Source organism: Nocardia sp. NPDC059240 (genome assembly GCF_042753865.1).
Classification (GTDB): domain Bacteria; phylum Actinomycetota; class Actinomycetes; order Mycobacteriales; family Mycobacteriaceae; genus Nocardia.
This window is the reverse complement of the sequence record NZ_JBHZAC010000009.1, coordinates 171,876-285,104: the sequence shown is the minus strand read 5'-3', so window position 1 is coordinate 285,104 and position 113,229 is coordinate 171,876. Positions and strand designations below refer to the sequence as shown.

The window sequence follows — 113,229 nt, the reverse complement described above, 5'->3', positions numbered from 1 at the left end:
GGCGGAGGAGGAGATGCAGCCCTTGCCGATGGTCGGCCACAGGAACTGGGCGATGACCGGGCCATCCTTCGGAATGTCCGGGCCGCCACCGCCGCTGCCGTCGAGGAAGGTGATGATCGCGAGCAGCGTGGTCTTCACCGTGTCGGGCAGGCTGCTGGCCTCGAGCAGTTGCTTGGCCTGGGCGAGGATGGCGTTCTTGGGACCGGCATCGGCGATATCGGCGGGACCGGCCGCGGCGCCGATGATGGCGGGCACCAGCGAGGCCAGGGCGTCGACCGGAACCCCTTCGGGGATCATCGGAATCGACGAGATGTTCTGGACCGGCGCGGGCTTCGCGTACGCCGTCGGCACAGCGACGGTGGCGCAGGCCGCCAGGGCCACTGCGGACATTGCGAACCGCGATCCTCGGGTGCGAAGCACTGGTGTAGCCGTCCTTACCTTCAGGGACCATCTAGCGGCGATGGAGCCATCGCTCCGCGCCACTCTAGGTACCGGGCTGCCGACTTGTACAGCCACGGCGCGATCTTGGCGAACTAGATCAGCTGACGCTATCGAACGAGCGACCAGAAAGCCTGTTACTGGAGTGGTCGGTGATGCAAATGTTATCGCGTGGGGCCGGTGCCCTCGATGCCGACACCGCGGTGATGAGCGGGAGATTCCACGGTGCGACTACGCTTGTCGCGGTCCGCAATCCGCCATAGCGAGGCCCGCAACGCCGCATTCGCCCGCCGTGAACTGCGGCCGGTGACCCACCCGAGCCGAAAGTCCGTGCCGTGAATCGACACCTCCGCCTGGCTGCCGCGGCACTCGGCATCTCGGTGCTGGCCCGCCTGTTGTGGGTACTGGTCCTGCCCAATGGCATGAACTTCGTGGACCTGCACGTTTATGTGGACGGCTCCGCGAATTTCGGCGGCGGGCACCTGTACGAATACACCGATTCCAGTAAGACACCAGACTTTCCGCTGCCGTTCACTTATCCGCCGTTCGCGGCGCTCGTCTTCTATCCGCTGCACTTTCTGCCCTTCGGCGTGGTAGCCATCGGATGGCTGCTGGCCACCGTCGCGGCGCTGTTCGGGGTGGTGTGGCTGTCGCTGGAGATGCTTTTCGGCAAGGACGCCATGCGTGAACAGCGGTGGCGCACGGCCGCGCTGGCGTGGACGGCGGTCGGCATGTGGCTCGAGCCGGTGCGATCCACCTTCGACTACGGCCAGGTGAATGTCTTCCTGGTGTTGCTGGCGATGCTCGCGGTGCGCAGCGCGACCTGGTGGGTGTCGGGCGCGCTCGTCGGCGTGGCCGCGGGCATCAAGCTCACGCCGGCGGTCACCGGCCTGTATTTCGCGGCGCGCAGGCGGTGGTTCACGGCGATCTGGTCGGCGGTCGTCTTCGCCGGGACGATCGGGTTGACCTACCTGATCTCGCCGGGGGAGACCAACAAGTACTTCCGTGAGCTGCTCGGCGACGCCCGCCGCATCGGGCCGGTCGGTTCCTCCTCCAATCAGTCCCTGCGCGGCGCGCTCAGTCGCCTGCTCGGCCACGACGTGGTGTCCGGGCCGGTGTGGATCGCCGCGGCGCTGGTCACGGCCGTCCTCGCCTTCTTCGCCTGGCGCACATTGGCTTCCGACGATCGGCTCGGCACGCTGCTGATCGTGCAGCTGTTCGGGCTGATGATCTCCCCGATCTCCTGGTCGCACCACTGGATCTGGCTGCTCCCGGTGATCCTGTGGCTGCTCTACGGTCCGCTGCGGCAGGCGGCCGGGGCGCGAGTGCTGGCCGGTTACTGGCTGGTGGTGACGCTCATCGGCGTGCCGTGGGTGCTCGGCTTCTTCCAGAAGTCGATCTGGACCATCTCGCGGCCGGGCATCCTGTCCTGGCTGGGCGCGGTGGACGTGATCGGCGTGCTCGTCTTCTACGTCTGGATCATTCGCGCCGGACGGGCCGATGCGCGGCGGCCGGTCGATCGGTCGCACGAGCAGGAGCCCTGCGATCGGTGAGGTGAGGATCGAGTACTCGATCTGAAACGCCGATGCCCCAAAAGTTGGTGCCACGGGTGTTGGTGCCGTGGACATTTGGGCCGCGCGCGAAATTCGCTGGCGTACTTACTGTTACGGCGCGCCGCAAGGCGTTCTCGCCAGCCGTGAACTCCGGTCGGTGATCCATCCGGCTCGAAAGTTCATGCGTTGAATCGACGTCTCTGGCTGGCTTCCGCCGCTCTCAGCATCTCGATACTGCTGCGCCTGTGGTGGGCATTGTTCTTCCCCAGCAACCTCATCCTGGTCGATCTGCACGTATACGTCGAAGGGGCCGCGAACCTCTTCGGCGGAAATCTCTACGAGTGGACCGATTCCAGTCGTTCCCCACAATTTCCATTGCCGTTCACATATCCACCTTTTGCGGCATTGTTGTTGTATCCGTTGCACTTCCTGCCCTTCGACGTCGTCGCCGTCGGCTGGCTGCTGGCGACGGCGGCGGCGCTGTTCGGCATCGTGTGGATCGCGCTGGAGATGATGGTGGGCCGCGCGGCCATGCACGAACAGTCCTGGCGCACAGCCGCGGTCGCGTGGACCGCGGGCGGATTGTGGCTGGAACCGGTGCGATCGACGCTCGACTACGGCCAGGTGAATGTGTTCATCGTGCTGCTGGCCATGCTCGCGGCGCGCAGTACGCGGTGGTGGCTGTCGGGTCTGCTGGTCGGTGTGGCGACGGGGATCAAGCTGACCCCGGCCGTGACCGGGTTGTACTTCGTGGCGCGGCGGCGGTGGCTCGCCGTGATCGCCTCCGCGGCAGCCTTTTTCGGGACGATGGGCCTGACCTACCTGCTCACGCCGCGAGAGACCGAGAAGTACTTCGGGCAGTTGGTCGACGATCCGCATCGCATCGGGCCGGTCGGTTCGGTGATCAATCAGTCGCTGCGCGGCGCGCTCTCCCGCATCGCCGGGCACGACATCGGATCCGGCCTGGTGTGGAAGTCGGCCGTGCTGCTGACCGCGGTGCTCGCGTTCTTTGCTTGGCGCGCACTGCGTTCCGACGATCGGCTGGGTCTGCTGCTCATCGTGCAGCTGTTCGGCATGATGGTCGCGCCGATCTCCTGGTCGCACCACTGGATCTGCCTGGTGCCGCTGGTGCTGTGGCTGCGCTACGGTCCGCTGAGCAAGGCCGTCGGTGCGCGCCTGATCACCGCGTTCTGGCTGTTCAACACCATCGTCGGGATTCCGTGGATGCTGGGTGTGCTGCAGAAGTCGATGTGGGACGTCTCGCGTCCGTGGTACCTGGCCTGGGCGGGCGCGTCCAACGCGATCGGCGTGCTGGTGCTGTTCGCGTGGATGATCGCGGTGGCGAGGTTCAGCCCTGCGCCCGCAGTCGATCGATCTCTCGAGCGAGAGCCATATCCAGTGCCGTGAGGCCGCCCGCCGAATGCGTCGAGAGCGTGAAAGTGACTCGCCGCCAGCGGATATCGATATCGGGATGGTGGTCGGCGGCCTCGGCCGCGGCGGCCACCCGGCGCACCAGATCGACGCCGCCCAGGAAGGAGGCGGCCTCGACGGTGCGGCTGATGCTGTCACCGCTGCGGGTCCAGTCGGGCAATTCGGTGAGGGCCTTGGCGATGTCGTCTTCGGAGAGCAGCGCGCGACTCATGACTCCGGTGTACTCCGCGATCACGCCGCGCGGGCGGCTTTGAGGCACTTCTTGAGTTCCTTGCCGCAGCAGCCCGCGGACTCCGCCTTCTTCATGCGCATGATGACCACGGGGCATTTCACGCACCGCGTCTTCTTGCGGCAGCATTTCTTCTTCGGCTTCAGACCCGAAACGTCCTTCGCCTTCACCTTGCCCATGTTGGTTAGCTTAACCTAACCTCAGCCCATTAAACGTGTGACTTGGTACTCCAGGTAATCTGTAGCTTGCCGCATGCCCGGTTGGGGTTCGCCATGTCTCGTAGTAGGCAGCCCCACGCATGAGACCCATCCGGGTCGGCAACAACTTTTCACCAGGAGGAATCAAACGTGTCGTCTGTCGAGTTCCGCAACGTCGCCATCGTGGCGCACGTCGACCACGGCAAGACAACACTGGTCGACGCCATGCTCCGGCAATCCGGTGCGTTCGCCGAACGCGCCGAACTCGTCGACCGAGTGATGGACTCGGGTGACCTCGAGCGCGAGAAGGGCATCACCATTCTCGCGAAGAACACCGCTGTTCACCGGCATAATGCCGACGGATCGGTCACCGTCATCAATGTCATCGACACCCCCGGCCACGCCGACTTCGGTGGTGAGGTCGAGCGCGGTCTGTCCATGGTGGACGGCGTCGTGCTGCTCGTCGACGCGTCCGAGGGTCCGCTGCCGCAGACCCGCTTCGTGCTGCGCAAGGCGCTCGCCGCCTCGCTGCCGGTCATCCTGGTGGTCAACAAGACCGACCGCCCGGACGCCCGCATCGAAGAGGTCGTCGAGGAATCCCACGACCTGCTGCTGGACCTGGCCTCCGACCTCGACGACGAGGCCTCGGAAGCCGCCGAGCTGGCCCTGGACCTGCCGGTCCTCTACGCCTCCGGCCGCGCGGGCGTCGCTTCCACCAAGCGCCCCGAGAACGGCACCGTGCCGGACGCGGAGAACCTCGACGAGCTGTTCGAGGTCCTCATGAAGTACGTCCCCGCCCCCAAGGGCGACGCGTCCAAGCCGCTGCAGGCCCACGTCACCAACCTCGACGCCTCCCCGTTCCTGGGTCGTATCGGCCTGGTGCGCATCTACAACGGCACCCTGAAGAAGGGCCAGAACGTGGCCTGGATGCACGGTGACGGCGTCAAGACCGTGAAGATCACCGAGCTGCTCAAGACCGTCGGCGTCGAGCGTCAGCCCGGCGAAGAGGGCGTGGCCGGCGACATCGTCGCCATCGCGGGCATCCCGGACATCATGATCGGTGACACCCTCGCCGACGTCGACAACCCGGTCGCGCTGCCGAAGATCACCGTCGACGAGCCTGCGATCTCCGTCACCGTCGGCACCAACACCTCGCCGCTGGTCGGCCGGGTGTCGGGCCACAAGCTGACCGCCCGCATGGTGAAGTCGCGGCTGGACCAGGAACTGGTCGGCAACGTGTCGCTGCGCGTGCTCGACATCGGCCGCCCGGACGCCTGGGAGGTCCAGGGCCGTGGTGAGCTCGCGCTCGCCATCCTGGTCGAGCAGATGCGCCGCGAGGGCTTCGAGCTGACCGTCGGCAAGCCGCAGGTGGTCACCAAGCAGGTCGACGGCAAGACCCACGAGCCGTTCGAAGAGCTGACCGTGGACTGCCCGGACGAGTACCTGGGTGCCGTCACGCAGCTGCTGGCCGCCCGCAAGGGCAAGATGGTCCAGATGAGCAACCACTCCGCCGGGTGGGTGCGCATGGAGTTCATCGTGCCGTCGCGTGGCCTGATCGGTTTCCGCACCGACTTCCTCACCGAGACCCGCGGCACCGGCATCGCCAACGCCGTGTTCGACGGTTACGCGCCGTGGGCCGGCGAGATCCGCGCCCGCCACACCGGTTCGCTGGTCTCCGACCGCGCGGGCTCGGTCACCCCGTTCGCCATGATCCAGCTGGCCGACCGCGGTCAGTTCTTCGTGGAGCCGGGCGCCGACACCTACGAGGGCCACGTCGTGGGCATCAACCCGCGCTCGGAGGATCTCGACGTCAACGTCACCCGTGAGAAGAAGCTGACGAACATGCGGTCCGCCACGGCCGACGTGTTCGAGACCCTCGCCAAGCCGCTGCAGCTGGAGCTGGAGTCGGCGATGGAGTTCTGCACCGACGACGAGTGTGTCGAGGTCACCCCGGAGATCGTGCGTGTGCGCAAGGTCACCCTGAACGCCAACGACCGTCAGCGCGAGATCTCCCGCCGCAAGGCGCGGGACAAGGCTGCGCTGTAAGCAGGACTTTCGGGGCCTCGGTCCCGGAATCTCAACCGCCCACCCGGTCCGACCGGGTGGGCGGTCCAGTCTCGACGGACGTTGCCGAGGCCCGACCGTCGGTAGCCGGGTGGCGCAAAGGGGATCCAGTAGAGTGCCGAACGTGAGAGCGGGTGCCCGGAGGCGCGCATCGTTGCGTGTGGTGCTGTTGTTGGTGGCGGCGCTGTTGACCGTCGCGACCGGCTGCACCGCGAATCCGCCGCCGCCTATCGAGTCCACCGACAGTCCCAAGACGCAGCCCGCCAAGCCTGGCAACAAGTCGGTCGTGGTGGCTGTGGACGACATCGGGATCGGGTTCAATCCGCATCTGCTGTCGCAGTTGTCACCCGCTACGGCGGCGGTGGCGTCGATGGTGTTGCCGAGTCCGTTCCGGCCCACCCCCACGCCCGGTGTGCCCGGCGGGACCGACTGGAATCTGGATCCGGCGCTCATGGTGTCGGCGGAGGTGACCTCGCAGGAGCCGTTCACCATCACCTACCAGATCAAGAACGAGGCGTCCTGGTCCGACGGCCCGCCGATCGCGGCCGAGGACTTCAAATACCTGTGGCAGCAGATGATCTCGCAGCCCGGTGTGGTGGATCCGGCCGGCTACCGGCTGATCTCGGATGTGAGTTCGTCGGTGGGCGGCAAGACGGTGACCGTCACCATGACGCAGCCGTATCCGGCCTGGCATCAGTTGTTCGCGGATCTCCTGCCGCAGCATCTGGTGAAGGACTCCGGGTTCGAACAGGGGCTCATCGACACCATCAAGATCTCGGGCGGCCAGTTCCGCATCAAGCAGGCAGATCGCGGCCGCGAGGAGATCCTGCTCGAACGCAATGACCGCTACTGGGGTTCGCCCGCGCAGCCGGATCAGATCCTGTTGCGGCGCGGCGGAACTCCCGCGCAGGTGGCCGAGTCGCTGCGGGTCGGGGACGCGCAGATGGCGCTGGTGCACGGCGGGGTGGCGTTGCAGTCGCAGCTGGCGGCGATCCCGTCGGTGCGGACGGCCATGATGGCACAGTCGCGCGAGATGCAGCTGGTGCTCAACGGCCGCAGCGGTGATCTGGCCGATGTCCGGGTGCGGCGCGCGGTGCTGGGTCTGCTGGATCCGGTGCTGCTGGCCACGGTCGGCGCGCAGACCGGTAGTTGGGTGGAACCGGTACGCGCGCAGGTGCTTTCGCCGTCGGATCCGGGTTATGTGGCGACCGAGCCGCCGCGACTGAGTCAGGAGGACGCGTTCGGGCTGCTGGCCGAGGCCGGATTCGCCCGGGGCGCGGAGACTCCCGCCGCGCAGTCGGCGACTTCGCCCGCGCCGCAACCGCGTCCGCTGGCCAAGAACGGTAAATCGCTGACGGTGCGGATCGGCGCGGTGGACGGCGACACCACCACGCTGGCGGTGGCGAATACGGCGGCGGACCAATTGCGCAGTGCCGGAATCGATGTCATCGTGCGCAGCGTGTCGGCCGCGCAGCTCTACGGCAAGGAACTGACCGATGTCGGGGTCGACGCGGTGGTCGGCTGGGAGCGCACCGGGCAGGATCCGGCGACCGTGCTGGCCTCGCGTTACGGGTGCGCGCCCGTGCCACAGCCCGGGGACGGCGATTCGGCGGTGGCCGACGGCGTGAAGAAGTCGCCGTCCAATCTGTCGGGCGTGTGCGATCCGACTTTGCAGGCCGCCATCGACACCGCGCTGCGCGGCATCGATGTGGGCAAGGTGATCGGGGACGCCGAGCCCAAGCTGTGGGATTTGGCGACCGTGCTGCCGATCGTGCAGGACACCCAGGTGGCGGCGGCAGGTCCGCGAGTGGACGGGGCCTCGCTCAGCGGTGCGATCCAGACCGGCATCTTCGCCGACGCCGCCAACTGGCGGAGGGTGCCGTGAATCCCGTGACGCATCACCCGGGCACCGCCACGCACGGTCTGCTGCTGGTGCACGCGCATCCCGACGACGAGTCCATCACCACCGGCGGCACCATCGCCCACTATCGCAAGCGCGGCCTGCCGGTCACCGTGGTGACCTGCACGCTCGGCGAGCAGGGTGAGGTCATCGGGGACGAGTACGCGCACCTGGTGGCCGATCAGGCCGACCAGCTGGGCGGCTACCGGATCCTCGAATTGACCCGGGCGCTGGCCGAATTGGATGCCGGGGCCCCGCATTTCCTGGGCGGCGCGGGCCGCTGGCGTGATTCCGGGATGGCCGGGACGCCCTCGGCGCGCAATCCCCGCGCCTTCGTGAACTCCGGCAATGCCGCGACCGACGCACTGGTGCAGGTGATCCTGGAGCTGCGCCCGCGCGTGGTGATCGGCTACGACCCGCGCGGCGGCTACGGGCATCCGGATCACATTCGCGCGCACGAGATCACCATGGCCGCGGTGGACGCCGCGTCGGATTGGGGCTGGACGGTCCCGAAGCTGTACTGGACGGTCACCGACGGAACCGTGCTGGCCATGCACACCGAGGCGCTCAAGCGCCGCACCGTGGATCAACTGCCGGGCGCGTTGCCGCGCGGCTGGCGGCTCCCGAATACCGGCGAATTGGCGTGTGTCCCTGCGGATTCCGTGACCACCACGGTGGATGTGTCGGATGTGCTGGCCGCCAAGCGGGCTGCCCTGCGTGCGCACGCCACTCAAGTGACGGTCGCCCCCTCGGGCCGGGAATTCGCGCTCTCGAACGACATAGCTCAGCCGGTACTGCCGGAGGAGCATTACATTCTGGTACGTGGTGAGCGCGGCCCGCTCGGCCCCGACGGACGCGAACACGATCTCTTCGCCGGGCTGGAATGAGAGACTGATGAGCCATGTATAACTGGGATCTGCAAAATGCCATCGCGGCGTTCGTCGAGAGTCAGCGACCCTACTTCGAGTGGCAGCACGAGCTGTATCTCTCGGTGCTGTACGGCTTCGTGGACATGCAGAGTCAGCTGCTGACCCTGCTCGGTTTCCCGCCGGTGCCGTGACGGCGGCCGTCGGAGCCCGCACGGGCGATGCGCTGACCGGTAATTCGCCGGTGCGCACGGTGTTCAATGCGGTGATCATGGCCCTGCTGCTGGTCGACGCGGTGATCACGCTCGGGTTCGAAGTGTTGTTCCTGCCGCTGTACGCCGGTCAGGCCCATCTGCCGGAGACCACGCCGGTGCTGGCGGCCGGACCGCTGGCGGATGCCGCGACCGCGGGTGCGATTCCGCTGCCGTTCACGGCACTGGCCGCCGCGGTGATCAACGTGCTGCTCGTGATGGGCATGGGTGTGGTGACCAAGCGCTTCGGCGTGATGGCCCTGCCACTGCTGGTGTGGGCATTGGGTTTCCTGGTCTGCGCCGGTTTCAGCCCGAGCGGTTACGCGCTGCTCATGGGTGATTGGCCGACCATGCTGCTGCTCATCTGCGGTCTGCTGCCCGCGGGCATGTACCTGTACTACCGGGCCACCGCCCGGCTGGCCGCTCCGGCTGCCGCCGACAAGGTGTGACGGAGCCCATAACGTCACCGCCGCTCGCCGGTGTCACAGTTCGTCGTACTGTCTCGTCCTCTTGATGAATCGCACTGAAGATCAATCACCGAGATGACGACGAGCGAGGGATGACGATGGGATTCGACGAACTGCGCACCACCGTTCGGGGCCGCGTACTGGCTTCCGGCGACGCCGATTTCGAGCAGGTCGCCCGGCCGTGGAGCCTGGCGGTCACCCAGCCGGTGGCCGCGGTGGTCGAGGCCGCCGATGCCGAGGATGTCGCGGCCGTGGTCCGCTTCGCGCAGGCCGCGGGCCGTGCGGTGGTCACCCAGCCGACCGGTCACGGCGCCGCCGCCGGTGTGGACGAGGCGATCCTGCTGCGTACCGGAGCCTTGAACGGGCTGGAGATCGATCCGGTCGCCCGGGTGGCGCGGGTCGGTTCGGGCGTGCGCTGGGGGCAGGTGCAGACGGCCGCCGCCGAGCACGGCCTGACCGGTCTGGCGGGCAGCAATCCGGTGGTCGGGGTGACCGGATACACGCTGGGCGGCGGCAAGGGCTGGTTCGCCCGCAAGTACGGCTGGGCCTCGAATGCGGTGCACGCCTTCGAGATTGTCGACGCGGCGGGGCGCGCGGCCCGGGTGACCGCGGACAGCGACCCGGACCTGTTCTGGGCATTGTCCGGCGGCGGTGGCGATTTCGCCGTGGTGACCGGGCTCGAGTTCGAGCTGTTCCCCGCGCCCGGCCTGTACGGCGGTCGGATCACCTGGACCGCGGACCGGCTGCTCGAGGTGTGGGATGCCTTCCGCGAGTTGACCTCCGCGGCTCCCGACGAACTGTCGGTGTGGTTCAACCGCTTCCAGTTCCCCGGAGCCCCGGAGATGGTGGGCGTGGACCTCGCCTATCTCGGTGACCCGGAGCAGGGCCGGGCCCTGGTGTCCGTACTGGACCGGATCGGCGGCGCGCTCACCGACACCCGATCCGCCATGTCGGTGGCGGACCTCGGCACCATCACGCAGGAGCCGACCGACCCCAGCCCGGCCATCACACGCGGCGAGCTCCTCGGCGAGCTGTCCCCGGAGGCGGAGAAGATCATTCTCGGCACTTCGGTCGCACCGCTGGTCAGCCTTCAGGTCCGCCACCTCGGTGGTGCGCTGGCCCACCCCACCTCGGGTGCGCGCGGTGCGCTGTCCGACGGCTACCTGATCTCGACCCTCGGCCTGGGCCTGCCGCAGCTGCGAGATGCGGTGCGCGCCAAGACGACTGCGCTGGTCGCGGAGTTCGGTGCGCTGCTGCCGGGCCGGAAGCCCTTCACCTTCCTGGCCCCGGGCGAATCCGCGGCCGCAGCCTTCGACGCGGCGACCCTGGACCGGCTGCGCGCGATCAAGCGCGAGCGCGACCCGCAGACGGTGATCCGGTCCAACTATCCGGTGCTGGGCTGATCGCGTCGGCCCAACTGTCCGGGCGTGACCGCCTCGATCAAGGCCCACGCCTGGTCGAACGGTAGATCGATGACGTGGTACCGCTTCTTGCCCGCGGCGGAGGCGGCCACCACGGTCGCGACCCCGGCTCGGCGCTGGAAGAAGGTCTGACGGACGGTCCAGCCGATGACGCCGGGCGCTTCCAGGCAGTCGCGGTCGCGGTCCAGGGAGCCACTGCGGGTGATCAGCCAGGTGGGGTTGCCGTTGACCGCGGGGATGACGGCATGGCCCAGGCCGCGATAGCGATCCCAGGCCAGCGCGACAGCGATCGGCACGGTGACCGCCAACACGATCCACAGCCAGATCGGGATGTGGCCGCCCGCAAGGGAAATCACGACGAAGGCGGCCGCGATCACCGCGAGGGGGCCGAGGGCGCGGGTGTAGCGGCGGCGCTGCGCGGCGGGACCGTGGGCGCGCAGCGGTGTATCGATGAGCTCGGCGATCTGGGCCTGTCCCACGCCGGGCAGGGCGGGAATCTGCACCGTCGCAAAGGAATCCGCGCCATCGGCGGCCACCGCGCGCCGCGCGGAGCCGGTGCCGAGCAGATGGGCCAGGGTGCGGTTCACGGCGCTGCGCGGGGCCTGCGGCAGGATCTTCTGGCGCGGGCTGGTGCCGACCATGATCGCCTCGAGCTCGGCGGCCCGGGCCAGGCGCAGCAGCAGGGGTTCGTTCACGGTCGCGCCGCGCAGCCGGGCCAGGTCGAGGGTGGTCTGGCGGGTGGTGAACAGGCCGTGGCGGATGGTGAGGGTCTTGCCGTTGTCGTGGACCCGCAGCCCGAACCAGGTCATCAGGTAGCGGGCACAGGCGGCCAGGCTGACCACGACGACGAGTCCGACGGCCAGTAGCGCGACGACCGCGGCGATGACGCTCGCGCCCCGGTGGCCGACATCCTGCAAGGTCCCGGACTTCAGGAACAGCTGGGCGAAACCGTATTGGAAGGCCAGACCCACGACCGGCGCGATGATCGCGAAGCCGGTCAGTGAGAGCGGCGCGTAGCGCACCCAATCCGCTTGCCAGTGCGCAATTTCCACGCCGGGACGTTCGTCGGCCGGATCGGGCGCCAGGCCGTCGGGGTCCGTGATCGACTGGGCGGCAGCCGATTCCGAGCCTGCGCGGGTGTGTGCCAGTAGCGCGGTGCGCAGCTCCGGCACCAGCTTGGCGTCCAGCGCATCGAGTTTGAACTGATCCTTCTTCTCCGCATGCTGCCCGGTGCCGATGGTGAGCACAGCCAGTCCGAGCGCCCGGTGCAGCAGATCGGCCTGCACGTCCACCGACCGCACCCGGTTGCGTGGCACCGAAAGTCGTTTGCGCTGAACGAGTCCGGTGCGCAGTTCCACGTTCTCGGGAGTGATCCGGTAGGTGGTGGTGAACCAGCGGGTGAGCGCGAACGCCACGATGACCGCCACCACTCCCAGGCTCCAGGTGGGATTGTCGCTGCGCGCGCCCGCGAGCAGCGAGGCGATCAGGATCGGGATGTAGCGCACGAGCTCGGTGACCGGGTGCACCAGCAGCATGCGTTTGTCGAGCCGCTGCCAGGACTGCGTGTTCTCGGCATTCGGTCCGGGGACCGGTGAAAGTACTTCTGTCGGATAGGAATCCGGGAAGGCGTCCGGATCGCCGGGCTGGTTCACGTCGCATCCCCCCGATGCTGTGCCGCGATGGCGGTGAGTTGGGCGACGGTGTCGCGGGCGTCGGCGAGGGCGAGCGCACTGATGTGCACGGCCCCGGCCGAGGAGGCGGTGGTGACGGTGACGGTGGCCAGCCCCAGCAGCCGTTCCAGCGGTCCACGGTAGGTGTCCACGGTCTGCACGCGGGTGATCGGCGCGACCCGGCTCTCCTGGGTGAACCAGCCGGTGCGGGTGTACACGGCCTCGTCGGTGATCTCCCAGCGGTGCACGGCGTAGCGCCACAGCGGGATGGCCACGATGCTGAATACCGCTGCCAGCAGCACGATCACGAGCACGAGCGCCTGCACGCCGCGCCGGTGGCTGTCGAACAGCGCCCAGATGCCCACCCCCAGTACCGGGACCACCCAGGACAGCGCGGCGCTCAGCGCCCACAGCAGTTTGGCGCGTGGGCTGGGACGCCGCGACGGATCGGCCAGGATGCCGCCGGGGGCGATGGGCTGGGACATGCTGCCCATGCTTGCATGAATCCGCCCCCGGAGGCGGTTGTTACGGGACGAGGACTGGACGCCCCGGTTCCCTACTTCGGGGTGATCCGGTAGAGCCCGGTCGTGGTGCCCTGGTACTGGATTCGCCCGGGCGCGATGGTGCCCACCATCTGCAGGGTGTCGTTCACCGTCGTCGCGCCGACGTATTGCTCGGTCTCGAGCTTGCCGGTGTTGGCGTCGATCACCGCGAAGTTGTATTTGTCGCTCACTCCCGCGCTGCCACTGGCGCTGCCACTGCTGCTGCCGTCGAAGATCCCGCCCAGCAGCCCGCGCCGGGTGAAGGTGTAGAGCTTGCCGTCCGCCACGGACAGTCGCGGCACCGCCGAGGAGGGCACGGTGTTGGTCCACACCACGGTGCAGCCGGAGCCGGTGACGTCGATGCGGGTCATGCCGCCCGAGATCGGTGCGCTCGCGGGCTGACTGGGTCCGGCGTTGGCCGGCAGCGCCGGGTACGGGTAGCCGTAGGTGCTGGCCACGAACACGCTGTTGCCGGAGCCGATGGGGGAGTTCTCGGTGCCGTCGATGGCGGGAATCGAGCAGACCTGGTTGCCCGAGACGGTGTCGAAGACGAGCAGATTCTCCTTCGTCGCCGCGTTGTCGGTGATGGTCAGGTATTCGGTGCCGTTGCCGGGCCCGAAGAAGGTGGGCGTCGCGCCGGTGCCCCAGCTCAATTGGCCGGGCTTGCGGGCCGGGCCGCGGTCGTAAGCTTGCCGCCACGCGATCTGCGGGTTACCGCTGCCGTCCACGGTGAGCAGGTACAGCGCGTGGTCGGTGGCCACGGCCATGCCCTGGGGCGCGGTGGCGATGCTGTTGGCGACGATCTCGCCGGGCGCGAGCACGATCGAGTGCGCGGTGCCGTCGGTGTTCACGAACCCGGCCGCGGCATTGTCGGTGGCGAACCACACCCGGCCCTGATAGTCGGGGGACACCGAGGAGACCTCGTCGCAGGTGCCGCCGCCGCAGTGCCCGGCGACCGCCTGCGTCACATCGGTTTTCGCGGCGATGGCCAGCGACCACGAGCCGTCGGAGCCGCGCTGGTGCGCGATGCGCAGCAGGCTGCCGGAGCCGTCGACGGTGACCAACTGGTCGTGATTGTCGAGGTAGGCGTAGACCCCGCCGAGCAGACTGCCCTTGGTCAGATCGAGGTGGGCGAGGGTGTTGCCGTTGCTCGGATCCAGCAGCAGCACTTCCGGTGCGCGGTCGGTGATCTTGGTGCACAGTGCCTGCGGGAGACCGTCCGCCCCTTGCAGGATGGTGGGGCAGGCCGCGCCCTCCTCGTGGAAGTCGACATTGACGCCGCCGCTGCCGACGCCCGGCAGGGGCGTGGTGTCGGAGGCCTCGGAGTCGCCGTGCATGGTCGCGGTGCCCTCCGGTCCCAGGTAGGGGTTGGCGGGTGGCACCGGCCCGAAGGCGAAGGCGGTGCTGGTGGCGATGGTCAGCAGGGCGGTGGTGCCCAGCCCGGCGACGACGGCGGCGCGGCGGATTTTCGCGAGCACGAAGGTTTCTCCCTCTTCTTCAGCGAAGCGAATCGCCCGAGGTTATTTCACCGCGACTGAAAATTGAACCGTTGATCTCAGTGAGTACGAATACTCGCATCGGGGCCTTGGAATAACGGCAGGGGGTGCAAGGTTTGCCCGTTCCATGGCACCCGAGTCGGATAAGTCGGATGGATGGCGCATGATCGAGGGCGTGACGGATCTTGCGAACCCGAGCCTGCCGCCGAACCCGCCCAACGCGTCGGCGATGCGCCGCGCTTTGCGCCGGGCCCGGGACGGCGCCACGCTCAACCTCGACGAGGCCGTGGTGCTGCTGCACGCACGGGGTGCGGATCTCGAGGATCTGACCACCTCGGCCGCGCGGGTGCGCGACGCCGGGCTGCGTGAAACCGGGTACGCGGGGGAGGTTCTCCCGATCACCTACTCGCGCAAGGTGTTCATCCCCATTACGCATCTGTGTCGCGACAAGTGCCACTACTGCACCTTCGTCACCGTGCCCGGCAAACTGCGCGCGCAGGGCAAGGGCATGTACATGGAGCCCGACGAGATTCTCGAGGTCGCCCGCCAGGGTGCCGAACTCGGCTGCAAGGAAGCGCTTTTCACGCTCGGTGACCGTCCGGAGGAGCGCTGGCCGGAGGCCCGGCAGTGGCTCGACGAGCGCGGCTACGACTCCACCCTGGACTACGTGCGCGCCATGGCGATTCGCGTGCTCGAGGAGACGGGCCTGCTGCCGCACCTGAATCCGGGCGTGATGAGCTGGGAGGAGCTGTCGCGGCTCAAGCCGGTGGCGCCGTCCATGGGCATGATGCTGGAGACCACCTCCACCCGGCTGTTCACCGAACCCGGTCAGGCGCACTACGGTTCGCCCGACAAGGATCCGGCGGTGCGGCTGCGCGCGCTGACCGACGCCGGTCGGCTCTCGGTGCCGTTCACCACCGGCATCCTGGTCGGCATCGGCGAGAACCTGGTCGAGCGCGCCGAGTCGATCCTGGCGATTCGCAAGGTGCACAAGGCGTTCGGTCACGTGCAGGAAGTCATCATCCAGAACTTCCTGGCCAAGCAGAACACCGCCATGCGCGACACCCCGGACGCCGATCTGGAGGAGTTCCGGGCCACCATCGCGGTGGCCCGGCTGCTGCTCGGCCCGAAGATGCGCATTCAGGCCCCGCCGAACCTGGTGTCGCTGGAGGAATGCCGGGCGCTGCTCGCGGCGGGCATCGACGACTGGGGCGGGGTCTCCCCGCTGACTCCCGACCACGTGAATCCGGAACGGCCCTGGCCGAATCTGGAGACCCTCGCGCAGGTCACCGCCGACGCCGGCTACGTACTCACCGAGCGCATCACCGCGCACCCGAAGTATGTGCTCGCGGGCCACCCGTGGATCGATCCGCGCGTCGCCAAGCATGTTGCGGCCCTGGCGGATCCGGTGACCGGTCTGGCCGCCGACGTGAAGCCGTCGGGCCTGCCCTGGCAGGAGCCCGACCACGACTGGGAATCGGTCGGCCGCATCGATCTCAACACCGCCATCGACTCCGAGGGCCGTCGCACCGAATCCCGCAGCGACTCCGGGATTGCCGATGATGCGCTGGGGGCCTTCGGTGACTGGGAGTCCATTCGCGAGCAGGTGCTCGAGCTGGCCGTGGCCGCGCCCGAGCGGTTCGACGCCGACGTGATGGCCGCCCTGCGTGCCGCCGAGAAGGATCCGGCCGGCCTGTCCGACGACCAGTACCTGGCCCTGGCCACCGCCGACGGCCCGGCCCTGGAAGCGATTACCGCACTGGCCGATCAGCTGCGCCGCGATACCGTCGGCGACGATGTCACCTACATCGTCAACCGGAACATCAACTTCACCAATATCTGCTACACCGGCTGCCGCTTCTGCGCGTTCGCGCAGCGCAAGGGCGATGCCGACGCCTTCAGCCTGAGCCCGTCCGAGGTCGCCGACCGCGCCTGGGAGGCGTGGGTGGACGGCGCGACCGAGATCTGCATGCAGGGCGGCATCGATCCGGAGCTACCGGTCACCGGCTACGCGGATCTGGTGCGCGCCATCAAGGGCCGCATCCCCGAGATGCATGTGCACGCGTTCAGCCCCATGGAGATCGTGAACGGCGCGTCCCGTGGCGGCCAGTCGGTGCACGACTGGCTCACGGCGCTGAAAGAGGCCGGGCTGGACAGCATTCCGGGTACCGCCGCGGAAATCCTCGACGACGAGGTGCGCTGGGTGCTCACCAAGGGCAAGCTGCCCACCTCGGCGTGGATCGATGTCATCACCACCGCGCACAAGGTGGGCATCCGCTCCAGCTCGACCATGATGTACGGGCACGTGGACAACCCCAAGCATTGGGTCGGCCACCTGCGGGTGCTGCGCGGAATCCAGGACGAGACAGGCGGTTTCACCGAGTTCGTGCTGCTGCCGTTCGTGCACCAGAGCGCCCCGCTCTACCTGGCCGGAGCCTCCCGCCCCGGGCCCACGGTGCGTGACAATCGCGCCGCCCACGCCCTGGCCCGCATCATGCTGCACGGCCGTATCGAGAATATTCAGACGAGCTGGGTCAAACTTGGTATCAAGGGAACCCAGCTCATGCTGAACGGCGGCGCCAACGACCTCGGCGGCACGCTGATGGAAGAGACGATTTCCCGCATGGCCGGTTCCGAGCACGGATCCGCCAAGACGGTCGAGGAACTGACGGAGATCGCGTCGGGAATCGGCCGCCCGGTCCGCCAACGCACCACCACCTATGGTGTACCCGCGAACCGCGCGCCCCTCGGGTCGCTCGCGCTGGGATAGCCGGTTGTATGCGGGCGCAGTGTCGCGTCCGCAAGTTAGGGCAGGCTTGCAAGAGTAATGTTGGCTGGCCGGGATAGGGTTTTCGCCGTAGCGGAGTTCATCCCGCATGTCAGGACAGACTAGGAGAGCGGCAGTGCCGTACATCATCGCTGAACCGTGCGTTGACGTGAAGGACAAGGCGTGCATCGAAGAGTGCCCCGTGGACTGCATCTACGAGGGTGGCCGCATGCTGTACATCCAACCGGACGAGTGCGTGGACTGTGGTGCATGTGAACCGGTCTGCCCGGTGGAAGCCATCTTCTACGAAGACGACACCCCGGATCAGTGGGCCGGTTACGTCAACGCCAACGTCGACTTCTTCGACGACCTCGGTTCCCCGGGTGGGGCCACCAAGGTCGGCAAGGTCGACTACGACCCGCCGTTCATCGCCGCCCTGCCGCCGATGGCCAGCGAGTAGGTCGAGCTTTTGACCGCGCGTGGCCGGGTGAGCGCTCTGCTACCCGATTTTCCCTGGGACACCATCGCTTCCGTGAAGGCGAAGGCCGCTTCGCATCCGGACGGCATCGTCGACCTCTCGGTCGGGACACCGGTCGATCCGGTGGATCCGCTGATCCGCGAGGCACTTTCGTCGGTGGCGGGGGTGCCCGGTTATCCGACCACGCACGGAACGCCCGAACTGCGCGAAGCCGTTGTCGCGGCGCTGAAGCGGCGATTCGGGATCACCGGCGTGGATCCGGCCGCGGTGCTGCCCGCCATCGGCACCAAGGAGCTGATCGCGGGTCTGCCGCGACTACTCGGGCTGGGCGCACAGGATCTGGTGGTCATCCCGGAGGTCGCCTACCCGACCTACGAGGTGGGCGCGCTGCTGTCCGGCTCGCGCTACGTGCGCGCCGACGGCACCACGCAACTCGGTCCGGAGCGCCCGGCGCTGATCTTCCTCAACTCGCCGTCGAATCCGACCGGCAAGGTGCTGGGCGTCGATCACCTGCGCAAGGTGGTGCAGTTCGCCCGTGAGCGCGGCGCGGTACTGGCGTCGGACGAGTGCTACCTGGGCCTGGCCTGGGAGGGCCGCGCGGTCTCCATCCTCGATCCCGAGGTGTGCGACGGCGACCACACCGGGCTGCTGGCCATCCACTCGCTGTCGAAGACCTCGAATCTGGCGAGCTACCGGGCCGGTTTCGTGACCGGTGATCCGGAGTTGGTGGCGGAGCTGCTGGAGGTGCGCAAGCACTCCGGCATGATGCTGCCGTACCCGATCCAGGCGGCCATGACCGCGGCGCTCGGCGATGACGCGCACGAGGTCCAGCAAAAGGACCGCTACCGCGCGCGGCGGGTAGTGCTGCGAGATGCCTTGCAGCGCGCCGGATTCCGCATCGACGATTCCGAGGCGGGTCTGTACCTGTGGTCGACGCGCGGCGAGCCGTGCCGCACCACCCTGGATTGGCTGGCCGAGCGCGGCATTCTGGCGGCTCCCGGCGAGTTCTACGGCCCGCGCGGCAACCAGCATGTGCGCATCGCGCTGACCGCGACCGACGAGCGCATCGCCGCCGCCGCTGATCGCCTGACCAGCTGATTTCCCGTTACTGACGGGCCCGTGATAGGTTCTACGACGTTGCAAGGCCCAGTGGCCGAGTGATTGTATGGCCCTGTGGCGCAGTTGGTTAGCGCGCCGCCCTGTCACGGCGGAGGTCGCGGGTTCGAGTCCCGTCAGGGTCGCAGTCTTGAAAGCCCCCCGGTATCCCGGGGGGCTTTTTCGATTTCCGGGGTTTTCCCGCTATTTCTTCGAGTCTCGAAAACCCTTCCGGCCCCGGGCGTTGAACTCGATCTTTGCCGAAACTGACCCGTAGGTCTTTCACACCGCCTATAACAGGTTCTCATCGCGTCTCGATGAGGAGTCTTTCAGTGCGTGGTCTTTCTTATGAAACCCCCGGCAAGAGTGTCTTTGGCAGCAATGTCAGCCGGCGGGGGTTCCTAGCTGCAACAGGTGTCATTTTGGGGGCGGCCGCACTACTACCGAAGATGCCATCGGCGCGGGCTCTACCCACCGGGTCCATCAACGACGGCGACACCATGCCGATCCTGGTGATCGGCACCGGCTACGGCGGCGCGGTCGCCGCGCTGCGGCTGGCGCAGGCCGGGCAGAGCGTCGTCATGGTCGAGAAGGGCATGTCGTGGACCCAGCCCGGGTCCGACGGCAAGGTCTTCTGCAACATGCTCAACCCGGACGGTCGGTCCTTCTGGCTGCGCACCGAAACCGTGCAGCCGATCAACCACTTCATGGGCGCGCCCTACGACAAGTCGATCCCGAGCTACACGGGTGTGCTGGATGCCGAGCAGTTCAGCGGGATTCGCGTCTACCAGGGGCGTGGTGTCGGCGGCGGATCGCTGGTCAACGGCGGCATGGCGGTGACGCCCAAGCAGGAGAACTTCGCCAGCATCCTGCCGTCGGTGGACGCGGCCTCGATGTACAGCACCTACTACCCGCGCGCCAATGCCGGGCTGAAGGTGAACAACGTCGACCAGACCTGGTGGCAATCCGCCGACTGCTACCAGTTCGCGCGGGTCGGCAAGAAAACGGCCGAGGCTTCCGGGTTCTCGACGACCTTCGTGCCCAACGTCTACGACTTCAACTACATGAAGCAGGAGCAGGCCGGCACCGCCACCAAGTCGGCGCTCAACGCCGAGGTCATCTACGGCAACAACTACGGCAAGAACTCCCTGGACAAGACCTACCTGTCGGCGGCCTCGGGCACCGGCAAGGTGACCATCGTGCCGCAGCACGTCGTCACCACCGTCGCACCGGCCAATGGCGGCGGGTTCACGGTCACCATGAACCAGATCGACACCAGCGGCAACACCGTGAAGTCGAAAACCGTTACGGCGCAGAAGGTCTTCTTCGCGGCGGGCAGCGTGGGCACCAGCAAACTGCTGGTCACCCAGAAGGCCACCGGCAAACTGCCCAACCTGCCCGACTCGGTCGGCTCCGGCTGGGGCAACAACGGCAATGTCATGGTGGCCCGGCAGAACCAGGCCTGGGACGCCACCGGCAGCCTGCAGTCCTGCATCCCGACGCTCGGCATCGACAACTGGGCCGACAGCGGCGGCCCGGCCTTCGCGGAGATCTCGCCGTTCCCGGCGGGCATCGAGACCTTCGCCAGCCTGTACCTGGCCATCACCAAGAACCCGAACCGCGGTGTCTTCTCCTACAACTCGGGTTCCGGTGGCGTGGACCTGAACTGGCAGACCGCCTGGAACCAGCCCAGTATCGACTGCGCCAAGCGCATCTTCGATCCGATCAACAAGAAGCAGGCCACCATCTACCGGACCGACCTGTTCGGCGAGTACAAGACCTGGGGTGACGACTTCGTCTACCACCCGCTGGGCGGCTGCGTGATCAACGTGTCCACCGACAACTACGGGCGGCTCAGCTCCTACCCGGGCCTGTACGTCATCGACGGCTCGCTGATCCCGGGCCTGACGACCGTCAACCCGTTCGTCACCATCACCGCGCTGGCGGAACGCAATATCGAGAACATCATCGCCAACGACTTCAAGTAGCAGTCCTCTCGACCTGAGGAGGGGGTTTGGGGGCTAGGCCCCCCAAACCCCCTCACGGCCGGGGCGTGTTCGTTCAGGCCGGGCCTCTCCCAGCGCGTTAGCCTGGGGCATGGACGCTGTCACGGTTGTCCCTGCCCCCGGCAACGAACCGGTGCACACCTACGCACCGGGTAGCCGCGAACGCGAGCTGCTGCTCGGCAAGCTCGCCGACCTCTCCGCCTCGACCCTGGACGTGCCGCTCGTGATCGGCGGCAAACATCAGGCCGGGAGCGGGAAACGGCTGAATATCGTGATGCCGCACCGGCACCGGCACCCCCTCGGAACCTTTACCGATACCACCCACGACGAAGCCCGGGCCGCCATCGCGGCCGCCACGGCCGCCGCCCCCGCCTGGCGGGCGCTTCCCTTCGAGGAACGGGCCGCCGTCCTGCTGCGGGCCGCGGACCTGCTGGCCGGTCCCTGGCGTGAGACCATCGCCGCCGCCACCATGCTGGGCCAGTCGAAATCGGTGCAGCAGGCCGAGATCGACGCACCCTGCGAACTGGTGGACTTCTGGCGCTTCAATGTCGCCTTCGCCCGGCAGATTCTCGAGGTGCAGCCGGAATCCGGTGCGGGCGTGTGGAATCGGATGGACTACCGGCCGCTGGAAGGGTTCGTCTACGCCGTCACCCCGTTCAACTTCACCGCCATCGCCGGGAATCTGCCCACCGCGCCCGCGCTCATGGGCAATACCGTGGTGTGGAAACCCTCGTCGACGCAGACGCTTTCGGCGTATCTCACCATGCAGCTGCTGGAGGAGGCGGGGATGCCGCCCGGCGTCATCAATATGGTGACCGGGAACGGTGCGAAACTGTCGGAGGTGGCGCTGACCGATCCGAGGCTGGCGGGCATCCACTTCACCGGATCCACCCGCACCTTCCAATCCCTGTGGCAGAGCGTCGGATCGAATATCGGCCGGTATCACGGGTATCCGCGCCTGGTCGGCGAGACCGGCGGCAAGGACTTCATCCTCGCGCACCCCTCCGCCGACCCGGATGCCCTGCGGGTGGCCATGGTTCGCGGGGCCTTCGAGTATCAGGGTCAGAAGTGCTCCGCGGCGTCGCGCGCCTATATCCCCAGGTCGGTGTGGCAGCGGATGGGGCAGGACTTCCTGTCCGAGGTGGAGTCGCTGACCTACGGTGATGTCGCGGATCTCGCGAATTTCGGTGGGGCCGTGATCGATTCCCGTGCCTTTCTCAAATGCGAGGCCGCCATCGAGCGGGCGAAGACCGCGGGGATCGAAATCCCGGTCGGCGGCCGCTGCGACGACAGTGAGGGCTGGTTCGTCCGCCCGACCGTCCTGCTCGGCGACGATCCGGGCGACGAAGCGTTCTCGACCGAATACTTCGGTCCCCTCCTGTCGGTCTACGTCTACGACGACAGCGCCCCCGACGCCTTCACCGACATGCTCGACATCGTCGACTCCACCTCGCCGTATGCCCTCACCGGCGCGATCTTCGCCCGCGACCGCCGGGCCGTCGAATCTGCCTCGACCGCACTGCGATTCGCGGCGGGCAACTTCTACATCAACGACAAACCCACCGGCGCGGTGGTCGGGCAGCAGCCCTTCGGCGGCGCGCGGTCCTCCGGCACCGACGACAAGGCGGGCTCGCACCTCAACCTGCTGCGCTGGGTCGCGCCCCGCACGCTCAAGGAAACCTTCGTTCCCCCCACCGATTACCGCTACCCCCACATGGAGGTGCGATGAACCCGCTCCGTCCGGCGATCCTGGCGGCGGCCGGATCGTCACGCATGAAGGACGCCATTACCAAAGTGCCGGCGACCGCCGCGGTGGTGCGGCGGTTCGTGGCGGGGGAGACCCGGGCCGAGCTGGCACCGGTCGCGCGGGCACTGCTGAAGAGTGGCCGCTCGGTCAGTGTCGACTTCCTCGGCGAATACACGACCGACCGTGCCCAGGCCGATGCGGCTGTCGCCGAGTACCTTTCGCTGATCGACGCTCTGGCGGAGGCTGACCAGGAGATCCCGGGTGTGCCGTCGGTTGTTCCCCGGGTCGAGGTTTCGCTCAAGCTGTCCGCCCTGGGCCAGTCCTTGGGGCAGGACGGCCCGGCCATCGCCGCCGAGAACCTGCACAAGCTGTGCGCCAAGGCGGTGGAGCGGCACGTGTGGGTGACTGTCGACGCCGAGGATCACACCACCACCGCCGACACCCTCGAGGCGGTCGCGACGGCCCGCGCCGAATTCCCTTGGCTGGCAGTCGCCTTGCAGACCTATCTGCGCACGGCCGAGGACAATGTTCGCGACCTGGCCACCGACGGCACCCGAATCCGCCTGTGCAAGGGCGCGTATCAGGAACCGGCCACCGTCGCCTACCAGCGCCGCGCCGATGTGGACGCCTCCTACCTGCGCTGCCTGGCGGTGCTGATGTCGGGCGGCTGGTATCCCATGATCGCCTCGCACGATCCGGCCATGATCGCCGCCGCCCTCACCCTCGCCACCGAGAACAACCGGGTACCAGGCGATTACGAGTTCCAGATGCTGTACGGCATCCGCGACCCGGAACAGCGCCGCCTGGTCGACGAGGGTCACGCCCTGCGGGTCTACATCCCGTACGGCACCCAGTGGTACGGCTATCTGATGCGCCGCCTGGCCGAACGCCCCGCCAACCTCGGCTTCTTCCTGCGGGCCCTCTCCGAGCGTTAGCCAGGCGGGCCGACCGCTAGACGAGCGGGCGGCCGAAGCGGCGACGCAGGCGCATGTCCGCGAGATAGACGTTGAAGGGGAACAGCCGGATCACCGTGGGCATGCGGGTCCACACCGCGGCCAGCGCCCGCAGGCAGCCGCCGAAGATGCGTTCGTCGCGGGCGGTCCAGGACATGCCCATCTGGTTGCGCAGATGCGGGGGCAGCAGGGCGGTGACGATGAAGCGGTGCAGGCCGCCCAGGGCGATCTGCAGCGGCCAGGCCAGCATCTTCAGATCGGTGAGGGCGTTGAAGTAGGTGCGGGTGGCCTCGTCGATGGTCTTGGTGGCGAGGTTCTCTTCCCAGTAGACGTAGAACTCGTCCCGGGTAGCGGGCCACATTTCCTCGCGCATCTGCAGGGTGGTGCCCAGGCGGGCACAGTGCCGGTAGAAGGCTTCGGCCACTTCGGGATCCATCGGGCCGCGCATGCGGTGGTAGACGTCGTCGAAGCCCCAGTAGATGCAGGCCGCCACCCACAGTTGCAGCTTCGGGTCGAAGGCGTTGTATTTGACCGGGCTGCCGGGCTTGGTGTGGATGGTCCGGTGCGCGCCGTTGACCGCTTCGCGGTAGGCGCGGCGGTCTTCGTCGTCACCGATCATGGCGACGGCGAGGTAGGTGATGGTGGTGCGCAACCGCTTGAAGGGGCGCACCATGATCGAGCCGCTGTGCACCTCGGATTCCATGACGCCGTAGGCCACCGGGGTGAGCGACAGCTGCATGATCACATTGGCGGCGCCGCCGAGGAACGCGCCGACACCGTCGATCAGTTCGCGAACCTGCTCGATGGTCATCGGCTCGGGGCCGGCCGGTTCGTACTCGAACTTCTGCAGCGGTGCGGTCATCGTTGACTCAGCTCCTCGTCGTCACTCCTCGCCCGTGAGGAGAGTGTGAGAAAATTCGCTTGTCACCTTCTCATCGCCGGGTGGCGGTGTCAATGTGCGAAGATTGGTGCCTCACCGTTTCTTTGCGACCGGAAAGGGCTCGGACCCATGGCCAAGCTGGCCAAACTGCTGCCGCTCGTGCGCGGATCCGGTCCCGAGGACCGCAATCAGGCCAAGGTACTCGACGCCGCGCTGCTGGCCTTCCTGGACTTCGGTATCAAACGCACCAGCATGGTGGAGGTCGCGCGGCGCGGCGGGCTGTCGCTGGCCACTCTCTACCGCCGCTTCGCGGGGAAGAACGATCTCATCCAGGCCGTCGGCCTGAGCCAGGCCCGCCAGCTCGTCGACGATATCGACGCGGCCGTGCGCGAACCGGTCGAGCGCGATGCCAGCGCCGAGGAGCAGATCACCGTCCTGTTCGTGGCGTTCATCGAGGCGCTACGCGGCAACCAGCTGCTGGACCGGCTGCTCAAGACCGAGCCCGAGATCATCCTGCCGTACCTCACCGTGCAGGGCGCACCCGTCATCGAGCTGGGCCGCGACTATCTCGCCGAGTTCATCGCCCGGCTGCAGGCCGAAGGCAAACTGCCGCAATATGATCCGCTGCCGCTGTCGGAGATGATCGCTCGCGCGGCGCTGTCGATGGCGCTGACACCGCAGACGGTCATCCCGGTCGATGATCCGGTGGCGCTGCGGCAGTTCGCCCGCGACCACATCATTCCAGGCTTCCGTATCCTCTGAAATTCGCTGAGCCGCAGCGTTTCTCACACCAGCCGCAGGCCCAGCCTACGGCGCAGGCGCATGTCGAGCAGATAGGCATTCAGCGGGAACGACCGCACCGGTGCGGGCACCACGCCCTCCGCCGTGCCCACCACCCGCAGCATCCGGGCCAGTACGCGGTCCTGGCGCGGGCTCCAGGTCATGCCCATCTCGTCCCGAAGGTGTTGCGGCAGTAGCCCGGTCACGAAGAAGCGGTGCACGCCGCCGAAGGCCAGCTGGAACGGGCGCGGCAGCATCTTCAGGTCGATGAGGTCCTCGAAGTACGCCTTGATCTTGGGATCGATGCGGGTGAGGGCGAGGTTCTCGGCCCAATACTGTTCGAAGGCTTCGCGATCCGCGGGCCACATGTCCTCGCGCACCTGCAAGGTGGTGCCCATCCGGGCCGAGTGGTAATAGAAGGCATCGGCGTCGTAGTCGTCCATCGGGCCGTGCATGCGCTCGTAGAGATCGCGTGCGCCCCAGTGCAGGCAGGCCGCCACCCACAGTTGGAGTTTCGGGTCGAAGGCGTTGTATTTCACCGTGCTTCCGGTACGGGACCGGACCTGTTTGTGCACGGAGTCGATGGCTTCGCGGTAGGCCGCGCGGTCGTCCTCGGTGCCGAGCAGGGCGACGGCGAGATAGGTGAGGGTGGTGCGGAGCCGCTTGATCGGGTGGATCATGACGTTCCCGGATTCCACGGGACTCTCCACCACGCCGTACCCGACCGGCCGGTTGGAGAGTTGCATGATCACATTCGCGGCGGCGCCGAAGAAGCCGGCCGCGCCGTCGAGATACTGCCGGATGTCGACGCCCGGCTCGGTGGTCGTGGCGTCGACGGGATCGTGAAGCGGCCTGGTCATCGTTGGCCACATCCTCATGGTGAGAAGGTTGTATAGAAACTTTCTTACCCACTCGGGCTGCCTGTCAACCGACTTGGCGGCTTCGCAAGCGATTCGTTGCCGACTCCGTACCCCGGGGGAGCGCACCCCCTCCGGTAGCGTGAGCCCGTGTCGCCGCTGTTGCTGAGTTCGCTGAATCCGGCCGCCATCGCCGCCGGAGCCGATATCCCCGATGCCGTCACCATCGACGGCGAGACGCTGTCGCGCGGTGATCTGCTCGGCGCGGCCACCTCCGTCGCCGAGCGCGTCGCGCAGGCCCGCCGGGTGGCGGTGCTGGCCGAACCGACGCTCACCACCGTGCTCGCGGTGGTCGGCTGCCTGATCGCCGGGGTGACCGTGGTGCCGGTGCCGCCGGATGCGGGCAGTGCGGAACTGGCTCACATGCTGAACGATTCGGGCGCGCAGGCGTGGCTGGGCAAGGCCCCCGAAGGCTCCGAACTGCCGGTGATCCCGGTGCGCAAGCACGCGCGCTCCTGGCATCGGTACGCCGAACCTGCCGGTCAGGCAACGGCTTTCATCCTCTACACCTCCGGCACCACCGGCGCGCCCAAGGGGGTGGTGCTCAGCCGGGACGCCATCGCCGCGGGTCTCGACGCCCTCGCTGACGCCTGGGGCTGGACCTGGAAAGACACTCTGGTGCACGGGCTTCCGCTGTTCCACGTGCACGGCCTCATCCTCGGCGTACTCGGCCCGCTGCGCGTCGGTAGCCCGCTCGTGCACACCGGCAAGCCCACCCCGGCCGCCTACGCGCAGGCGCCCGGCACCATGTACTTCGGCGTGCCCACGGTCTGGTCACGAATCGCCGAAGACCCGAACGCGGCAAGGGAATTGGCGAAGGCGCGCATCCTGATCTCCGGCAGCGCACCGCTGCCCGTACCGGTGTTCGAGCGGCTGACCGAGCTCACCGGGCATGCCCCGCTCGAGCGCTACGGCATGAGCGAAACCATGATCACGCTGTCCACCCGCCCCGACGGCGAACGCCGCCCCGGCTGGGTCGGCACGCCGGTCGCCGGGGTCGAGACCCGCTTGCGCGACGAGGCCGGGCAGCCGGTCCCGCACGACGGGGAAAGCGTTGGCGGCCTGCAGGTCCGCGGCCCCATGCTGTTCGACGGTTACCTGAACAAGCCCGAGGTCACGGCCGAGAATTTCACCTCCGACGGCTGGTTCAAGACCGGCGACGTGGCCGTCATCGACGCCGAAGGCTTCCATCGCATCGTGGGCCGGGAATCGGTCGACCTGATCAAGTCCGGCGGCTATCGCATCGGCGCGGGCGAGATCGAGACCTCGCTGCTGGGGCATCCGGCGGTGGCCGAGACCGCGGTGGTCGGCGTGCCCGATGACGATCTCGGGCAGCGCATCGTCGCCTACGTGGTGCTGCGCGACGGTGCGGGGGAGGCGAGCACCGAATCCCTCATCGCCCATGTGGCCGGCGAACTCTCGGCACACAAGCGCCCACGCGAGGTGCGGGTGGTCGAATCCCTGCCGCGCAATGCCATGGGCAAGGTGCAGAAGAAACTACTGGCTTGACCTCGACCTTGGTCGAGGTTCTACGGTGATCACATGACCGCAGCGCTATCGCCCGCCCAGATCGAGTACCTCAACAGTCAGCGACTCGGGCGGCTGGCCACCATCCGCCCTGACGGCTCGCCACAGAACAATCCCGTGGGTTTCCGCTACAACGTGGCCCTGGGCACCATCGACATCGGCGGCCTCGATCTCGGGGCCAGCCAGAAGTTCCGCAACCTGTTGAAGGAGGAGCGGGTCTCCTTCGTGGTGGACGACATCAAATCCGTGCAGCCCTGGGAGGTGCGCATGCTTGAAATCCGGGGCACCGCACAGGCTTTGCGTGACGTCGAACCCTTCCACGCGGGCATGTCCCGGGAGCTCATCCGCATCACGCCGGAGCGGATCATCGCCTTCGGCATGTGACACCGGAATTCCGGTGCCGGAGGTTTCGGGGTCTCGTGGCGGGACCGAGCGAACATCTAGTTTCTGGGAGACGAAAGTTTCACGCTTCCAAGGAGATTCGCTCGATGCCTTCCGCTCTGCGTACCACCGTGGCGGCCGCCGCCGTTTTCGCCGGTCTGCTCGCACCCGCCGCCGTGGCGAGCGCCGACGCCCTGCCCCTCACTCCGATGGGGCAGTCCGCCGATCCGGTCGCGGCACCCAACACCGGCGGTACCGGATCGGTGAACTTCGGGGCCACCGGGTCCTTCGACCCGTCGGCGGCCGGTTCCTCGAACCTGATCAAGGCGTTCCAGACCGGGTCGGGCCAGTGCAATACACCGGTGCTGCCGATGTATGACGGATCCGCCAATCCGCTGTGCTCCCTGTACCACTGAGCCTCGAAAACAGAAACCCCTGCGGCGCAAAGGCCGCAGGGGTTTCGTCGGTTTCGGGTCAGTCGTTCGCGTGCAGCGCCGCGTTGAGCTCGATGCCGGTGCCCTTGCGTGCCCGGACCTCGACCGTGCCGGTCACCGAGTTGCGGATGAACAGCAGGTTGGACTGCCCGGACAGCTCACCGGCCTTCACGACCGTGCCGTCCGGCCCGGTCACCTTGGTGCCCGCGGTGATGTAGAGGCCCGCCTCGACCACGCAGTCGTCGCCGAGCGAGATGCCCAGGCCCGAGTTCGCGCCGAGCAGGCAGCGCTCGCCCAGCGAGATGACCTGCTTGCCGCCGCCGGACAGGGTGCCCATGATGGACGCGCCGCCGCCGACATCGGAGCCGTCGCCGACCACCACACCGGCCGAAATACGGCCCTCCACCATGGAATTGCCGAGCGTGCCCGCATTGAAGTTCACGAAGCCCTCGTGCATGACCGTGGTGCCCGAGGCCAGGTGCGCGCCCAGCCGGACGCGGTCGGCGTCGGCGATGCGGACACCCGAGGGCAGCACGTAGTCCACCAGGCGCGGGAACTTGTCCACGCCATACACGGTGACCGGGCCGCGGGCGCGCAGCTTCAGCCGCGTCAGCTCGAACTCCTCGGTCGAGCAGGGACCGTGGTTGGTCCACACCACATTGGCGAGCAGCCCGAACTGTCCGTCCAGGTTCGCGCCGTGCGGGCGGATCAGCCGGTGCGAGAGCAGGTGCAGGCGCAGGTAGACGTCGTGGGTGTCGACCGGCGGGGCGGACAGGTCGGCGATGACGGTGCGGACCACGACCACCTCGACCCGGCGGGCCTCGTCGGTGCCGACGCCGTCGGCGAACTTGGCGTATTCGATGTCGGAGGCATCCAGGCGCTTGGAGCCGGTATCGCTGAATTCACCCAGTTCCGGATACGGATACCAGGTGTCGAGCACCGTCCCGTTCGCGGTGATGGTGGCGAGGCCGACTGCTGATGCTCCCTGAGTACTCACGTCCCATTACGTTACCGTGCTGTGAATTCATACCGCCCGCGGTGCCGATTTGTGCCAACGCAGCCACCGTGCGGAGAACGGAGGCGTTTCCTCCTTTAGGGTGGATGAAATGACCCTCCTCGATCTGAGTGCCGACCCCATATCACTCACCGCCGCGCTCGTGGATATTCCGAGCGTGTCGAAGAACGAGAAGGTCATCGCCGACATCGTCGAAAAGGCACTGCGCGAGCAGACTTCCGGATTCGAGATCGTGCGGCACGGCAATACCGTGCTGGCGCGCACCGATCGCGGGCTGCCCACCCGGGTCATTCTGGCCGGGCACCTGGACACCGTGCCGATCGCGGATAACGTGCCCAGCCACTTCGAGACCACCGCGGACGGGGAACGGCAGCTGTGGGGCTGCGGCACCGTCGATATGAAATCCGGTGACGCGGTGTTCCTGCACCTGGCCGCCACCGTCGCCGACCCGGTGCACGATCTGACGCTCATCTTCTACGACTGCGAGGAGATCGCCGCCGAGTTCAACGGGCTCGGCCGGATCGAACGCGAATTCCCGGATTGGCTCGAGGGCGATCTCGCCATTCTCGGTGAGCCGTCCGGCGGCTGGATCGAGGCGGGCTGCCAGGGCACCCTGCGCGTCCGGCTCACCACCTCCGGCGTGCGCGCGCATACGGCGCGAGCCTGGCTGGGGGACAACGCGATTCACCGCCTGGCCCCGATCCTGCAGCGACTGGCCGACTATCGGGCCCGCGAGGTCGAGATCGACGGCTGCACCTACCGCGAAGGCCTGTCCGCGGTCCGCGTCGAGGGCGGCGTCGCCGGCAATGTGGTGCCCGACGTGGCCACCGTGGACGTGAACTTCCGCTTCGCTCCCGACCGCACCCTGGATCAGGCCACCGAGCACGTGCGCGAGGTGTTCGCCGGGCTGGAACTGGATTTCGAGCGCACCGACGGCGCCCCCGGCGCACTGCCGGGCCTGTCCAATCCGGCGGCCAAGGACCTCATCGAGATCGTGCACGGGCACGGCAGCGGCGGGGTGCGCGCCAAGTACGGCTGGACCGATGTCTCGCGGTTCGCCGCCCGCGGCATCCCGGCCGTCAACTTCGGCCCGGGCGACCCGAACCTCGCGCACAAGCGTGACGAGCATCTGCCGGTCGATCAGATCACCCAGGTGACGTCGATGCTGCGCAGTTACCTCACCGGGGCCAAAGCCTGATCAGTTGTTCAACACCGCGCTGATCAAGCGACCGGCGGCGGTTACGGGCGACATGTACGGTTGGCTGCATGTCTGCTGACGAAGAGGTGCGTTCGCCTAAGACTCCACGATTCCGGGGCCCGATCATGTTGCGGCGGGATCGGAAAAAGGGGATAGGGACCACGGATCAGCATTTACTGGACGAGCGCGGCGGCGCGGATTGGGTGCACACCGATCCCTGGCGCGTACTGCGCATCCAGGCCGAATTCGTCGAGGGCTTCGGCGCGCTGGCCGAGGTGCCGCGCGCGGTCGCGGTCTTCGGTTCGGCGCGCACGCCCGCCGACTCGCCGGAGTACCAGGCCGGGATGGCCGTCGGAAGTGCCTTGGCCCGAGCCGGTTTCGCGGTCATCACCGGTGGCGGCCCGGGTGCGATGGAGGCCGCCAATCGGGGCGCGTCCGAGGCGGGCGGCTATTCGATCGGGCTCGGCATCGAGCTGCCGTTCGAGCAGCACCTCAACGAGTGGGTCGACCTCGGCATCAACTTCCGCTACTTCTTCGCACGCAAGACCATGTTCGTGAAGTACGCCCAGGCGTTCGTCTGCATGCCCGGCGGTTTCGGCACCCTCGACGAGCTCTTCGAGGCGCTGACCCTGGTGCAGACCCACAAGATCACCCGCTTCCCGATCATCCTGTTCGGCACCAAATACTGGGCGGGACTGATGGATTGGATGCGCGACTCGCTGCAGGGCTCGGGCAAGATCGCGCCGGGCGACCTGGGGCTGCTGCACCTCACCGACAGCGTGGACGAGGTGATCGAGATCGTGACGCGGGCCGCGCAGGCCCGGCACGAGCAGGACCAGGCCGGCGTCGTGGAGGACCAGTGGTGAACGAACCGTACGCGGTCTGCGTGTATTGCTCCGCGTCCGTCGACGATCCGCGGGTGCTGGAACTGGCCGCCTCGGTCGGCGCCGAAATCGGCCGCCGCGGTTGGCAACTGGTGTCCGGTGGCGGCAATGTCTCGATGATGGGCGCGGTCGCGCACGCGGCGCGGGCGGCCGGGGCCAAGACCGTCGGCGTCATCCCCAAGCAGCTGGTGCACCGTGAGGTCGCCGATATCGACGCCGACGAGCTGATCGTCACCGACTCCATGCGCGAGCGCAAACAGGTCATGGACGACCGTGCGGACGCGTTCCTGACCCTGCCCGGCGGCATCGGCACGCTGGAGGAGTTCTTCGAAACCTGGACCGGGTCGTACCTGGGCGTGCACGAGAAGCCGGTGGTGGTGCTCGATCCGCAGGGCCACTACGACGGTCTGTTCGCCTGGATCGAGGAGCTGGGGCGGGCCGGGTACGCCGGCCGCGAGGCGCTGGACCGGGTGCTGGTGACCACGGAGCTGGAGACCGCCTTCGAGGCATTGCGGCCGACCGCCTGAAGTGGAACTATCTGGTTCCACTCGACAAGATCGGGTGAATCGGTAAGGGTGGGCGTGAGCACGACCTGTGAGGAGCACAGCGAAGTGAATACGGATGCCCGTTCGACCGTGAGCCTGTTCGACCTGGCCCGCAGCCTGCCCGGCATGGCAGTGTCCGCCCCCGGAATGATCCGCAATGTCGTGCACCTGCTGGTGAAATCCGGCGACCAGGCATCGATCGGACTGTTCTTCCAGCGCGGCGCGGCCAAGCATCCGGACCGGCCCTTCCTGAAATTCGAAGGCCGCCAGTACACCTGGGGCGAGGCCAATGCCGAGGTCAACCGCTACGCGAATGTGCTTGCCGCGCACGGGGTGAAGCGTGGCGACGTGGTCGGCATCCTGATGGCCAACCGGCCCGAGGCGCTGCTGACCGTGCTGGCCACCGTGAAACTCGGTGCCACCGCCGGGTTGTTGAACCACAATCAGCGAGATGTGGTGCTGCAGCACAGCTTCGGGCTGCTGAACTCGGTCATCGACGTCATCGGTGAGGAGTCCGCCGACGCGCTCGGCACGCTCTCCGAACCGCGGCCCAACCTGATCTGGTCCGAACAGCTCGCCACCGAGGCCCGCACCGCCGACGCCTCGAATCCGGCTGTCACCGAACAGATCACGGCCAAGGAACGCGCCTACCTGATCTTCACCTCCGGCACCACCGGCCTGCCCAAGGCCAGCGTCATGACGCATCAGCGCTGGACCAAGTCCATGGCCGGCATCGGCGGGCTCGGCGTGCGACTGACCGGCAAGGACACCCTCTACTGCTGCCTGCCGCTCTACCACAACAACGCCCTGACGGTGGCCCTGTCCTCGGTCATCGCGGGCGGCGCGACCTTCGCACTGGGGCGCAAGTTCTCGGCCTCCCGCTTCTGGGACGAGGCCATCGCCAACGAGGCCACCGCGTTCGTCTACATCGGCGAGCTGTGCCGCTACCTGCTCAACCAACCGGCCCGGCGCAACGACCGCATGCACCAGGTCCGGCTCTGCGTCGGCAACGGCCTGCGGCCCGAACTGTGGGACGAGTTCCAGCAGCGCTTCGGCATCAAGCGGATCGTCGAGTTCTACGGCGCCAGTGAGGGAAACGTCGCCTTCATCAACGCCTTCAGCATCGACAAGACCGCCGGCTTCACCCCGCTGCCCTTCGCCATCGTCGAATACGACGATGCCACCGGCAAGGCCCTGCGCCACGCCGACGGCCGGCTACGCCGCGTCCGCCCCGGCGGCGTCGGGCTGCTGCTGGCCAAGGTCACCAACAGCTCCCCGTTCGACGGCTACACCGACGCCTCGGCCACCGAATCAAAGCTCGTGCGTGACGGTTTCGCGAACGGCGACTGCTGGTTCGACACCGGTGACCTGGTGCGCGATCAGCGCTTCGGCCATATCGCCTTCGTCGACCGGCTCGGCGACACCTTCCGCTGGAAGGGCGAGAACGTGGCCACCACCGAGGTCGAGGGCGCCTTCGACGGCATCGACTCCGTCACGCAGGCAGTCGTTTTCGGCGTCGACATTCCCGGTACGGACGGCAAGGCGGGCATGGCCGCGGTGACCCTGCACGACGGCGCGGTCCTCGACGGCAAGGTCGCCGCCAAGGCCCTCTACGACCACCTGCCGACCTATGCGGTACCCCTGTTCATCCGTGTGGTCCCCGAACTCGAGCAGACCTCCACCTTCAAGAGCCGCAAGGTGGAGCTGCGCAAGGAGGGCTACGCCCTCGACGACCAGACCTCGCTCTACGTCCTCGCGAACCGCACCGACGGCTACATTCCGGCGTATCCGGAGTACGCCGCCGACGTGGCGGCGGGCCGGGCGCCCGGCAACTGACCAGCAGCCGGTCGGGACACTGTTCCGGTCGGCTGCCCAGCAAGGGCCGCACAGCGCTCGGTACAGTCGGGGGCATGTGTGCGCCGTTGCCGACATTGTGCGGAAAGCCGGTGGCGACGGATCGGGCGCTGGTGATGGCGATCGTGAACCGGACGCCGGATTCCTTCTACGACCGGGGCGCGACGTTCACCGACGAAGCCGCCATGAACGCCGTGGACCGGGCGGTCGCCGAGGGCGCGGATCTGGTCGATATCGGCGGGGTGAAGGCCGGGCCCGGCTCGGAGGTGGACGCCGCCGAGGAGGCTCGGCGGGTGGTGCCGTTCGTGGCGGAAATCCGGGCGCGCTACCCGGAGTTGTTGATCAGTGTGGACACCTGGCGGGCCGGGGTCGCGCGGGCCGCGGTGGCCGAGGGCGCGGATCTGATCAACGACACCTGGGCGGGAGCTGATCCCGAGCTAGTGAGCGTTGCTGCCGAGTTGGGCGTAGGAATCGTGTGCTCCCACACCGGGGGTGCGATTCCGCGGACCCGTCCGCACCGGGTCCGGTACGCCGATGTGGTGGCGCAGGTCACAGAAACCGTGGTGACCGCGGCCGAAAATGCTGCGGCCGCAGGGGTGGCCAAGGACTCGATTTTGATCGACCCGACCCATGATTTCGGCAAAAACACCTATCACGGGCTCGAATTGTTGCGGGCGCTAGACGTTCTTGTGAAAAGCGGATGGCCCGTCTTGATGGCGCTGAGCAATAAGGATTTCATCGGAGAGACTCTTGGTGTCGGGTTGTCCGAGCGATTGGAGGGCACATTGGCAGCGACTGCTTGGTCGGCCGCCGCGGGCGCTCGCGTCTTTCGCGTTCACGAGGTAGCCCACACCCGCCGGGTGGTGGACATGATCGCCGCCATCCAAGGTCACCGCCCACCCGCCCGTACCCTGCGAGGTCTCGCATGAAAACAGACTGGGTGAACACCAACACCTACGACCGTCCCGACTGGACCGTCCAGGAACTGATCGCGGCCAAGGACGGCCGCACGGTTTCCGTGGTACTACCCGCCCTCAACGAGGAATCCACCGTCGCCGCGGTGGTGGCCAGCATCCGGCCCCTGCTCGGCACCCTGGTCGACGAACTCGTCGTCCTGGACTCCGGCTCCACCGATGCCACCGCGGCCCGCGCACAGGCCGCCGGAGCGACCGTGGTGACCCGCGAACAAGCCGTCCCCGAACTCGACCCCGTCCCCGGCAAGGGCGAATGCCTGTGGCGTTCGCTGGCCGTCACCACCGGCGACATCATCGCCTTCGTGGACTCCGACCTCATCGACCCGGACCCGAACTTCGTGCCGAAGCTGCTGGGCCCGCTGCTGACCGTGGACGGGATGCACCTGGTCAAGGCGTACTACCGCCGCCCGCTGCGCACCGGCGAGGCGGTCGAGCACCACGGCGGCGGCCGCGTCACCGAACTGGTGGCCCGTCCGCTGCTGGCTGCTTTGCGGCCTGAACTCTCGAATGTGCTGCAGCCCTTGGGCGGTGAGTACGCGGGCACCCGTGAACTGCTGGCCTCGGTGCCCTTCGCCCCCGGCTACGGCGTCGAGATCGGGCTGCTGCTCGACACTTACGACATGCTGGGCCTGTCCAGCATCGGTCAGGTCAATCTCGGCGTCCGCCAGCACCGCAACCGCCCGCTGGCCGACCTGGGCGTCATGAGCCGCCAAATCCTGGGAACCGTCCTGGGCCGCAGCGGAATTCAAGACTCCGGCGCGGCCCTGACCCAATTCCCGCTGGTGGCAGGCGAATTCATCGCCAACACCACGGAAGTGTCGCTGGCGGACCGCCCGCCGATGAACACGCTGCGCCCGGAAGAGGCCGCCGCGTAACACCGCACGGTCATCCCGGACGATCGCTCAGCGATCGTGCCGGTAGATCGGTGTCAGCAGGTCCGCTTCGATCGGTTCACCCGTGGACCGGTCGTAGCGGACCCCCACCACCGCCGAGAACGGGTGGGTGGCCGCGCGCTCGTGCAGGGTGGCGAGTCTGGTTGCCAGCAGCCGGATCGCGCCCAGTGAGGCGGGCGGGTGCAGGCCGTCGATGACCAGCACGCTGCCCTTGCCGTCCGGGCGGGGTAGCCGGGCCAGGTAGGCGATGTCGTACGGCTCGGTGCCGCCGGGCCGGTAGACGCGGCGAGCGGCCCGATCCTCGATGCCGCGGCGCACCCGGCCCGCGCGGGCCACGGTGCGGCGTAGCCGGGGGTCGGCGGCCACCAGATACCGCAGACTGGGCGACAATTCGGGTCCGCCGAGCACGATCAGGCCGTCACGGTCGAGATCGAGCGGGCGGCCGGGCAGGAACCGCTGGACATTGGCGGTGAACCCGAGTTCGCGTAACAACTCCACCAAACGGTGCGGCGCGGCGGGATCCGGCGCGCCGACCAGGGCGATGGAGCGGGTGGTGCTGCGAACGTCGGGGGTCAGGATGGTCAGCGGGCCGTGACCGAAGAACAAGCCTTCCGGAACCGGTCCCTGTGTACTCACCTGATGGATGCGGGCGCGGGAAAGTCCCGCGGCCGCACCGATTCTCGCGAACGTCCAGCCTTCGGCATGTAGTTCGCGAATGACGGCGCGACGGATGCGAGTCAGCTCATTGATCTGCTGCTGCGCCGCCGCGACGCCCTCTGTGGCGGCTTTCAGGCGTTCGACCTTGTCCTCGATCGCGAATACCCGGGCCACCTCGTCGGCCGACATGTGCGCAGTCTAGATAGCTGGACAGCATCATGCGTCAAGTCCACTAAACGACTTTGATCTCAGGTGGCGTCCGGATCCACCGGCGGACGTTCGTTGCGCTCCAGCGGTTTTTGTTCCTTCGGCATCGAAATCGGACCGGAACCGGTGTTGGTGGAACCGTTTCCACTGTTCGCGGAGCTGACCGGCTTGTCGAAATTGGTCAGGTCATTGAAGCTGTTCAGGATCGAATCATCGCCGTCGAGCAGGTGTTTGGTCACCATCGAGCGCGGATTCATACCTCGCAGTTCGTTCAACTGCTCCAACGGTTTCCGGATCTCGTCGAATTCCGGCCCGAGTTCATTCCGCAATTGCTGAGTTGCGCCAGTGGCGTAATCGCGCGCCTGTTTGAGGGCATGCGCCGTCCAGCGAACGGCCTCGGGCAAACGCTCGGGGCCGAGAATGACAAGTGCGGCGACGAGCAGAATGAGCATCTCGCCCCAGCCGATATTGCTGAACACGAGTACAGGCTACCTTTCTACGACTTCTTGTCCGTTTCCAGTGTGACTGGAATGTCCACCTCGCGGCCGTCGCGGATCACCTTGATGTCCACGGTCTGGCCGATCTCGTGGGACTGCACCGCCACCGTCAGCTCCTCCGGGCTCGTCACGTCCCGGTCGCCGACCTTCACGATGACGTCGCCCTCGACGATGCCCGCCTTGGCAGCCGGGCTCCCGGCCTGCACATCGGCCACCTGCGCGCCGCTCATCACATCATTGGCGACGATCTTGGTCTTGGCGCTGACACCCAGCATCGGATGCTCGACCGCGCCGTCGCGGATCAGCGCCTGCGAGATCCGCTTCACCTGATCCACCGGAATCGCGAAGCCCAGACCCACCGAACCGCCGCTCTCGGACTTGATGGCCGAGTTGATGCCGATCAGCCGGCCCTGCATATCCACCAGCGCGCCACCGGAATTGCCGTGGTTGATGGCGGCGTCGGTCTGCACGGCGTCCAGGGTGGCGTCGGTATCGGTGCCCTCGCCGCCCACCTTCACCGGGCGGTGCAGCGCCGACACGATGCCGGAGGTGACCGTCTTCTCCAGGCCCAGCGGCGAACCCAGCGCCAGCACGTCGTCGCCGACCTGCACGTCACCGGAATTGCCGAGCTGGATCACCGAGAGGTTCTTCACATCGACCTTGAGCACCGCCAGGTCCGACTTGGTGTCGCGCCCGACGATGCGGGTCGGCACCTTCTGGCCGTCGGAGAACACCACATCCAGCTTGGCCTTGCCCGACTTGTCATTGGCGGCCAGCGAGATCACGTGATTGTTGGTGACGATGTAGCCCTGCCCGTCGATCACCACACCCGAACCCGTGGAACCGGTGTCGCCCAGCCAGGCTCGGACGGTGACCACCGCGGGCATGACGGCATTGACCACCTTGGTGATCTGATTGTGCGAATCCCCGCCGCCGGGCGCGGACTGCAACGTCACCTTGCGCGAGGTGAGCGCGGACGCCGAGGAACCGGTGAAGGCCCCCACGAACCCGCCCAGTAGGCCGATGACGAGCGCGACGATCGCCAGCAGCCCCAGTGCCGTCCACGACACCCGGCCACCGAACAGCACATCCCGCGCACCCAGCCGCGAGCCCGCGGTCAGCGGTGCGGGTTGCGGCTGCGCCACCGCCGGAGTCCCCAGGCGCGCGGCCGAATTCGGATCCCGCCACGGATCGGCGGGCGCGGCCGGGGCGGCCTGCTCGGCCGTCGCCTCCGGATCCCGCTGCAGCACTTCGGTCGAACCCTCCGGGCGACCGAAAGCCTCCGCCAGCACCGCATCCGGCGGGCGATTGGCGATCTCGCCAGCTCCCTGCGCCACCGCCACGGCACCGGCCGGGCGGGTCGCGAAGGAGCCTTGCGCGCCGTTCGGGCGGCGGAAAGCGCGGGCGGTGTGGTTGTCCACGTGCGGCCGATGGACCGGGCGCGGACCCAGCACCGGTGCGTCCGACGGCCGCAGGTTCCCCCGATCGGCTGCCGAATCAAATTCCCCAGACCGCTCGGGCGCCGGGCCCGTGTTGTTCGATTCGGTGGTCACGCTATGGACTCTACTTGCGCCACCATGAAGTCCACCGTCTGCTGTCGAACGAATCCTGATGGTTGCTCGCGCATTCCTGAATGAGGGAACGCGGAATCCGGCTCAGGGTGTCGTGCAGACTCAGGGGCGCCGAGATCTGATCCGAGGACTGCCGCAGCGCGATTCGCGCCTGCTGCTGGGCATCCACCTCGGCGGCGCATTCGCGGCACACCGAGATGTGGTGCGCGGCACGAAGATACGCGTTCATTCGCAATTCACCGTCCACGTAGGCGGCGATGGCCTCACTGGCCAGATGCTCGGTGGGGGCGAAACGCGGGGGACGACGGGGCGGTCGGTCCTCGCCACTCATACGCTGCACACCCTTCCGGACGATTCGAGCTGCTCGGGTGGGACGGGGGCCCGACCTGCGGGACCCGTATCTCACCCGACCTTGTCGGAGGCGGCGAAACGCCGCTCCACCCCATTATGCTCGAGGTACTCGCGCAGTGCCTGGCGTCCTCGGTGGATCCGGCTGCGCACGGTGCCCAGTTTGACGCCCAGCGTCGCACCGATCTCCTCGTACGACAGACCTTCGATGTCACACAGCACGACCGCGGCGCGGAACTCCGGAGCCAGCGAATCCAGCGCGGACTGCAGGTCGGGGTCCAGATTGGCGTCGTGATAGGCCTGCTCCGGGCCGGGCCCCTCGGACGGGACGCGGTCGTAGTCCTCCGGCAGCGCCTCCATGCGAATGCGGTTGCGGCGGCGGACCATATCCAGGAACAGGTTGGTGGTGATGCGGTGCAGCCAGCCCTCGAAGGTGCCGGGCTGATAGTTCTGCAGCGAGCGGAAGACCCGGATGAAGGTCTCCTGCGTCAAGTCGTCGGCGTCCTGCGGATCACCGGTGAGGCGGTAGGCCAGCCGATACACGCGGTCGGCGTGCTCGCGGACCAGTTCGTCCCAGCTCGGCATCACGGCACGATCGCCGGTGGCGTCGAACGCGGCGGTCCCGGTCAGGGCGGCCTCGTCGTCGGCGGCGGACAGGAGCAGCTCGCCGTCCAGCGTGGTGTCGCTGTCCAGCGGCTTGATCTGCGGGTGCAGAGTGTTGGCGGGTTCACGCGCCGCGTCGACCATGTGGATGGGATTACCTCCTACTCGGGACCGTGAACGTCGGTATCGGTGACAACCAATCGGTTGGATCAGCTGTTCCCGACCCCGGGCCCGCGGTCGCTGGCCTGGCGTGAGGATTACTTTCGTCGGTCGTGATGTGGCATCAATATGTGGACGCTGAGGGACACCTGAGAAAAATCGCCACACCCGGCCCAGCACCACCACGCCTTACCGGTGTATCGCCGTTAGCCTCTATTTCGTGAGCCAGACCCCCGCGGCACCGAACCTGCAGCGCAACCTCGCCTATGTGGAGGAATCCGTCGCCGAGGACGACATCCTCGTCGGCGCGCGCGAACGCGCCCTCGAACTGGGGGCGGCCCCGGTCGCGCCCAGCGTCGGTGCGCTGCTCAGCATGTACGCCCAGTTGCTGGGGGCGCGGGCCGTGGTCGAGGTCGGCACCGGTGCCGGGGTGAGCGGGCTGTGGCTGCTCGACGGCATGCGCGAGGACGGCACCCTGACCACCATCGACTCCGAGCCCGAGCATCAGCGCGCGGCCCGGGAGGCGTTCCGCTCGGCCGAGATCGCGCCGGCCCGCACCCGGCTGATCAACGGGCGCGCCCTGGATGTGTTGCCGCGCTTGGCCGATGGGGCCTACGACCTGGTGTTCATCGACGCCGCACCGCTCGAGCATCCGCAGTACGTGGTGCAGGCCGTGCGCTTGCTACGCGAGGGCGGCGCGATTCTGCTGCACAACGCGCTGCTGGGCGGGCGGGTCCCGGATCCGGCGCAGCGCGATCCACAGACCATGGCGGTGCGGGCGGCGACCCGGGCGATCGCCGAGGATCCGGACCTCACCAGCGTGCTGATTCCGGTCGGCGACGGGCTGTTGTGCGCCTCGCTCGGCTGAAGAATCTGTTCCGTGCGCGGATGTTCCGCGTGACAATATTCGCAGCCGATCAGCTTTCCCGCGTGCAGTAATCCGCGGGGTTGCGGGCTTCGCAACGTCGAGTGAAGAAGTCGGTGTGGGCTCTTGCCTTCGGATTGAACGAGTGTTTAATCTATTAAACATGCGTTCAACCGAGGATCTGACCACCCGGGCACGAATTCGCGACGCAGCGATCACCGTGTTCGGAGAGCAGGGGTTCGGAGTCGGCGTCCGAGCCATCGCGGCCGCGGCCGGCGTCTCACCCGGGCTGGTCAACCACCATTTCGGGTCCAAGGACGGACTGCAGACCGCATGCGACGAATGGGTCCGGGACACCATCCGGGCCGCCAAGATGGAGTACATCGAGAATCCCTCGCCGGGCGGGCTCATGCGGCAACTGGCCGAGATCGAGGAGTTCGCCCCGCTGATGGCCTACCTGATGCGCAGCTTCCAGGCGGGCGGAACGCTGATGAAGACCTTCTTCGAGCACATGGTGGAGGACACCGAGCAGTACCTCCGGGCGGGCATCGCGGGCGGCAGCATCAAGCCGATGCGCGATGTGAAGGCCATGGCACGGTATGTCGCGACCAACAACGGCGGCGGCATGATGATGTTCCTGCAGCTCTACGCGGACGAACACCCGGGGCCGATGGATTTCCGGAAGGCCCTGCGCGACTACGCCGACCAGATGATGCTGCCCGCCCTGGAGCTCTACACCAACGGCATGCTCACCGATTCCACCGCGCTGGACACGGTGATCGCCGCTCAGACCGAGCAATAAACCATCCAACGTCGTTTTCCTACAAGGAGACTCGATGAACGTCCCTGTGAGCCCGGTGATTCAGGTCCGGGACCTGCACAAGCATTTCGGGCAGGTGCGCGCCCTCGACGGCCTCGACCTCGAGGTCGCCGAGGGGGAGGTGCACGGCTTCCTGGGGCCCAACGGGGCGGGGAAGTCCACCACCATCCGCGTCCTGCTGGGCATCCTGTCGCGCACCTCGGGCGAGGCCCTGGTGCTGGGGCGCGATCCCTGGTCCGACGCGGTCGCGCTGCATCGCGATATCGCCTATGTCCCAGGCGATGTCACGCTGTGGCCGTCGCTGTCCGGCGGCGAGACCATCGACCTGCTGGCGCGCATGCGCGGCGGGATCGATCAGGATCGCCGTGCCGAGTTGATCGCGCGCTTCGAGCTGGATCCGAGCAAGAAGGCGCGCACCTACTCCAAGGGCAATCGGCAGAAAGTCGCTCTGGTGTCGGCGTTTTCGTCGAATGCGCGGCTGCTCATGCTCGACGAGCCGACCTCGGGCCTGGATCCGTTGATGGAGCAGGTGTTCGGGGAATGCGTGGCCGAGGCGGTGGCCCGGGGCACCACGGTGCTGCTGTCGAGCCACATCCTGTCCGAGGTCGAGAAGCTGTGTCAGCGGGTGACCATCATCCGGGCGGGCAAGACCGTCGAGACCGGCACCCTGGCCGAGATGCGGCACCTGTCACGCACCTCGATCACCGCCGAAATGGTCGGCAGCCCAGGCGATCTGAGCCGGATCGCGGGTGTCGAGGACATCAGTGTCGAGGGCAATACCCTGCACTGCCAGGTGGACAGCGAGCACCTCGGTGAGCTGATCCGGGTGCTCGGCGACGCCGGGGTGCGCAGCCTGATCAGCCAGCCGCCGACGCTGGAAGAGCTTTTCCTGCGGCACTATTCGCTCGACGGACAGACTCCCGCCGATGACCGCGAGAAGGTGTCGAAATGACCGCCGTCACCGCGACGGCGCCCCGCGCATTCGAAATGCCGTCCTTCGCAGCGGATTTCACCGGCACCGGGCAGTTGCTGCGGCTGTATCTGCGGCGTGATCGGATCATCGTGCCGCTGTGGGTGCTGCTGCTGTCGCTGCCGCTGGGCAGCGTCTACATCAAGAGCCTGGAGAAGATCTACCACACGCCCGCCGACTTCACGGACTACGCCAACGGCATCCTGTCGAATCCGGCCGAGCTGGCCATGTACGGGCCGATCTACAACACCAGCCTCGGCGCCTCGGGTGTCTGGAAGGCCGGGATGTTCTTCACGCTCATCGGCGTGGCCACCATCCTCACCGTCATCCGGCACACCCGCGCCGACGAGGAGACCGGGCGCACCGAGCTGCTGGCCTCCACCCGGGTCGGGCGCTTCGCCGGGCTCACCGCCGCGCTGATCGTGGCCTACGGTGCCGCGCTGGCCACCGGATTGGTCGGATTCGCCAGTATCGCAAGCACTTCCGTGCCGCGCTCCGGCTCGCTGGCCTTCGGGCTGGCGCTGGCCGGGTCGGGCATCGTGTACGCCTCGGTCGCCGCGGTGGCCGCGCAGCTGTCGGCCAGTGCGCGGGTGGCGCGCGGCATCGCCTTCGCGGTGCTGGGTGCGACCTTCACGCTGCGTGCCGTCGGTGACGTGCGGGCCGCGGCCGGGCCGACCAGTCCGCTCACCTGGCTGTCCCCGCTGGGCTGGTCGCTGCAGGTGCGGGCGTTCGCGGGCGATCACTTCGCGGTGCTGCTGCTGCATCTGGTCACCGCGGTCGCGTTGACCGGGCTCGCGTATTACCTACTGGCGCACCGTGATATCGGTGCGGGGTTGATCGCCGAACGGCCCGGTGCGCCGACCGCGGGGCCCGCGCTCAGCGGCCCGCTGGGGCTGGCGTGGCGACTGCAGCGCGGGACGCTGGCGGCCTGGACCGTCGGACTCGGGTTGTACGGGTTGATGATCGGCAGTGTGACGCACGGCGTCGGCAAGCAGCTGGGCAGCAGTCAGACCATTCGCGACATGATCACCCGCATGGGCGGCTCGGATTCGCTGGAGAAGTCGCTGATCAGCTTCGCGTTCACCATGGTCGCGCTGGGTGCGGCCGCGTACGCGGTGTCGGCGGCGCTGCGCTTGAACTCCGAGGAGAGCACCGCGCACGCGGAAACCGTCCTCACCGGCGCGGTCTCCCGAATCCGTTGGGTGGCTTCACATCTGACATTCGCGCTGCTGGGTCCGGTGCTGGCGCTGGCGGTGTCCGGACTGCTCGGCGGGCTGGTCTACGGCCGGGCCGCCGGTGATGTCGGCGGCAAGACCGGGCAGGTGCTCGCGGCGGCGTTGGTGCAGGTCCCGGCGGTATGGACCTTCGTCGGCATCACGGTGCTGCTGTTCGGTGTGCTGCCACGCTGGGCCGCCCTGGCCTGGGGTGTGCTGGTGGCCGCCGTCGCGGTGCTGCTGCTGGGCTCGCTCGCCGGTTCCCCGCAGTGGTTCCGCGACCTGAACCCCTTCGAGCACGCCCCGAAGGTGCCCGGCGAAGCCTTCACCGCCACTCCGCTGCTCATCCTGCTGCTGGTGGACGTGGTCTTGATCACGGTGGGGCTCATGGCATTCCGTCGCCGAGACCTGCGCTCCGCCTGAGGCGAAATCCCGGCGAACGGCCGCCCCGGAGCATCCGGGGCGGCCGTTCGCATTACCTGTGATGCGGGTGGGGTGGGAGTGAATTCGCTTGGGGCGGAGCGAATCGCCGGTTGCCGGTGGCGGGGCGGTGTGGGCGGTGCAGGGGCAGTGGTGAGGGGTGGATTCGGGTGCTCGCGGGTGGTAACCCAATAGGGAACCGATTTTTACGAGGAGGTGGGGGGTATGTACGAGGGGCTGGCACTCGGGATACACCTTCCTGCGGGATGGCTGTGGCCGACACTGATCTTCTTCGGGCTCATCATCTTCGCGGCACTGCTGGTGCTGCTGCTGGTGAGCGGTGCCCGATTCGACGACGGTGCGTCGCATTACGTGCCCACGACGACCGGCACGTGTGAACCGTTCTGCGGTGCGCGCACTCCGGTACCCGGATATCCGAACTGAGTGAGCACGCCGGGGAATTGGTACCGAGAGGTTTCCGGGCGGCGCGGGCGGATACTCCACGGGAATAGTTCGACGAGTGGGGGTTCCCATGGGGCAGCGGATCCCGGCCGTGGTCGGGTTGTACTTCCGCGATGCCGGGCAGTGGCGGTCTACGGCGCAGTGGCGGCGGATCGCCGAATTCCGGCTGACCGCCGACGGTCACGCCACCTTCCGTGCGGTCGATCCGATCGAGGGCCTGGTGGCACGGGTCTGGTATCACCAGGGCGTCGAGCTGCTCGGCACCGATCGTCGGGTGCTGCCCGCGGACGGCGCGGCCTTCCTGCGAGCACTGTTGCAGCCCTTCGGATTCCGCGACTACTGGTTCCGCGACGACAGCTCGCCGCGCAGCGGGCTCACGCGCACCCGGCACACGGTGTCGCGCACCGGACCCATCGAGGGTGAAAGCGACTGGGCGACAGCGGATCCGGAGTGCGACCGCTGTGGGGAGACAGAATCGGAGGACGTCGAGACCGGACGCCACCCCGCGTCCAGGCCCGCCGCCTGGCGACTCCTGGACGCGGACGTCCTCCGATTCTGACGCTAGAGGCTGTTGGCCAGTAGCGCGTACTGCGCGGCCGCCTTGCGCTTCGCCGTCGCCAGGTCGGTGGCATAGACGACCGCCATATACCGGCGATAGCCGACATAGCAGCGGTACGGCTTCTTGCTCGAGAGATCGGCCCAGTGCCCGCATTGGGTGCCCGGCACCTTGTCCACCGCGCCATCACCGGAGTACGTGGTGCCCAGCAGGTTGGTGAATCCGTTCATCAGGTCGGTGCCCGCCGCGGCATCGCGAACCCGATAGATCTCGTTGTCATCGGCGTAACCGAAGGCATCGGTGCCGGTCTTGTCCAGCAGAGCCTGCTGGGGCGACTGGTCGTCGGAGTTGTCGAGGAGCCAGTTCGGGTGCCAGACCACGAAGTTGTCGGGATCGGGGGCGCGGCCGGCGTCGCGCTTGTCGACGAGCACCCGGGACAGCAGGTTGTCCGGATCCGGTTGCAGCGTATCCAGTTTGTCGGTGGGTGTTTCCTGGAAGGCGTCGATCGTGGGCACGTCGGCGTCCAGGGTGCGCTTGGCCAGGCTCAGCAGATCCCGCTGATCGGCGCTGGGCCGGCTGGCGAAGATGTCCAGGACGAATTCCTTGCGCGCCATGACCACGCCGATGTTGTTGATTCCCGGCCGGTAGTGGGCCATCGCGTCGGGGTATTCGGCGATGGTCAGCTTCACGTTCTGCTGCAGCGCCACCGCGAAGTCGGCGTCCTCGATCTCCCGGGCCGCCAGCTTGGCGTTGTCGGCGGAGGGGAAGCGCATGAGCACGATGGACACCGAATTGGCGTTCGGGTCGGCCGGGCCCGTGTCCTTGGGATCGGGCCGGTCCGAGCCGCTGGTCGCGAAACTGACGATGAAACCGCGCTTCTCCAGAATCGGTTCGGCCACGCCCGGCATACCGTCGTGCTTCACCAGGTCCGCGATCTGGGTGTGCACGGAGACGCCGCGCCCGATATCGAGGCTCTGATCGATCTTCATCGACGGCGCGATGGCCGCCGCCATCCGAATGCCTTCCAGCACATCGCCGTGCCCGTTCGCGGAGGTGTCGTAGTGGAAGCGATCCACCGCGCTGCCGCCGACATCCAGTGTGCGAACATCCATTTCACCCGCCATCGGGTGTCCCGACTGCGCGCAGCCGGTCAGCAGCCCGGCCACGGCCAGACAGATCGAGACGACAACCGTTGTGCGCCTGGCGCTTCGGCTCATGATTTCCCTCCCCGCAAAACTCTGCCCCGCAATCTTCAGCCGAACCGCTTCCGCTGTCCAGATCTCGCGCTACAGGCTGTTGGCCAGCAGCGCGTACTGCGCGGCCGCCTTCTTCTGCACGTCGGCATCGCTGGTGCCGTTGACCACCGCCACGTACCGCTTGTAGCGGACATAGCAGCGGCTCGGTGTCTTGTCCGAATTGCGGTGCGTGCAGACGGCGTCGGGCACCTTGTCCGGCGCGGTGGACTTCGGCTCCTTCAGGTTGCTGATCATGCCGGTCACAAAGTTGCCGCCCGCCTGCGCATCTCGCACGCGGATGAGGAAATTGCCGTCCGCGACCGACGTTTCGTCGACGCCGGTGTCGGCCACCAACTTGGTCCAGTAGGCCATGTCGTCGGCGTAGAGGACCAGCCAATTGGCCGGGAACACCGCGAAGTTCTCCGGATCGACCGTCTCCTTGTCGCGGTCGGTCACCAGGGTGCGGGCCAGCAGCCGATCCGGATCGACCGGCAGTTGCGCGATCTGGTCGGCGGCGGTCTCGTTGAAGGAGTCGATCAGCGGCACCTCGGCGTCGAGGCTCTTCTTGGCCCAGGTCAGCAGGTCCTTCTGGTCGGCGCTGGGCCGCACGATGAACAGTGAGATCACGAAGTCCTTGCGCGCCATGGTGACTCCGATATTCGGCACGCCCGGCCGCCAGTGCGCGTAGGCATCCGGGTAGTCCGGCAGCGTCAGCTTCTGATTCACGTTCAGGGCGACGTTGAAATCGGCGTCCTCGAGTTCCCGGGCCGCCAGCTTGGCGTTGTCGGCGGACGGGAAGCGCAGCGCGCGGGTGGTGATGGTGGTGCCGTTGGGATCCGGATTGTCACCGATGTCCGCGCGGTCCGAACCGCTGGCGGCGAAACCGGCGATGAAGCCGCGATTGGTCAGCACGCCCTTGACCGCCGTGGACAGGTGGCTGACATTGAGCACATCGTCGACGGTCGAGAGCACCACGCCGCCGCGGCCGATATTCAGCTTCGAGTCGATCAGCGAGGTGGGTGCGACGGCCGCGGTCATCCGGACGCCCTCGAGCGTCGCGCCCTTGCCGCCGTTGGCATTGTCGTAGGAGTAGCGGCTCACCGGATAGGACCCGGTGTCCAGGGTGCGGACGTCCATCTCGCCGGGCACGGCGGTACCCGATTGCCCGCACCCCGCCAGGAGTGCGGTCAAGGCGAGACAGGTGACGGCGGTGACGACTCGTGCCGGACGGCTCATGATGATCCCTCCCGCGCGGCCCGGGTGCGGCGGCGCTGCGATGTTCAGATTTTCCGGCCGATATCGGCCGACTGTCCACTCTTATCCGTGTCGCCCTGCACCTGTTCCGTGTCGGCTCATACCCAGACACCCTTGCCGACGGTCACCACACCGCCGTTGCTGACCGCGAAACGGTCGCGGTCGCGGTCCAGATCGACGCCGATGATCTCGCCCTCCGAGACCACCACGTTCTTGTCCAGAATGGCGTGCCGCACCACCGCGCCGCGGCCGATCCTGGTGCCGGGCATCAGCACACTGCCCTCCACCGTCGCGCCATCCTCCACCAGCACGTTCGAGAACAGCACCGAATTGCGCACCGTCGCCGCCGACAGAATGCTGCCCGAGCCGATGATCGACTCCTGGGCCAGGCCGCCGCGCCCGAACTTGGCGGGCGGAAGGTTCTCGGCCGCACCGCGAATCGGCCAATGCTTGTTGTAGAGGTCGAACACCGGGTCCACCGACACCAGATCCATGTGCGCCTCGTAGAAGGCGTCCAGGGTGCCGACATCACGCCAGTAGCCGCGGCTGCGATCGGTGGTGCCGGGGACGATATTGGTGTTGAAGTCGTAGACCGCCGCCGCGCCCGCCCGCACCAGGCCGGTGATGATGTCGCCGCCCATATCGTGATCGGAGTCGTTGTCGTCGGCGTCGGCGCGGATGGCGTCCACCAGGACCTTGGTGGTGAACACGTAGTTACCCATGGACGCGAAGGTGACGTTCGGATCGTCGGGGGTGCCCGGCGGATGTACGGGCTTCTCCAGAAAGCCGGTGATGCGGCCGGATTCGTCGGAATCGATGCAGCCGAAGGCGCTCGCGGAACTGCGCGGCACCCGGATGCCCGCCACCGTCACGCCCGCACCGGACTCGATGTGCGCCTGCACCATCTGTTCCGGATCCATCCGGTACACGTGGTCCGCGCCGAACACCACGATGTATTCGGGGTCCTCGTCGTAGATCAGGTTCAGCGACTGCATGATCGCGTCCGCGCTGCCGGTGTACCAGCGCGGGCCCAGCCGCTGCTGCGCCGGGACCGGGGTGATGTACTCGCCGCCGAAACCCGACAGCCGCCAGGTCTGCGAGATATGCCGGTCCAGCGAATGCGACTTGTACTGCGTCAGCACACAGATGCGCAGGTATCCGGCATTCACAAGATTGGACAGCACGAAGTCGATGAGCCGGTACGCGCCGCCGAACGGGACCGCCGGCTTGGCGCGGTCCTTGGTGAGCGGAAAGAGTCGCTTGCCCTCGCCACCGGCGAGCACGATCCCGAGTACGTGCGGCTGGCTCCTCACACTGTTGAAACTACCGGGTTATGGAGAACCCGGAATGTCCAGCATGTGCCGTGTTCATCGCGATCTTGCGGGCCCCGTCGATTGGTTAGCGGGCGGGCTAACGTTTAGTTTGAATCGGTGAGCGACCGCGCCACCGGCACCCGCGGACTGCGAGTGGCCATGATGACCCGCGAATACCCGCCCGAGGTGTACGGCGGGGCAGGCGTGCACGTCACCGAGCTGGTCCCGCGACTACGCCAGCTGTGCGACGTGACCGTGCACTGCATGGGGGTGCCGCGCACGGATGCCGTGGTGCACCAACCGGATCCGATGCTCTACGCCGCCAACTCGGCACTGCAGATGATGTCGGCGCAGTTGCGGATGGCCGATGCCGCCAGCTTCGCCGACGTCGTGCACTCGCACACCTGGTACACCGGGCTCGCCGGGCATCTGGCCGCCGAGCTGTACGGGATTCCGCATGTGCTGACCGCGCATTCGCTGGAGCCGCGGCGGCCGTGGAAGGCCGAACAGCTCGGCGGCGGATACCGGCTCTCGTCCTGGTCGGAGCACAATGCGATGACCTACGCCGACGCCGTGATCGCGGTCAGCGAGGGCATGCGGGCCGATGTGCTCGCCGCCTACCCGGACATCGATCCGGCGAAAGTCCATGTGGTGCACAACGGTATCGATCCGGACGTCTGGCATCCGGGCGGACCGGCGCTCGGGGTGCGCGACGTGCTCGGCGAACTCGGCGTGTCGCAGACCCGGCCGATCGCGGCGTTCGTCGGGCGCATCACCCGGCAGAAGGGCGTCTCGCATCTGCTCGCCGCCGCCCGCCACCTGGACCCGGACATTCAGCTGGTGCTGCTGGCCGGAGCCGCCGACACCCCGGCCATGGAGTCCGAGGTGGCCGCCGCGGTGCGCGCGCTGCGGGCCGAGCGGGACGGCGTGTTCTGGATCAAGGAGATGCTGCCCACCGAACTGGTGCGCCAGGTGCTCGCCGCCGCAACGGTTTTCGTGTGCCCGTCGGTGTACGAGCCGCTGGGGATCGTGAATCTGGAGGCCATGGCCTGCGGGACCGCGGTGGTGGCGTCGGATGTGGGCGGCATTCCGGAGGTGGTGGTGCCCGGGGAGACCGGACGCCTGGTCCACTACGACCCGGCCGCGCCCGCGGCCTACGAACAAGCCCTCGCCCGCGCGGTGAATCAGGTTGCCGCGGACCCGGTCGCGGCCGCGGCAATGGGAATCGCCGGGCGCGAGCGGGCCATCAGCGCCTTCGACTGGAACCGGATCGCGGCCCAGACCGCGGCCGTCTACGACCGCGTCCGCAAGGACTAGTCCAGCGGATAGCGCATGAACACGTCGGCCCGGTCGTACGGGCTCGGCGGCAGCTCCGACGCGGGGACGTGCACGAAACCCAGGGACTCGTAGAGGTGCACCGCGGGCGCGAGCCGGGCATTGCTGGCCAGGAAGAACTCCTTCGCACCCAGCGCGCGCACCCGCGCGATGGCCGCGGTCAGTACCACCCGGCCGATGCCCCGGCCCTGAAAGCGCGGCGACACCGCCATTTTCGACAGCTCGAAGACGCCGGGATGCTCCTGCACCAGGGCGACGCAGCCGACCGGCTCGCCGTCGATCCGAGCGATCAGCACCTCGCCGCCGCCGTCGACGATCTCCTGCGGGTGGTCGAGGGTGGCGAGGTCGGCGGCTTCGACCGCGAAGAAGGATTCGATCCACTCCAGATTGAGGTCTCGGAAGGCGCGCGCGTCGGCGGCGGAGGACATGGGAGCGACCGTGATGGCTTGCGTCTGCTGAGGCACCCCAAAAGCATGTCGGACGTTGAATCATAACGTCCAATACTTGATAGCTGCGATCAATATCATGAACTTATGGACTGTGGAGTGGAGCCGTGAATCCAGTGAACACCGGCGTAGAGCTGCGGCACCTGCGCTATTTCCTGGCTGTCGCCGAGGAATTGCACTTCGGCCGGGCAGCAGTCCGCCTGCACATCGCGCAGCCCGCCCTCACCCAGCAGATCCAGCGCCTCGAAACCCTGCTCGGCGCTCGGCTTTTCGACCGCACCTCCCGCACCGTCGCCCTCACCCCGGCCGGGACCGTGCTGCGCGAGCGCGCCACCGCCCTGCTCGGCCACGCCGATCGCGACCTCGCCGAGGTCACCCGCATCGCCCACGGCAGCCAGGGCACCCTGCACCTAGGCTTCGTCCCCTCGGTGCTGCCGCTCGAACCACTGCGCGGCGTGCGCGAATTCCGCGACCGCTTCCCGCTGGTCGAGGTCGACCTGGTCGAAGGCTTCACCAGCCACCTCATGCAGCGCCTCGCCGACGGCACCCTCGACATGGCCATCGTCCGCGACCCCGACGACCAACCCGGCACCACCACCGAACCCCTCATGACCGAGCCCTACATGGCCGTCCTCCCCGCCGACCACCCCCTCGCCGACCGGGATTCGATCACCGGCGCGGAAATCGCCGACCACCCCCTGGTCTTCTTCCCCCGCGCCGCCGGCAGCCTCGCCTACGAAAAGAACCTCGCCCCACTCCTGGAATCCGGCCGCCGCCCCCGCATAGTCCAGGAAGCCACCAACTGGACCATCCTCCTCTACCTCGTCGCCGCCGGCCTCGGCGTCACCATCGCCCCCCGCAGCGCCACCTTCACCGCCCCCGCCTCGGCCCGCATCATCCCCGTCGCCGAAACCGAGGCCAGCACAACCATCTACATCGCCACCCGCACAGGCGAGACCCGCCCCCTGGTCCACAACCTCCTCGAGTTACTCCCGAACCGTCCGGCCCCGCCAGCAGCCTGACGCGTGGCTGCCGACGCCCCGATGCGCCCGGGACAGCACAGCCAGAATGCCCTAGATCGCCATGGCCACCGCGCTGTCTCCCCGCGAATATCAATGTGCCCGACGACATCGAGCGAGCGGCCGAAAGTCTTGGCTCGGCGCTAGATCAGCGCGCCCGATATACCGCGACTGTCACCGAAGCGGTAACCGCCATTGGGTTCGGCAGCGCTGCAATCCCTTCCGCCCGCTGCTCGGCCGCGTGAAACGCCGACGGCCCCATGGCCACCACGTTCGCCACGTCCTCGTGCGAGAGCCGCATCGTGTACTCGACCGCCGCGCTGCTCACCTGCTCGAACCGCTCCCCGAGCGACTCGGCCAGCCGATCCTGCTTGGCCGCATCCACATTCACCATCCCGAGCGGCCCGATCAACTCCCCCAAATGCCGCGAAGTCGGCGTCACCACGATGAACCGCCCGTTCCCGTCCAGCACACGCGCAACCTCATCGGCATTGCGCGGAGCGAACACACAGATCACCGCACTCATCACGCCATCCGGCACCGGCAGCCCGCGCCAAGCGTCGGCCAACACCGACCCGGCGCGCGCATGCGCCCGCGCCGCCCGCCGCGCCGCCGCCTTCGACACATCCAACGCGACGCCCCGCCCCTGCGGCACCGCATCCAGAACCGCCCCGAGGTAATACCCCGTCCCGGCTCCGATCTCGAGCACAGTCGGCCCGGCCACCGCATCCTCCACGCGCATCGGCCCGCCGTCCCGCGCCGCCGGATCCGACCGGTGGCCGGAGCCGCAAGCCCGGTCCGAGGACACAGTCGGGGACGCGCCCGCCGTGAGTGGTCGGCTCCGCCCGTCATCGCTATGCACGGCGGAATAAGGAGAAGCGGGCGGATTTCTGGTCGGCGCAGCCGAATCCGTCGCGAGCGCCTCCGTCAACGGCCGGTCGATCCGGGTGCCAGGAGTGGCTCGGCCTACTCCCTCAGGAGCGCTGACCGCCCTCCCGGTTCGGCGGCCATCAGTCGGCGCAGCCGAATCCGGCGGTGTTGACGGGGCTGAGTTCGGGCGTGTCGACAGGAGTGTTGCGGCGAGTCGGGCCGCCGAGGCTGCCGAGACGGACGTTCCGGGGGCCACCGGGCTCGTCCGACCGGCGCGTCGGGAGTCTGCCGCGCAGAGGCTGTCGCTGGCGTGCGCGGAAGCTGGGCGACGTTCGGGCCCGGTGGCAGCCGCGGGTGATTCCGCTCCGAATACTGCTGTGGCGAGATCGGTTCCGGGGCGTCCGGCGCGGGTCTGGGTCATCGCGGTTGCGACCGCTGCGGCGAGGGCCTCGGCTATCGGGGTGAAGTGGCCTGCGGATTGGAAGGCGGCTCGGGCGTCGAGCATGGCCGGGGTGTCGCCGGTCATTTTGGTGGAGGCGCCGGTGAGGAGGCTGACGTAGCCCTGTTTGGCCAGGTCGAAGCTATGGCTGTGCGGGCAGCGCAGGGTGCGGGGCGGGGTGCCGGTCGCGGGGTCGGCGACGGGAGCCTCGAGGGGGTTGCCGCACTGCGGGCAAGCGAGTAGGTCGGCGCAAGCGAGGAGCCGTTCCGCGGGGGAGGGCTCGGCCGGGCCGACATCGGGGGGATATGGGGTGTTGTTCACCGTGGTTCCGGTAGGCCGGGGGAGGTCTCGGAAATCTCGGGGAATTCGGGGTCGAATTCCCCGAGACTCCCGAGTGCTGGGCCTACCGGCACGGGCGATTCGAGTTGCTAGCTGGTGACTTTGACGAGTTCGTCACCGAGCGCCGCAGCTTCATCCGGCGTGAGCTCGACGACCAGACGCCCGCCACCCTCGAGTGGAACCCGCATGACGATTCCACGCCCTTCCTTGGTTGCCTCGAGGGGACCGTCCCCGGTGCGGGGCTTCATGGCCGCCATCCTCTGCTCCCTCCAGATCTGCGCGGTCTGCTGCGCACTTTCATGGAACTCCAGTTGTCACCAACCAGGCAGCCCGCCGGCATGTGGCGGGCTACACCTAGCCCATTCTTCCCTATCGCGGATCGGGGCGGGTACCTGAGTTCCAAAAACCGACCGACGTGGCGTTCAGCGAGTACTCACATTCACCCAGCAATCGGTGATGTGATCGTCTACCATCCCCGTCGCCTGCATGAGTGCGTACGCCGTCGTGGGTCCCACGAATTTGAACCCGCGACGCTTGAGTTCTTTTGCGAGAGCGGTGGATTCGGTCGTCACAGCGGGCACATCGGACATGCTCCGCGGCCGCTTTCGGGGGGCCGGAGCGAACGACCAGAGCAGCGTGTCGAGGCTCTCACCTAGATCGCGGGCAACCCGCGCATTGTGGACGCTGGCCAGTATTTTGGCACGATTGCGAACAATGCCCGGATCCGCCATGAGGCGTTCCACATCGGCGTCCCCGAACCGCGCGACCCGCTCGATCACGAACCCCTCGAATGCCGCCCGGAACGCGGGCCGCTTGCGCAAAATCGTGATCCACGCCAGGCCCGACTGAAACGCCTCGAGGCACATTCGTTCGAATAGCGCGTCATCGCCGTGCAGCGGTTGTCCCCACTCGAGATCGTGGTAATCCCGATAAAGCTGAGAACCCTCCGACCACCCGCAGCGGATTCGGCCGTCGCCGGATTCGACGCTCACCGCGCGCCCGGCTCTTCGCCGCGCTCGGCCGGGGCCGTGGATGCGGCGGGCGGGGTGGCTTGCGCGGGCGTGGCCGGCCAGGCCGGCACGACCGGCCCGGTGGGTACGGCGGGTGCGGCGACCGGTTGCGGGACCGGAGCCTCGCCGGGGAGAACGCGTGGGAGGACACCGTCGACGATCCCAGCCAGCGGCCCGGGGGTCGCCGCTTCGGACTCCGGCGCGCCGGCCGGGGTCTCCGCCTCCGGCTCGCCTGCCGTGACGCGCGCGAGTTCCCCCTCGAGCTCGTCGATGCGGGCGGCCAGCCGGGTCAGCGCCCAGTCCACCTCGCCCGCCTTGTAGCCGCGGAACACCTGCTGGAAGCGCAGCGCGCGCACATCGCCCCCGCTGATCCCGGCGGTGGGCAGCACGGTGGCGGTCGTCCCCTCCGGTAGCGGCCCGAGCTCCTCGGAGCGCCCGAAGATCGCACTGGCCACCAGGAACAGCAGTGCGGCGACCAATCCGACGATCAGCACGTACAGCAGCATCGTGAGCATGCCGTCGAGCTTAGGGGGAGGGCGCGCACTCGCGCGTCCGTGCCCCAGCGGAATCCGGACGTCGAATTCCGCTGGGCGCTGAGGATTTACGTCAGAGGTGGCGGGTGGTGTCGATGGACAGCGACATACCGGCCAGGCCGCGGCGGCGGACCGCGAGTTTGTCGGAGATCTCCAGCAGGGCCTTGCCGGAGGCGCTCTCGGGGTCGCGCAGCACGATCGGGGTGCCCTCGTCGCCCGCCTCGCGCAGGCCCTGCTCGATCGGGATCTGGCCCAGCAACGGCACATTCGCGCCGATCGCCCGGGTCAGGTTGTCGGCCACGGTCTGTCCGCCACCGGAGCCGTAGAGCTCCATGCGGGAGCCGTCGGGCAGATCCAGCCACGACATGTTCTCGATGACACCGGCGATGCGCTGGCGCGTCTGCAGGGCGATCGAGCCGGCGCGCTCGGCGACCTCGGCGGCGGCCAGCTGCGGGGTGGTGACGACGAGGATCTCGGCGTTCGGAATCAGCTGGGCCAGTGAGATGGCCACGTCGCCGGTGCCCGGCGGCAGGTCCAGCAGCAGGATGTCGAGGTCGCCCCAGAAGACGTCGGCGAGGAACTGCTGCAGCGCGCGGTGCAGCATCGGGCCGCGCCACACCACGGGCGTGTTGCCCTGGGTGAACATGGAGATCGAGATGACCTTCACGTCGTGCGCGATGGGCGGCATGATCATTCGCTCGACCTGGGTGGGCCGCTGCTCGGTGCCCAGCATGCGCGGCACCGAGTGGCCGTAGATGTCGGCGTCGAGGACACCCACCGAGAGGCCCTTGGCGGCCATGGCGGCCGCGAGATTCACGGTGACGGAAGACTTTCCGACGCCGCCCTTGCCGGAGGCGACCGCGTAGACGCGGGTCAGCGAGCCGGGCTGGGCGAACGGGATGACCGGTTCGGCGGCGTCGCCGCGCAGCTTGCGCCGCAGTTCGGTGCGCTGCTCGTCGTTCATCACGTCGAGTTCGACGGTGATGGCGCCGACCCCGGGCACGTCGTTGACGGCCTTCGTGACCCGTTCCTGGATGGCGCTTTTCATCGGGCAGGCCGACGTCGTCAGGTAGATCACCACGTGGACACTGCTGTCCGCGCCGACCTCGACACTCTTCACCATGCCCAGCTCGGTGATCGGCTTCCGGATCTCCGGGTCGTTCACCTTCGCGAGCGCGCCCCGCACATCCGATTCCGCAACTACTGGCATGCGGCCAAGTCTAGGGACGCCCGCGGGCGTCCTCAGATGCGGGGGAGCGCCCCGGCGCCGGGCGAGACGCCCGAGCCGTACGCGGTCTCCCACGCCATCACGTTCGCGACGTAGGCCATGGAGTTGTTGTAGCGGAGGATGGCCCGGGTCTGCTGGCCCGGATCACGCATGTCGAGGCCGCCCGAGCACAGGTACTTGCCCGCGGTCAGCGTGGCGTCGTAGATGTTCTGCGGATCGGCGATGCCGTCGCCATTGCCGTCGGCCGCGTACTTGCGCCAGGTCTCGGGCAGGAACTGCATGGGCCCGACGGCGCGGCGGTAGCTCCCGGACAGGCCGTCCAGGTCGCCGCCGTCGTTGGTCGCGACCACGTTGTTGCCGTACAGGCTGCCGTCGAGCACCGGTCCGTAGACGGGCTGGATCGGGTAGCCGTTGTCGTCGATCTTGCCGAAGCCGTGGGTGGATTCGACGCGGCCGATGCCGGCCAGCATGTTCCACGGCATATTGCAGGTCGGATTCTCCACGGCCAGAATGCGTTCCGCGTTCTGGTAGGCGTCGTAGGCGACGCCCGGCATGCCGAGCGGTCCGGCCGGACGCGAGGACGGCACCCGGCCGTCGGGCTGCGCGACCGACTTGATCTCCGGAGGACCAACGGGCGCAACCTGTTTGGCTTCCTTCAACAGCGGTTCCGGGGCGGCGACAGGGGGTGCCGCCTCGGGTCTGGGTAGGTGTTCTTCGCCGTCGTTCGACATCTGGTGCTGGAAGGTAGCCGTGACTTTGTCAGCGAGGCTGCCGTCTCCGGCTCCGGTAACTGTGGCGAGACCTGCGGGCACGAGCCCGGTTAACGCGATGACCGATCCACGGCGAACTTTCGGGACCGGGGGTTTACGGTGACGACCCACTGTGTGGTGACCCTCCATTGCCATCGGTTGGTACCGGGGAGATGCAGTGAGGGCTACGTTACCGTATCCGAGACCTTCTTGTTACCTCTTCGTGACTAATTCTCAGGTTTTGAAGGAAGTGCTAGTCAGACGCGAGTTTCGGAGCGCCGCTCCGAAACTCGCGAATCACACATTCGTTACGGAGCGGGCGCGGGGGCCGGAGCCGGCAGCGGAATCGTGATGCCGAACGGCAGCGTGATGGCCGGCGCCGGAGTGGTCGCCTCGGTGCTGTCCGGGGTGCCGTCGGCCGGGGCCATGGCGTCCGGCGTGGGCGCCGCCGAGGGCGTGACGGTTTGCTGAGGCTGCGGTTGCTGAGCGGCCTGCTGCGGCTGATCCTGCTGTACCGCCGGGGTAGTGCAGCCGGCCGCCTGGTCCTGGACCATCGGCTTGCCGTCGGGGCCGAAGATGATCGGCTTGCCCTCGGCGGTCATGATCGGCTGACCGTCGGTCCCCAGTACCTGCTCGCCGGGCTGACCGCTCTCGGGCAGCTTCTGATCCGGCTGCGCCGGAACCGCCGCCTGCTCACAGGGATTCGCGGGCGCGGCCGGGGCCGGGCAGAAGATGCCACACGGGATCGGCGGCAGACCCGGGATGGTGATCATCACCTGGGTCGGTGTCGGCGTGGTGGTGACCGGCTCGGTGGTGGTCTGCTCCGGCGTGGCCGGAATCGTGGTGGAGGCCACCGTGATATCCGGGCCGCTGACCGGAGAGTAGTTGTTGGGCACCAGATCCGGCGAGATGTTCACCGCCTGCGGGGTGCCGCCGGTCTTGTACGCATTGGCCCAGCTGAGCACGTTGGCCGCGTAGGCGACCGAGTTGTTGTAGCGCAGCACGGCCCGCAACTGCTGTGCCGGATCGGCCAGATCCATGCCGCCCGAGCACAGGTACTTGCCCGCCGCCAGCGCGGCGTCGAAGACATTGTTGGGATCCGGTGTGCCGCTGCCCTTTCCATTGGCGGCGTACACCGACCAGGTGCTGGGCAGGAACTGCATGGGCCCGACGGCGCGCACGTAGTTGCCGTCGGCGGCCTTGATGACCTCGTTGCCGGGCAGCGTACCGTCCAGCGACGGGCCGTAGATGGGCGAGACCGTGGTGCCCGCGGCATCGGTGCGGCCGTTGTCGGCGTGATTGGACTCGATGCGGCCGATGCCGGCCAGCAGGTACCAGGGCAGGTGGCAGTTGGGGTCCGAGGACTGCAGTGCCAGTTCGGCATTGCGGTAGGCGGCCAGCACGATCTCCGGAATGCCGAGCACGCCGCTGCCGCCGGGCAGGGCGACGTCGTGCAGCGGGACCGTGCCGCCGAAGAGCGGGACGCCGTCCGCGGGCGGCGTCATTGCGCTGAGTTTGCGGGGGGCCTCCGGAGCCGCCGGAACCAGCCCGACGGTCTGATCCGAGGGCGTGTCGGCGGGTGTGTTGACGCTCGCGTTGTGCGCGGAAGCCGCCGCCAGCAACGCGTCCGGCGCGGCCTGCGGGGCCGCGATGTGAACCGTCGTATTGGTGGACGAACCGGCGGTGACCAGGCCCGCTATCAACAGCGCCGACGCTGTCACCGGTGCAGATATTCTCTTCGCCACCACACAATCCCCTCAGTCGTGCGGCCGGTACCCCGTGGCGACACTCATACTGCGGCAGTGTCTGGGTCGGTCGCTCGGAACAACGTGATCCAGGTTACCCATGAGTCAGCTCAGACGGAACAACTTCTGTGGTCAGTCGCCATCATTTTGCGCCGAAATTGCGACCTCGGGGGTATTCCGATCGGTACTCTTCTTTGCTTTCTTGGCCTTCAGGACCTCGCCGCCTACGGCCAGTTTCTCCAATCTGACCAGGGTTTCCTTGATGTCGTCCAGTTCTCGGCGCACGTAGTCGCGCGTGGCGACCTCGCCCACCGCGAGCCGCAGCGCCGCCAATTCCCGAGCCAGGAACTCCGTGTCGGCTTTCGTCTGGGCCGCCCGGGTGCGGTCCTCCTCGAGCGACACGCGGTCGCGATTGTCCTGTCGGTTCTGCGCCAGCAGGATCAGCGGTGCGGCATAGGCGGCCTGGGTGGAGAACGCGAGATTCAACAGAATGAAGGGGTAGGGGTCCCACTGCAGACTCACCGCGAACACGTTGAGCGCGATCCACACGAACACGATGACGGTCTGGATCACCAGGTAGCGGCCGGTGCCCAGGAACCGGGCCACCCGTTCGCTGGAGCGGGCCATCGCCTCGGGATCCCAGTCCAGGCCGCGGAAGCGGTTCTCCAGCGGCGTCTCCAAACGCTGCCGGGCGCTGAGTTTTTCGAGCCGTTCGCTCATGCGCGGCCTCCCGTCCCCTCGATCACGGGCACACCGTGTACATCGTGATGGTCTTCGTCCTGCTCCCGCCAGTCCTCGGGCAGCAGGTGGTCGAGCACGTCATCGACGGTGACGGCTCCCAGTAGATGATTCTCCGCGTCCACCACCGGTCCGCACACCAGGTTGTAGGTGGCGAAATAGCGGGTCACGGCGGTGAGCGGGGCCTCGGGCCGCAGCTGCACCAGATCCGTGTCGACGATCCCGCCGACCAGGCTGGCGGGCGGTTCCCGCAGCAACTGCTGGAAGTGCACGCACCCGAGGTAGCGGCCGGTCGGGGTGGCGGTGGGCGGGCGCACCACGAAGGCCATCGACGCCAGGGCCGGGGTGAGCTCGGGGTCGCGGATGCGGGCCAGCGCCTCGGCGACCGTGGTGGAGGCGGTGAGCACGATCGCGTCGGGGGTCATCAGACCACCGGCGGTGTAGGGCGCGTGCTCGAGCAGGCGGCGGACCGGCTCGGAGTCCTCCGGATCCATCAGTGCCAGCAGCGATTCCGCCTCGCCGGCGGGCAGCTCACCCAGCAGGTCGGCGGCGTCGTCGGGGTCCATGGCCTCGAGCAGGTCGGCGGCACGTTCCACGCCGAGCTGCTCGAGCAGTTCCACCTGGTCGTTCTCGGGCAGCTCCTGGACCACGTCGGCGAGGCGTTCGTCGTCGAAGGCCGAGGCCACCTCGATGCGCCGCTTGCGGGGCAGTTCCCGCAGCATGTGCGCGACGTCGGCGGGTCGCATGCCCTCGAACTGCGCGAGCAGCTGGGTGACGTCCTGGCCGGGCATATTGAGCTCGGTCTGGGTGAGCCCGCGTACCTGCGCCCAGTCGACCACGTGCACCGCGCCGCGCCGCCCGAAACCCACGCCGAGGCGGCGGCGTTCGCGCACCGCGACCCGCGAGACCACCCAGTCGCGGGTGCGGCCCTGCTCGATGCCCAGATCGACGACCGCCACGTCCGCGTCCGCCAGCTGCGGCAGATTGGGATCGGTGACCCGGACCGCGGAGTCGAGAATCTGTGCGATGGCCAGCAACTCGCCCGGCCGCTGCTCGAAGCGGCGCACGCTGATCGTCCCGGTGGTCAGGGTGATGGAGCCCGGTTCGACGGCCTGCACCCGCAACATCGGCACGAAAATCCGTTTCCGAGTGGAGAGTTCGACGAGGATGCCCAGAACCCGTGGTTGCTGGCGGTCATAACGTATCGAGATCACGATGTCCCGGAGGCGGCCGATAGACTCGCCGTCCGGTCCTAGTACCACCAAGCCCGCCAACCGGGCGGCGAAAACCTTCGTCGCTGCCATGTTTGGTAAGGCTAGTGGGTCGAGCGCGTCCGAATTGTCGCGCCACGTGAAGGAGTGAGCCATGACATCCGCGGGATCGACCTCTCGAGTGCGCCGATCGGTGCTGGCCGTGCCCGGCAGCAACCCGCGCATGATCGAAAAGGCCAAGGGGCTGGCGGCCGACGAGGTGTTCCTGGACCTCGAGGACGCGGTCGCCCCCGCGGCCAAGGCGGCGGCCCGCGCCAATATCGTGGCGGCGCTCAATTCGGACGGCTGGGGCAACCAGATTCGTGTGGTGCGGGTCAACGACTGGAGCACCGAGTACACCTACGCCGACGTGATCACCGTGGTGGAGGGCGCGGGCTCGGAGCTGGACGCCATCCTGCTGCCCAAGGTGATCGACGCCGCGCAGGTGCAGGCATTGGATCTGCTGCTGACCCAATTGGAGAAGGCCAACGGGTTGCCGGTCGGGCGGATCGGGATCGAACCGCAGATCGAGAACGCGCTCGGGCTGCGCAATATCGACGCCATCGCCACCGCGAGCCCGCGGGTGCAGACCCTGGTGTTCGGGCCCGCCGACTTCATGGCGTCGATCAATATGCGGACGCTCGTGGTGGGGGAGCAGCCCGAGGGTTACGAGCCGGGTGACGCGTATCACCACATCTATATGACGATCTTGCTGGCCGCCCGCGCCCACGGGTTGCAGGCCATCGACGGCCCCTATCTGGCGGTCCGCGATATCGACGGTTTCCGGCGCAACGCGTCCCGTACGGCCGCACTGGGATTCGACGGCAAATGGGTGCTGCACCCGGACCAGATCACCGCCTGCAACGAGATCTTCAGCCCACGTCAGGCCGATTACGACCACGCCGAGGAGATCCTGGACGCGTACGCCTTCCACACCTCCGTCGAGGGTGGAGCGCGGGGGGCCGTGATGCTGGGCGACGAGATGATCGACGAAGCCAGCGCAAAGATGGCGCAGGTCATAGCAGATAAGGGCCGGGCCGCTGGAATGGTGCGTACCACGCGTTTCGTGGCCCCGACTGTCGGCGCGAAATAGCATGATGGAGTCATGACGAATCCCATGGGGAATGCGAACCGGGGCCGCCCGGGTCTCCCGACGCCACCGTCGGGCTGGCCGATCGGTTCCTACCCGACCTACGCCGAGGCGCAGCGGGCCGTCGACTACCTCGCCGACGGCCAGTTCCCGGTGGAGGGCGTGACCATCGTCGGTGTCGACCTGATGCAGGTCGAGCGCGTGCTGTACCGGTTGACCTGGGGCAAAGTCATTGGCGGCGGCATGGTTTCGGGCGCCTGGCTGGGCCTGTTCCTGGGTCTGCTGCTGAGCATGTTCACCTCGGGCGGGGCCATCGGCCCGCTGGCGGTGGGTCTGATCGGCGGCATCATCTTCGGGCTCATCTCCGCGTCCATCCCGTACGCGGCGACCCGGGGCCAGCGCGATTTCGCCTCCACCATGCAGTTGGTGGCCGGCCGCTACGACGTGCTGTGCGATCCCAAGACCGCCGAGCAGGCGCGCGACATGCTCGCCAGGCTGGCCATCTGATTCCATGGATGTTCTCGACAAGGTCCGAGCCGGGGTGCTCGGGCATTTCGGCGTGGAGTCCGCGGATGCCGCCTCGGTCACATTCCTCGGCCTGGAACCCATCGATATTCTGCGCATCCCCGACGGCGAGTTCGTGCACTACGCCACGCTGGGCGGTTCCCGGCATCCGATGACGGATCCGGCCGCGGCACTGGCGGATCCGGTGCGCGGGCCGCGCGCGGAACTGGTGCTCACCCTGCGGGGCGGGGCGGGCGCGGGCTCCGGGCTGACTCGCACGCTGGGCGTGCTGGTGGCGGCGCCCGCCGTGGAAGGCGTTGTGCTGCAAGCGGATGGGCTGCTGGATCTCGGAGAACCGTTGTGGTCCAACGCGCCGTTCACCGCGGTGCTGCTGAGCGACAGCGAGATTCCGGACGTGGCATTGCCCGAACCCGCTGAGCCCGTGCGATTTCTGACGGTCGTACCCATCACCGCCACAGAGGCGGCCTGGGTGCGCATTCGGGGGGCCGCCGCGCTGCGTGAGGCCTGGACCGAGGCGGGCATCGACATCCGCGACCCGGGCCGGTCGGCAGCCTCGCTCTGACTGTCCACCAACCGATCCGGCGACGACGCCGCGGTCGAGCGGGTGCTCAGAGCCAGTTGTTGCGATGGAAGTTCGCGTACAGCCCGAGGCACAGCAGCAGCATGATGGCGATCACGATGGGATAGCCGTAGGTCCACGAAAGTTCCGGCATGTGTTCGAAATTCATGCCGTAGACGCCCGCGATCATGGTCGGCACGGCGGCCATGGCGGCCCATGCGGAGATCTTGCGCATGTCGGTGTTCTGCTGCACGCTCACCTTCGCCAGCGCGGCATTGATGAGCGCGGAGAGGGATTCGTTGAAGTCGATGATCTGCTCGGTGACCGCGGTGTGGTGGTCGGTGACGTCGCGCAGGTAGCGGCGGATCTCCTTGGGCAGCGGCAGAGTGGTGTCGTGGGTGAGCAGTTGCAGCGGCATACCCAGCGGTTTGACGGCCCCGCGCAGTTCCACCACTTCGCGTTTGAGCTGGTAGATGGCCTCGATCTGGAGTTGATTCGCCGGTGTGAAGACGGCCTCCTCGATGGCGTCGACATCCGCCTCGATGGCCGCGGTGACCTGTACGTAGGTGTCGACGACCCGGTCGGCGACGGCGTGCAGGACCGCGCCGGGGCCGAGTGCGAGCTGGCTCGGGTCGGCCTCGAGATCCTTTCGGACACCGCGCAATTCGGTGTGGTCGCCGTGCCGGACGGTGATCGCGAAATCCGGTCCCAGGAACACCATGATCTCGCCGGTGTCGACGATCTCGCTGACCGTGCTGAGTTCGTGCTCGACGTAGCGCACCGTGCGCAGCACCAGGAACAGGATGTCGTCGTAGCGTTCGAGTTTGGGCCGCTGCGCCGCCTTGACCGCGTCCTCGACCGCGAGCTGGTGTAGCCCGAAGGTCTGCGCGACATCGGTCATGAGCGCGGTGCCCGGCTCGAGCAGCCCGAGCCAGACGAAGCCTTCCTTGCGCTCGCGCACTTCGGCGAGCGCGTTCTTGTAGGTGCACTCGTCCCAGAGCCGCTGCCCGTCCACGTAGACGGCGCAGTCGACGATCCCGCCCGGATGGGCCGCGGGTTTCGGTTCCGGGCGCGCGCCCGTCCGCCCGGGCCAGTGGAAGGACGGCAGGTTCGAGGACACATCAAGGATGCTAATCGGGCGGCGCATGCAATATTGACGACGTGCGCATCGATCTCCACACCCATTCCTCCGCTTCCGACGGCACGGACACCCCGGCCGAACTCATCGGTAAAGCGGCCGCCGCCGGCCTCGACGTGGTGGCTCTCACCGACCACGACACCACGTCCGGCTGGGCCGAGGCGGTCGCCGCCCTGCCGCCGGGTCTGACGCTGGTGCGCGGCATGGAGATGTCGTGTGTGGGTCAGGGCGAGGACGGGTACCCGGTGCCGGTGCATCTGCTGGCCTACCTGTTCGATCCCGAGAACGAGTCCTTCGCGCAGGAGCGGGAACGCCTGCGCGCGGAGCGGGTGGTCCGGCTGCGGGCCATGGCCGAGCAGATGGCGGCCGACGGCCTGCCCATCGATCCGGACGCGGTGATGGCCTCGGTGGGCCCCTCGGCGGGCCGTCCGCATCTGGCGCGTGCCCTGGTCGAGGCCGGGGTGGTGCCGACGGTCGACGCGGCCTTCACGGATCTGCTGGCCCCGCACGGCCGCTACTACGTCGAGAAGGCCGACACGCCGCTGCGACGGGCGATCGAGATGGTGGCCTCGGCGGGCGGGGTGAGCGTGGTCGCGCACGCTCGGGCACGCAAGCGCGGTCGGCTGCTGGCCCTGGACCACATTCGGGAGCTGGCCGAGATCGGGCTGGGCGGGCTGGAGCTCGACCACCCGGATCACAGTGCCGCCGACCGCGAGGTGCTGGCCGGACTGGCGGGCGAGCTGGGTTTGCTGACCACCGGTTCCTCCGATTACCACGGCGCGAACAAGACCATCAGGCTCGGTGAATTCACCACCGACCCAACGCAATTCGAGGAAATTGTGGGCAAAGCCAGCGGGGTGCCGGTGATCACCGCGTGAGGGTCCTCCGGGGTCTGAGCGGAATCATCGCGGGGGGCACGCTGGTGCTGGCGGCCACGGTCGTCGGCACGGCGATCGTCGGTGCTCGCCGTGGGTTTCCGGGCCCCGGATGGCTGGATGTGCTGTGGCATGTGGCGGCTGCTGCCGGAGTTCTGACCGCCCAGATATATGCGGATAAACGACAGGGTTTCGCCGCCTTTTTCGGATGTGTGGTCGTTTTCGGAATAGCCGGATATCTGCTCTGGGCGCAGTGGTGGAACTGAAATACGCATAACGGTTGCGAGTAGTTGAACTGTCGTCGAACATTTGTCGATATGACCGAATTCGACGCCGATGTGCTGGTGCTGGGAGGTGGCCCGGCGGGAGCCTGGGCCGCCCTTGCCGCGGCTGCCGCGGGCGCGCGGGTATTGGTCGCCGACAAGGCCCGCTGTGGATCCAGCGGCCCGACCGCTCGCGGCGGGGTCACGCTGTGGAATCTGCCCTCGGGCGAGGCGCGCGAGGAGGCGGTGCGGCAGACCCTGGCCCACGGCGGCGGACTGGGCGATCCCGACCTGATGTTCCGGGTGCTGGAGGAGACCCACCGGCGTGTCGGCCAGCTGGTGCGGGGTGGCTTCCGCTTCCAAGGTGAACACGCGGAGCGCCCGGCCCGGGTCTATCTGGACGGTGCGAAGTATCTGGGACGGCTGCGGCGCAGCATGGTGGTCGCCGGGATACGGATTCTCGATTACCACCCAGCACTGCAGCTGCTCACCGATGGCGACGGTGTCGTGTCGGGCGCGTCGGGCGTGGCGCTGCGCGGCGACTGCCGGCGCTGGACGGTCCGGGCCCGCGCGGTGGTGCTGGCCACCGGCGGCTGTGCCTTCCTGTCCGGCGGCGCGGGCACCGATGTGGACACCGGTGACGGGCTGCTGATGGGTGCGGAGGCCGGGGCCGAACTGTCGGGCATGGAGTTCTCCAACGCGTATTCGCTGGCGCCGGTGGCCGATTCGCCACGGCTGGGCGGCCCGCCGGTGGCCGCGGTGTTCGCCTCCGATCAGGTCATGCACTTCGCCACCCTCTACGACGAGTCGCGCGAGGTGCTCTGGGGGCAGGGATGTGGTTCGCGCGCACAGGCTTTCGCGGCCATCGCGGACGGCCGCCGGGTCTACGCGGCCCTGGACGAACTGCCCGAGTCGATGCGTGCCGAACTGCGCCGCCACCATCCCAGTCCGACCGGCCGGGTGCCGCTGTGCGCGGTGCTGGAGGGCACGGTGCGCGGCACCGGTGGGCTGCGGCTGGCCGGACCCGATTGCGCCACCACGGTTCCCGGCCTCTACGGCGCGGGCGATGTCACCACCCGGGAGCCGGTCACGGGCGCGGTCAGCGGTTTCGGCGGGCAGAACGGGGCCTGGGCGATCTCGTCCGGGGTGTGGGCGGGTTCGGGCGCAGCGGGTTTCGCGATTGCCCGCAACAAGATCGGTAAGGCGCGTCCGGTGCCGGGGGCGGGCTTGGGCGACAAGACTCGACTGGATCCGCGGGCGGTGGTCGGACTGGTCCAGGAGCACACGCTGCCGCTGCGGCGCAGCTACTGGCGCAGTGACGGCAGTCTGCGTGACAGCATCGCCGAGCTGGACGGCCTGTGGCCCGGCGTCGAATTGGCGCTCGGCGGAAAGGGACCCGACCGGCTGCGCGCCCGCCAGGCGGCCGCGCTGCTGGCCGTGGCGCGCTGGACCAAGTATTCGGCCCTGGCCCGCACCGAGACCCGTGGCATGCATCGCCGCACCGACCACCCGGGCGCGGTAAGTGACTGGCGGGTACGGTTGCTGACGGGTGGACTCGAAAGTGTCTGGGTCCGGCCCGACCTCACAACCGTCGCCGCCCGCCCGGCTTGACAGCTCACCGCCGCGCCCGCGACCGCGTTGTGACAGTTCTCCGAGTTCAGGTCCCCACCAGCGAGTTTCCGTTCATCCGGACGTGATCCGGCTGCTTTACGCTGCAACGATGGTGAGGCGACGCGACGGCCCCTGGGGGCGATTTGGCAGGCCGTCGCGGCGACTGGCAGAATGGGCCGATCCTGTCCGAAGCCACCGCCCGGCACGGGACACTCGGTGACCACGGAACCCCGACTCGCGGGTTCGCACGAGGTCACCCCGGCCCTATCGCCCGGACACACCCCTCCGGTTCTCGCTCGACGATCTGCGCTGCCGCGACACACTTCCCGCATTGCCGTAATACTTTGTCTGCGTTGCCACGATGAGGTGGCAGGGTTTCTGCGAAGTGGCTCGGAAGTGCTGTCGACGTCGCTGAAGGCGACCGCGGCAAAAGATATATGAGCACCGAAACCATAAATTCAGCTATTACCGAACGGTAACCGTCAAGCGGTTGAGTCCAAACCGATCAGGAGTGAAATCGTGTCACCCGTGACTGAAGCAGTGAATGCCACCGTGGCCTCCGCGAATGCCGATGGGGCTCCCGCGTCCAATGGGGCGCTGGCCGACATCACCACGGAAGAAATTTTCGCCGGGCACCTTGGCGGCAAGCTCTCGGTCGAACTCACCGCACCCTTGGAGACGCAGCGCGATCTGTCCATCGCCTACACCCCGGGTGTGGCGCAGGTCTGCCGCGGCATTCACAAGGACGAGTCGCTGGCCAAGACCTACACCTGGGCCGAGCGCCTGGTCGTGGTCGTCTCCGACGGCACCGCCGTGCTGGGCCTGGGCGACATCGGCCCGCGCGCCTCGCTGCCGGTGATGGAGGGCAAGGCGGCGCTGTTCAAGAAGTTCGCCGGGCTGGACTCGATCCCGCTCGTGCTGGACACCAAGGACGTCGACAAGATCGTCGAGACGCTGATCCTGCTGCGCCCGAGCTTCGGCGCGGTCAACCTGGAGGACATCTCCGCTCCGCGTTGCTTCGAGATCGAGAAGCGCGTCATCGAGGCGCTGGACTGCCCGGTCATGCACGACGATCAGCACGGCACCGCCATCGTGGTGCTGGCCGCCCTCAAGGGTGCGGCCGCGGTGCAGGGTCGCGACATGAGCGGTCTGAAGGTCGTGGTCTCGGGTGCGGGCGCCGCCGGTGTGGCGTGCACCGACATCCTGCTGGCCGCAGGCGTTTCCGACATCGTGGTGCTCGACTCCAAGGGCATCGTGAGCCGGGATCGCGGCGACCTGAACTCGGTCAAGGTGGACCTGGCGGCGCGCACCAACCCGCGCAACGTGACCGGTGGTCCGGCCGAGGCGCTGGCCGGTGCGGACGTGTTCCTGGGTCTGTCGGCGGGCACCATCGACGAGGCGTTCATCGCGTCCATGGCCCCCGAGTCCATCGTGTTCGCGATGTCCAACCCGGACCCGGAGATCCACCCCGATGTGGCGAGCAAGTACGCCGCCATCGTGGCGACCGGCCGCAGCGACTTCCCGAACCAGATCAACAATGTGCTGGCCTTCCCGGGCGTCTTCAAGGGCGCGCTGGATGCCGGTGCGCGCCGCATCACCGAGGGCATGAAGGTGGCCGCGGCGGAGGCGATCTTCAATGTGGTCGCCGGTGAGCTGGCCGCGGACAAGATCATCCCGAGCCCGCTGGACCCGCGCGTCGCCCCGGCCGTGGCCGAGGCCGTCGGCAACGCGGCCCGTGCGGAGGGTGTGGCGTAAGCCTGCATCCCCTGATAGACCTCGGCCCCCTCGCAGTTGCTGCGAGGGGGCCGAACTATTTGTCGTGCGAATCAGGCTGCGGCCGAAATCTTTTCGGCATCCGGCGCGGCGGCATTCTCACTCCATCCCGGCGGGCCGAAGATATATCCGATTCTCCCGCGCCAGGTCTCGGCATGCCGGACATCCCGGACCAGATCCACCAACTCGGTGTAATTGACCTTGATCGGATTATCGGTCTCGATGTCCTTGGTCAATCCGTAGCGAATCGGTTCGGATTCCGCGGCGAAGCTGCCGAACAGGCGATCCCAGATGATCAGTACGCCGCCGTAATTGGTGTCCAGGTACGGCTGGTTGGAGCCGTGGTGGACGCGGTGGTGGGCCGGAGTGTTGAAGAGGAATTCAATGGGCCGCCACAGAGTTTTCACCCGCTGGGTGTGGATCGGGAACTGGTAGAGCAGGCCGATCGACTGCAGCACGAAGATCATCCACGCGGGGAAGCCCAGCAGGGCGGCCGGTACCCAGCACAGGCCACGCAGGATGTTGGCGGCCGGATGCGCCCAGGGCAGCCGGATGGCGGTGGAGAAATTGAAGAACCGGCTGGAGTGGTGGACGCTGTGCGAGGTCCACAGCAGCCGGATGCGGTGATCGGCGCGATGCGCCCAGTAGTAGCAGAAATCGGTGACGATCAGGCCCGCCACCCACACCCACCAGTGCTTCGGTGACAGGTGCAGCGGGGTGAAGTGCGCAGCCAGCACCACCCCGGAGAAGGGGATCACCTGCGCCATAATCGGTTTGGCGATGCGGCCCAGCACGAAGGTGGCGATGTTGGAGGTGGTGTCGCGCCGGTCGATGCCGTTGGCCGGGCGGTCCGGATCGCGGCGGTTCTCGATCCACTCGATCACCATCAGGAGCGCGAACGCCGGCAGCGCGTAGATGAACAGGTCGGACATGATCTCGACGCTAGTTGCGCGGCGAGCTCGTGGCGTCGCGCCGACGAGGGATTTCGCGTCCCCCACACGGGGGATCGGGGGTCCCCGAGGTAGCGTGCGGCCATGGATGTGACCAGGTCGCTGGCCCGGCAGTCGCTGCTGGTGGCCGCCGTGGCGGCGGTGCTGGACGGCGCGCAGATGGTGATGTGCGGGGCCTTCGGGCTGGCCCCGGTGCTGGCCACCATCCTGACCGTGGCCACGGTGGCGGCGGATCTGGCGCTGGCCGCGCCCGCGTCGACGGCGGCGGCCGTGGTGGTGGCGCAGGTGGTGGTCAAGGTGGCGGTGGCGGCGTTCGCACACCATTACGGCATCACCGCACGGGTTTTCGATGTGGGTTACCTGGTCGCCGGGTATCAGGCGGGGGCGTGGCTGAGCGGGATGGTGTCGGTGGCGACGGTATTGCTGCTGGCAGGCGGCTCGCTGACGGTGAACGTGATGGCGGCGATCGCGGGCACCAACCGGCCGGTGCGGCTGGTCGTCTTCGCGATGGGCGCGGGCGTGGTGCCCTGGCTGGTGGGCCGGTACACGGCCGCGCGCGGGGCCTACATCGCGGAACTGGAACAGCGGGAACGATTACGGCAGCAGGAGCAGCGGGCGGCCTTGGATCGGGCGCTGGCCGATGAGCGCGAGGCCATCGCGCGGGACCTGCACGACGTCATCTCCCATCATGTGAGCGCCATCGGGATTCATGCGGGTGTCGCTCGAATGGCCTTGTCGCGCACCGATACCGCGGCGGCGTCGCGGTCGGTGACGGCGGTGGAGTCGAGTAGTCGCGCGGCCATGGTGGACCTGCGGCGGCAATTGGATCTGCTGCACGGCCGCGACGACGAAGGGCAGCGGCAGCCCGGCCTGGCCGATATCGAGGAGCTGGTGGCGCGGGTCCGGGACGCGGGATTGACCGTGCGCGTGACGGTTTCGGGCGAAGCGCCGGTGCTGCCGGAGTCGCTGGACGTCATGCTCTACCGGGTGGTCCAGGAGATGCTGACCAACGCGCTCCGGCACGGGCGCGCCCCCGCCGAGCTGGAGATCGGTTACCGGCCCGGCGCGGTGACGATCCGGGAGACGAATCCCGTTGCGGCCGTGGTGGAGAGCTCGGAGGTGCATCGCGGTCTGGACGGCATCCGCCGCCGGGTCGAACTGTTCGACGGCACCGTCAGCCACGGTGTCGATTCCTCCGGAAACCAGTGGGAAATCACGGTTTCCGTGCCCGTTGTGACCGCATAGCCGATCGGAGTCGCATGACCATCACCATCCTGATCGCCGACGACCACACCGTGTTCCGCTCCGGCCTGCGCGCGGTGGTGGACGCGCATCCCGACCTCGAATGCGTGGCCGAGGTCGGCGACGGCCGCTCCGCCATCGAGGCTGCCGCCCGCACCCGCCCCGACGTCGCGATCCTGGACGTCCGCATGCCCAAACTCGACGGTCTCGCCGCCACCGAGGCCATCGTGGCCGCGGGCGGCACGCGGGTTCTGGTCCTCACCACCTACGACAGCGAGGCCAACCTGCACCGCGCATTGTCCGCCGGTGCCAGCGGGTTTCTGCTGAAAAGCCTTCCGCCGGAAGAGCTCGTGGCCGCCATCCGGGTGGCCGTCCGCGGCGACGCCGTCATCGACCCCTCCATGACGCGCCGCCTGGCGAGCAACCTCATCACCGGCATCGCCCCACCTGCCGAGCCTCCGGAACTATCCCACCTCACCGCCCGCGAACGCGAAGTGCTCCTGCTGGTCGCGGATGCCCGCTCCAACAACGAAATCGCCATCGCCCTCGGTGTGGGCGAGGAAACCGTCAAGACCCACGTCTCCCGCATTCTCGCCAAACTCGCTGTGCGAGACCGCATCCACGCCGTCGTCTACGCCCACCAGCACGGCCTGGTCCACCCCGGCTGACGTGCCGAGGCCACCGCGGAATCGCGGTGGCCCCGGGGAACCCGCATCAGATGACGAAGAAGCCTACGACACAGCCGATTACGGCACCGGCGACGAGGCCGATGAACAGGCCGGGGATCGCGCCGACGATGAGCGCGATCAGGCCGATCACGGTGCCGATGACGCCGAACAGGCCGGCGCCGACCGCGCCACCGGCGATACAGCCGATGACGCCGATGTCCTTGAGCTGCGCCTGCTGCGCGATCTCACGCACGCCGTCGTTGTAGGTGCTCTCGCTGACCGGGCCGCGGCTGTCGGTGGGCCACACGGTCAGGGTGCTGTTGTCGGCGTCGACCTCGGCACGCAGTCGGACCGGCTGGCCGCCCAGCTCGTAGTCGGTCGGAATCTGTTCGACCACGGTCCCGTCCGGCGCCACCACCGAGACCAGCGACTCGTCCGCGGACATTTCGAACGTTCCCGCGCTGAGGTGGGTGACCACGCCCTGGTGGTCGTCGGACAGCGTGGAGGTGTAGCTCAGCCCGTGGTCCTGACCGCCCACGATCAGGGGCCGTTCGGCTTCACCGTGTGCCGTCGCGGCGGTCATCACGGTGGCGGCGACGGTCATCATCGACATCGCCGCAAACTTCTTGAACTGCATGCGCACGCCTCTCATTCGATGCGGAGTGCCGTGACTGTCGGCCTCGGCACTGCCATGAATTGGGGACACATAGCCAGATCGAGTGTTCGGGTATTGACTAGCACATAACCAACCGGTTGGTCTCTGTTGGCGTCGCGACATGCCGACAGGGCCCGGAATCGTGTTGAGGTGGACGGGGTCTAGCGCGGAGGTAGGCCCGCCGCGGTGGCGAGGAGTGACAGCGCCTCGTCCAAGGCGCTGAGCTGGGCGGGGGTCAGGCCGGCGGTGAGGGTACGGTCCAGGGTCGCGGCTTCCTGTTCGCATCGGGCGAGCAGGGCGCGGCCGTCGTCGGTGAGGACGAGGGTCTGGCGGCGGCGGTCCGACGGATCACGTTCGCGCCGAAGGGCTCCCAGGCGTTCCAGATGATCGGCGAGGGCGACGACGAGACTCGGGACGACGCCGAGGCGGGTCGCCAACTCCTGCTGCGACAGGCCGGCCGCGGATTCCAGGGCCGCGAGCAGGCCCACGTGTTTGGGCTTGAGATCCAGTGCCGCGATCGCCGTCGCGAAGCGGTTCTCCGCGATGGCACCCAGTACTCCCAGGCGGTAGGAGACCGTGCCGGGGATTCTCGTGCTGCCGTTGACATCGTTCACGGTGAGAAGTATACATATTGAGAATGCTTCACAGACTGAACGATTCGAGGTAAGAATCAATGCTTGCAGTGCTACTCCTGAACGCGGCGATCGCGGTCGTCTCGGGGGCTTCGTGCCTGGTGGGACTCGTGCGGCCGCGGCTGGCCCTGCCCGCCGGCGAGCTGCCGAGCGCCGGATCGATGTTCTTCCTCGGCGCGTATGCCGCGCGGGCCCTGCCGCTGAGCCTGGTCACGCTGACCGTGCTGGCCGTCGGTTCGACCGCGGCGATCGTGCCGCTGCTGGTGGTGTCGGGGGCGGCGCAGCTCTGGGACGCCGCACTCGGTGCGCGGCAGCGCAACTGGCCGATGGCCGTCACCTGCGTCGGCTTGGCCGCCGTCCACCTGGCCACGGCCGCATGGCTTCCCTTCCACTGATCACCCATCACCGCAGCCGATCACCCATCACCGCAAAGGAATTCACGATGACTGCCACCTTCCCCGTCGCCGCACCCGTCTCCGCCGACCTCGAGCCCCACGCCCGCAATGGAATCCGGCCGTTGGTTGCGGCGGCCGGATTGACCTTCCTGACCGCCTGGATCGTGGGCTTGTCGGTCTGGCCCACCAACCTGTCGGTGTGTGCGACGGGTACGCAGATCCTCGATGCGCTCGCCGGGCATACCGGTGTCGCGACAGTGCAATTCGTTACCTCGCAAGGCATCGCGGGCCTCGCGCTCGCGGTGGTGCTCACGGCGCTGGCCCGGCCTGCTCGGATGACGGGTGCCGCGGCGGTCGCGGTTTCGCTCACCCAGTGCGCCTTGGGCGTTCACCTCGCCGGGTGGATCGCGCCGGAGGGCCATGCCGGGACCGCCGCCACCGTCTACGGATTGATCGATCGCCTCGACGGCGTCAAGATGCTGCTGCTGGCCGCTACCGCGGTGCTGGCCTCGATCCCCTTGCTGCGCAACCGGACCCGGCCCCGCTTCCTGCCCTACCTCGGCCTGCTGCTGGCCGCTGCGATCGCAGTCTCGGGGATCGGTTACCTCCTGCTGAGTACCGCCCTCGCCCCGGCCGCCTACGTCTCCGGAGTCCTGCTCCTGATCTGGGTCCCGGCCGTCGCCCTGACCGCGCGCCGCTGACCCGACCGCATCGTGCCCTCATACTCACGTGTGAGGGCACATTGTGCGTTCACCCCGGGGAGTGATGGACCCGCAGCGGTGGTCGGCGGTGAGCTTTCGAGGTGATGACAAAGACTCGCAGTGTGGGTGCCGTCCTGCTGTTCGGGGCCTCGATCCTGGTCACCGGGTGTACCAGCGCATCGGGGCCCGCGGACGTGGACGTCGATCGGGGACGGCTGGTGAGTGTCGAGCACCTGCGCACCTTTTCGGCCGACGAGGTCCGAGCGGAGTTGACGAGCAACGAGTTCGCCATCGACGCAGTGCAATTCGGTGTCGATACGTACCGCCTCAACTACGAAACACTGGGCATCGACGGGCGTTCCACCACGGCCAGCGGCTTGCTCGCCTTGCCCCGCAACGACATACACGACCTGATCACCGTGGCCTACGAGCACGGCACCCAGCCCACCAAGTCCGCCGCGCCATCGGTGGCGGCGGATGGCGGGGACCTGGCCGCGACGCTCACCTACGCGTCGGCAGGGTTCGCGGGGGTCGCGCCCGACTACCTCGGATTGGGGTCGGGGCCGGGCCCGCATCCGTATCTGGATCTGCCGTCGGAGACCACCGCATCCGTGGATATGTTGCGGGCCGCCCGAACTCGGGTCTCGACCCTCGATCGCAATTTGCGTGAGGAGGTCGACATCGTCGGGTTCTCGCAGGGTGGACCGGCCGCGATGGGACTTGCGCGAGCGCTGCAAGGCAACGCGGACAAGGACTTTCGGGCCACCGCCGTCGCCGCCATCGGCGGGCCGTTCGACCTGAAGAACGCCGAGCTGTCCGCTCTGTTCGACGGCACGCTCGACCCGGGCGCGGGTTCCTTCTACAGCGCGTACCTGCTGGTGTCGTGGAATCGCCTGCACGGCTTGTACAGTTCGCCCGCCGAGGTATTCCAGGCACCGTACGCCGACACGGTGGAGCAACTCTTCGACGGCCTGCATTCCATCGAAGACATCGTTCCCGCCCTGCCCCCGGACATCGATCACCTGCTGACCCCGCAGGGAATCGAGCTGCTGCGCAACCCGACCGGGCCCTTCGCCGCCGCCATGACCGTCGCCGACAGCGCCTGCAGCGACTGGACACCCCACCTGCCGGTCCGCCTCTACACCGGCAGCCAGGACCGCGATGTCTCCCCAGCCAACAGCGCCAACTGCCGAACCGCCCTCCTCACCCACGGCGTCGACGCCCCGATCACCGATGTCGGCCCGGTGGACCACAACGGTTCCGGCATCCGCGGCACCGCCCAGGCCGTGCACTGGTTCCTCGAACTGGCCACCGCCGCCTGACCGATCGCCGAGGATGCTGATATGACCGTGCTCGTCAGAGCCGCCGATGTCGGCGATATCGACTCCGTCGCAAGCGTGTTCGCGGCGGCATTCGACAACGACCCTTTCATCGGGTGGCTGCTCCCGGACTCCGAATCGCGGCTAGCCCGAGCCACCCGAATGTTCGCCGCCCTGACCGCTCATCACCTGCGGAACGGTTGTGTCGATGTCGCGCTCGACGCCACCGGCACCGTGCAGGGCGCGACCCTGTGGTCGCCACCCGGCCACTGGCGGCACACCATTCGAGCCCAAGCCCGCCTGGCGCCCGCCCTCCTACGCGCCTTCGGCCCACGAATTCCGTTTCTGGTCTCAGCCGATTACCAACTGCAGTACGCCCACCCGCATGAGCCGCACTGGTACCTACAAACGATCGGCACCTCGCCCGATGCGCGCGGCCTGGGCCACGGCCGCGCCCTACTCCAATCCCGTCTCACCCCCGACAGCCACGAAAGCTCCTACCTGGAAACCCACAACCCCGAAAACCTCCCCTACTACGAGCGTTTCGGCTTCACCATCCGCGCCGAGTTCACGATGCACCTCGGCGGCCCACCGGCCTGGTCGATGTGGCGTCCCCCGGAGAGTTGACCGGCGGGCGGACCGAAGTGGCACAGGTTGCGGAGTATGACCAGGTACCAGGTATTTCGCAGGGCGCGCAGGTCTGGATATGTGTTCTGGTGGGTCTTCATCGCGGCGATCATGGTGGCGGGCGGCATCTCCTGGTTCGACAGTGCCGGAGAGGACGATTTCGGCTGGACGGCGTATGCGCCGAGAGGCGGCCTGTCCAACGGGGACATCGTCCCTCTGCCGTCGGACGCCTTCGACATCACCCCCGGCATGACCTTCCTCGCGTTCTGCCTGCTGGTCCTCGCCCCGATCCCCGTCCTGCTGCTGATCCTGATGGCAGTAGCGGTCAGGGAGTACTCAGCGCGGAAAATTGTCTGGATTCCCGCGCTGAGTACTCCCTGATCTTGTTATCGGGGGGTGAGTTGTCGGGCGGTGGTGAGGATTTCGTGGAGGAGGGTGTCTATGTGGGTGGGGGTGGTGCGGTGGTTGCAGATGCAGGCTCGGAGGACTGTTTCGCCGTTGTAGTCGACGGTGGCGAGGTAGGCGCGGCCTTGGGATTGGATGGCTTCGGCTAGGGCGGTGTGAGAGGTGAGGTCGCGGACTCGGAAGCAGACGACCGGAAGGGGGCCGCAGGGAAGGAGTTCCAGGTCGGGGTGGTCGGTGATGCGGGCGCGGAGGTGGTCGGCCATGCGGTCGTAGTGGTCGAGGAGGGTGGCTACGCCGGAGCGGCCGAGTTGGTGGAGGGTGGCCCAGAGGGTGAAGGCTCGGGTGCCGGGGCGGGTCAGTTCGAAGGTGTACTCGGACATCCAGGGGAGGTGTTCGTCGCTGTCGAGGTAGGAGGCGCGGAAGCCGAACGCGGCGCGGAGGCGGGTCGGGTCGGTGACCAATGCCGCGCCGCAGCCGACGGGGACCGAGAGGGTCTTGTGGGGATCGACTGTGAGGGAATCGATTTCGTCGATGCCCTGGTACGCGGGGGCCCACTTCGGGACCTGGATGCCGAGGCCGCCCCACGCGCCGTCGGCGTGATGCCACATGCCGTGTTCGCGGCAGACGGCGGTGATCGGTGCGGGGGTGTCGATGGCGCCGGTGGGTGTGCTGCCCAGGTTCGACACCACGCAGAACGGGAGCAGTCCGGCTTCGCGGTCGGCGCGCACGGCGTCGGCCAGCGCGGTCACGTCCATGCAGCGGTCTGGGGTGGTGGGGATGACGCGGACCCGGGAGCGGGGGATGCCGATCACCGCGCACGCCTTGGCCACCGACATGTGGGCCTGCGCGCCGCAGTAGGCGATCAGACGGCTGTGTGCCGCATCGTATTCCGGCCCGTCGGAGGCCCCGCGCTGCTCGAAGAACCAGTGCCGGGCCGCCGCCAGGCACAGCAGGTTGGCCATGGAGCCACCGCTGGTCAGCACCCCGGAGGTGGATTCGGCCAGGCCCGCCAGCCGGGCCAGATCCGCGATCACGCCGCGCTCGAGATCCATCAGCGCGTGCTCGCCCATCCCGCAGGTGGCATTGATGGCGGTGGCGAGCAGCTCGGCGACAACCCCGGCGGGTGACGGCGGAGAGTTGATCCAAGCGAAGAACGCCGGATGCCCATTCCCCGTCGGATAAGGCGCAAGCGACTCCTCGGCGAAATCGAGCACCTCGAATAAATGCCCACCCTCCTCACCCATCCCCCCGGCATGCAACCGCCGCCGCAATTCCCCCGGCAGCTGCCGCGTAACCGGCCCCCGCTCCACCTGCTCGAGATAATCCGCCGCCCACTGCGCACTCGAAACCAACTCATCCCGAAACACCCGAGCATCCACCCCCAACACCGATCCCCGCTCACCCAAACCCCGCACCGGAACCCCAGCCACCATCGCCGCCCACACACCCTCTACTCGAAGTTGCCTGCTCAGGACACCGCGAATGGTAGGGGCCGACCCCACCCCCCACCCCCGCGCCGCACGGAAAACCGACAAATTCGATCTTGATCAGCGGTGGGCCGGTCGAAGTGACATAGGTTGCGATGTATGACCAGGTACCAGGTATTTCACCGGGCACGCAGGTTCGGATACGTGTTCTGGTGGGTCTTCATCGCCGCAACCATGGTGGCGGGCGGCATCACCTGGTTCGACGGTGCCGAACCGGACGATTTCGGCTGGACGGCCTACACGCCGCGACCGGGCCTGCCACGCAGATACGCGGACTACCTGCCGTCGGACGGGTTCGACATCACCCCGGGCATGACCTTCCTCGCCTTCTGCCTACTGGTCCTCGCAGCTCTCGCCGAGGCCGTCGCCCTGCGACGCGCCCTCGCCGGAATCATCACTGTCGCCGTACCTTTCGTCGCCACGGCACTGATCTGGTCCGCCATGCCCCGCGGACACTCGAACTTCTTCCTCACCCCGATCCCCGCGCTCCTGGCGATTCTCGTGGCAGTAGCGGTCAGGGAGCTCTCAGCGCGGAAAATTGTCTGGATCCCCACGCCGACAACTCCCTGATCTTGCTATGGGGGTGCGTTTCTTGCATTGGCGAGGATCACATCGATGTGAGTTGGACATTCCGGGGGCCTCGGGTCAAGATCGTGACTGCTTCGTTCCGGAGCTGGTCTTGGAGGGGAATTCTCGATGTCGATGTTGTTGAAGGCTGCCGTGATCGCTTCGGCGGCAGTCACTCTCACGGTGCTGGGTGGGCCGGTCGCAGGGGCCGAGCGTGGCCCGGACGGTAAGTACTACGGCTCGATCGCGTACGCCCACAAGGTGGAAGACATTGGCGGCTGGGGCGTGGCTTGGAACTATCCGAGTCAGGACAGCGCCGACCGCGACGCGGTCAACAAGTGTGGAGGTTCGGTCGACTGCCGGGTCGAAGTTCGCTGGACCGATGGGTGCGCGTCGTTGGCGCAGGCGAATGACACTCGTCTCATGATCGCCACCGGCGTGGGCTCCACCGTTGCGGACGCCGAGCAGGCCGCGCTGAACGAGCTTCACAAGTCGACCATCCTTCCGCCCGCGGGGAGCTCGCAAGGTCTGCACGACGAGGGGCACATCGTCACTACCCAGTGCAACGGCTGAGTTTTCGATTACCCGCCGGTGGACAGCGTGCCCATGAGGCCGTAGTCGGTGCGGATCAGGCCGCCTTCGGAGCCGAATTCGGCGCGGAATTCGTACAGGCCGAAGAGGGCGCCGGTGAAATGGGGTTCGCCTATGTACAGCATTGCGGTGTTGTGGAATTCGAGGAAGCCGGTGACCAGGGAGTGCATTGTGGGGTAGCGGTTGTGGGTGCGGGTCAGGGGGTGGAGGAGGTCGGCGGCGTCTTCCAGCACGCCGCACGCGTGATCGGGATCGGTTTGTTGCAGCGCGACTCGGGGATCGGTGATCGCGAGGGCGTGGCGACCGGCACCGTTCGACAATTGCAGCCAACCCACCGCGCCACCTCGATGTGCTGCCGCTGCGGACAGCAGTGCGGCGAGGTTGTTCGGAGCTGTGGACTCGGTGAGCGAAACCTTGTCGGCGGCAAGATAATTGTTGCCGTGCTCGGCGGCCAGGGCGCGGACCGCGGCGATTCCGGCGAACCCTGAATCCGACCACTGCCACAGGTTGCTGACCGGGTGGAAGTGGCCGATCTCGGTCGCTTCGAATCGTAGATCGGGGCGTTGCGCGAAATAGAAGTGCTGTGTCGTACGGTCCCAGGTGGAGGTGAGTTCGGGCACGGCGTCGAGATCGGGTTCGGCTTCGAACAGTCCGCCGCGCATGCCCATCGCGATCGCTGCGCCGGGAGCAAGCTCGGCCAGCAATGAGTCCGCGAGGAACGCTGGCCCGCCGTCGGCGGGGGCCGGGCCGCCGGTGTTCACGGTGCGGTCGATCTCGCCGGCCAGCAGTTGCGCGGCGGCTCGCTCCCAGACGTCGATCCGGCCGGGTACCGGTGCGGTGACCGGCACCGTGGGGTCATCGATCGTGACGTAGGTGTAGGCGCGGCCGCCGTGGTTGAACTTGGTCATCCCTCGAACATCCAGGACGGCCATCGCGATGAGGGCCAGCTGATCGGCGGCCAGCCAGGGGTCGTCGAACTCGCTCAAATCCACTACGGCGGTGGTGAGTTCGGGCACGTCGTGCCGGGTTCCGATCTCGCGCAGCCGGTTCGCCCACTCGATGCCGGGCCGCCCGTGCAGGAAGTCGTGGGCCCAGGCCCACATGAAGGTGCGGTCCTCGGCGAAAGACCCCAGGTTCCCCGATCGCGCAAATACGCGATCGCCGATGCGCACTGTCGCGGATTCAGCGAAAGCTCGGGTGTGTCCAGGAGTAATAGCGGCGGAGAAGGCTGCATATCGTTGCATGGCTCCCGGCAGCGTCTCCCGCACCAGAGCTGTCAAGTTGTCGCTGAAGATCCTCACGCTGTCGGACGCTATCAGCGGCATACGGCACTCGGGTGCCGGCGAACTCGCGTTAGGGCCTCGGTGTGGGACTTGGTGTTTCACAATGACGGGTGTGTCTGCGCAGCTCGAGGTCAGCGATCGGTCCAGGAGTCGGGTGCTGGTAGTACTCGGGGTCAGCTTGGTGATCCTCACCGCCTATTGGGTGCTCTGGTTTGCCGCCCGCGGCGCGGTCGCCAGCAACAACCGCGACGCCTACATCGAATTCGAGAACGCCTTTCCGCTCGCCGATGCCTGGCTGGCGGTGTGCGTGCTCGCGGCCGCCGTCGCCTTGATCAAACGGCACCCCACAGCGCTGCTCTGGTTGCTCGCGGGCGGCGGGTCGGCTATCTATCTGTTCTGTATGGACGCGCTCTATGACGTCGAGAACGGGATCTGGTGGCGTTCGGGGGCGGGGGGATTCATCGAACTCGGGATCAATGTGGTCACCCTGGTGGTGGGGGTGGGGTTGCTTCGGTGGGCTTGGCGTCGGCGGGTGGCGCTGGGTGGGGTCGCGAACTGACCCCACACCAGACGGAGGGCACCGATCGCGGTTACTTGTGGCAGTTCTGGCGGAAGGTGATTACTGCGGAGCGGGCGTCGCGGAGGGCTTGGGCCTGGTCGGGGTGGGCCTGCTTGTAGGTGGTCCATTCGGCCTTGCGCTGGTCCTTGGGGAGGCCCTTGATCTTGGTGAATTCGGCTTGGAGGTCGGGGTGGGCGGCGAGGAGGGCCTGGACCTTCGGCTTGGCGTCCTGGTGGGCCGCGGTACGGGCGGCCTGGCTGCAGTCGGGGCCGTCGGCCGAGGCCACGCCGGGGACGGCGAGGGCGATCGTGGCTGCTCCGGCGGCTGCGGCGAGGGTGGCAGCGAGGACGCGCTTCATGTTCACTCCGTATCGATGGGGGGTGGTTCCCCATCGAATTTGCCCGCGATTGCTGAAGGTGGGCTGAAGCGGTCAGCCATCTTCAGTCGATCTTCAGACTCGCGCTTCGGTGGGCAGGCGCAGCACGAAGACGGCTCCGGTGGTGCCGGGGGCGGGGCAGGTCAGGTCGCCGCCGTGGGCGCGGGCCAGACCGCGGGCAATGGCCAGGCCGAGGCCTGAGCCGTCGGGGCGGTTGTCGCGGGCGTGGTCGAGGCGGACCAGGCGGTCGAAGATGCGGTCGCGGTCCGCGGCGGGGATGCCGGGTCCGGTGTCGGTGACGGTGAGTTCGACTGTGCCGCCGCCGGATTCGCGGATGTCGACGGTCACGGTGCCGTGATCCTTCATGGCCTGGCAGGCGTTGGCGAGCAGGTTGGTGAGGATCTGGGTGATGCGCTCGGCGTCGATGTGGATGGTCACGGGTGCACCGGTCAGCTGGAATTCGGTGTGCGGGTGCAGCATTCGCATGCGGTCCAGGTGGGTTTCGACCAGTGCGCGCAACTCGACGGGCTCGCGGCGCAGATGCAGTCCGGCGTCGATGCGGGCCAGGTCGAGCAGGTCGTCGACGAGGCGGCCGGCGCGCTGGGTCTCGCGGACCAGGAGCAGCAGCATGCGCTGGCGATCCTCGGGGTCGGTGTCGGCGGGCTGCTGGAACACCGCCTCGGCCAAGGAGCGCACCCCGGTGATGGGGGTGCGCAGTTCGTGGGCGGCGTCGCCGACGAAGACGCGGATCTGCTGTTCGGAGGCGCGAGCGCGGGACTCGGCGGCGGCGGTGTCGCGCAGCGCCCCCTCCAGGGCGTCCAGCATTTCGTCGAAAGCCGCTGCGGTGCGGCCGAGTTCGGTATCGGTGCGGGACGGGTTCAAGCGGCGGCCCAGGTGCCCGTGTGCGATATCGCGGGCCAGCCGGGTCATGGTGTCGAGTGGCGCGAGGGCGCGGCGCACCAGGAACCACAGGCCGACGACGATCACCGCGATCGCCCCCGTGGTGGCCAGGATCAACAGCAATCCCAGCCGGGACTGCACCCGGGCCAGCAGCGGGGTGTCTATCTGCAGCGTGAGGCGGGCGTCGTTGAGCGTCCCGGGCCCGGTGAGCTTGACTACGCGGTTCTTGGTGCTGCTGTCCTCCGAGAGCCGATTCGCGAGGCTGCCGTAGGTGTGACCGTCGGTCAGCACGAGCCGCACCCGCACCGAATGCGTGTCCACCCGGGACACCAGTTCCTCCGGTGAAACACCTTGCTGTGACAGCTGTTTCGCCAGTTGCGCCCGATCGGTGAGCACCGTGTTCTCGCTGCGGGTCATCACCACCCCGAACAGCCCGTGCACCAGGACCGCCACCAGCACCAGCACGATCCCGGAAACCAGTGCGGCCGTGAGGGTCACGCGCCCGCGCAGCGACACCGTCTTCACCGCGGCACCCGCAGCGTGTAGCCCAGCCCGCGCACGGTTTGCACCACCCGGTCCCCGTGCTCCTCGAGTTTGCGCCGCAGCGCGCTCACATGCACCTCGACGAGATTCGGGTCGTAGTCCTCGTATCCCCAGACGGCGGTGAGGATCTGGGTCTTGGTCACCACCCGGTCCCGCTGCCCGGCCAGGTAGGCCAGCAGTTTGAACTCGGTGGCGGTGAGGGTGAGTTCGTGTCCGGCGCGGTGTGCCCCGCCGGCGTCGATATCCACCTCCAGATCACCGATCACGATGCGGGACCGCAGTTTTCCCATCCGGCGCAGCAACGCCTCCACCCGTGCCACCAGTTCGACGAGGTCGAAGGGCTTGACCACATAGTCGTCGGATCCGGCGCGCAGTCCGCGCACCCGGTCCTCCACGCCGTCGCGGGCGGTCAGCATGACCACGCCCGCCGCCGAGCGGGCCCGCACGGATTCCAGCAGTGCGAATCCGTCGCGCCCGGGCAGTGTCACATCGAGCACCACGACATCGGGCCGGAATTGGGCGAGGTCCTGTTCCAGTAGCCGGCCGTCGCCGCGCTCGAGCACCTCGTGCCCGGTGGCTGACAGCCCGGCTCCGACGGCGGCTCGAATGGCCTCGGCGTCTTCTATGACAAGAATGCGTCCCGGTTGCACCCGGCAATTCTCGGGCCTGTGGCTGTGAATCCGCTGCGAACCAGGCGGTATCTATTCGGTCGGGGGCTCACGCCCGGCCGGTGAGACGGCGCAACCGCCCGGTGCCCGGCACGCTCAGCCACACCACGAACGCCAGCAGTCCATCCAGCGTCAAGGCCAGCGCGGCCACCAGGATCGCGCCGACCAGCACCTTGTCGTAGCGGTAGAGGCTGATGCCGTCGAAGATGTAGCGGCCCAGCCCACCGAGATTCACGTAGGCGGCGATGGTCGCGGTGGCCACCACCTGCAGAGTGGCCGCGCGCAGCCCGCTCAGCAGTACCGGCAGCGAGTTGGGCAGTTCGACCTGCAACAGCACCCGGGATTCGCTCATCCCCATGGCCCGCGAGGCGTCCACCACGGTCGGATCCACATTGGCGATGCCCGCGTAGGTCCCGGCCAGCAGTGGCGGGATGCCGACGGTGAGCAGCGCGAGCAGCGGCGGCGTGAGACCCAGACCGAGCAACAGCACCACGAAGGTGAGCACGCCCAGCGTCGGCAGCGCGCGCATGGAGTTGGCGAAGCCGACGATGAGCGCCGACCCGCGTCGCGTGTGCCCGATGAGCAGCCCGATCGGCACCGCGATCACCGCCGACAGTGCCACCGCCAACAGGCTGTAGTAGAGGTGTTGCAGCAGCCGCATCCCGATTCCGGTGGGACCCGACCAGTTCGCGCCGTCGGTGAGGAAGTGCCAGGCGTCGATGAAAAGGCTCATGCCGCACGACCTTTCAGCCAGGGCGTCGCCAATCTGCCCAGCACGTACAGCAATCGGTCCACCACCAGCGCGAGCACCAGCACCACGATGATGCCCGCGATGATCTCGTCCGGATAGTCGCGCTGATACCCCTGCGTGAACAGCTTGCCCAGCCCGCCGACCCCGATCAGCGCGCCGACGGTCACCATCGAGATATTGGTGACCGCGACGACCCGCAGGTTGGCGACGAAAACCGGGAGGGCGAGCGGAAAGTCGACGGTGAGCACCCGCCGCAACGGCGTGTACCCGATGGCGTCGGCGGCGTCGAGGGTGTCGGCGGGCACCGAATCCAGCGCGGTCGGCACGGCTGTCACCAGCAGCGCCACCGAGTAGATGGTCAGCGCGATCACCACGTTCAGCTCGTCGATGACGCCGATGTTCAACAGCGGCGGCAGGATGACGAACAATGCCAGCGAGGGAATCGTGTACGCGATGCTGGCGGCGGTGGTGATGCCCCGGCGCAGCCAGCGCGCCCGATGCGCCAACGCCCCCACCGGAATCGCGATGAGCAAGCCCAGCAGCAGCGGTTCCAGGGCCAGCCGCATGTGGGTGCCCGCGTAACCGGCGATCTCGTGAAAGTTGTCGTTGAGATACCTCATCGGGATTCCTCGAAGAAGGCCCGGTTGCGTTCGGCGTCCTCGGCGGTGCGCTGATTGTGCAGTTGTTCGAGCACGTCGCGGGCGTAGATCGCACCCACCGCGGCACCGGAACCGTCCACGGCCACACCGATTTCGGCGGGGGAGGAGATGACGGAGTCGAGGGCCTGGCGCAGGTCGCCGCCCGGCGGGAAGAGGGACCCGCCGGCGGCCACGCTGTCGGCGAGGTCGTGTCCGGCGCGTACCCCTTCCACGCCGGTGGTGTCGATCCAGCCGATCGGCTTCTTGTCCGGGGTGATGACCAGTCGCCATTCGCCCAGCTCCAGACGGACTTCGGCGACCTGGTCCGGGGTGACCGTCGGAAGTTCGTGCAGTGGAACGGTTTCGGCGGTCCGGAAGGACAGCTCCCGGTAGCCGCGGTCACGACCCACGAATCCGGCCACGAAATCGGTGGCGGGCTGCGCGAGCACGGTCTGCGGCACATCGTATTGCTGCAGGTAGCCGCCGGGCCCGAAGACCGCGATGTGGTCGCCGAGCCGGATCGCCTCGTCGATGTCGTGGGTGACGAACACGATCGTCTTGTGCAGTTCGGCCTGCAGCCGCAGCATTTCGGCCTGCAGTTCGGTGCGCACCACCGGGTCGACCGCGCTGAACGGTTCGTCCATGAGCAGGATCGGCGGGTCGGCGGCCAGCGCCCGGGCCACGCCGACACGCTGCTGCTGCCCGCCGGAGAGCTGCGACGGATAGCGTTGCGCCAGACCGCGATCCAGGCCGACGCGCTCCATCACCTCCAGCGCTGCCTTGCGGGCCGCGGCGCGCGACTGCCCGCGCAGCACCGGCACGGTCGCGACATTGTCGACGACCGTCCGATGCGGCAGCAGTCCCGCGTTCTGGATCACATAGCCGATGCCGAGCCGCAGTTTGACCGGGTTGATGCGCGAAATATCGTGTCCGCCAATGGTGATGCCACCGGCGGACGGACTGATCATGCGGTTGATCATCCGCATCGAGGTGGTCTTGCCGCAGCCGGACGGCCCGACGAACACGGTGAACGACCCGGACTCGATGCGCAGGTCGAGGTGGTGGACGGCGGTGGTGCCGCCCGGATACGTCTTGCTGACGCCGTGGAATTCGATATCGGACACCGTGTTCCCCTCCGCTATGCGATCGGCTTGTCGAGCCCCTGCGCGGTCACCCACTGCTTGGCGGCCGCGGCGGGCTCGGTCTTGCTGCTACCGGACACGGCGGTGTTGAGCGAGATGAGTTCGGCCGTGGTGAGTTTCGCGGAGACGGCGTCGAGCACCTTGCTCAGCTTGTCGCTCTTCTTGCCGGCGTTGGAGAGCGGCACCACGTTCTGCGGCGGGAAGTTGTGCTTCGGGTCGGCCAGCACCACCAGGTTGTTCTGCGCGATGGCGGGCGAGGTGGTGAAGATGTCGGCCGCGGTGACCTGACCCTCGGTCAGCGCCTTCACGGTGGCGGGGCCGCCGCCGTCGGCGATCGGCACGAAGTTGGCCGTCGAGATGTCGAGGCCGTAGTTCTTCTTCAGACCCGGCAGGCCGCCCGGCCGCTCCGAGAACTCCGCGGGCGCGGCCAGTTTCACCTCGGCCGAATGCGAGGCCAGATCGGCGATGGTCTTCAGATTCCACTTGTCGGCGGTGGCCTTGGTGACCACGACCGCGTCGGAGTCCTCACCCGGGGCCGGGGTGCCGATGGCGAGCTGATCACCGAGCGCCTTGGTCAGCGCGGCGTTCACCTCGTCGGGCGAGGTGGCGGTGCTCGACTTGTCGAGGTACTGCAGCAGGTTGCCGGTGTAGTCCGGGATCAGGCTGATCGAGCAGTCCTTCAATGCGGGCACGTACGCCTCGCGGCTGCCGATGTTCAGCTTGCTGTCGATGCTGAACCCATTGGCGCGCAGCGCTTCCGCGTACACGTCGGCGACGGTCTCGGATTCCGGGAAGTTGGCCGAGCCGACGGTCAGCTTGGTGGTGTCGCCGCCGCAGCTGCCGCCACCGCCGCCGAGCGGATTGGACTTGCTGCCGCCGCAGGCGGACAGCGTCATGGCCGCGGCGAGTGCGACGGAGGCGGCGAGAATCCGGAATACGGTCCGGGAGATGCGCCTGCCGTCGGCGCGCGTGGTGATGAGCGAGTGCACTGTCGTCCTTCCGAGCGGGGTGCCTGCGGCGGGCGGGGCGAAACAAACCACCCCGAAACAGACCTAACTGTCCATATTGCCCGCTCTGTTCCGCGAACGTTGCCTACCTGGGGTCGGTTTCGCTATCTGGCGGATGCGGCCGAGTCATCCTCCCGGGCGCGCCGACCCTCCGGAAGCCCTGCGATCAGGCTGCGGCAGACTGTTGCGCGTGTCCGCCGCAACCGCTGCCCTAGTGCGCCGCCTGTCGCGTCCGCTGCTGGTCGTCGTGGTGGCCGCGGTCGCCGTCGCCTGCGGAAACCAGGAATCCGGGCCGGTACTGACCGTCGGCGCGGGCAACTCGCCGGAATCGATGATGGTCGCCGAACTCTATGCCGGGGCGCTGGCGCGGACGGGACTGCGCACGCAGACCAAGGAGCGCATGGGCGAGCGCAAAGATCTGCTCGCCGCGCTCGACTCCGACACCATCGCGCTGTTCGGCGATGTCAGCGGCGATCTGCTCACCGCGCTGGACGCCACCTCGACCGTCACCAAACCCGATGCCGTCAATCCGGCGCTGTCCAAGGCACTTCCGGAAGGTGTGGTCGACTCCGATCCCGCCGAGGGAACCGATCTACGCCCGACCGTGGTCGTCGCCGCCACCCGGATCGCGGAGTACCCGGCCTCGCTGAAGGATCTCGGGTCGCGCTGCGACGGCTTGACCGTCGGCATCACCACCGGTCCGCCGCTGGACGCGCTGCGCGCGCCCCTGGACCCCCAACGCGATGTGCTGGACCCGCTGCGCACCGTCTACCACTGCGATCTCGCCCACCCGGTGACCTTCACCAACGACACGGACCTGCGAAAGGCGCTCTCCGACGGTGAGATTCAACTCGCCGTGCTGGCCGGCCCGCCCGCCCTGCTGCCCGACGGCGGCGTGGACCTGTCCCCGCTCGCCGATCCGGACTACGCCTTCCGCGCCGCCCAGGTGCTGCCGGTCATGCGCAAGGCCGCGCTCAGCGACGAGCAGATCCGCAAACTCAATTACGTGGCGGGCGAACTCACCACCACCGATCTGGCCGACATGATCCACCAGATCCGCGATCAGGGCGCGATCCCGTCCGCGGTGGCCCGTGACTGGCTCGACGCCCACTCGTTGTAATCCGGCCACGTCAACCCGGCATGTCGAAAAGACGGGGCGCGTAGTCTGATTTGTCTCATGCCGTTCCCGTCAGCCAGGGAGGGCGAGGCATGTCGATTCGCATTCCGGTCTGCAAATCCGTTGCGCTGTGCGCACTTTCGCTGGCCTTGGTCGCCGGGTGCGGAGTGTCGGCGAAGGAACCCAAGACCGCTCACCCCACCGTGACCGCCGTCGCCGGGGATCCCGCGCTGACGCGGGCGGTCACCGACGTCTATCAACGCTTCTTCGACGGCGCGAGCTCCGCGGACCAGAAGATCGCGCTGCTCGAGGACGGGCAGAGCTTCGCCGACACCATTCGCGCCCAAGCGGATTCGGCCATCGCCAAGGGCACCAAGGCGGCCGTGTCGAGCGTGACGGCCGTGGGCACCGACCACGCCGACGTGGTGTTCACCATCTCCTTGAACGGCACGCCCGCCCTGCAGGATCAGCCGGGCAGCGCCGTGCTGATCGGTGGCGGCTGGAAGGTGGCGGCCGCGACCTTCTGCAACCTGCTCTCGCTCGAGACGCAGGGAAAGCCGCCCGCGCCGTGCGCCACCGGGTCGGTCACGCCGACAAGCTGAGCTGCGGGGAATCGCCATGCGCGCCACCGGAACCGCGCGCCGACCGGGCGTCGCGCTGATCACCGTCACCGCGGTGCTGTTCGTGACGTTCCTCGACACCACCGTCGTCAGCGTCACCCTCGGCGACATCCAGTCGAGCCTGCACGCGGGGGTGGTGTCACTGCAATGGGTGGTGAACGCCTACACGCTGGTGTTCGCGAGCCTCATGCTCACCGCCGGATCGCTGGGCGACCGGTGGGGCCGCAAGCGGGTGATGATCGCCGGGCTGGCGGTGTTCACCGCGGGCTCGGTGCTCTCGGCGCTCGCGCCGACGGTGGCGGTGCTGATCGCGGGGCGCGCCGTCATGGGGCTCGGGGCGGCGGCCTCGGAGCCGGGCACGCTCTCGGTCATCCGCCAGGTGTTCCCCGACCGCTCGGAACGCGCACGCGCACTGGGGGCTTGGGCGGCCGTCTCGGGATTGGCGCTGGCGTCGGGCCCGGTGCTCGGCGGGCTGCTGGTCGGGGTGGGCGGCTGGCGTTCGGTGTTCTGGTTCAACTTGGCGGTCGGCGTGCTGGTGCTGGCCGCCGCGCTGCGCTACGTGCCGGAATCCGCCGACCCGCAACCCGGTCCGGTCGATGTGGCCGGATTTCTCACCGGCTCCGCGTTTCTCGGTTGCGTGATCTACGCGGGCATCGCGGGGGAGGAGTCGGGTTACGGTGCGGCCGTGGTGATCACGCTGTTCGTGATCGGCGGGCTGGCCGGTGCGGCCTTCCTGGTGATCGAATCACGCGCCCGCAATCCCATGTTCGATTTCCGCTACCTGAAACGGCCGATGGTGCGCGGCGCGTTGATCGTGGCGTTCGCCGTCTACTTCGGCATCTTCTCGATCTTCTTCTTCACCGCGCTGTATCTGCAGGAGGTGGTGGGCTATTCGGGCTGGCGGACCGCGGCGGTGTTCGCGCCGATGGCCGTCGCCATCATCCTCGGCGCGCTCGCGGCGGGCTTCTGGGTGGCGCTGCGCGGTTCCCGCACACCCATGATCACCGGCTGCGTGCTGGGCGCGGCGGGAATCCTGCTGACCCGCGAAAATCTCGGCATCGCACCGGAATTCGGCACTTTGGCGTTGTCGTTGACGCTGGCCGGACTGGGCTTCGGCATCGCGGTCGTACCGCTGACCTCGGCGGTACTGTCGGGCGTCCCGGCCGAGCATTCCGGCATGGCCGCCGCCGCGACCAACACCATGCGTCAGGTCGGCGCGGTCGTGGGCGTGGCGGCCCTGGGCTCGCTGGTCAACTCGTTCCTGAACGCGGATCTCACCGACCGCCTCGACCAACTCGGCATCCCCGCCAACTTCCAATCCATCGTCATCGACGCCATCGAAACCGGCAAGGTCCCGGCCGGTGGCGACGCCGCCGCCTCCGCCGCCTACGGCCCGATCGTGAACAACGTCATCACCGCCACCTACGCCGCCTTCCACCGCGGACTCGAAGTGGCCCTGCTGGTTTCGGCGATCATGATCCTGGCCGCGGCGGCCGCCACCGCCGTCTCATCGCGCGGCGACCACTCCGGCTACGAGTACGAGACCTAACCGGGTTGTCCCTCACTGTCGGCCGGAGCGCCCAGCAGGGTCCGGGTGAGACCCGAAGCGGCCTCGTTCATTTCGGCCAGTGCGGCGCTGATGTCCGTGTCGTCCACGGTCACCGACTGTTCCTGCGGCCGTGCGGCGATGGCCCGCAGCGCCGCGCGCCGCAGCAGTTCCTTGATGAACGAGGCGGTCTGGCCCGCCGTGGCCGTCACGATCGGCCCGAGATCGGCGGTCACCGCCAATCCGCTGCTGTAGAGCGCCAGCAGCGCCGCGCGGCCGCGCGCGTCCGGGCGCGGGATCTCCACCGCCAGGTCGACGCGGCCGGGTCGATCGGCCAGTGCCGACTCGAGTTCGTCGGCGCGGTTGGTGGTGAGCAGGAAGGTGACGTCGGAGTCCCCGCCGATCCCGTCCATGGCGTCGAGCAGGCTGAACAGCAAGGGATTTCCGGTCGGACTGTAACTGCGATCCTTGGCGACCAGATCGACGTCCTCGACCACCACCACGCTCGGTTGCAGCCGCCGCGCCAGCGCCGCCGCGGCCGAGATCATCCGCATGGCGGTGCCGCTGATCACGATGACCGTGGTGTCGGGTAGCCGTCCCATGAGATAGCGGACCGTATGAGTCTTGCCGGTGCCGGGCGCGCCGTGCAGCAGCAGACCACGTTTCACGTGCTGCCCGGCCGCCAGCAGCCGGGCGCCGTGCTCGGCGATGCCGACGGTGTGGCGTTCGATCAGATCCAGCACGCCGTCCGGCAGCACCACGTCCGCCGCGTTCAAGTGCGGCCGGGGCAGGAAGGTGACCAGCTCGTTGCCGCGATACTCGCTGAGGCCGAACGACAGCACCTGACCCCGGTACACGTCGTGCTCGACCATCAGCGCCTCGATGCGCTCCCGGGCCACGGTGGCGGTGACCCGTTCCGCCGCAAGCACTGTCAGCTGGCAGGACTGGGTATTGCCGAAACGCATATCCGGTCCGCGCAGGCACAGCACGATGGGCGCGCCGTCGGGTGCGGTGGTGTTCACCAGCCCGAGCTTCACCGCCTCGATCGACTTCTCCGGTCCGACGGCGACCGCCGCGTAGTCGACCGTGCCGAGCTCGAACCAGCGATTGTGGCGGGCGTTGGTCAGCAGCCCGATGAAGTCGTCACCGGAGCGCTGTGCGCCCGCGATCCCGAACCAGTCGGGTTCGGAACCGCATTCGGCGACGTAGGCGTCCACGCCGCGCTGCACATTGGCGTGCTCCCAGCTCTGCCACTCCTGGGTGACGGCCGTGACCGCCGTCGGTTCCACCCCCAGATGTCCGAATACCTTTTCCACCAGCGGATTCACCTGGCCGTCGGCGGAAACGGCATCCGCCGTGGCCTTGATGATGCGTTGCAATTCCGCCGCGAACTCCCCGGCGTCGAAACCGTTACTCCCCATCCCGCCAAGCATCCTCGCCACGCATCTGTGCCGCAACGACTTCCGCTCGCTACCGTGGAGGATTCGGGGGCAGTTTCCATCTGCGGTACGGAACTGGATACGACTGTGAACTCATATGGTGGCGGGCATCTGGATGATTGGCCTTGGCCCACGGGGACTTTCATGGAGCGACTCAGCGCGCGGTCGCGGCATGATCTGCTGCAACTGGGCGCGCAGACCTACTGCCCGCCCGGCACGATCTTGATGCGGCAGGGTGATCCCGGGTCGATGGTGTATCTGCTGCGCTCGCGGGACCGGACGGTCTCGGCCTGCGTGAAGATCACCTCGTCGGACGGCAAGTTGTTCGCCATTCGGGTGAGCGGGGACGTGATCGGGGAACTCGGTGCGCTGGTGCCGGATTCGCGACGCTCGAATACCGCGACGGTGTGCACCGCCACCATCGCGCACCGGATTCCGGGCCCGGTGTTCATGAACTTCCTGGAGCAGCATCCGGGCGGCCTGCTCGCGCTGTGCCGTTCGCTCGCGGATCGGCTGGCCTGGTCGGATCAGCGCCGACTGGATTTCGGCGGGTGCCCGGTTCAGATGCGGCTGGCGCGGCTGCTGCTGGAGTTCGTCGAATCCTGGGGGCGCGGCACCGACGACGGCTGGGAGATCACCGTCCGGCTGTCCTACGAGGAGCTCGGCAGTCTGGTCGGGGCCGGGGTGGACGCGGTGGGATTGGCCATGAAGGAGCTGCGCACCGCCGATCTGGTGGCCCCGAGGAACCGGCACGTCATTGTAAGAAACCGCGAAAGTTTACGGCGATTCGCAGAATTGGATAAGTAACTCTTGAAAGCTCGCCGTGAAACCTGATTTTTCCGGCGCACTCGCATTCCGGTCGTGTCAGGCTCGAAATGTCTCCCCGCCATTGGGGTCTGGGGCAAAACCCTCGGGAGGTGTGACCGATGTCGGCACCCGAATTATCGTCCGGATGTGCAACGGTCGACGAGCTCTACCGCGAGCTGATCAGCACGCACAGTCCGCTGGCCGCGGCGTTCATCGCCCACGCCGCCACCGGGGAGTGGCCGCATCCGGTCCTCACTGTTGAAGTGCCGCAGCGAGATCGGCGTTCAACGCGAGGGCCGGCAGCGAGGCGACGAGCATGTCGACCAGTTCCTCCCGGGTGATCGGTTCCTCGCGCAGCCAGGTGAGGACCACCTCTTCGACGAAGGAGATCCAGCCGCGGATGGCCAGCGCCAGCCGCGGCCGGTCGGGGTCGTCGGCCGGGATCGGGGCCTCGGCGAGGATGCGTTCGGCGGTGGCCTGGCGGGCGTTCGCCACCATTTCCGCCATTTCGGGATTGGTGCTGACCGGGCCGCGCAGCAGCGCGTGGTAGGCGGCGCCGCTCTGGCTCACGTAGTCGATGTAGCGGTCGATGGAGTCGCGCAGCATCGAGTACAGATCCAGATTGCGATCGGGCGCGGTGCGTTCGAGGAAGTCCACGTTCGCCTGCTTCACGATGGCGAGCTGGAATTCCTGTTTGGAGGAGAAGTAGTGGAACAGCAGACCGCGCGAGATGCCGGCGCGGTCGGCGATCTCGGTGATGGAGATGTCTTCGAGATCGTGTTCGCGCAGCATCTCGACGCCGAGTGTGATGAGCTGCTGGCGGCGCTCGGCCGGGCTGAGGCGCACGCGCTTGCCGGAGGTGCCGGTATCCGGTCTGCTCACGCTGCGCTCCTTGGTCACGGGTCCACTTTACTGAACGCGAGTCAATACTGTTGACTCCCGCTCAATAAGACCCTAGTCTCGCATATATGAGTCGCAAGGTTACAGACAAAGCTGTCGGCAACCGGGAAGCCCGGCATGCGCACGTGATCATCGTCGGCAGCGGATTCTCCGGCCTGGGCCTGGCCATTCGCCTGAGCCAACAGGGCCGCACCGACTACCTCGTGCTGGAGCGCGGCAGCGATGTCGGCGGCACCTGGCGCGACAACACCTATCCGGGCGCGGCCTGCGACGTGCCCTCGCAGCTGTACTCGTACTCCTTCGCGCTCAACCCGGAGTGGTCGCGCTCGTTCTCCAAGCAGCCGGAGATCCAGCGCTACATCCAGGGCGTCGCCGACAAGTCCGGCGTGCGCGACCATCACATCTTCAATTGCGAGATGATCGGCGCGCAGTGGAATGCCGCGGACGCGCGCTGGGAGATCCAGACCAGTCAGGGCGCTTTCACCGCCGACATCCTGGTCTCCGCCGTCGGCGCGCTGTGCGAGCCCAACCTGCCGGATATCAAGGGCATCAACGACTTCCAGGGCGAGATCTTCCACTCCGCCCGCTGGAACCACGACTCCGATCTGACCGGCAAGCGCGTCGCCGTCATCGGCACCGGCGCCTCCGCCATCCAGATCGTTCCGGCCATCGCGCCGAAGGTCGCGCAGTTGGACGTCTACCAGCGCACCGCGCCCTGGCTGCTGCCGCGCGGCGACCGCGAGTACTTCGGCCCGGAGAAGTTCGCGCTCAAGCACGTTCCCGCACTGCGCGCGCTCTACCGCGCGGGCATCTACGCCGCCCGCGAGACCCAGGTCGTCGGCCTGGCCAAGTTCCCGCCCGCCATGCTCGCGCTCGAGGCCGTCGCCCGCGCCAAGCTGTTCGCCGAGGTCCGCGATCCCGCGCTGCGTAAGAAGGTCACCCCGAACTTCCGCATCGGCTGCAAGCGCATGCTCATCTCCAACGAGTACTACCCGGCGATCAGCCGCGACAATGTCGATGTCGTCACCGACGGCATCAAGGAGATCCGCGCCAACGCCGTCGTCACCAAGGACGGCACCGTGCGCGAGGTCGACGCCATCATCGTCGCCACCGGCTTCCACGTCACCGACTCGCCGGTCTACGACACCGTCTCCGGACGCGACGGCCGTACCCTGGCAGAGGTTTTCGACGCCATCGGCCAGCAGGGCTACAAGGGCTCGGCCATCCACAACTACCCCAACATGTTCTTCATGCTGGGCCCGAATGTGGGCCTGGGCCACACCTCGATGGTGTTCATGATCGAATCGCAGATCAACTACATCGCCGACGCCGTCGAGCAGATCGACAAGCTGGGCCTGCGCACCGTCGAGGTGCGCAAGGACGTGCAGGACGAGTTCAACGTCGAACTGCAGCGCAAGCTGCAGGGCGCGGTGTGGAGCACCGGCGGCTGCGCCTCCTGGTACCTCGACAAGCACGGCAACAACACCACGCTGTGGCCGGACTTCACCTTCCGGTTCCGCGGCCTGCTCGAGAACTTCGACGTCTCGGCCTACGAGACCACCAACGAGCCTGTCGCACAGGCTGTTTGAGCCCCCAACCTCCACGACAACCGAAAGCGGTAACCGTGAGCAACGATGCTTACTTCAAGGACAAGGTCTGTGTGATCACCGGTGCGGGCTCCGGCATCGGCCGCGCCCTGGCGGAGAACCTGGCCAAGCGCGGCGCGCACCTGGCACTGTCCGACATCGACGCCGAGGGCCTCGCCGAGACCGTCAAGCGCTGCGAGAAGTTCGGCGTGAAGATCAAGTCCGATCGCCTGAATGTCGCTGAGCGCGAGTCGGTTCTGCTGTACGCCGACGAGGTCAAGAAGCACTTCGGCAAGGTCAACCAGATCTACAACAACGCCGGTATCGCCCACCACGGCGACGTCGTCGACACCGCGTTCAAGGACATCGAACGCATCATGGACGTCGACTTCTGGGGTGTCGTCAACGGCACCAAGGCGTTCCTGCCGTACCTCATCGAATCCGGTGCGGGCCACGTCGTGAACATCTCCAGCCTCTTCGGCCTGATCGCCGTCCCCGGCCAGAGTGCCTACAACGCGGCCAAGTTCGCGGTGCGCGGCTTCACCGAGGCGCTGCGCCAGGAAATGCTGATGAGCGGCAAGCCGGTCAAGGTGACCTGCGTGCACCCCGGCGGCATCAAGACCGCCGTCGCCCGCAATGCCACCGTCTCCGAGGGGCTCGACCAGAAGAACCTGGCCGCGCTGTTCGACGCGAAGCTGGCCATGCACACCCCGGAGATGGCCGCGCAGACCATTACCGAGGGCGTCGCCAAGGGTCACGGCCGGGTGCTGATCGGCTGGGAGGCCAAGGCCCTCGACCTGTTCGTGCGCACCACCGCCTCGTACTACCAGCGGATCGCCGCCGTAGTGCAGAAGCGCATCCTGCCGTAAGACAACTGAAGGACACCCGGTCATGCCCGATGTGACACTGCCGCTGCCCGTCGTTCGCGCCGCCCTGAGCCCGATCTTCAAGATCATGCTCAATGCCCGGCTGCCGTTCAGTGTCCAACGGGCACTCATGGATTGGGGCGCGGTGGCACAGCGGCCGCCGCGCGGCACCCATGCCGAACAGATCCGGCTGGGTGGCCGCCCCGCCGAACGCGTGACCGTGGGTACGGTCTCGAACTCCGCCACCGTGCTGTACCTGCACGGTGGCGGCTACACGGTCGGCTCCCCGGTCACCCATCGCGCGCTCACCGGCTTCCTGGCGCGCGAAATCGGTTGCCCCATCCATGTTCCGGACTATCGACTGGCTCCCGAACACCCGTTCCCGGCGGCCCTGGACGACGCCGAGGCGGCCTTCCTCGAACTCGTCGCCTCCGGGTACAAGCCCGAACGCATTGCGGTGGCCGGGGATTCGGCCGGCGGTGGGCTCTCGCTCGCGCTGGCCGAGCGGCTGCGCGACCGGCACGGTTTCGTCCCGGCCGCGCTCGGGCTGATCGCGCCGTGGGGCGACCCCAACGAGGTGCCCGAGCGAGACCGCGATCTGGTCATCAACAAGCCGTGGTCGCGGGCCTGCGCCGCCGCCTACCTCGGCGGGGGCGACGGCTCCGACACCGGTTACGCGCCGCTGCTGGGCGACCTGCACGGGCTGCCGCCCACGTATGTCCAGGCCGACGTGGACGAGTTGCTGCACGACCAGTGCACCCGGTTGGTCGCGGGCCTGAGATCGGCCGGTGTACCGGTCGAGTTCACCGAGACCGAGGGCCTGTGGCATGTCTCGCAGCTGCAGGCGAGCCTGGTCGCTCCCGCGGCCCGGGTCACCACCGAACTCGGGCAATTCCTCCGGCAGGCGCTGCGACCGGCGCAAAGCAGGTCAATAGGATAGGGACAGAACACAACGCGGGGCCCGTTCGAGAACAGGTTCGGACGGTCCGCGGGGAGTTACCTGCGAGCGTGGCGTAAATTACCCGCCAGTAAACCCACTGTGGAAGGGCAGCGATGCGAGAGTTCGAAGTCCCGGCTACCTACACCATCCCGGAAAACTCCAATATGTCGGACGGCGCGTTCCGGCACGCGGAGCAGACGCCGAATCTGGTCGTCTTCAACACCCCGGACGGCAAGGGCGGCTGGAACGACGTCACGGCGACCCAATTCGCCAAGGCCGTGACCGATGTGGCGAAGGGACTCGTCGCCTCCGGCATCGAACTCGGTGACCGCGTCGCCATCATGGCCGCCACCAGCTACGAGTGGGTGGTGCTGGACTTCGCCATCTGGGCTGCCGGTGGCTGCACCGTCGCCATCTTCGACAGCTCGGCCGCCGAGCAGATCCGTTGGATCCTGTCGGACTCCGGCACCAAGCTGATCGTCGTCCAGAACGACAAGCACCGGGCCGCCGTCGCGGAAATCGAAGGCGGACTGGGCGATCTGAAGGAAACCCTGCAGATCGACAAGGGTGCCATCGCCGACCTCGTCGCCCGCGGCAAAGACCTCGACGACAGCGTCGTGCACGAGCGCCGCGCCCAGGTGAAGGCCGCCTCCCCGGCGACCCTCATCTACACCTCGGGCACCACCGGCCGCCCCAAGGGCGTCATGCTCTCGCACTCCAACCTCTACGCGGAGTCCGCCGCCGACCGCTCGGCCATGAGCGAATTCCTGCGGCCGGGCCGCAAGTCGCTGCTGTTCCTGCCGCTGGCCCACGTCTTCGCCCGCGCCGTCGCGCTGGCCGCGTTCGACGCCGGTGTCACCGTCGCGCACACCTCCGACTGGTCCACGCTGGTCGACCAGTTCGGGCAGTACAAGCCGAACTTCATCCTCTCGGTGCCGCGCGTATTCGAGAAGGTGTTCAACGGCGCGAAGCAGAAGGCGCACGACGGCGGCAAGGGCAAGATCTTCGACTACGCCACCGAGATCGCCATCCAGTACAGCCAGTCGCTGGAGAAGGGCGGCCCGAACATCGTGCTCAAGCTGCAGCACATGGTGTTCGACAAGCTGGTCTTCGGCAAGCTGCGCGAGGCCATGGGCGGCCAGTGCGAGTCGGCCGTTTCCGGTGGCGGACCGCTGGGTTCACGCCTGGGCCACTACTTCCGCGGCGCCGGCGTCACCATCTACGAGGGCTACGGCCTGACCGAGTCCACCGCGGCCGTCAGCGTCAACACCCCGCGCTTCATCAAGGTCGGCTCGGTCGGCCGCCCGCTGCCCGGACACGGCGCGAAGGTCGCCGAGGACGGCGAACTGCTGATCCGCGGACCGGTCGTCTTCGGCGGCTACTGGAACAACCCGGAAGCCAGCGCCGACGCCTTCGACGCCGACGGCTGGTTCAAGACCGGTGACCTCGGGGCCATCGACGACAGCGGCTTCATCTCCATCACCGGCCGCAAGAAGGAAATCCTGGTCACCGCGGGCGGCAAGAACGTCTCCCCGACCATGCTCGAGGACTCGCTGCGTCAGCACCCGCTGATCAGCCAGGTCATGGTGGTCGGCGACGGCGAGCCGTTCATCGGCGCGCTGGTCACCCTCGACCAGGACACCCTGCCGGGGTGGCTGGAGCGCAACGGGATCGGGGCCGACACCCCGATCGAGCACGTCATCGACAACCCGGCCCTGGTCGCGGAGATCAATGACGCGGTCGCGGCCACCAACAAGCTGGTCTCGCACGCCGAGGCGATCAAGAAGGTGCGCATCCTGCCGGTCGACTGGACCGAAGAGGGCGGCGAACTGACGCCGAAGCTGTCGCTCAAGCGTGCGGTCGTCATGAAGAAGTACGCGGCCGACGTGGACGCGATCTACAACTCCTGACAGCAGAAGCTTTGGGGCTCACGGGTTTTCCCGTGGGCCCCTTCGCTGTTTCCGGGCGAAAAAGCCTGGTGGATAACGAATCTTCGTGATGTGGCGGGGTGGTGTTTACCGGAATCGTGGAAGTCGAGAGAGGAAGTAGGATCCGAAAGACTAGTTGCGCAGAAACTAGTTGTCTGGATACTATTGCCGTCATACCGACCGAGGAGCCCGCGATGACCATCACCGCCCCAACCCCGACCCTCACTTCCGCCTCCCCGGCCGCGCCCGCCCGGCGCTGGCTCGGGCTGTCCGCGATCATCGGCGCGACGCTGATGAACATGCTCGACACCAATGTCGTGAACGTCGCGCTGCCGATGATCCGGCGCGATCTGGGCGGCAGCTACGCCACCATGCAGTGGATCGCCGCCGCCTACACGCTGGTGCTGGCGGTCGGGCTGCTGACCGGCGGCCGCCTCGGGGACATGTTCGGCCGCCGCCGCATGTTCCTCGGCGGCACAGTCGGATTCGTGCTCGCCTCGGTGGCCTGCTCGCTGGCCGCCTCGCCGGAAGCCCTGATCGGCGGGCGGATCGCGCAGGCCGCCGCGGCCGCCGTCATGGTGCCGCAATGCCTGGGGATGATCCGGGATCTGTTCCCCGACACCGCCGAACAGCCCAAGGCGTGGGCGGCATTCGGCACCACCCTGGGCGTGGCGAGCATTCTCGGGCCGATCGTCGCCGGCCTGCTGATCAAGGCAGATCTATTCGGCACCGACTGGCGTGCGATCTTCTGGATCAATGTGCCGCTCGGCCTCTTCGCGCTGATCGCGGGCATCGCCGCACTGCCCGAGCATTTGGGTGACCGCACCGGCGGACTCGACCTGATGGGCGTGATCCTGGCCGGTTCCGGTGTCGGCATGCTGGTCTACCCGCTCATGCAGGGCCGCGAACTCGGCTGGCCCACTTGGAGTCTGGCCATGCCGGTCGCCGCCGTCGCGATGCTCGCGGTGTTCGTCGCCCAGCAGCGGGCCCGGACCGCCGCCGGGCGGGTGCCGCTGGTGCGACTGAGCGTGTTCGGCCGCCGGTCCTACAGTGCCGGAGTGCTTTTCGAGACCGTGTTCTTCGTCGGCATCATCGGATTCTCGCTGGGCCTGGGCCTGATGCTGCAGCTCGGCTTCGGCTACAGCCCGATCGGCGCGAGCATCGCCATGGCGGCCTGGGCGCTCGGCTCCTTCTTCGGATCCGCCATCGGCGCCGAGGCGCCCAAGCTGGGACGCAAGGTGCTGCACCTGGGCGTCGGCGTCATGACCGTCGGACTGGCCGGGCTGTATGTGGTGCTGCGCGTGGTCGGCACCGGCCTGAACGCCTGGGAGATCGCCGGCCCGCTGCTGGTCGTCGGATTCGGCATGGGCATGGTGTTCGTCCCGATGTTCAGCATCATCATCGGCGAAATCCAGGACCACGAGGTCGGTTCCGCCTCGGGGTTGCTCGAATCCGTGCAGCAGCTGGCCGGTGCGCTCGGCGTCGCCGTGCTGGGCACCGTGTTCTTCGACCGGTTCACCCACTCCGGCGGCAGCCTCCGCGGCAATGCCCTGGCCGGAATGGAACAGGTCACGCTGGTCGGCATCGGGCTCGGCGTCCTGGCCTTCGGCCTGGCGTTCCTGCTGCCGCAGGCGGTCCGCGAGAACCACTGAGCCGCACGCTGTTCAGCGATGGGCCCCGCCTCGGCGGGGCCCATCGTCATGCGAGCGGTCGGGCTCTCAGGCGGGCAGCCGGTCGAGGAAATCGGCGATGAGCGGGGCGATTTCGGTGACGTGGGTTTCCAACGCGAAGTGGCCGGTGTCGAACAGGTGGAGTTCGGCGTCGGGGAGATCGGCCAGGTAGGCGTGCGCGCCCGACTCGGGGAAGAACATGTCGTTCGCGCCCCAGGCGATCAGGGCCGGGGGAGTGTACTTACGCAGCCAGGACTGCCATTCGGGATAGCGGGCCACATTGGACTTGTAGTCGAAGGCCAGGGCGACCTGGGCCTCCTTGCGGCCGGGCAAGTCGAGGTAGTGCTGATCCAGGGTCCAGGCATCGGGGTTCAATACGGTCGGATCGGGGACGCCGCCTTCGTACTGGCTGCGGGTGCCCTCGGGGGTGAGCAGGCCGCGCACCACGTCCTCGTCGCCCTCGTGATCGGCGCGCAGAGCCACGAAACCCTGTGCAGCCTCGGACAATCCGGCCTCGTAGGCATTGCCGTTCTGGACCACGAGACCCGAGATCCATTCCGGATGCCGGGTGGCCAGGCGCAGGCCGATGGGTGCGCCGAAGTCGAAGATGTACATGGCGAAGCGGGTCAGGCCCAGCTGCTGGACGAATCCCTCGGTGATGTCGGCCAACCGGTCGAAGGTGTAGTCGAAGTCGTCGGGCGCGACCGTATTTCCGAAGCCCGGGTAGTCGGGCGCGATCAGCCGGTAGTGGTCGCCGAGCGCGTCGATCAACCGGCGGAACTGGTGCGACGCGGTGGGAAAGCCGTGCAGCAGCAACAGGACCGGCGCGTCCGCGCGGGTGGGGACGGACTCGCGGTAGAAGACCTCCACGCCGTCGACGTCGATGCGGCGGTGCTGGACCAGGGGAAGTGCGCTCATATCTCCACATGCTTTCTGGCGGCGATGTTGCATTAGTTCTACGGCATGCACTTCTAATGTGTCAACCGGTAGGAGTAGCATTAGTCTCGTGGCTGATCTGGAACCGTTGATCGGTGAACCCCTCGCCCTGGACCTGGTGAACACCCGGCCCTCCGGCGGCGACCTGCTGGAAACCCCCGAGTCACTGGCGGATTGGCTACGACTCGAGGCCGACCGCCTGCCCGAACCACCCCCGCACCACCTCACCGCCGACGATCTGGCCGCCGTCCGCGCCGTGCGCGAACACACCACGGCCGCCGTCGATGCTCTACGCCACGGCCGTCGCCCGCCAGCCCCCGCTCTCGAGGGCTTGGTCGCCGCGCAGTCGGCCGCGCCCGCCATCCGCGTGCTGGACTGGGACGGTGACGGCGTCACCGAAAAGGTCGCCCGCATCGGTGCACCGGGCCCGCGCCTGGCCGCTCACCTGGCCGACGCGGCCGCCACCCTGCTCCGCGACCCGGCTGTCGGCCGCATCCGCGAATGCGGCGCCGAAGACTGTGTCATGCTCTTCCTTCCTGCCCACCCCCGCCGCCAGTGGTGTTCACCCGAGCGCTGCGGCAACCGCGTCCGGGTCGCCCGCTACTACCAGCGGCACAAGGCCACCGACTGATTCATCGCGCCGATGTGACTCACTCCGGCATGCCGAGCCGCTCGGGTGTGAAGCTCTCGGCCGCCAGTTCGCGAAAGCGCCTGGCGGCCAAGGAGAGATAGGCATCGGTGCGCCAGACCAGCTGCAGGGTGCGGCGGCAGTAGACATCGTCGAGATGCAGCCACGCGACCGGCGGACCGGCGTAGTAGCGTGCCATCGCCGGGAGCAGGCCGATGCCGAAACCCGTCGCGATCAGGCTGCGGACGGCCGAGGGTTCGTCGCCCTCGCAGACGATGTTCGGCCGCAGTCCGGCCCGGGTGAAGACGCGATCGAGCACGGTGCGCGACCAATAGTCGGGCGAGGTCGTGATGAACGGTTCGGCCGCCAACTCGGCGACCGCGACCCGCTCCCGGCCGGCCAGACGATGGCTCGGCGAAACGGCCAGCAGCACTTCCTCATCCAGCAGTTCCAGCCCGGCCAGACCGGGCGCGTCGAGCGGCAGCGACACCACCCCGAGGTCGATCTCGCCCGCGGCCAGCCGGGCCGAGATCTGCGCCGCGGTGCCCGAGAACAATCGCACGTGCACCTCGGGATGCGCCTGCAGGAAGTCCGCGAGCACGTGATGGACCACCTTCAGGTTCTCCGCGCCGATCGCGAGCGCGCCCCGCTCCAGCCCTGCCAGATCGTCGAGCTCCCGGCGGGCACCGTCAAGCTCGTCCAATGCGCGATCCACCCGGGCGAGGAACGCGGCCCCGAAGGCGTTGAGCCGCAGTCGCCGCCCGTGTCGATCGAACAGCGGCACCCCCAGTTCGGATTCGAGCCGGGTGATGGTCCGGCTCAACGACGGCTGCGCCACCCGCAGCTCCTCCGCCACCCGGGTGATGTTCTCGGTGCGGGCCACCATCCGGAAATAGCGCAGCTGTAGCAGATCCATGTTCATAACCTTAAAGGCATTGCCGTATAGCAATTTTGGTCGTGGCAGGTATGATCGGGCGGTCCTACCTTCAGGTTATGACCGCTGCACCAGTCTCCGCCCCACCCGAAACCGCAACCGCCGCAACCAATCCGTGGGTCACCCTGGTCGCGGTGACCGGCGGTCAGTTCCTGGCCGTGCTGTCCACCACCGTGATGAGCGTGGCGCTCCCGGCCATCGGCCGCGACCTGCACGCCGACGCCACCGCCGCCGAATGGATCGTGAACGCCTACGTCCTGGTGTACGCGAGCCTGTTGATGCTCAGCGGCGGGCTCGGCGATCGCTTCGGCCGCAAGGGCGTCTTCCTGCTCGGCATGCTGGCCTTCGCCCTCGGCGCACTCGTCGCGGGCCTGGCCCCGAACATCCCGATCCTGCTGGTGGGCCGCGTCATTCAAGGCATCGGTCCCGCGCTGCTGGTGCCCACCAGCCTCGCGGTGGTGCGGGCCGCCTTCCCCGATCCCCGCGAGCGCGCGGTCGCGATCGGGGCGTGGTCGACCTCGTCGGGTCTGGCGCTGGCGGTCGGACCCATCCTGGGCGGTCTCCTGGTCACCGGACTGGGCTGGCGCTGGGTGCTGCTGCTGAACGTGCCGCTGGTCGCGGTGTTCGCGACCGTGGCCGCGCTGATCGTGCCGCGGGTGCCGCGCACCCCGGCGGTCGGCCGATTCGACTGGCAGGGCGCGATATTGACCGCGACGGCCATTGCCTCGCTCTCCTTCGGGCTGATCGAGGGCAGGGCGCAGGGCTGGACCTCCGCGTCGATCCTGGGCGCGTTCGCGGTGGCCGTGATCGCCGCCGTCGCCTTCGTGAACTGGGAACGGCGGCACAGTGATCCGCTGGTGGACCTGGCCCTGTTCGGCAATCGCGCCTTCGCCGCCGCGAATCTGGCCGGTGCGGTGGCGTTCTTCGCCTTCGTCGGCCTGATCGTCTACCTGAGCGCGTATTTCCAGCAGGTGCAGGGACATTCGGCGATCCGCGCCGGAATCGACGTGTGCGCGGTCGGGGTCGCCTTCGCATTGGCCACCCCGATCTCCGGGCGGCTGGTCGGCCGCTACGGTCCGCGCCTGCCCATGGTCACCGGGCTCACCCTCGCCGGGCTCGCCATCACCGGCCTGCTGAGCGTGCGGACCGATACCGGCATCGGCTCCTTCTGGTGGATCCTGGCGGTCGGCGGCTTCGGCCTCGGACTGTGCCTGACCCCGATGACGGCGACCGCGCTGGCCGCCGCGCCCGCACACCGCGCCGGGATGGCCTCCTCGGTGCACAATGCGCTGCGGCAACTCGGCCAGGTGCTCGGGGTCGCGGTGCTGGGCACCCTGGTCTACGCCGGTTCGGTCCCGAGCATCGCGGGACTGCATCACGCCTTCCTGGTGGCCGGCGGCTCGCTGCTGGTCACCGCCGGGATCGCCGCGGCGGCGCTGAGAAGATCGCCGGGCGTCACGCTTCCGTAATTGTTCGACCGCTCCATGAGCCGACCCGCGCAGTAGGGTCGGTTTTGTGGCGGATCGCGGATTACGAACAGCCTGCGGAATCGTCGCGGGCGGTGTCACCCTGGCTACGGCGGAACTGGTATCGGTGCTGGTTAGTCCCGACAGCACCCCGCTGGAAGCGGTCGGCGGCTGGATCGTCGACCACACCCCGGACGGGTTCCGGGAATGGGTCATCGGCCTGGTCGGCACCAACGACAAACTGCTGCTGTTCGTGTGCATGGGTGTGGCCGCGGTAGTGCTGGCTGCGGTCGCCGGACAGCTGGAACGCGAGCGACGGCCACTCGGGTCGATTCTGTTCGGGCTCTTCGGTCTGCTGTCCACGCTGGCCGCGCTCGGTCGCCCCAATGCGTCATGGACCTGGGCGATCCCCTCGATTCTCGGCATGATCGCCGGAATCCTGCTGCTGCGCAGCCTGATCGAACGGGTCACCCGGTACGGCGAACGGGCCGCGGCCGCCGCCGACACCGAAACGCCCGAGTCGCAGCGGCTTTCACCCGCAGAACTGGCGGTGGAACGGCGGCTGGTGGTGCGCGGCGTCGTCATCGCGGGCGTGGCCGCAGCGGTCGGCGGGATCGCCGGGCGGATCATCGGGCTGCGCTCGCGGGACGTGTCGGCCGAGCGGGCCGATATCCAGCTGCCGACACCTGCCACGCCGGAGCCGTCGGTCGAACCCGGTGCGGACCTGAAGATTCCCGGCCTGACCCCCTATCTCACGCGCAATGCCGACTTCTATCGCATCGACACCGCTCTCACCGTCCCGCAGGTCAGCAAGGACGATTGGTCGCTGCGCATCCACGGCATGGTCGATCGTGAGATCCATTTGAACTACGCCGATCTCACCGCCAAGACCCCCATCGAACGGCTGATCACCCTCACCTGCGTCTCCAATCCGGTCGGCGGCGATCTCATCTCCAATGCCCGCTGGCTGGGGTACCGACTCGACGAGATCATCGCCGCCGCCGGACCGCACCCCGACGCCGACATGGTGCTCTCGCGCAGCGTCGACGGCTTCACCGCGGGCAGCCCGCTGGCCACCCTGCTGGACGGCCGCGACGCCATGCTCGCCGTCGGCATGAACGGGGAACCGCTGCCCACCGCGCACGGGTATCCCGCGCGGCTGGTGGTGCCCGGGCTCTACGGGTACGTGTCCGCCACCAAATGGGTGACCGAACTGGAGATCACCAGATTCGATAAGGCCGAGGCCTTCTGGACCAAGCGCGGGTGGGCGGCGAAGGGGCCCATCAAGACCGAGTGCCGCATCGACACTCCCCGCGCGCACGGCACCTTCAATGCGGGCAGGCTGACCGTCGCCGGCGTCGCCTGGGCGCAGCATCGCGGCATCCGCGGCGTGGAAGTCCGTGTCGACCAGGGGGACTGGCAGCCCGCCCGGCTCGCCGTCGCCCCGTCGGTCGACACCTGGGTGCAGTGGGCCTTCGACTGGGACGCCGCCGGATCCGGCATCCACACCCTGTGGGCGCGTGCCACGGACAACACCGGCGAGACCCAGACCGACCAACAGGCCGACGTCGTCCCCGACGGCGCGAGCGGATATCCCTCGCTCACAGTGCGAATCAACTGAGCGCGCCGCAACCGGGCCGCGCCCCGCCCGGACCGGTCGGTCGCGCGGCGCGCCGATGTTGCGCGGGCGAAAGATCCGAACGGCCTTTTTGTCAGCGTGCGCGGTTTACGATCGGCGCGGCAGTCGTCGCCCAGCCCGTCCGATCCAGGAGTCTAGGGAGCGCGCATGACCGGAGTACTGGAATGGGCGCGGGCGGAAAACCTGCAGCCCGAACCGATCACGCTCGACGTCTGGAAGAAGCTACCCCGCGACTTCTGCCGGCTCGTCGAAGTGGTCAACGGCGATGTGGTGCGCGCCGAGAACCCGCCACTGGCGCAGCGCAATGCCGCGCGCCGGCTGGCCTCCATGCTCGAGGCCGCCGCCGAAACCCATATGAGCCGCTACAACGACGGCTGGCTCTACGTCGGCGTCGACCAGGACGTACTGCTGTGGGAATCCCCGCGGCTCACCATTCGACGACCAGACGTGGTGCTGTTCGCCTGCGCCCCAGCCGATGTCGGGCCGATCCAGGCGCCCCGGGTGAAGATCGCCATCGAGGTGGTGTCCCCGGCCACCGAACGCGTCGACACCACCGACAAGCAGGCCGAATACGCGCTCGCCGGAATCCCTTGGTACTGGCTGGTCTACATGGACCGTGACCGCGTGCACGCCATCCAGACCCACGTGCTGGTGCTCGGCCACTACCGGCCGCACCGCCGCCTGCACCCGTTCGTCGGCGAGACCCTGATGGACATGCCCATCGAGATCCGCATCGACTGGACCCGGCTCATCGGACTCATCCTCTGACTGTTCCCAGATAAAGAAGGGCGCCGCCCTCCGGGAGAACCCGGCGGACAGCGCCTTTCGATACACCTCGGATCAGTGCGCCCCGATATTGGCCTTCGCCATATCGTTCTGCGGACCACCGGCTTTCTTGCCGTGCCCGATGAACAGCGCCGAGGCGGCGACACCGATCAGCAGGATCAGGGCGGGCAGATACATGGTCTGGCTCAGCGCCGTGCTGATCTTCTCCAGCAGCGCCGCCTTCTGCGCCGGATCCGGGATGTGGCTCATACCGCCGCCACCGCCGCCCTCACCGATCGGTCCGCTCGGAAGTCCCTGCGCCGCAATGCGGGAGGACAGCAGCGCACTGATCGCGGCCGAACCCAGCACCGACCCGACCTGACGGGTGGTGTTGTAGACGCCCGCGCCCGCACCCGCCTGCTGCACCGGCAGGTTGTGGGTCGCGGTGGTGCCCAGCGGAGCCCAGATGCAGGCATTGGCGATACCCGCGAGGCCGCCGACGATCATGAACACCGCGATCGAGCCATCCGGCTTCATGAGCCCCGCGAACCCGAACAAGGTCGCCGCGAACAGCGCGAAACCGATGGTCGGGATGATGCGCGGCGGCGTCTTGTCCGAGATCTTGCCGATGATCGGCGCGAAGATTCCGGTCAGGATGGCCATCGGCGCGAACACCAAGGCCGAGCGGGTGGGCGTCAGACCGTGAACCTGCTGCAGGTAGAAGTAGGCGGGCACGAACACACCCGTCACCGCCGCACCCATGGACGCGATCGCCACATTGCCCAGCGCGAAGTTGCGGTCCTTGAACAGGCTCAACGGCACCAGCGGTTCACCGGTATTGCGTGCCTGGTTGACCACGAACAGCGCCAGCACCACCAGACCCGCGACGATCATGGTCCAGATCCAGGCATTCCAGTGGTGGGTATTGCCCTCCTGGATGCCGAACACCAGCAGGCCCATGCCGACGGCCGAGAGCGCCACGCCGACGAAGTCGAACTTGTGCTGATGGGTGGGCAGCGACGGCACCAGCCAGACCGCCAGCACGAACGCGATGATGCCGATCGGCACGTTCACGTAGAAGATCCACTGCCAGCCCTGCCAGTCGACCAGCACGCCGCCCAGGATCGGGCCGACCAGTGTGGCCAGGCCGGCCACGCCGCCCCACAGACCCATGGCCGCGCCGCGCTTGTCCGGCGGGAAGGTGCGCATGATGACCGCCATGGTCTGCGGCGTCATGAGTGCCGCGCCCAGGCCCTGCACGGCGCGAGCCGCGATCAGCATGTCGACGGTGTTCGACTTGGCGCACCACAGCGAGGCCAGGGTGAACACGGCCAGGCCGACGAGGTAGACGTTCTTGGGACCGTAGCGATCCCCGAGCCGGCCGGTGACCAGCAGCGGCACCGCGTAGGTCAGCAGGTACGCCGAGGTCACCCAGATGACCTTGGAGACATCGGCATTCAGGTCCTTCATGATCGCCGGATTGGCCACCGCGACGATGGTCATATCCAGCAGGATCATGAAGAACCCGACGACCAGGGCGTATAGCCCCAGCCACGGATTGCGTTGAGTACTCATGGATTCCGATTCCTGTCTCGGAAGGGCGGCCGCGAACGGCTACCGGGAAAGATGATGTGGGGGAACCGCTTCGGGCGGTGGTGAACTATTTGGCACCACCCCTCCGGACGACGGCGATGTCCTCGTCGGTCAGTCCTGCACCCCAGTCGGCCCCCATGGTCGCGGCGGGCGGCTCCCGGCGCTCGCCGGTCTCGGCGCAGAAGTCGTCCCAGATCAGTTCGCCGCTCGCCAGTTCGGCGATGAAGCCGCGCAGCCATTCGACCTCGGCGGCCTGGACGGTGCGGATGTACTCGATCTCGATCCAGAAGCGGCGTGGCACCTGCCGGGACAGGACCATGCCGCGGAGCGCGTCGAGTTCCGCGATCCGGCTTTCGATCCAGGTGACGCGTTCGCGCACGAGCGCGACGACATCGTCCACGGGCAGATTGTGCGCCTCGGCCAAGGCCACCGGGAACACCGGGTACTCGTTCACCGGTTGCCGCAGGATCTCCGCGACCCGGCTACGCAAAGCCTCGCGACCAGCGGTTCTGATGCGGTAGATGGTGCGCTCGGGCCGGTTCCCGGCCCGGTCGGTGCCCTCGGCGACGACCAGTTCCTGCTCGGCCAGCCGCGCGACGGTGTGGTAGAGCGAACCAGGCTTGATCTTGACCAGTTCATCCTCGTGCCGGTGCAGCAGCACCTGATACATCTCGTAAGGGTGCATCGGCCCCTCTTCGAGCAGGGCCAGCACCGCGATAGCCAAGGGCGTCAGCATGGGTACCGCCTGCCGCTTGTTCACCGTCGCCTCCTCCGCGCCAAATATTCCACGTGGAATATACGACGTGGAACATGTCGAATGCAACCCATCCCGCCCACTCCACCGCACCCGAACGAAAACGTCTCGGTAGCATCAACTTTCGCGATTCCCCTGCGCAGCAGGCGGATTCGGCCGGCGAGTAGCCCGCTGCGGGTACCCGGCGCCGAGCGGCCCGCCGAGTAACGCTCGGCAGGCCGGTTCGGCCATCGCCGGATTGTGTCTGCCAGGGACTATAGGATCGAGCTGTCAATGCCGGAGTGCGAGGAGCACGCCATGTCTGAAGTGCTCGATTGGGCGCGGGAAGAGAACCTGCAGCCAGCGCCGATCACCGTTGAGATCTGGAAGAAGCTACCCGAGGACTTCTGCCGCCTGGTGGAGGTGGTGAACGGCGAAGCGGTGCGGGCGGAGGCTCCGACCAGGCCACATCAGAAGGCCGCACGGCGAATCGCAGACATGATCGAAACTGCGGCGGAGTCGCACATGGGCCGCTTCAACGACGGCTGCCTGGATGTCGACACGGATTTCGATGTGCTGCTGTGGGAACTGCCTCGAGCAACTATTCGGCGGCCCGATGTGGCGTTGATCGAATGCGCTCCGCCGGACCTGCGACCTCTCCCCGCGTCGATGGTCAAGCTGGTCATCGAGGTCATCTCGCCCGGCACGGAGCGTGTCGACACGGCGGACAAGCTCGCGGAGTATGCACTCGCTGGAATCCCTTGGTATTGGATCGTCTACATCGCAGACAACGCGGTATCGGCTGTTCAGACGTATGTGCTCGACCACGTGCTGAATCAGTACCGCCCCCACCAGAAATTGGAGTGGTCAGAGGAGCCCGCGGTGTTCGACGTTCCGATCTCCATCACAGTGGACTGGGCTCGGCTGAATCAGCTCGTGCGCTGACCCTTGATCTGCCCTTCGCTGGGAGAGCTGCTCATGGGCATTGGTCGCGGTACGCGCTGAAACGGCGGCGGGGCCGGATCTCGGTGAGAGATCCGGCCCCGCAACGTTGTTCGGGAGGGTTAGACCGTCGGGGCGAAGGCCTCGTTGACGATCTCGGCCTGCTCCACCGCGTGCACCTTCGACGAACCCGAGGACGGGGCCGACATGGCGCGGCGGGAGATGCGGCGCAGCTTGCCGAAGCGAGCCGGGAGGATCTCCGGGAGGTTCAGGCCGAAGAAGGGCCAGGCGCCCTGGTTGGCCGGTTCCTCCTGGACCCACGCCAGATCGGTGGCGTTGGGGTACTGCTCCAGGGCCTCGTTGAGGCGGAACTTCGGGATCGGGTACAGCTGCTCGACGCGCACGATCGCCACGTCCTCGCGGTTGTGCTTGTTCTTCTCGGCGACAAGCTCGTAGTAGATCTTGCCGGAGGTGAGCAGCACGCGCTTGACCTTGGAACGGTCGCCGTTGCCCGACTCGTAGGTGGGCTCCTCGAGCACGGTGCGGAACTTGTTGTCGGTGAAGTCCTCGACCTCGGACACGACAGCCTTGTTGCGCAGCATGGACTTCGGGGTGAACACCACCAGCGGGCGGCGGATGCCGTCCAGGGCGTGGCGACGCAGCAGGTGGAAGTAGTTCGACGGGGTGGACGGAACCGCCACCGTCATCGAACCCTCGGCACACAGCTGCAGGAAGCGCTCGATACGACCCGAGGTGTGGTCAGGGCCCTGGCCCTCGTGACCGTGCGGCAGCAGCAGCACGACCTCGGAGAGCTGACCCCACTTGGCCTCACCGGAGGAGATGAACTCGTCGATGATGGACTGCGCGCCGTTGACGAAGTCACCGAACTGCGCCTCCCACAGGACGAGTGCGTCCGGGTTGCCCAGCGAGTAGCCGTACTCGAAGCCGACCGCGGCGTACTCCGACAGCGCCGAATCGTGCACCGCGAACCAACCCGGGTTCTTGGACCCGATGTTGTGCAGCGGCGTGTACTCGTCACCGTTCTTGCGGTCGATGATCACCGAGTGCCGCTGCGAGAAGGTGCCACGACGCGAGTCCTGACCGGTCAGACGCACGGCCTTGCCCTCGTCGATGAGCGTGCCGAAGGCCAGCAACTCGGCCATGGCCCAGTCGACCTTGCCCTCGTACGCCATCTCGCGACGCTTCTCCAGCACCGGCTTGACGCGCGGGTGCACGGTGAAGCCCTCGGGCACGTTCACGAACGCGTCGCCGATGCGCTGCAGCACCGTCTTGTCCACGGCGGTAATGAGGTTCGGCGGCAGCTGCTGCTCTTCCTCGATGGACTCCGACGCCTCCGGCGGGAACTTCTCCAGCTCGCGCACCTCGTTGAAGATCCGCTCCAGCTGACCCTGGTAGTCGCGCAGGGCGTCTTCGGCTTCCTTCATCGAGATGTCGCCACGACCGATCAGCGACTCGGTGTACGCCTTACGCACCGAACGCTTGGTGTCGATCACGTCGTACATGCCCGGCTGGGTCATCGACGGGTCGTCACCCTCGTTGTGGCCACGACGGCGGTAGCAGATCATGTCGATCACGACATCGCGCTTGAACTTCTGCTTGTAGTCGACGGCCAGCTTGGCCACCCACACACAGGCTTCCGGATCGTCACCGTTCACGTGGAAGATCGGCGCACCGATGAACTTCGCGATATCGGTGGAGTATTCGGTGGAGCGCGAGAACTCCGGCGCGGTGGTGAAACCGATCTGGTTGTTCACCACGATGTGCACGGTGCCACCGGTGCGGTAGCCGCGCAGCACCGACAGGTTCAGCGTCTCGGCCACGACACCCTGACCGGCGAAGGCCGCGTCGCCGTGCAGCATCAGCGGCACGACCGAGAACGAGCGCGCCTCCTCACCGAGGGTGACGATGTCTTCCTTGGTGAGCAGATCCTGCTTGGCGCGAACCAGACCCTCCAGCACCGGGTCGACGGCCTCGAGGTGCGACGGGTTGGCGGTCAGCGAGACCTCGATCTCGTTGTCGCCGAACATCTGCAGGTAGGTGCCGCGCGCACCGAGGTGGTACTTCACGTCGCCGGAGCCGTGCGTGGCCGCCGGGTTCATGTTGCCCTCGAACTCGGTGAAGATCTTCGAGTACGGCTTGCCGACAATGTTGGCCAGCACGTTCAGGCGGCCGCGGTGCGGCATGCCGATGATGACCTCGTCGAGGTTGTACTCGGCGCACTGGTCGATGACGGCGTCCATCATCGGGATGACCGACTCGGCGCCCTCGAGCGAGAACCGCTTCTGACCAACGTATTTGGTCTGCAGGAAGGTCTCGAACGCCTCGGCCGCGTTGAGCCGCGACATGATGTACTTCATCTCGGCGACGGTCGGCTTCGCGTGCTTCTGCTCCACGCGTTCCTGAATCCACTTGAGCTGCTCGGGATCCAGAATGTGGGTGTACTCCACACCCACGTGGCGGGCGTAGGCGTCGCGCAGGATGGACAGCACGTCGCGCAGCTTCATGCGCTCCTGGCCGTGGAAGCCCGCGACATTGAACTCGCGGTCCAGGTCCCACAGGGTCAGACCGTGCTGGGTGACATCCAGATCCGGGTGCGAGCGGAACTTGTCCTTGACCAGCCGTAGCGGATCCGTATCGGCCATCAGGTGGCCGCGGCTGCGGTAGGCGTTGATCATCTCCTGCACGCGGGTCGACTTGTCGATGCCGCGTTCCTGAATGTCCTTGCGCCAGCGCACCGGCTCGTAGGGGACACCCATGCCGTGGAAGATGTCGTCGTAGAACTCGTCCGAGATCAGCAGGTTGTGGATCGTCCGCAGGAAGTCACCGGACTCCGCGCCCTGGATGATGCGGTGATCGTAGGTCGAGGTCAGGGTCATCAGCTTGCCGATGCCCAGCTCGGCCAGCTGACCGTCGCTCATGCCCTGGAACTCGGCCGGGTACTCCATGGCACCCGCGCCGACGATCGCGCCCTGGCCCGGCATCAGGCGCGGCACCGAGTGATTGGTGCCGATGGTGCCCGGGTTGGTCAGCGAGATGGTGACGCCGAAGAAATCGTCGTTGGTCAGCTTGCCGTCACGCGCGCGGCGCACGACATCCTCGTAGGCGCTGTGGAACTGCGCGAACGTCATGCCCTCGGTGTTCTTGATGGCCGCGACCGCGAGCGAACGGCTGCCGTCCTTGCCCTTGAGGTCGATGGCCAGACCGAGGTTGGTGTGCGCCGGGGTGACCGCGTTGGGCTTCCCGTCGACCTCGGCGAAGTGCCGGTTCATGTTCGGGAAGGCCTTGATGGCCTGCACGATCGCGTAACCCAGCAGATGGGTGAAGGAGATCTTGCCGCCGCGGGTACGGGCGAGGTGATTGTTGATGACCAGACGGTTGTCGATCATCAACTTTGCCGGGATGGCCCGCACCGAGGTGGCGGTGGGGATCGCCAGCGACGCCGACATGTTCTTGACGATGGCTGCGGCCGGACCACGCAGCACCTTCGTCTCGTCCTCGGCGGCGGGCT

General features: G+C 67.7%; 109 protein-coding genes, 1 tRNA gene and 2 pseudogenes (2 of these 112 running past the window's edge). 64 read left to right on the top strand and 48 right to left on the bottom strand.

Features of this window, described 5'->3' with window-relative positions; translation table 11 throughout:
- On the bottom strand, window positions 1–390 hold the 5' portion of the coding sequence (locus ACFXHA_RS31180; RefSeq protein ID WP_379362541.1) for a hypothetical protein. It extends 363 nt beyond the left edge of the window; the window shows 390 of its 753 coding nt (coding positions 1–390); it begins with the start codon at window positions 388–390; its stop codon lies beyond the left edge, outside the window.
- Window positions 391–773: 383 nt separating this feature from the next.
- Here ACFXHA_RS31180 and ACFXHA_RS31175 point away from each other — a divergent pair, with 383 nt between their 5' ends.
- Together ACFXHA_RS31175 and ACFXHA_RS31170 are read left to right on the top strand one after the other, a co-directional pair.
- Window positions 774–1,991, top strand: coding sequence for a mannosyltransferase (locus ACFXHA_RS31175; RefSeq protein ID WP_379362540.1), 1,218 nt, complete (start codon window positions 774–776; stop codon window positions 1,989–1,991).
- Window positions 1,992–2,177: 186 nt separating this feature from the next.
- Entirely contained in the window at window positions 2,178–3,398 is a 1,221-nt protein-coding gene (locus tag ACFXHA_RS31170; protein WP_379362539.1) for a mannosyltransferase, read from the top strand.
- Here ACFXHA_RS31170 and ACFXHA_RS31165 read toward each other — a convergent pair.
- A complete protein-coding gene (locus ACFXHA_RS31165) occupies window positions 3,340–3,633 on the bottom strand; it encodes a 4a-hydroxytetrahydrobiopterin dehydratase (RefSeq protein ID WP_379362705.1) in 294 nt (97 codons plus the stop codon). The two genes, ACFXHA_RS31170 and ACFXHA_RS31165, sit on opposite strands and share 59 nt — an antisense overlap.
- Window positions 3,634–3,653: 20 nt before the next feature.
- Complete coding sequence (locus ACFXHA_RS31160; RefSeq protein ID WP_379362538.1) at window positions 3,654–3,830, bottom strand: hypothetical protein; 177 nt, start codon at window positions 3,828–3,830, stop codon at window positions 3,654–3,656.
- A gap of 168 nt (window positions 3,831–3,998) precedes the next feature.
- Between ACFXHA_RS31160 and typA the strand changes: the two genes are divergently transcribed.
- The 6 genes from typA to ACFXHA_RS31130 all read left to right on the top strand — a co-directional run bounded on the left by typA (window position 3,999) and on the right by ACFXHA_RS31130 (window position 10,799).
- Window positions 3,999–5,894 carry a translational GTPase TypA gene (gene typA / locus ACFXHA_RS31155; protein WP_379362537.1) on the top strand — a complete coding sequence of 632 codons (1,896 nt, stop codon included), beginning with the start codon at window positions 3,999–4,001 and terminating at the stop codon, window positions 5,892–5,894.
- A 133-nt stretch (window positions 5,895–6,027) separates the two neighbouring features.
- Window positions 6,028–7,797 (top strand): ABC transporter family substrate-binding protein, encoded by a 1,770-nt coding sequence (locus ACFXHA_RS31150; protein WP_379362536.1) that lies wholly within the window; start codon window positions 6,028–6,030, stop codon window positions 7,795–7,797.
- A gap of 5 nt (window positions 7,798–7,802) precedes the next feature.
- The gene (gene mshB / locus ACFXHA_RS31145) at window positions 7,803–8,699 is read left to right on the top strand and encodes an N-acetyl-1-D-myo-inositol-2-amino-2-deoxy-alpha-D-glucopyranoside deacetylase (protein ID WP_379362704.1); all 897 of its coding nucleotides are present in this window, start codon (window positions 7,803–7,805) and stop codon (window positions 8,697–8,699) included.
- Between the two features lie 14 nt (window positions 8,700–8,713).
- On the top strand, window positions 8,714–8,872 hold the full coding sequence (locus tag ACFXHA_RS31140) for a hypothetical protein (protein ID WP_326306468.1): 159 nt from the start codon (window positions 8,714–8,716) through the stop codon (window positions 8,870–8,872).
- Window positions 8,869–9,378 carry a hypothetical protein gene (locus tag ACFXHA_RS31135; RefSeq protein WP_379362535.1) on the top strand — a complete coding sequence of 170 codons (510 nt, stop codon included), beginning with the start codon at window positions 8,869–8,871 and terminating at the stop codon, window positions 9,376–9,378. Before ACFXHA_RS31140 ends, ACFXHA_RS31135 begins: the two co-directional genes overlap by 4 nt.
- Window positions 9,379–9,488: 110 nt before the next feature.
- Entirely contained in the window at window positions 9,489–10,799 is a 1,311-nt protein-coding gene (locus ACFXHA_RS31130; protein ID WP_379362534.1) for an FAD-binding oxidoreductase, read from the top strand.
- Here the strand turns inward: ACFXHA_RS31130 and ACFXHA_RS31125 are convergent.
- The 3 genes from ACFXHA_RS31125 to ACFXHA_RS31115 form a co-directional block, all read right to left on the bottom strand.
- Window positions 10,781–12,352 carry a PH domain-containing protein gene (locus ACFXHA_RS31125; RefSeq protein WP_379362703.1) on the bottom strand — a complete coding sequence of 524 codons (1,572 nt, stop codon included), beginning with the start codon at window positions 12,350–12,352 and terminating at the stop codon, window positions 10,781–10,783. The two genes, ACFXHA_RS31130 and ACFXHA_RS31125, sit on opposite strands and share 19 nt — an antisense overlap.
- Window positions 12,353–12,465: 113 nt before the next feature.
- Window positions 12,466–12,972, bottom strand: coding sequence for a PH domain-containing protein (locus ACFXHA_RS31120; protein WP_379362533.1), 507 nt, complete (start codon window positions 12,970–12,972; stop codon window positions 12,466–12,468).
- A 71-nt stretch (window positions 12,973–13,043) separates the two neighbouring features.
- The gene (locus tag ACFXHA_RS31115; protein WP_379362532.1) at window positions 13,044–14,507 is read right to left on the bottom strand and encodes a hypothetical protein; all 1,464 of its coding nucleotides are present in this window, start codon (window positions 14,505–14,507) and stop codon (window positions 13,044–13,046) included.
- A gap of 181 nt (window positions 14,508–14,688) precedes the next feature.
- Here ACFXHA_RS31115 and ACFXHA_RS31110 point away from each other — a divergent pair, with 181 nt between their 5' ends.
- The 7 genes from ACFXHA_RS31110 to ACFXHA_RS31080 all read left to right on the top strand — a co-directional run bounded on the left by ACFXHA_RS31110 (window position 14,689) and on the right by ACFXHA_RS31080 (window position 23,553).
- Window positions 14,689–17,295 carry a bifunctional FO biosynthesis protein CofGH gene (locus tag ACFXHA_RS31110; RefSeq protein WP_379362702.1) on the top strand — a complete coding sequence of 869 codons (2,607 nt, stop codon included), beginning with the start codon at window positions 14,689–14,691 and terminating at the stop codon, window positions 17,293–17,295.
- 133 nt (window positions 17,296–17,428) lie between these two features.
- Complete coding sequence (gene fdxA / locus ACFXHA_RS31105; protein ID WP_040812194.1) at window positions 17,429–17,752, top strand: ferredoxin; 324 nt, start codon at window positions 17,429–17,431, stop codon at window positions 17,750–17,752.
- Between the two features lie 27 nt (window positions 17,753–17,779).
- Window positions 17,780–18,868 carry a succinyldiaminopimelate transaminase gene (gene dapC, locus ACFXHA_RS31100; RefSeq protein WP_379362531.1) on the top strand — a complete coding sequence of 363 codons (1,089 nt, stop codon included), beginning with the start codon at window positions 17,780–17,782 and terminating at the stop codon, window positions 18,866–18,868.
- Between the two features lie 69 nt (window positions 18,869–18,937).
- Window positions 18,938–19,011: transfer RNA gene (locus ACFXHA_RS31095), tRNA-Asp, on the top strand.
- Between the two features lie 303 nt (window positions 19,012–19,314).
- Window positions 19,315–20,853, top strand: a complete 1,539-nt coding sequence (locus ACFXHA_RS31090) for a GMC oxidoreductase (protein ID WP_379362530.1) — start codon at window positions 19,315–19,317, stop codon at window positions 20,851–20,853.
- A gap of 109 nt (window positions 20,854–20,962) precedes the next feature.
- Window positions 20,963–22,600 carry an L-glutamate gamma-semialdehyde dehydrogenase gene (pruA, locus tag ACFXHA_RS31085; protein ID WP_379362529.1) on the top strand — a complete coding sequence of 546 codons (1,638 nt, stop codon included), beginning with the start codon at window positions 20,963–20,965 and terminating at the stop codon, window positions 22,598–22,600.
- Window positions 22,597–23,553 carry a proline dehydrogenase family protein gene (locus tag ACFXHA_RS31080; protein ID WP_379362528.1) on the top strand — a complete coding sequence of 319 codons (957 nt, stop codon included), beginning with the start codon at window positions 22,597–22,599 and terminating at the stop codon, window positions 23,551–23,553. The genes pruA and ACFXHA_RS31080 overlap by 4 nt, the downstream gene beginning before the upstream one ends.
- Before the next feature lie 16 nt (window positions 23,554–23,569).
- Here the strand turns inward: ACFXHA_RS31080 and ACFXHA_RS31075 are convergent, their stop codons facing one another.
- Window positions 23,570–24,433, bottom strand: coding sequence for an oxygenase MpaB family protein (locus tag ACFXHA_RS31075; RefSeq protein ID WP_379362527.1), 864 nt, complete (start codon window positions 24,431–24,433; stop codon window positions 23,570–23,572).
- 147 nt (window positions 24,434–24,580) lie between these two features.
- On the opposite strand from ACFXHA_RS31075, the gene ACFXHA_RS31070 reads away from it, so the two are divergent.
- A complete protein-coding gene (locus tag ACFXHA_RS31070; RefSeq protein ID WP_379362526.1) occupies window positions 24,581–25,213 on the top strand; it encodes a TetR/AcrR family transcriptional regulator in 633 nt (210 codons plus the stop codon).
- A 23-nt stretch (window positions 25,214–25,236) separates the two neighbouring features.
- Here the strand turns inward: ACFXHA_RS31070 and ACFXHA_RS31065 are convergent, their stop codons facing one another.
- A complete protein-coding gene (locus ACFXHA_RS31065; RefSeq protein WP_379362525.1) occupies window positions 25,237–26,091 on the bottom strand; it encodes an oxygenase MpaB family protein in 855 nt (284 codons plus the stop codon).
- A gap of 156 nt (window positions 26,092–26,247) precedes the next feature.
- Between ACFXHA_RS31065 and ACFXHA_RS31060 the strand changes: the two genes are divergently transcribed.
- The 3 genes from ACFXHA_RS31060 (at window position 26,248) to ACFXHA_RS31050 (ending at window position 28,472) form a co-directional block, all read left to right on the top strand.
- Window positions 26,248–27,657, top strand: a complete 1,410-nt coding sequence (locus ACFXHA_RS31060) for an acyl-CoA synthetase (RefSeq protein ID WP_379362701.1) — start codon at window positions 26,248–26,250, stop codon at window positions 27,655–27,657.
- 33 nt (window positions 27,658–27,690) lie between these two features.
- Complete coding sequence (locus ACFXHA_RS31055; RefSeq protein WP_379362524.1) at window positions 27,691–28,059, top strand: PPOX class F420-dependent oxidoreductase; 369 nt, start codon at window positions 27,691–27,693, stop codon at window positions 28,057–28,059.
- Between the two features lie 104 nt (window positions 28,060–28,163).
- On the top strand, window positions 28,164–28,472 hold the full coding sequence (locus tag ACFXHA_RS31050) for a hypothetical protein (protein WP_379362523.1): 309 nt from the start codon (window positions 28,164–28,166) through the stop codon (window positions 28,470–28,472).
- A 58-nt stretch (window positions 28,473–28,530) separates the two neighbouring features.
- On the opposite strand, the gene dapD is transcribed toward ACFXHA_RS31050, so the two are convergent.
- Window positions 28,531–29,487 carry a 2,3,4,5-tetrahydropyridine-2,6-dicarboxylate N-succinyltransferase gene (dapD, locus tag ACFXHA_RS31045; RefSeq protein ID WP_379362522.1) on the bottom strand — a complete coding sequence of 319 codons (957 nt, stop codon included), beginning with the start codon at window positions 29,485–29,487 and terminating at the stop codon, window positions 28,531–28,533.
- A gap of 109 nt (window positions 29,488–29,596) precedes the next feature.
- On the opposite strand from dapD, the gene dapE reads away from it, so the two are divergent.
- The 6 genes from dapE (at window position 29,597) to ACFXHA_RS31015 (ending at window position 35,835) form a co-directional block, all read left to right on the top strand.
- Window positions 29,597–30,703: a succinyl-diaminopimelate desuccinylase gene (gene dapE / locus ACFXHA_RS31040; RefSeq protein WP_379362521.1), complete on the top strand. Its 1,107-nt coding sequence runs from the start codon at window positions 29,597–29,599 to the stop codon at window positions 30,701–30,703.
- Window positions 30,704–30,771: 68 nt separating this feature from the next.
- Entirely contained in the window at window positions 30,772–31,569 is a 798-nt protein-coding gene (locus ACFXHA_RS31035; protein ID WP_379362520.1) for a TIGR00730 family Rossman fold protein, read from the top strand.
- Window positions 31,563–32,114 (top strand): TIGR00730 family Rossman fold protein, encoded by a 552-nt coding sequence (locus tag ACFXHA_RS31030; protein ID WP_379362519.1) that lies wholly within the window; start codon window positions 31,563–31,565, stop codon window positions 32,112–32,114. Before ACFXHA_RS31035 ends, ACFXHA_RS31030 begins: the two co-directional genes overlap by 7 nt.
- Window positions 32,115–32,198: 84 nt before the next feature.
- Window positions 32,199–33,968, top strand: coding sequence for a long-chain-acyl-CoA synthetase (locus tag ACFXHA_RS31025; RefSeq protein WP_379362518.1), 1,770 nt, complete (start codon window positions 32,199–32,201; stop codon window positions 33,966–33,968).
- Between the two features lie 74 nt (window positions 33,969–34,042).
- Complete coding sequence (folP, locus tag ACFXHA_RS31020; protein WP_379362517.1) at window positions 34,043–34,915, top strand: dihydropteroate synthase; 873 nt, start codon at window positions 34,043–34,045, stop codon at window positions 34,913–34,915.
- Window positions 34,912–35,835 carry a glucosyl-3-phosphoglycerate synthase gene (locus ACFXHA_RS31015; RefSeq protein WP_379362516.1) on the top strand — a complete coding sequence of 308 codons (924 nt, stop codon included), beginning with the start codon at window positions 34,912–34,914 and terminating at the stop codon, window positions 35,833–35,835. The genes folP and ACFXHA_RS31015 overlap by 4 nt, the downstream gene beginning before the upstream one ends.
- A 27-nt stretch (window positions 35,836–35,862) precedes the next feature.
- Here the strand turns inward: ACFXHA_RS31015 and ACFXHA_RS31010 are convergent, their stop codons facing one another.
- The 5 genes from ACFXHA_RS31010 to sigE form a co-directional block, all read right to left on the bottom strand.
- Window positions 35,863–36,699 carry a hypothetical protein gene (locus ACFXHA_RS31010; protein WP_120734680.1) on the bottom strand — a complete coding sequence of 279 codons (837 nt, stop codon included), beginning with the start codon at window positions 36,697–36,699 and terminating at the stop codon, window positions 35,863–35,865.
- Window positions 36,700–36,758: 59 nt separating this feature from the next.
- A complete protein-coding gene (gene tatB, locus ACFXHA_RS31005; protein WP_379362515.1) occupies window positions 36,759–37,196 on the bottom strand; it encodes a Sec-independent protein translocase protein TatB in 438 nt (145 codons plus the stop codon).
- Between the two features lie 17 nt (window positions 37,197–37,213).
- Window positions 37,214–38,767 (bottom strand): S1C family serine protease, encoded by a 1,554-nt coding sequence (locus tag ACFXHA_RS31000; RefSeq protein WP_379362514.1) that lies wholly within the window; start codon window positions 38,765–38,767, stop codon window positions 37,214–37,216.
- A gap of 10 nt (window positions 38,768–38,777) precedes the next feature.
- Window positions 38,778–39,116: a hypothetical protein gene (locus tag ACFXHA_RS30995; RefSeq protein WP_379362513.1), complete on the bottom strand. Its 339-nt coding sequence runs from the start codon at window positions 39,114–39,116 to the stop codon at window positions 38,778–38,780.
- A gap of 71 nt (window positions 39,117–39,187) precedes the next feature.
- Window positions 39,188–39,880 carry an RNA polymerase sigma factor SigE gene (sigE, locus tag ACFXHA_RS30990; RefSeq protein ID WP_379362512.1) on the bottom strand — a complete coding sequence of 231 codons (693 nt, stop codon included), beginning with the start codon at window positions 39,878–39,880 and terminating at the stop codon, window positions 39,188–39,190.
- A 235-nt stretch (window positions 39,881–40,115) separates the two neighbouring features.
- On the opposite strand from sigE, the gene ACFXHA_RS30985 reads away from it, so the two are divergent.
- From ACFXHA_RS30985 to ACFXHA_RS30960, 6 genes are all read left to right on the top strand, one after another.
- Window positions 40,116–40,763 carry an O-methyltransferase gene (locus ACFXHA_RS30985; protein ID WP_379362511.1) on the top strand — a complete coding sequence of 216 codons (648 nt, stop codon included), beginning with the start codon at window positions 40,116–40,118 and terminating at the stop codon, window positions 40,761–40,763.
- 160 nt (window positions 40,764–40,923) lie between these two features.
- A complete protein-coding gene (locus ACFXHA_RS30980; RefSeq protein WP_379362510.1) occupies window positions 40,924–41,562 on the top strand; it encodes a TetR family transcriptional regulator in 639 nt (212 codons plus the stop codon).
- Window positions 41,563–41,608: 46 nt separating this feature from the next.
- On the top strand, window positions 41,609–42,532 hold the full coding sequence (locus ACFXHA_RS30975) for an ATP-binding cassette domain-containing protein (protein WP_379362700.1): 924 nt from the start codon (window positions 41,609–41,611) through the stop codon (window positions 42,530–42,532).
- A complete protein-coding gene (locus ACFXHA_RS30970; RefSeq protein ID WP_379362509.1) occupies window positions 42,529–44,187 on the top strand; it encodes an ABC transporter permease in 1,659 nt (552 codons plus the stop codon). The genes ACFXHA_RS30975 and ACFXHA_RS30970 overlap by 4 nt, the downstream gene beginning before the upstream one ends.
- 222 nt (window positions 44,188–44,409) lie before the next feature.
- The gene (locus ACFXHA_RS30965; RefSeq protein WP_379362508.1) at window positions 44,410–44,628 is read left to right on the top strand and encodes a hypothetical protein; all 219 of its coding nucleotides are present in this window, start codon (window positions 44,410–44,412) and stop codon (window positions 44,626–44,628) included.
- Between the two features lie 76 nt (window positions 44,629–44,704).
- Window positions 44,705–45,205: a hypothetical protein gene (locus tag ACFXHA_RS30960; protein ID WP_379362507.1), complete on the top strand. Its 501-nt coding sequence runs from the start codon at window positions 44,705–44,707 to the stop codon at window positions 45,203–45,205.
- A 2-nt stretch (window positions 45,206–45,207) separates the two neighbouring features.
- On the opposite strand, the gene ACFXHA_RS30955 is transcribed toward ACFXHA_RS30960, so the two are convergent.
- The 3 genes from ACFXHA_RS30955 to glgC all read right to left on the bottom strand — a co-directional run bounded on the left by ACFXHA_RS30955 (window position 45,208) and on the right by glgC (window position 49,004).
- The gene (locus tag ACFXHA_RS30955) at window positions 45,208–46,419 is read right to left on the bottom strand and encodes a hypothetical protein (protein ID WP_379362506.1); all 1,212 of its coding nucleotides are present in this window, start codon (window positions 46,417–46,419) and stop codon (window positions 45,208–45,210) included.
- Window positions 46,420–46,488: 69 nt separating this feature from the next.
- Window positions 46,489–47,673, bottom strand: a complete 1,185-nt coding sequence (locus tag ACFXHA_RS30950) for a hypothetical protein (protein WP_379362505.1) — start codon at window positions 47,671–47,673, stop codon at window positions 46,489–46,491.
- Window positions 47,674–47,789: 116 nt separating this feature from the next.
- Complete coding sequence (gene glgC / locus ACFXHA_RS30945; protein WP_379362504.1) at window positions 47,790–49,004, bottom strand: glucose-1-phosphate adenylyltransferase; 1,215 nt, start codon at window positions 49,002–49,004, stop codon at window positions 47,790–47,792.
- A 147-nt stretch (window positions 49,005–49,151) separates the two neighbouring features.
- Between glgC and glgA the strand changes: the two genes are divergently transcribed.
- Window positions 49,152–50,321: a glycogen synthase gene (glgA, locus tag ACFXHA_RS30940; protein WP_379362699.1), complete on the top strand. Its 1,170-nt coding sequence runs from the start codon at window positions 49,152–49,154 to the stop codon at window positions 50,319–50,321.
- On the opposite strand, the gene ACFXHA_RS30935 is transcribed toward glgA, so the two are convergent.
- Window positions 50,318–50,803, bottom strand: coding sequence for a GNAT family N-acetyltransferase (locus ACFXHA_RS30935; protein ID WP_379362503.1), 486 nt, complete (start codon window positions 50,801–50,803; stop codon window positions 50,318–50,320). The two genes, glgA and ACFXHA_RS30935, sit on opposite strands and share 4 nt — an antisense overlap.
- Window positions 50,804–50,892: 89 nt before the next feature.
- On the opposite strand from ACFXHA_RS30935, the gene ACFXHA_RS30930 reads away from it, so the two are divergent.
- Window positions 50,893–51,807, top strand: a complete 915-nt coding sequence (locus tag ACFXHA_RS30930; RefSeq protein WP_379362502.1) for a LysR family transcriptional regulator — start codon at window positions 50,893–50,895, stop codon at window positions 51,805–51,807.
- A gap of 145 nt (window positions 51,808–51,952) precedes the next feature.
- On the opposite strand, the gene ACFXHA_RS30925 is transcribed toward ACFXHA_RS30930, so the two are convergent.
- From ACFXHA_RS30925 to ACFXHA_RS30880, 10 genes and pseudogenes are all read right to left on the bottom strand, one after another.
- On the bottom strand, window positions 51,953–52,546 hold the full coding sequence (locus tag ACFXHA_RS30925) for a methyltransferase domain-containing protein (protein WP_379362698.1): 594 nt from the start codon (window positions 52,544–52,546) through the stop codon (window positions 51,953–51,955).
- 684 nt (window positions 52,547–53,230) lie between these two features.
- Window positions 53,231–53,434, bottom strand: a pseudogene (locus tag ACFXHA_RS30920) (putative RNA methyltransferase); the annotation flags it as partial.
- 107 nt (window positions 53,435–53,541) lie between these two features.
- Window positions 53,542–53,709: a DUF3117 domain-containing protein gene (locus ACFXHA_RS30915; protein WP_083869218.1), complete on the bottom strand. Its 168-nt coding sequence runs from the start codon at window positions 53,707–53,709 to the stop codon at window positions 53,542–53,544.
- A gap of 165 nt (window positions 53,710–53,874) precedes the next feature.
- Window positions 53,875–54,444 (bottom strand): DNA-3-methyladenine glycosylase I, encoded by a 570-nt coding sequence (locus ACFXHA_RS30910; RefSeq protein ID WP_379362501.1) that lies wholly within the window; start codon window positions 54,442–54,444, stop codon window positions 53,875–53,877.
- A gap of 188 nt (window positions 54,445–54,632) precedes the next feature.
- Window positions 54,633–54,977 (bottom strand): annotated as a pseudogene (locus tag ACFXHA_RS30905) (DivIVA domain-containing protein); the annotation flags it as partial.
- Window positions 54,978–55,068: 91 nt separating this feature from the next.
- Complete coding sequence (locus ACFXHA_RS30900) at window positions 55,069–56,205, bottom strand: Mrp/NBP35 family ATP-binding protein (RefSeq protein WP_379362500.1); 1,137 nt, start codon at window positions 56,203–56,205, stop codon at window positions 55,069–55,071.
- Window positions 56,206–56,237: 32 nt separating this feature from the next.
- Entirely contained in the window at window positions 56,238–57,104 is an 867-nt protein-coding gene (locus ACFXHA_RS30895; RefSeq protein ID WP_379362499.1) for a lytic transglycosylase domain-containing protein, read from the bottom strand.
- A 176-nt stretch (window positions 57,105–57,280) separates the two neighbouring features.
- The gene (locus ACFXHA_RS30890) at window positions 57,281–58,693 is read right to left on the bottom strand and encodes a lytic transglycosylase domain-containing protein (RefSeq protein WP_379362498.1); all 1,413 of its coding nucleotides are present in this window, start codon (window positions 58,691–58,693) and stop codon (window positions 57,281–57,283) included.
- Window positions 58,694–58,849: 156 nt separating this feature from the next.
- The gene (locus tag ACFXHA_RS30885) at window positions 58,850–59,437 is read right to left on the bottom strand and encodes a DUF1003 domain-containing protein (protein ID WP_379362497.1); all 588 of its coding nucleotides are present in this window, start codon (window positions 59,435–59,437) and stop codon (window positions 58,850–58,852) included.
- Window positions 59,434–60,759 (bottom strand): magnesium transporter MgtE N-terminal domain-containing protein, encoded by a 1,326-nt coding sequence (locus ACFXHA_RS30880; protein WP_379362496.1) that lies wholly within the window; start codon window positions 60,757–60,759, stop codon window positions 59,434–59,436. The genes ACFXHA_RS30885 and ACFXHA_RS30880 overlap by 4 nt, the downstream gene beginning before the upstream one ends.
- 61 nt (window positions 60,760–60,820) lie before the next feature.
- On the opposite strand from ACFXHA_RS30880, the gene ACFXHA_RS30875 reads away from it, so the two are divergent.
- Genes ACFXHA_RS30875 through ACFXHA_RS30865 form a run of 3 tightly spaced genes read left to right on the top strand, consistent with a single transcriptional unit; the run spans window position 60,821 to window position 62,882 of the window.
- Window positions 60,821–61,798: an HpcH/HpaI aldolase/citrate lyase family protein gene (locus tag ACFXHA_RS30875; protein WP_379362495.1), complete on the top strand. Its 978-nt coding sequence runs from the start codon at window positions 60,821–60,823 to the stop codon at window positions 61,796–61,798.
- Between the two features lie 12 nt (window positions 61,799–61,810).
- Window positions 61,811–62,302 (top strand): general stress protein, encoded by a 492-nt coding sequence (locus ACFXHA_RS30870; protein ID WP_379362494.1) that lies wholly within the window; start codon window positions 61,811–61,813, stop codon window positions 62,300–62,302.
- A gap of 4 nt (window positions 62,303–62,306) precedes the next feature.
- Window positions 62,307–62,882: a suppressor of fused domain protein gene (locus tag ACFXHA_RS30865; RefSeq protein ID WP_379362493.1), complete on the top strand. Its 576-nt coding sequence runs from the start codon at window positions 62,307–62,309 to the stop codon at window positions 62,880–62,882.
- Window positions 62,883–62,928: 46 nt separating this feature from the next.
- Here ACFXHA_RS30865 and ACFXHA_RS30860 read toward each other — a convergent pair whose 3' ends face one another.
- Window positions 62,929–64,026, bottom strand: coding sequence for a magnesium and cobalt transport protein CorA (locus ACFXHA_RS30860; protein ID WP_379362492.1), 1,098 nt, complete (start codon window positions 64,024–64,026; stop codon window positions 62,929–62,931).
- 14 nt (window positions 64,027–64,040) lie between these two features.
- Between ACFXHA_RS30860 and ACFXHA_RS30855 the strand changes: the two genes are divergently transcribed.
- The 4 genes from ACFXHA_RS30855 (at window position 64,041) to ACFXHA_RS30840 (ending at window position 68,521) form a co-directional block, all read left to right on the top strand.
- Window positions 64,041–64,895, top strand: coding sequence for a PHP domain-containing protein (locus tag ACFXHA_RS30855; RefSeq protein ID WP_379362491.1), 855 nt, complete (start codon window positions 64,041–64,043; stop codon window positions 64,893–64,895).
- Window positions 64,892–65,158 carry a hypothetical protein gene (locus ACFXHA_RS30850; protein WP_379362490.1) on the top strand — a complete coding sequence of 89 codons (267 nt, stop codon included), beginning with the start codon at window positions 64,892–64,894 and terminating at the stop codon, window positions 65,156–65,158. Before ACFXHA_RS30855 ends, ACFXHA_RS30850 begins: the two co-directional genes overlap by 4 nt.
- Before the next feature lie 51 nt (window positions 65,159–65,209).
- Window positions 65,210–66,766: an FAD-binding protein gene (locus tag ACFXHA_RS30845; protein ID WP_379362489.1), complete on the top strand. Its 1,557-nt coding sequence runs from the start codon at window positions 65,210–65,212 to the stop codon at window positions 66,764–66,766.
- 552 nt (window positions 66,767–67,318) lie between these two features.
- Entirely contained in the window at window positions 67,319–68,521 is a 1,203-nt protein-coding gene (locus ACFXHA_RS30840) for an NADP-dependent malic enzyme (RefSeq protein WP_379362697.1), read from the top strand.
- Window positions 68,522–68,592: 71 nt separating this feature from the next.
- Here the strand turns inward: ACFXHA_RS30840 and ACFXHA_RS30835 are convergent, their stop codons facing one another.
- Entirely contained in the window at window positions 68,593–69,471 is an 879-nt protein-coding gene (locus tag ACFXHA_RS30835) for a sterol desaturase family protein (RefSeq protein ID WP_379362488.1), read from the bottom strand.
- A 102-nt stretch (window positions 69,472–69,573) separates the two neighbouring features.
- Here ACFXHA_RS30835 and ACFXHA_RS30830 point away from each other — a divergent pair, with 102 nt between their 5' ends.
- Both ACFXHA_RS30830 and ACFXHA_RS30825 read left to right on the top strand, forming a co-directional pair.
- Entirely contained in the window at window positions 69,574–70,734 is a 1,161-nt protein-coding gene (locus tag ACFXHA_RS30830) for a sensor histidine kinase (RefSeq protein WP_379362487.1), read from the top strand.
- A 14-nt stretch (window positions 70,735–70,748) separates the two neighbouring features.
- Window positions 70,749–71,399 carry a response regulator gene (locus ACFXHA_RS30825; protein ID WP_379362486.1) on the top strand — a complete coding sequence of 217 codons (651 nt, stop codon included), beginning with the start codon at window positions 70,749–70,751 and terminating at the stop codon, window positions 71,397–71,399.
- A gap of 46 nt (window positions 71,400–71,445) precedes the next feature.
- On the opposite strand, the gene ACFXHA_RS30820 is transcribed toward ACFXHA_RS30825, so the two are convergent.
- Together ACFXHA_RS30820 and ACFXHA_RS30815 are read right to left on the bottom strand one after the other, a co-directional pair.
- Window positions 71,446–72,036, bottom strand: a complete 591-nt coding sequence (locus ACFXHA_RS30820; RefSeq protein WP_379362485.1) for a hypothetical protein — start codon at window positions 72,034–72,036, stop codon at window positions 71,446–71,448.
- Between the two features lie 179 nt (window positions 72,037–72,215).
- Complete coding sequence (locus tag ACFXHA_RS30815) at window positions 72,216–72,668, bottom strand: MarR family winged helix-turn-helix transcriptional regulator (protein WP_379362484.1); 453 nt, start codon at window positions 72,666–72,668, stop codon at window positions 72,216–72,218.
- Between the two features lie 59 nt (window positions 72,669–72,727).
- On the opposite strand from ACFXHA_RS30815, the gene ACFXHA_RS30810 reads away from it, so the two are divergent.
- The 5 genes from ACFXHA_RS30810 (at window position 72,728) to ACFXHA_RS30790 (ending at window position 76,109) form a co-directional block, all read left to right on the top strand.
- The gene (locus ACFXHA_RS30810; RefSeq protein ID WP_379362483.1) at window positions 72,728–73,081 is read left to right on the top strand and encodes a hypothetical protein; all 354 of its coding nucleotides are present in this window, start codon (window positions 72,728–72,730) and stop codon (window positions 73,079–73,081) included.
- A 47-nt stretch (window positions 73,082–73,128) separates the two neighbouring features.
- The gene (locus ACFXHA_RS30805; protein WP_379362482.1) at window positions 73,129–73,782 is read left to right on the top strand and encodes a hypothetical protein; all 654 of its coding nucleotides are present in this window, start codon (window positions 73,129–73,131) and stop codon (window positions 73,780–73,782) included.
- 104 nt (window positions 73,783–73,886) lie between these two features.
- Window positions 73,887–75,104, top strand: a complete 1,218-nt coding sequence (locus ACFXHA_RS30800; protein ID WP_379362481.1) for a hypothetical protein — start codon at window positions 73,887–73,889, stop codon at window positions 75,102–75,104.
- A 21-nt stretch (window positions 75,105–75,125) separates the two neighbouring features.
- Entirely contained in the window at window positions 75,126–75,728 is a 603-nt protein-coding gene (locus ACFXHA_RS30795) for a GNAT family N-acetyltransferase (RefSeq protein ID WP_379362480.1), read from the top strand.
- A gap of 36 nt (window positions 75,729–75,764) precedes the next feature.
- Window positions 75,765–76,109, top strand: a complete 345-nt coding sequence (locus ACFXHA_RS30790; protein ID WP_379362479.1) for a hypothetical protein — start codon at window positions 75,765–75,767, stop codon at window positions 76,107–76,109.
- A gap of 5 nt (window positions 76,110–76,114) precedes the next feature.
- Here ACFXHA_RS30790 and ACFXHA_RS30785 read toward each other — a convergent pair whose 3' ends face one another.
- Window positions 76,115–77,500: a pyridoxal phosphate-dependent decarboxylase family protein gene (locus tag ACFXHA_RS30785; RefSeq protein ID WP_379362478.1), complete on the bottom strand. Its 1,386-nt coding sequence runs from the start codon at window positions 77,498–77,500 to the stop codon at window positions 76,115–76,117.
- A 219-nt stretch (window positions 77,501–77,719) separates the two neighbouring features.
- Between ACFXHA_RS30785 and ACFXHA_RS30780 the strand changes: the two genes are divergently transcribed.
- Together ACFXHA_RS30780 and ACFXHA_RS30775 are read left to right on the top strand one after the other, a co-directional pair.
- On the top strand, window positions 77,720–78,190 hold the full coding sequence (locus ACFXHA_RS30780) for a hypothetical protein (protein WP_379362477.1): 471 nt from the start codon (window positions 77,720–77,722) through the stop codon (window positions 78,188–78,190).
- Between the two features lie 126 nt (window positions 78,191–78,316).
- Window positions 78,317–78,760 carry a DUF4189 domain-containing protein gene (locus ACFXHA_RS30775; RefSeq protein ID WP_379362476.1) on the top strand — a complete coding sequence of 148 codons (444 nt, stop codon included), beginning with the start codon at window positions 78,317–78,319 and terminating at the stop codon, window positions 78,758–78,760.
- A gap of 8 nt (window positions 78,761–78,768) precedes the next feature.
- Here ACFXHA_RS30775 and ACFXHA_RS30770 read toward each other — a convergent pair whose 3' ends face one another.
- Entirely contained in the window at window positions 78,769–80,079 is a 1,311-nt protein-coding gene (locus ACFXHA_RS30770) for a DUF6882 domain-containing protein (protein ID WP_379362475.1), read from the bottom strand.
- A 94-nt stretch (window positions 80,080–80,173) separates the two neighbouring features.
- Between ACFXHA_RS30770 and ACFXHA_RS30765 the strand changes: the two genes are divergently transcribed.
- Window positions 80,174–80,620 carry a hypothetical protein gene (locus ACFXHA_RS30765; protein ID WP_379362474.1) on the top strand — a complete coding sequence of 149 codons (447 nt, stop codon included), beginning with the start codon at window positions 80,174–80,176 and terminating at the stop codon, window positions 80,618–80,620.
- Window positions 80,621–80,651: 31 nt separating this feature from the next.
- Here ACFXHA_RS30765 and ACFXHA_RS30760 read toward each other — a convergent pair whose 3' ends face one another.
- From ACFXHA_RS30760 to ACFXHA_RS30730, 7 genes are all read right to left on the bottom strand, one after another.
- Window positions 80,652–80,978: a hemophore-related protein gene (locus tag ACFXHA_RS30760; protein ID WP_379362473.1), complete on the bottom strand. Its 327-nt coding sequence runs from the start codon at window positions 80,976–80,978 to the stop codon at window positions 80,652–80,654.
- 93 nt (window positions 80,979–81,071) lie between these two features.
- Entirely contained in the window at window positions 81,072–82,421 is a 1,350-nt protein-coding gene (locus ACFXHA_RS30755) for a sensor histidine kinase (RefSeq protein ID WP_379362472.1), read from the bottom strand.
- A complete protein-coding gene (locus tag ACFXHA_RS30750) occupies window positions 82,418–83,089 on the bottom strand; it encodes a response regulator transcription factor (protein WP_379362471.1) in 672 nt (223 codons plus the stop codon). Before ACFXHA_RS30750 ends, ACFXHA_RS30755 begins: the two co-directional genes overlap by 4 nt.
- 67 nt (window positions 83,090–83,156) lie before the next feature.
- Entirely contained in the window at window positions 83,157–83,840 is a 684-nt protein-coding gene (locus ACFXHA_RS30745; protein WP_379362470.1) for an ABC transporter permease, read from the bottom strand.
- Window positions 83,837–84,478 carry an ABC transporter permease gene (locus tag ACFXHA_RS30740; protein ID WP_379362469.1) on the bottom strand — a complete coding sequence of 214 codons (642 nt, stop codon included), beginning with the start codon at window positions 84,476–84,478 and terminating at the stop codon, window positions 83,837–83,839. Before ACFXHA_RS30740 ends, ACFXHA_RS30745 begins: the two co-directional genes overlap by 4 nt.
- Window positions 84,475–85,620, bottom strand: coding sequence for an ABC transporter ATP-binding protein (locus ACFXHA_RS30735; protein WP_379362468.1), 1,146 nt, complete (start codon window positions 85,618–85,620; stop codon window positions 84,475–84,477). The genes ACFXHA_RS30740 and ACFXHA_RS30735 overlap by 4 nt, the downstream gene beginning before the upstream one ends.
- A gap of 14 nt (window positions 85,621–85,634) precedes the next feature.
- Window positions 85,635–86,534, bottom strand: coding sequence for an ABC transporter substrate-binding protein (locus ACFXHA_RS30730; RefSeq protein WP_379362696.1), 900 nt, complete (start codon window positions 86,532–86,534; stop codon window positions 85,635–85,637).
- A gap of 301 nt (window positions 86,535–86,835) precedes the next feature.
- Between ACFXHA_RS30730 and ACFXHA_RS30725 the strand changes: the two genes are divergently transcribed.
- From ACFXHA_RS30725 to ACFXHA_RS30715, 3 genes are all read left to right on the top strand, one after another.
- Window positions 86,836–87,765, top strand: a complete 930-nt coding sequence (locus ACFXHA_RS30725) for a glycine betaine ABC transporter substrate-binding protein (protein WP_379362467.1) — start codon at window positions 86,836–86,838, stop codon at window positions 87,763–87,765.
- 89 nt (window positions 87,766–87,854) lie between these two features.
- Window positions 87,855–88,364 (top strand): hypothetical protein, encoded by a 510-nt coding sequence (locus ACFXHA_RS30720; RefSeq protein WP_379362466.1) that lies wholly within the window; start codon window positions 87,855–87,857, stop codon window positions 88,362–88,364.
- A 16-nt stretch (window positions 88,365–88,380) separates the two neighbouring features.
- Window positions 88,381–89,931 carry an MFS transporter gene (locus ACFXHA_RS30715; RefSeq protein WP_379362465.1) on the top strand — a complete coding sequence of 517 codons (1,551 nt, stop codon included), beginning with the start codon at window positions 88,381–88,383 and terminating at the stop codon, window positions 89,929–89,931.
- On the opposite strand, the gene ACFXHA_RS30710 is transcribed toward ACFXHA_RS30715, so the two are convergent.
- A complete protein-coding gene (locus tag ACFXHA_RS30710) occupies window positions 89,928–91,349 on the bottom strand; it encodes an ATP-binding protein (RefSeq protein ID WP_379362464.1) in 1,422 nt (473 codons plus the stop codon). The genes ACFXHA_RS30715 and ACFXHA_RS30710 overlap by 4 nt on opposite strands.
- Before the next feature lie 162 nt (window positions 91,350–91,511).
- Here ACFXHA_RS30710 and ACFXHA_RS30705 point away from each other — a divergent pair, with 162 nt between their 5' ends.
- Window positions 91,512–92,174, top strand: a complete 663-nt coding sequence (locus ACFXHA_RS30705; protein WP_379362463.1) for a Crp/Fnr family transcriptional regulator — start codon at window positions 91,512–91,514, stop codon at window positions 92,172–92,174.
- Window positions 92,175–92,426: 252 nt separating this feature from the next.
- Here ACFXHA_RS30705 and ACFXHA_RS30700 read toward each other — a convergent pair whose 3' ends face one another.
- Window positions 92,427–93,056, bottom strand: a complete 630-nt coding sequence (locus ACFXHA_RS30700; protein WP_379362462.1) for a TetR/AcrR family transcriptional regulator — start codon at window positions 93,054–93,056, stop codon at window positions 92,427–92,429.
- Between the two features lie 86 nt (window positions 93,057–93,142).
- Between ACFXHA_RS30700 and ACFXHA_RS30695 the strand changes: the two genes are divergently transcribed.
- The 5 genes from ACFXHA_RS30695 (at window position 93,143) to ACFXHA_RS30675 (ending at window position 100,046) form a co-directional block, all read left to right on the top strand.
- Window positions 93,143–94,663, top strand: a complete 1,521-nt coding sequence (locus tag ACFXHA_RS30695; RefSeq protein WP_379362461.1) for a flavin-containing monooxygenase — start codon at window positions 93,143–93,145, stop codon at window positions 94,661–94,663.
- A 35-nt stretch (window positions 94,664–94,698) separates the two neighbouring features.
- Entirely contained in the window at window positions 94,699–95,529 is an 831-nt protein-coding gene (locus tag ACFXHA_RS30690) for an SDR family NAD(P)-dependent oxidoreductase (RefSeq protein ID WP_379362460.1), read from the top strand.
- Window positions 95,530–95,551: 22 nt separating this feature from the next.
- Window positions 95,552–96,466: an alpha/beta hydrolase gene (locus ACFXHA_RS30685; RefSeq protein ID WP_379362459.1), complete on the top strand. Its 915-nt coding sequence runs from the start codon at window positions 95,552–95,554 to the stop codon at window positions 96,464–96,466.
- Between the two features lie 113 nt (window positions 96,467–96,579).
- Window positions 96,580–98,376, top strand: a complete 1,797-nt coding sequence (locus tag ACFXHA_RS30680; RefSeq protein ID WP_379362458.1) for an AMP-dependent synthetase/ligase — start codon at window positions 96,580–96,582, stop codon at window positions 98,374–98,376.
- Between the two features lie 212 nt (window positions 98,377–98,588).
- Window positions 98,589–100,046 carry an MFS transporter gene (locus tag ACFXHA_RS30675; protein WP_379362457.1) on the top strand — a complete coding sequence of 486 codons (1,458 nt, stop codon included), beginning with the start codon at window positions 98,589–98,591 and terminating at the stop codon, window positions 100,044–100,046.
- A gap of 66 nt (window positions 100,047–100,112) precedes the next feature.
- Here ACFXHA_RS30675 and ACFXHA_RS30670 read toward each other — a convergent pair whose 3' ends face one another.
- Complete coding sequence (locus ACFXHA_RS30670; RefSeq protein ID WP_379362456.1) at window positions 100,113–100,982, bottom strand: alpha/beta fold hydrolase; 870 nt, start codon at window positions 100,980–100,982, stop codon at window positions 100,113–100,115.
- 88 nt (window positions 100,983–101,070) lie between these two features.
- Between ACFXHA_RS30670 and ACFXHA_RS30665 the strand changes: the two genes are divergently transcribed.
- Complete coding sequence (locus ACFXHA_RS30665; RefSeq protein ID WP_379362455.1) at window positions 101,071–101,631, top strand: CGNR zinc finger domain-containing protein; 561 nt, start codon at window positions 101,071–101,073, stop codon at window positions 101,629–101,631.
- 19 nt (window positions 101,632–101,650) lie between these two features.
- Here the strand turns inward: ACFXHA_RS30665 and ACFXHA_RS30660 are convergent, their stop codons facing one another.
- The gene (locus tag ACFXHA_RS30660; RefSeq protein ID WP_379362454.1) at window positions 101,651–102,544 is read right to left on the bottom strand and encodes a LysR family transcriptional regulator; all 894 of its coding nucleotides are present in this window, start codon (window positions 102,542–102,544) and stop codon (window positions 101,651–101,653) included.
- Between the two features lie 77 nt (window positions 102,545–102,621).
- On the opposite strand from ACFXHA_RS30660, the gene ACFXHA_RS30655 reads away from it, so the two are divergent.
- From ACFXHA_RS30655 to ACFXHA_RS30645, 3 genes are all read left to right on the top strand, one after another.
- Window positions 102,622–104,031: a DHA2 family efflux MFS transporter permease subunit gene (locus ACFXHA_RS30655; protein WP_379362453.1), complete on the top strand. Its 1,410-nt coding sequence runs from the start codon at window positions 102,622–102,624 to the stop codon at window positions 104,029–104,031.
- Window positions 104,032–104,077: 46 nt separating this feature from the next.
- The gene (locus tag ACFXHA_RS30650) at window positions 104,078–105,649 is read left to right on the top strand and encodes a molybdopterin-dependent oxidoreductase (RefSeq protein ID WP_379362452.1); all 1,572 of its coding nucleotides are present in this window, start codon (window positions 104,078–104,080) and stop codon (window positions 105,647–105,649) included.
- A gap of 165 nt (window positions 105,650–105,814) precedes the next feature.
- A complete protein-coding gene (locus ACFXHA_RS30645) occupies window positions 105,815–106,435 on the top strand; it encodes a Uma2 family endonuclease (protein ID WP_379362451.1) in 621 nt (206 codons plus the stop codon).
- 72 nt (window positions 106,436–106,507) lie between these two features.
- Here the strand turns inward: ACFXHA_RS30645 and ACFXHA_RS30640 are convergent, their stop codons facing one another.
- The gene (locus tag ACFXHA_RS30640) at window positions 106,508–108,007 is read right to left on the bottom strand and encodes a DHA2 family efflux MFS transporter permease subunit (protein WP_379362450.1); all 1,500 of its coding nucleotides are present in this window, start codon (window positions 108,005–108,007) and stop codon (window positions 106,508–106,510) included.
- A gap of 85 nt (window positions 108,008–108,092) precedes the next feature.
- Window positions 108,093–108,785: a PadR family transcriptional regulator gene (locus ACFXHA_RS30635; RefSeq protein WP_379362449.1), complete on the bottom strand. Its 693-nt coding sequence runs from the start codon at window positions 108,783–108,785 to the stop codon at window positions 108,093–108,095.
- A 291-nt stretch (window positions 108,786–109,076) separates the two neighbouring features.
- Here ACFXHA_RS30635 and ACFXHA_RS30630 point away from each other — a divergent pair, with 291 nt between their 5' ends.
- Complete coding sequence (locus ACFXHA_RS30630) at window positions 109,077–109,703, top strand: Uma2 family endonuclease (RefSeq protein ID WP_379362448.1); 627 nt, start codon at window positions 109,077–109,079, stop codon at window positions 109,701–109,703.
- A gap of 119 nt (window positions 109,704–109,822) precedes the next feature.
- Here the strand turns inward: ACFXHA_RS30630 and ACFXHA_RS30625 are convergent, their stop codons facing one another.
- Window positions 109,823–113,229, bottom strand: partial view of a multifunctional oxoglutarate decarboxylase/oxoglutarate dehydrogenase thiamine pyrophosphate-binding subunit/dihydrolipoyllysine-residue succinyltransferase subunit gene (locus ACFXHA_RS30625; protein WP_379362447.1) — the 3' portion only. 352 nt of this gene lie beyond the right edge of the window; 3,407 of the gene's 3,759 nt are visible here — the last part of the coding sequence; its start codon lies off the right edge, out of view; its stop codon occupies window positions 109,823–109,825.

Bases quoted from the DNA above. Each gene is read 5' to 3' on its own strand.
- ACFXHA_RS30715 (WP_379362465.1), top strand. From the start codon at position 88,381: ATGCGCGCCACCGGAACCGCGCGCCGACCGGGCGTCGCGCTGATCACC.
- ACFXHA_RS30680 (WP_379362458.1), top strand. From the start codon at position 96,580: ATGCGAGAGTTCGAAGTCCCGGCTACCTACACCATCCCGGAAAACTCC.
- ACFXHA_RS31160 (WP_379362538.1), bottom strand. From the start codon at position 3,830: ATGGGCAAGGTGAAGGCGAAGGACGTTTCGGGTCTGAAGCCGAAGAAG.
- ACFXHA_RS30705 (WP_379362463.1), top strand. From the start codon at position 91,512: ATGGAGCGACTCAGCGCGCGGTCGCGGCATGATCTGCTGCAACTGGGC.
- ACFXHA_RS30685 (WP_379362459.1), top strand. From the start codon at position 95,552: ATGCCCGATGTGACACTGCCGCTGCCCGTCGTTCGCGCCGCCCTGAGC.
- ACFXHA_RS31140 (WP_326306468.1), top strand. From the start codon at position 8,714: ATGTATAACTGGGATCTGCAAAATGCCATCGCGGCGTTCGTCGAGAGT.
- ACFXHA_RS30875 (WP_379362495.1), top strand. From the start codon at position 60,821: ATGACATCCGCGGGATCGACCTCTCGAGTGCGCCGATCGGTGCTGGCC.
- ACFXHA_RS30805 (WP_379362482.1), top strand. From the start codon at position 73,129: ATGACTGCCACCTTCCCCGTCGCCGCACCCGTCTCCGCCGACCTCGAG.
- ACFXHA_RS30825 (WP_379362486.1), top strand. From the start codon at position 70,749: ATGACCATCACCATCCTGATCGCCGACGACCACACCGTGTTCCGCTCC.
- pruA (WP_379362529.1), top strand. From the start codon at position 20,963: ATGGACGCTGTCACGGTTGTCCCTGCCCCCGGCAACGAACCGGTGCAC.
- ACFXHA_RS31050 (WP_379362523.1), top strand. From the start codon at position 28,164: ATGCCTTCCGCTCTGCGTACCACCGTGGCGGCCGCCGCCGTTTTCGCC.
- ACFXHA_RS30645 (WP_379362451.1), top strand. From the start codon at position 105,815: ATGACCGGAGTACTGGAATGGGCGCGGGCGGAAAACCTGCAGCCCGAA.
- ACFXHA_RS30860 (WP_379362492.1), bottom strand. From the start codon at position 64,026: ATGCGCCGCCCGATTAGCATCCTTGATGTGTCCTCGAACCTGCCGTCC.
- ACFXHA_RS31010 (WP_120734680.1), bottom strand. From the start codon at position 36,699: ATGTCGGCCGACGAGGTGGCCCGGGTATTCGCGATCGAGGACAAGGTC.
- ACFXHA_RS30865 (WP_379362493.1), top strand. From the start codon at position 62,307: ATGGATGTTCTCGACAAGGTCCGAGCCGGGGTGCTCGGGCATTTCGGC.
- ACFXHA_RS30775 (WP_379362476.1), top strand. From the start codon at position 78,317: ATGTCGATGTTGTTGAAGGCTGCCGTGATCGCTTCGGCGGCAGTCACT.
- ACFXHA_RS30745 (WP_379362470.1), bottom strand. From the start codon at position 83,840: ATGAGCCTTTTCATCGACGCCTGGCACTTCCTCACCGACGGCGCGAAC.
- ACFXHA_RS30835 (WP_379362488.1), bottom strand. From the start codon at position 69,471: ATGTCCGACCTGTTCATCTACGCGCTGCCGGCGTTCGCGCTCCTGATG.
- ACFXHA_RS31120 (WP_379362533.1), bottom strand. From the start codon at position 12,972: ATGTCCCAGCCCATCGCCCCCGGCGGCATCCTGGCCGATCCGTCGCGG.
- ACFXHA_RS30710 (WP_379362464.1), bottom strand. From the start codon at position 91,349: ATGGGGAGTAACGGTTTCGACGCCGGGGAGTTCGCGGCGGAATTGCAA.
- ACFXHA_RS30670 (WP_379362456.1), bottom strand. From the start codon at position 100,982: ATGAGCGCACTTCCCCTGGTCCAGCACCGCCGCATCGACGTCGACGGC.
- ACFXHA_RS31125 (WP_379362703.1), bottom strand. From the start codon at position 12,352: ATGCTGCTGGTGCACCCGGTCACCGAGCTCGTGCGCTACATCCCGATC.
- ACFXHA_RS31110 (WP_379362702.1), top strand. From the start codon at position 14,689: ATGATCGAGGGCGTGACGGATCTTGCGAACCCGAGCCTGCCGCCGAAC.
- ACFXHA_RS31070 (WP_379362526.1), top strand. From the start codon at position 24,581: ATGGCCAAGCTGGCCAAACTGCTGCCGCTCGTGCGCGGATCCGGTCCC.
- ACFXHA_RS31065 (WP_379362525.1), bottom strand. From the start codon at position 26,091: ATGACCAGGCCGCTTCACGATCCCGTCGACGCCACGACCACCGAGCCG.
- ACFXHA_RS31090 (WP_379362530.1), top strand. From the start codon at position 19,315: ATGCCATCGGCGCGGGCTCTACCCACCGGGTCCATCAACGACGGCGAC.
- ACFXHA_RS30950 (WP_379362505.1), bottom strand. From the start codon at position 47,673: ATGAGCCGTCCGGCACGAGTCGTCACCGCCGTCACCTGTCTCGCCTTG.
- ACFXHA_RS31055 (WP_379362524.1), top strand. From the start codon at position 27,691: ATGACCGCAGCGCTATCGCCCGCCCAGATCGAGTACCTCAACAGTCAG.
- ACFXHA_RS30900 (WP_379362500.1), bottom strand. From the start codon at position 56,205: ATGCCAGTAGTTGCGGAATCGGATGTGCGGGGCGCGCTCGCGAAGGTG.
- ACFXHA_RS30795 (WP_379362480.1), top strand. From the start codon at position 75,126: ATGACCGTGCTCGTCAGAGCCGCCGATGTCGGCGATATCGACTCCGTC.
- ACFXHA_RS30760 (WP_379362473.1), bottom strand. From the start codon at position 80,978: ATGAAGCGCGTCCTCGCTGCCACCCTCGCCGCAGCCGCCGGAGCAGCC.
- ACFXHA_RS30970 (WP_379362509.1), top strand. From the start codon at position 42,529: ATGACCGCCGTCACCGCGACGGCGCCCCGCGCATTCGAAATGCCGTCC.
- ACFXHA_RS30675 (WP_379362457.1), top strand. From the start codon at position 98,589: ATGACCATCACCGCCCCAACCCCGACCCTCACTTCCGCCTCCCCGGCC.
- ACFXHA_RS30740 (WP_379362469.1), bottom strand. From the start codon at position 84,478: ATGAGGTATCTCAACGACAACTTTCACGAGATCGCCGGTTACGCGGGC.
- ACFXHA_RS31035 (WP_379362520.1), top strand. From the start codon at position 30,772: ATGTCTGCTGACGAAGAGGTGCGTTCGCCTAAGACTCCACGATTCCGG.
- ACFXHA_RS30800 (WP_379362481.1), top strand. From the start codon at position 73,887: ATGACAAAGACTCGCAGTGTGGGTGCCGTCCTGCTGTTCGGGGCCTCG.
- ACFXHA_RS31080 (WP_379362528.1), top strand. From the start codon at position 22,597: ATGAACCCGCTCCGTCCGGCGATCCTGGCGGCGGCCGGATCGTCACGC.
- ACFXHA_RS30720 (WP_379362466.1), top strand. From the start codon at position 87,855: ATGTCGATTCGCATTCCGGTCTGCAAATCCGTTGCGCTGTGCGCACTT.
- ACFXHA_RS30655 (WP_379362453.1), top strand. From the start codon at position 102,622: ATGACCGCTGCACCAGTCTCCGCCCCACCCGAAACCGCAACCGCCGCA.
- ACFXHA_RS30845 (WP_379362489.1), top strand. From the start codon at position 65,210: ATGACCGAATTCGACGCCGATGTGCTGGTGCTGGGAGGTGGCCCGGCG.
- ACFXHA_RS30695 (WP_379362461.1), top strand. From the start codon at position 93,143: ATGAGTCGCAAGGTTACAGACAAAGCTGTCGGCAACCGGGAAGCCCGG.
- ACFXHA_RS30925 (WP_379362698.1), bottom strand. From the start codon at position 52,546: ATGCGCGTGGAGGATGCGGTGGCCGGGCCGACTGTGCTCGAGATCGGA.
- ACFXHA_RS30870 (WP_379362494.1), top strand. From the start codon at position 61,811: ATGACGAATCCCATGGGGAATGCGAACCGGGGCCGCCCGGGTCTCCCG.
- ACFXHA_RS30955 (WP_379362506.1), bottom strand. From the start codon at position 46,419: ATGAGCCGAAGCGCCAGGCGCACAACGGTTGTCGTCTCGATCTGTCTG.
- ACFXHA_RS30640 (WP_379362450.1), bottom strand. From the start codon at position 108,007: ATGAGTACTCAACGCAATCCGTGGCTGGGGCTATACGCCCTGGTCGTC.
- sigE (WP_379362512.1), bottom strand. From the start codon at position 39,880: ATGGTCGACGCGGCGCGTGAACCCGCCAACACTCTGCACCCGCAGATC.
- ACFXHA_RS30780 (WP_379362477.1), top strand. From the start codon at position 77,720: ATGACCAGGTACCAGGTATTTCACCGGGCACGCAGGTTCGGATACGTG.
- ACFXHA_RS31165 (WP_379362705.1), bottom strand. From the start codon at position 3,633: ATGAGTCGCGCGCTGCTCTCCGAAGACGACATCGCCAAGGCCCTCACC.
- ACFXHA_RS30830 (WP_379362487.1), top strand. From the start codon at position 69,574: ATGGATGTGACCAGGTCGCTGGCCCGGCAGTCGCTGCTGGTGGCCGCC.
- ACFXHA_RS30660 (WP_379362454.1), bottom strand. From the start codon at position 102,544: ATGGATCTGCTACAGCTGCGCTATTTCCGGATGGTGGCCCGCACCGAG.
- ACFXHA_RS31015 (WP_379362516.1), top strand. From the start codon at position 34,912: ATGAAAACAGACTGGGTGAACACCAACACCTACGACCGTCCCGACTGG.
- ACFXHA_RS30630 (WP_379362448.1), top strand. From the start codon at position 109,077: ATGTCTGAAGTGCTCGATTGGGCGCGGGAAGAGAACCTGCAGCCAGCG.
- ACFXHA_RS31075 (WP_379362527.1), bottom strand. From the start codon at position 24,433: ATGACCGCACCGCTGCAGAAGTTCGAGTACGAACCGGCCGGCCCCGAG.
- ACFXHA_RS30880 (WP_379362496.1), bottom strand. From the start codon at position 60,759: ATGGCAGCGACGAAGGTTTTCGCCGCCCGGTTGGCGGGCTTGGTGGTA.
- ACFXHA_RS30965 (WP_379362508.1), top strand. From the start codon at position 44,410: ATGTACGAGGGGCTGGCACTCGGGATACACCTTCCTGCGGGATGGCTG.
- ACFXHA_RS30820 (WP_379362485.1), bottom strand. From the start codon at position 72,036: ATGCAGTTCAAGAAGTTTGCGGCGATGTCGATGATGACCGTCGCCGCC.
- folP (WP_379362517.1), top strand. From the start codon at position 34,043: ATGTGTGCGCCGTTGCCGACATTGTGCGGAAAGCCGGTGGCGACGGAT.
- dapE (WP_379362521.1), top strand. From the start codon at position 29,597: ATGACCCTCCTCGATCTGAGTGCCGACCCCATATCACTCACCGCCGCG.
- ACFXHA_RS30730 (WP_379362696.1), bottom strand. From the start codon at position 86,534: ATGACGCTGTCCGCCTGCGGCGGCAGCAAGTCCAATCCGCTCGGCGGC.
- ACFXHA_RS30790 (WP_379362479.1), top strand. From the start codon at position 75,765: ATGACCAGGTACCAGGTATTTCGCAGGGCGCGCAGGTCTGGATATGTG.
- ACFXHA_RS30915 (WP_083869218.1), bottom strand. From the start codon at position 53,709: ATGGCGGCCATGAAGCCCCGCACCGGGGACGGTCCCCTCGAGGCAACC.
- ACFXHA_RS30810 (WP_379362483.1), top strand. From the start codon at position 72,728: ATGCTTGCAGTGCTACTCCTGAACGCGGCGATCGCGGTCGTCTCGGGG.
- ACFXHA_RS31130 (WP_379362534.1), top strand. From the start codon at position 9,489: ATGACGATGGGATTCGACGAACTGCGCACCACCGTTCGGGGCCGCGTA.
- ACFXHA_RS30885 (WP_379362497.1), bottom strand. From the start codon at position 59,437: ATGAGCGAACGGCTCGAAAAACTCAGCGCCCGGCAGCGTTTGGAGACG.
- ACFXHA_RS30980 (WP_379362510.1), top strand. From the start codon at position 40,924: ATGCGTTCAACCGAGGATCTGACCACCCGGGCACGAATTCGCGACGCA.
- ACFXHA_RS30995 (WP_379362513.1), bottom strand. From the start codon at position 39,116: ATGAGTGGCGAGGACCGACCGCCCCGTCGTCCCCCGCGTTTCGCCCCC.